Annotated in this window: 108 protein-coding genes, 2 pseudogenes and 1 riboswitch (1 of these 111 running past the window's edge); of the genes and pseudogenes, 52 read left to right on the forward strand and 58 right to left on the reverse strand. The window is 71.3% G+C overall.

Annotation, left to right across the window (positions count from 1 at the left end):
- Window positions 1–346: 346 nt before the first annotated feature.
- Window positions 347–988 (reverse strand): DNA-3-methyladenine glycosylase, encoded by a 642-nt coding sequence (locus ACFVQ0_RS30565; protein ID WP_390092434.1) that lies wholly within the window; start codon window positions 986–988, stop codon window positions 347–349.
- A 73-nt stretch (window positions 989–1061) separates the two neighbouring features.
- Here ACFVQ0_RS30565 and ACFVQ0_RS30570 point away from each other — a divergent pair, with 73 nt between their 5' ends.
- The 3 genes from ACFVQ0_RS30570 (at window position 1062) to ACFVQ0_RS30580 (ending at window position 3095) form a co-directional block, all read left to right on the forward strand.
- Window positions 1062–1844, forward strand: a complete 783-nt coding sequence (locus ACFVQ0_RS30570; protein ID WP_390092435.1) for a sporulation protein — start codon at window positions 1062–1064, stop codon at window positions 1842–1844.
- Between the two features lie 58 nt (window positions 1845–1902).
- The gene (locus ACFVQ0_RS30575) at window positions 1903–2433 is read left to right on the forward strand and encodes a YbhB/YbcL family Raf kinase inhibitor-like protein (protein WP_390092436.1); all 531 of its coding nucleotides are present in this window, start codon (window positions 1903–1905) and stop codon (window positions 2431–2433) included.
- A 155-nt stretch (window positions 2434–2588) separates the two neighbouring features.
- Entirely contained in the window at window positions 2589–3095 is a 507-nt protein-coding gene (locus ACFVQ0_RS30580) for an HNH endonuclease (protein ID WP_031099942.1), read from the forward strand.
- A 61-nt stretch (window positions 3096–3156) separates the two neighbouring features.
- On the opposite strand, the gene ACFVQ0_RS30585 is transcribed toward ACFVQ0_RS30580, so the two are convergent.
- From ACFVQ0_RS30585 to ACFVQ0_RS30600, 4 genes are all read right to left on the reverse strand, one after another.
- A complete protein-coding gene (locus tag ACFVQ0_RS30585; RefSeq protein WP_390092437.1) occupies window positions 3157–3924 on the reverse strand; it encodes a sulfite exporter TauE/SafE family protein in 768 nt (255 codons plus the stop codon).
- Window positions 3925–3986: 62 nt separating this feature from the next.
- The gene (locus ACFVQ0_RS30590; protein ID WP_390092438.1) at window positions 3987–4925 is read right to left on the reverse strand and encodes an SPFH domain-containing protein; all 939 of its coding nucleotides are present in this window, start codon (window positions 4923–4925) and stop codon (window positions 3987–3989) included.
- A 154-nt stretch (window positions 4926–5079) separates the two neighbouring features.
- A complete protein-coding gene (locus ACFVQ0_RS30595) occupies window positions 5080–5511 on the reverse strand; it encodes an NfeD family protein (RefSeq protein WP_390092439.1) in 432 nt (143 codons plus the stop codon).
- A gap of 98 nt (window positions 5512–5609) precedes the next feature.
- Window positions 5610–6407, reverse strand: a complete 798-nt coding sequence (locus ACFVQ0_RS30600) for an ABC transporter ATP-binding protein (RefSeq protein WP_123526884.1) — start codon at window positions 6405–6407, stop codon at window positions 5610–5612.
- A gap of 198 nt (window positions 6408–6605) precedes the next feature.
- On the opposite strand from ACFVQ0_RS30600, the gene ACFVQ0_RS30605 reads away from it, so the two are divergent.
- Window positions 6606–7385, forward strand: a complete 780-nt coding sequence (locus ACFVQ0_RS30605; protein WP_390092440.1) for a hypothetical protein — start codon at window positions 6606–6608, stop codon at window positions 7383–7385.
- A gap of 129 nt (window positions 7386–7514) precedes the next feature.
- On the opposite strand, the gene ACFVQ0_RS30610 is transcribed toward ACFVQ0_RS30605, so the two are convergent.
- The 3 genes from ACFVQ0_RS30610 to ACFVQ0_RS30620 form a co-directional block, all read right to left on the reverse strand.
- Window positions 7515–7766, reverse strand: coding sequence for a chaplin family protein (locus ACFVQ0_RS30610; RefSeq protein ID WP_390092601.1), 252 nt, complete (start codon window positions 7764–7766; stop codon window positions 7515–7517).
- A 158-nt stretch (window positions 7767–7924) separates the two neighbouring features.
- Entirely contained in the window at window positions 7925–8569 is a 645-nt protein-coding gene (locus ACFVQ0_RS30615) for a response regulator transcription factor (RefSeq protein ID WP_123469011.1), read from the reverse strand.
- Window positions 8562–9713, reverse strand: a complete 1152-nt coding sequence (locus ACFVQ0_RS30620) for a GAF domain-containing sensor histidine kinase (protein ID WP_390092441.1) — start codon at window positions 9711–9713, stop codon at window positions 8562–8564. The genes ACFVQ0_RS30615 and ACFVQ0_RS30620 overlap by 8 nt, the downstream gene beginning before the upstream one ends.
- Window positions 9714–10142: 429 nt before the next feature.
- On the opposite strand from ACFVQ0_RS30620, the gene ACFVQ0_RS30625 reads away from it, so the two are divergent.
- Entirely contained in the window at window positions 10143–10883 is a 741-nt protein-coding gene (locus tag ACFVQ0_RS30625; RefSeq protein ID WP_390092442.1) for a transglycosylase SLT domain-containing protein, read from the forward strand.
- Between the two features lie 81 nt (window positions 10884–10964).
- Here the strand turns inward: ACFVQ0_RS30625 and ACFVQ0_RS30630 are convergent, their stop codons facing one another.
- Window positions 10965–13604, reverse strand: coding sequence for an FHA domain-containing protein (locus ACFVQ0_RS30630; protein ID WP_390092443.1), 2640 nt, complete (start codon window positions 13602–13604; stop codon window positions 10965–10967).
- Between the two features lie 288 nt (window positions 13605–13892).
- Between ACFVQ0_RS30630 and serB the strand changes: the two genes are divergently transcribed.
- The gene (gene serB / locus ACFVQ0_RS30635; protein ID WP_390092444.1) at window positions 13893–15149 is read left to right on the forward strand and encodes a phosphoserine phosphatase SerB; all 1257 of its coding nucleotides are present in this window, start codon (window positions 13893–13895) and stop codon (window positions 15147–15149) included.
- A 155-nt stretch (window positions 15150–15304) separates the two neighbouring features.
- On the opposite strand, the gene ACFVQ0_RS30640 is transcribed toward serB, so the two are convergent.
- The 4 genes from ACFVQ0_RS30640 to ACFVQ0_RS30655 all read right to left on the reverse strand — a co-directional run bounded on the left by ACFVQ0_RS30640 (window position 15305) and on the right by ACFVQ0_RS30655 (window position 17691).
- On the reverse strand, window positions 15305–15823 hold the full coding sequence (locus tag ACFVQ0_RS30640) for a SixA phosphatase family protein (RefSeq protein ID WP_390092445.1): 519 nt from the start codon (window positions 15821–15823) through the stop codon (window positions 15305–15307).
- Window positions 15824–15897: 74 nt separating this feature from the next.
- Window positions 15898–16104: a hypothetical protein gene (locus tag ACFVQ0_RS30645; RefSeq protein WP_390092446.1), complete on the reverse strand. Its 207-nt coding sequence runs from the start codon at window positions 16102–16104 to the stop codon at window positions 15898–15900.
- Window positions 16105–16267: 163 nt separating this feature from the next.
- Complete coding sequence (locus tag ACFVQ0_RS30650) at window positions 16268–16378, reverse strand: SGM_5486 family transporter-associated protein (RefSeq protein ID WP_260147507.1); 111 nt, start codon at window positions 16376–16378, stop codon at window positions 16268–16270.
- Between the two features lie 26 nt (window positions 16379–16404).
- Entirely contained in the window at window positions 16405–17691 is a 1287-nt protein-coding gene (locus ACFVQ0_RS30655; RefSeq protein WP_390092447.1) for a CynX/NimT family MFS transporter, read from the reverse strand.
- Between the two features lie 132 nt (window positions 17692–17823).
- On the opposite strand from ACFVQ0_RS30655, the gene ACFVQ0_RS30660 reads away from it, so the two are divergent.
- Window positions 17824–18498, forward strand: a complete 675-nt coding sequence (locus tag ACFVQ0_RS30660; protein WP_390092448.1) for a FadR/GntR family transcriptional regulator — start codon at window positions 17824–17826, stop codon at window positions 18496–18498.
- Window positions 18499–18522: 24 nt separating this feature from the next.
- Here ACFVQ0_RS30660 and ACFVQ0_RS30665 read toward each other — a convergent pair whose 3' ends face one another.
- From ACFVQ0_RS30665 to fabG, 3 genes are all read right to left on the reverse strand, one after another.
- Entirely contained in the window at window positions 18523–18924 is a 402-nt protein-coding gene (locus tag ACFVQ0_RS30665) for a hypothetical protein (RefSeq protein ID WP_390092449.1), read from the reverse strand.
- A gap of 184 nt (window positions 18925–19108) precedes the next feature.
- Entirely contained in the window at window positions 19109–19876 is a 768-nt protein-coding gene (gene fabI, locus ACFVQ0_RS30670) for an enoyl-ACP reductase FabI (RefSeq protein WP_390092450.1), read from the reverse strand.
- A 5-nt stretch (window positions 19877–19881) separates the two neighbouring features.
- Window positions 19882–20601 carry a 3-oxoacyl-[acyl-carrier-protein] reductase gene (fabG, locus tag ACFVQ0_RS30675; protein ID WP_390092451.1) on the reverse strand — a complete coding sequence of 240 codons (720 nt, stop codon included), beginning with the start codon at window positions 20599–20601 and terminating at the stop codon, window positions 19882–19884.
- A 246-nt stretch (window positions 20602–20847) separates the two neighbouring features.
- Between fabG and ACFVQ0_RS30680 the strand changes: the two genes are divergently transcribed.
- The 3 genes from ACFVQ0_RS30680 (at window position 20848) to tyrS (ending at window position 25102) form a co-directional block, all read left to right on the forward strand.
- Window positions 20848–22371 (forward strand): TldD/PmbA family protein, encoded by a 1524-nt coding sequence (locus ACFVQ0_RS30680; protein WP_390092452.1) that lies wholly within the window; start codon window positions 20848–20850, stop codon window positions 22369–22371.
- Window positions 22368–23762 carry a metallopeptidase TldD-related protein gene (locus ACFVQ0_RS30685; RefSeq protein WP_390092453.1) on the forward strand — a complete coding sequence of 465 codons (1395 nt, stop codon included), beginning with the start codon at window positions 22368–22370 and terminating at the stop codon, window positions 23760–23762. The genes ACFVQ0_RS30680 and ACFVQ0_RS30685 overlap by 4 nt, the downstream gene beginning before the upstream one ends.
- A gap of 71 nt (window positions 23763–23833) precedes the next feature.
- Window positions 23834–25102, forward strand: coding sequence for a tyrosine--tRNA ligase (gene tyrS, locus ACFVQ0_RS30690; RefSeq protein WP_390092454.1), 1269 nt, complete (start codon window positions 23834–23836; stop codon window positions 25100–25102).
- 64 nt (window positions 25103–25166) lie between these two features.
- Here the strand turns inward: tyrS and ACFVQ0_RS30695 are convergent, their stop codons facing one another.
- Entirely contained in the window at window positions 25167–25445 is a 279-nt protein-coding gene (locus ACFVQ0_RS30695; protein ID WP_390092455.1) for a GlsB/YeaQ/YmgE family stress response membrane protein, read from the reverse strand.
- Between the two features lie 254 nt (window positions 25446–25699).
- On the opposite strand from ACFVQ0_RS30695, the gene ACFVQ0_RS30700 reads away from it, so the two are divergent.
- Both ACFVQ0_RS30700 and ACFVQ0_RS30705 read left to right on the forward strand, forming a co-directional pair.
- A complete protein-coding gene (locus ACFVQ0_RS30700) occupies window positions 25700–26074 on the forward strand; it encodes a DUF3099 domain-containing protein (RefSeq protein ID WP_390092456.1) in 375 nt (124 codons plus the stop codon).
- A 285-nt stretch (window positions 26075–26359) separates the two neighbouring features.
- A complete protein-coding gene (locus ACFVQ0_RS30705) occupies window positions 26360–26599 on the forward strand; it encodes a hypothetical protein (RefSeq protein ID WP_390092457.1) in 240 nt (79 codons plus the stop codon).
- Between the two features lie 21 nt (window positions 26600–26620).
- On the opposite strand, the gene moaA is transcribed toward ACFVQ0_RS30705, so the two are convergent.
- The 3 genes from moaA to ACFVQ0_RS30720 all read right to left on the reverse strand — a co-directional run bounded on the left by moaA (window position 26621) and on the right by ACFVQ0_RS30720 (window position 29796).
- On the reverse strand, window positions 26621–27610 hold the full coding sequence (gene moaA / locus ACFVQ0_RS30710) for a GTP 3',8-cyclase MoaA (RefSeq protein WP_390092458.1): 990 nt from the start codon (window positions 27608–27610) through the stop codon (window positions 26621–26623).
- Between the two features lie 186 nt (window positions 27611–27796).
- Window positions 27797–29434, reverse strand: a complete 1638-nt coding sequence (locus tag ACFVQ0_RS30715) for a cation acetate symporter (protein WP_390092459.1) — start codon at window positions 29432–29434, stop codon at window positions 27797–27799.
- Window positions 29431–29796, reverse strand: a complete 366-nt coding sequence (locus ACFVQ0_RS30720; protein ID WP_311306473.1) for a DUF485 domain-containing protein — start codon at window positions 29794–29796, stop codon at window positions 29431–29433. Before ACFVQ0_RS30720 ends, ACFVQ0_RS30715 begins: the two co-directional genes overlap by 4 nt.
- Before the next feature lie 303 nt (window positions 29797–30099).
- Between ACFVQ0_RS30720 and ACFVQ0_RS30725 the strand changes: the two genes are divergently transcribed.
- A complete protein-coding gene (locus ACFVQ0_RS30725; RefSeq protein WP_390092460.1) occupies window positions 30100–31635 on the forward strand; it encodes a S8 family serine peptidase in 1536 nt (511 codons plus the stop codon).
- A 55-nt stretch (window positions 31636–31690) separates the two neighbouring features.
- On the opposite strand, the gene ACFVQ0_RS30730 is transcribed toward ACFVQ0_RS30725, so the two are convergent.
- Genes ACFVQ0_RS30730 through ACFVQ0_RS30740 form a run of 3 tightly spaced genes read right to left on the reverse strand, consistent with a single transcriptional unit; the run spans window position 31691 to window position 34383 of the window.
- Window positions 31691–32734 (reverse strand): zinc-dependent alcohol dehydrogenase family protein, encoded by a 1044-nt coding sequence (locus ACFVQ0_RS30730; RefSeq protein WP_390092461.1) that lies wholly within the window; start codon window positions 32732–32734, stop codon window positions 31691–31693.
- A 21-nt stretch (window positions 32735–32755) separates the two neighbouring features.
- A complete protein-coding gene (locus tag ACFVQ0_RS30735; protein ID WP_390092462.1) occupies window positions 32756–33481 on the reverse strand; it encodes a lysoplasmalogenase in 726 nt (241 codons plus the stop codon).
- Complete coding sequence (locus tag ACFVQ0_RS30740; protein ID WP_390092463.1) at window positions 33478–34383, reverse strand: sterol desaturase family protein; 906 nt, start codon at window positions 34381–34383, stop codon at window positions 33478–33480. Before ACFVQ0_RS30740 ends, ACFVQ0_RS30735 begins: the two co-directional genes overlap by 4 nt.
- A 158-nt stretch (window positions 34384–34541) precedes the next feature.
- On the opposite strand from ACFVQ0_RS30740, the gene ACFVQ0_RS30745 reads away from it, so the two are divergent.
- Window positions 34542–37628, forward strand: a complete 3087-nt coding sequence (locus ACFVQ0_RS30745) for an NACHT domain-containing protein (RefSeq protein WP_390092464.1) — start codon at window positions 34542–34544, stop codon at window positions 37626–37628.
- Window positions 37629–37634: 6 nt separating this feature from the next.
- Here the strand turns inward: ACFVQ0_RS30745 and ACFVQ0_RS30750 are convergent, their stop codons facing one another.
- The 8 genes from ACFVQ0_RS30750 to ACFVQ0_RS30785 all read right to left on the reverse strand — a co-directional run bounded on the left by ACFVQ0_RS30750 (window position 37635) and on the right by ACFVQ0_RS30785 (window position 48781).
- Window positions 37635–38348 (reverse strand): VIT family protein, encoded by a 714-nt coding sequence (locus tag ACFVQ0_RS30750; RefSeq protein WP_390092465.1) that lies wholly within the window; start codon window positions 38346–38348, stop codon window positions 37635–37637.
- A gap of 46 nt (window positions 38349–38394) precedes the next feature.
- Window positions 38395–39006 (reverse strand): hypothetical protein, encoded by a 612-nt coding sequence (locus ACFVQ0_RS30755; RefSeq protein WP_390092467.1) that lies wholly within the window; start codon window positions 39004–39006, stop codon window positions 38395–38397.
- Window positions 39003–39329: a hypothetical protein gene (locus tag ACFVQ0_RS30760; protein WP_390092468.1), complete on the reverse strand. Its 327-nt coding sequence runs from the start codon at window positions 39327–39329 to the stop codon at window positions 39003–39005. The genes ACFVQ0_RS30755 and ACFVQ0_RS30760 overlap by 4 nt, the downstream gene beginning before the upstream one ends.
- Complete coding sequence (locus ACFVQ0_RS30765; RefSeq protein ID WP_390092469.1) at window positions 39313–44487, reverse strand: caspase family protein; 5175 nt, start codon at window positions 44485–44487, stop codon at window positions 39313–39315. Before ACFVQ0_RS30765 ends, ACFVQ0_RS30760 begins: the two co-directional genes overlap by 17 nt.
- A gap of 89 nt (window positions 44488–44576) precedes the next feature.
- A complete protein-coding gene (locus tag ACFVQ0_RS30770; protein WP_390092470.1) occupies window positions 44577–45803 on the reverse strand; it encodes an amidohydrolase family protein in 1227 nt (408 codons plus the stop codon).
- Window positions 45800–47080: an amidohydrolase family protein gene (locus ACFVQ0_RS30775; protein ID WP_390092471.1), complete on the reverse strand. Its 1281-nt coding sequence runs from the start codon at window positions 47078–47080 to the stop codon at window positions 45800–45802. Before ACFVQ0_RS30775 ends, ACFVQ0_RS30770 begins: the two co-directional genes overlap by 4 nt.
- Before the next feature lie 19 nt (window positions 47081–47099).
- Window positions 47100–47984, reverse strand: a complete 885-nt coding sequence (locus ACFVQ0_RS30780; protein WP_390092472.1) for an SDR family NAD(P)-dependent oxidoreductase — start codon at window positions 47982–47984, stop codon at window positions 47100–47102.
- Window positions 47981–48781, reverse strand: coding sequence for an acetoacetate decarboxylase family protein (locus ACFVQ0_RS30785; protein ID WP_390092473.1), 801 nt, complete (start codon window positions 48779–48781; stop codon window positions 47981–47983). Before ACFVQ0_RS30785 ends, ACFVQ0_RS30780 begins: the two co-directional genes overlap by 4 nt.
- A gap of 124 nt (window positions 48782–48905) precedes the next feature.
- Here ACFVQ0_RS30785 and ACFVQ0_RS30790 point away from each other — a divergent pair, with 124 nt between their 5' ends.
- The 6 genes from ACFVQ0_RS30790 (at window position 48906) to ACFVQ0_RS30815 (ending at window position 54475) form a co-directional block, all read left to right on the forward strand.
- Complete coding sequence (locus tag ACFVQ0_RS30790; RefSeq protein ID WP_390092474.1) at window positions 48906–49550, forward strand: TetR/AcrR family transcriptional regulator; 645 nt, start codon at window positions 48906–48908, stop codon at window positions 49548–49550.
- 40 nt (window positions 49551–49590) lie between these two features.
- A complete protein-coding gene (locus tag ACFVQ0_RS30795; protein ID WP_390092475.1) occupies window positions 49591–50598 on the forward strand; it encodes a DEDDh family exonuclease in 1008 nt (335 codons plus the stop codon).
- A gap of 63 nt (window positions 50599–50661) precedes the next feature.
- Window positions 50662–50895 (forward strand): hypothetical protein, encoded by a 234-nt coding sequence (locus tag ACFVQ0_RS30800; protein ID WP_078852816.1) that lies wholly within the window; start codon window positions 50662–50664, stop codon window positions 50893–50895.
- A gap of 59 nt (window positions 50896–50954) precedes the next feature.
- Window positions 50955–51770: an SURF1 family protein gene (locus ACFVQ0_RS30805; protein WP_390092476.1), complete on the forward strand. Its 816-nt coding sequence runs from the start codon at window positions 50955–50957 to the stop codon at window positions 51768–51770.
- 133 nt (window positions 51771–51903) lie between these two features.
- Window positions 51904–53715, forward strand: coding sequence for a glycoside hydrolase family 15 protein (locus ACFVQ0_RS30810; RefSeq protein WP_390092477.1), 1812 nt, complete (start codon window positions 51904–51906; stop codon window positions 53713–53715).
- 4 nt (window positions 53716–53719) lie between these two features.
- Window positions 53720–54475: an SDR family oxidoreductase gene (locus ACFVQ0_RS30815; RefSeq protein ID WP_390092478.1), complete on the forward strand. Its 756-nt coding sequence runs from the start codon at window positions 53720–53722 to the stop codon at window positions 54473–54475.
- A 90-nt stretch (window positions 54476–54565) separates the two neighbouring features.
- On the opposite strand, the gene amaP is transcribed toward ACFVQ0_RS30815, so the two are convergent.
- Genes amaP through ACFVQ0_RS30840 form a run of 5 tightly spaced genes read right to left on the reverse strand, consistent with a single transcriptional unit; the run spans window position 54566 to window position 56895 of the window.
- Window positions 54566–55153, reverse strand: coding sequence for an alkaline shock response membrane anchor protein AmaP (gene amaP, locus ACFVQ0_RS30820; protein WP_390092479.1), 588 nt, complete (start codon window positions 55151–55153; stop codon window positions 54566–54568).
- The gene (locus ACFVQ0_RS30825) at window positions 55150–55839 is read right to left on the reverse strand and encodes a DUF6286 domain-containing protein (RefSeq protein ID WP_390092480.1); all 690 of its coding nucleotides are present in this window, start codon (window positions 55837–55839) and stop codon (window positions 55150–55152) included. Before ACFVQ0_RS30825 ends, amaP begins: the two co-directional genes overlap by 4 nt.
- On the reverse strand, window positions 55836–56198 hold the full coding sequence (locus ACFVQ0_RS30830) for an Asp23/Gls24 family envelope stress response protein (RefSeq protein WP_073735272.1): 363 nt from the start codon (window positions 56196–56198) through the stop codon (window positions 55836–55838). The genes ACFVQ0_RS30825 and ACFVQ0_RS30830 overlap by 4 nt, the downstream gene beginning before the upstream one ends.
- On the reverse strand, window positions 56195–56386 hold the full coding sequence (locus tag ACFVQ0_RS30835) for a hypothetical protein (RefSeq protein ID WP_073735273.1): 192 nt from the start codon (window positions 56384–56386) through the stop codon (window positions 56195–56197). The genes ACFVQ0_RS30830 and ACFVQ0_RS30835 overlap by 4 nt, the downstream gene beginning before the upstream one ends.
- Window positions 56387–56418: 32 nt before the next feature.
- A complete protein-coding gene (locus ACFVQ0_RS30840) occupies window positions 56419–56895 on the reverse strand; it encodes an Asp23/Gls24 family envelope stress response protein (RefSeq protein WP_390092481.1) in 477 nt (158 codons plus the stop codon).
- A gap of 93 nt (window positions 56896–56988) precedes the next feature.
- Here ACFVQ0_RS30840 and ACFVQ0_RS30845 point away from each other — a divergent pair, with 93 nt between their 5' ends.
- A complete protein-coding gene (locus ACFVQ0_RS30845) occupies window positions 56989–57735 on the forward strand; it encodes a hypothetical protein (protein ID WP_390092482.1) in 747 nt (248 codons plus the stop codon).
- 71 nt (window positions 57736–57806) lie between these two features.
- Here ACFVQ0_RS30845 and ACFVQ0_RS30850 read toward each other — a convergent pair whose 3' ends face one another.
- From ACFVQ0_RS30850 to ACFVQ0_RS30860, 3 genes are all read right to left on the reverse strand, one after another.
- Entirely contained in the window at window positions 57807–58598 is a 792-nt protein-coding gene (locus ACFVQ0_RS30850; protein ID WP_390092483.1) for an enoyl-CoA hydratase/isomerase family protein, read from the reverse strand.
- A 150-nt stretch (window positions 58599–58748) separates the two neighbouring features.
- Complete coding sequence (locus tag ACFVQ0_RS30855) at window positions 58749–58970, reverse strand: helix-turn-helix domain-containing protein (RefSeq protein WP_018518904.1); 222 nt, start codon at window positions 58968–58970, stop codon at window positions 58749–58751.
- Window positions 58971–59311: 341 nt separating this feature from the next.
- Window positions 59312–60910: an ABC-F family ATP-binding cassette domain-containing protein gene (locus ACFVQ0_RS30860; RefSeq protein ID WP_390092484.1), complete on the reverse strand. Its 1599-nt coding sequence runs from the start codon at window positions 60908–60910 to the stop codon at window positions 59312–59314.
- A 254-nt stretch (window positions 60911–61164) separates the two neighbouring features.
- On the opposite strand from ACFVQ0_RS30860, the gene ACFVQ0_RS30865 reads away from it, so the two are divergent.
- Both ACFVQ0_RS30865 and ACFVQ0_RS30870 read left to right on the forward strand, forming a co-directional pair.
- Window positions 61165–62055, forward strand: coding sequence for a neutral zinc metallopeptidase (locus ACFVQ0_RS30865; RefSeq protein ID WP_390092485.1), 891 nt, complete (start codon window positions 61165–61167; stop codon window positions 62053–62055).
- Window positions 62056–62188: 133 nt separating this feature from the next.
- Window positions 62189–62602, forward strand: coding sequence for a VOC family protein (locus ACFVQ0_RS30870; RefSeq protein ID WP_390092486.1), 414 nt, complete (start codon window positions 62189–62191; stop codon window positions 62600–62602).
- A gap of 71 nt (window positions 62603–62673) precedes the next feature.
- On the opposite strand, the gene ACFVQ0_RS30875 is transcribed toward ACFVQ0_RS30870, so the two are convergent.
- The 3 genes from ACFVQ0_RS30875 to ACFVQ0_RS30885 form a co-directional block, all read right to left on the reverse strand.
- Entirely contained in the window at window positions 62674–63984 is a 1311-nt protein-coding gene (locus ACFVQ0_RS30875) for a hypothetical protein (RefSeq protein WP_390092602.1), read from the reverse strand.
- A 185-nt stretch (window positions 63985–64169) separates the two neighbouring features.
- On the reverse strand, window positions 64170–65300 hold the full coding sequence (locus ACFVQ0_RS30880; RefSeq protein ID WP_390092487.1) for an alpha/beta hydrolase: 1131 nt from the start codon (window positions 65298–65300) through the stop codon (window positions 64170–64172).
- A gap of 78 nt (window positions 65301–65378) precedes the next feature.
- A complete protein-coding gene (locus tag ACFVQ0_RS30885) occupies window positions 65379–66056 on the reverse strand; it encodes a class II aldolase/adducin family protein (protein ID WP_390092488.1) in 678 nt (225 codons plus the stop codon).
- Window positions 66057–66292: 236 nt separating this feature from the next.
- On the opposite strand from ACFVQ0_RS30885, the gene ACFVQ0_RS30890 reads away from it, so the two are divergent.
- The 7 genes from ACFVQ0_RS30890 (at window position 66293) to ACFVQ0_RS30920 (ending at window position 74963) form a co-directional block, all read left to right on the forward strand.
- Window positions 66293–67570, forward strand: coding sequence for an inorganic phosphate transporter (locus tag ACFVQ0_RS30890; protein ID WP_390092489.1), 1278 nt, complete (start codon window positions 66293–66295; stop codon window positions 67568–67570).
- Window positions 67571–67582: 12 nt separating this feature from the next.
- Window positions 67583–67816 carry a hypothetical protein gene (locus tag ACFVQ0_RS30895; RefSeq protein ID WP_390092490.1) on the forward strand — a complete coding sequence of 78 codons (234 nt, stop codon included), beginning with the start codon at window positions 67583–67585 and terminating at the stop codon, window positions 67814–67816.
- A 206-nt stretch (window positions 67817–68022) separates the two neighbouring features.
- A riboswitch (cobalamin riboswitch) is annotated at window positions 68023–68156 on the forward strand.
- 115 nt (window positions 68157–68271) lie between these two features.
- Window positions 68272–69285, forward strand: coding sequence for a cobalamin biosynthesis protein (locus tag ACFVQ0_RS30900; protein ID WP_390092491.1), 1014 nt, complete (start codon window positions 68272–68274; stop codon window positions 69283–69285).
- Window positions 69282–70919: a cobyric acid synthase gene (locus ACFVQ0_RS30905; protein WP_390092492.1), complete on the forward strand. Its 1638-nt coding sequence runs from the start codon at window positions 69282–69284 to the stop codon at window positions 70917–70919. The genes ACFVQ0_RS30900 and ACFVQ0_RS30905 overlap by 4 nt, the downstream gene beginning before the upstream one ends.
- Window positions 70916–72955 (forward strand): putative cobaltochelatase, encoded by a 2040-nt coding sequence (locus tag ACFVQ0_RS30910; protein WP_390092493.1) that lies wholly within the window; start codon window positions 70916–70918, stop codon window positions 72953–72955. Before ACFVQ0_RS30905 ends, ACFVQ0_RS30910 begins: the two co-directional genes overlap by 4 nt.
- Window positions 72955–73554, forward strand: coding sequence for a cob(I)yrinic acid a,c-diamide adenosyltransferase (gene cobO, locus ACFVQ0_RS30915; protein WP_024494042.1), 600 nt, complete (start codon window positions 72955–72957; stop codon window positions 73552–73554). Before ACFVQ0_RS30910 ends, cobO begins: the two co-directional genes overlap by 1 nt.
- Complete coding sequence (locus ACFVQ0_RS30920; RefSeq protein ID WP_390092494.1) at window positions 73548–74963, forward strand: cobyrinate a,c-diamide synthase; 1416 nt, start codon at window positions 73548–73550, stop codon at window positions 74961–74963. The genes cobO and ACFVQ0_RS30920 overlap by 7 nt, the downstream gene beginning before the upstream one ends.
- Window positions 74964–74968: 5 nt before the next feature.
- Here the strand turns inward: ACFVQ0_RS30920 and ACFVQ0_RS30925 are convergent, their stop codons facing one another.
- Window positions 74969–75691, reverse strand: a complete 723-nt coding sequence (locus ACFVQ0_RS30925) for a ZIP family metal transporter (protein WP_073735291.1) — start codon at window positions 75689–75691, stop codon at window positions 74969–74971.
- Window positions 75692–75776: 85 nt separating this feature from the next.
- On the opposite strand from ACFVQ0_RS30925, the pseudogene ACFVQ0_RS30930 reads away from it, so the two are divergent.
- Together ACFVQ0_RS30930 and cobC are read left to right on the forward strand one after the other, a co-directional pair.
- Window positions 75777–76206, forward strand: a pseudogene (locus ACFVQ0_RS30930) (cobalamin biosynthesis protein); the annotation flags it as partial.
- A gap of 174 nt (window positions 76207–76380) precedes the next feature.
- The gene (cobC, locus tag ACFVQ0_RS30935; RefSeq protein WP_390092495.1) at window positions 76381–77475 is read left to right on the forward strand and encodes an Rv2231c family pyridoxal phosphate-dependent protein CobC; all 1095 of its coding nucleotides are present in this window, start codon (window positions 76381–76383) and stop codon (window positions 77473–77475) included.
- Window positions 77476–77626: 151 nt separating this feature from the next.
- Here the strand turns inward: cobC and ACFVQ0_RS30940 are convergent, their stop codons facing one another.
- Together ACFVQ0_RS30940 and ACFVQ0_RS30945 are read right to left on the reverse strand one after the other, a co-directional pair.
- Window positions 77627–78706, reverse strand: a complete 1080-nt coding sequence (locus tag ACFVQ0_RS30940; protein WP_390092496.1) for an SCO1860 family LAETG-anchored protein — start codon at window positions 78704–78706, stop codon at window positions 77627–77629.
- A 343-nt stretch (window positions 78707–79049) separates the two neighbouring features.
- Window positions 79050–80126 (reverse strand): amidohydrolase family protein, encoded by a 1077-nt coding sequence (locus tag ACFVQ0_RS30945; protein WP_390092603.1) that lies wholly within the window; start codon window positions 80124–80126, stop codon window positions 79050–79052.
- A 137-nt stretch (window positions 80127–80263) separates the two neighbouring features.
- On the opposite strand from ACFVQ0_RS30945, the gene ACFVQ0_RS30950 reads away from it, so the two are divergent.
- The 5 genes from ACFVQ0_RS30950 to thpD all read left to right on the forward strand — a co-directional run bounded on the left by ACFVQ0_RS30950 (window position 80264) and on the right by thpD (window position 84928).
- A complete protein-coding gene (locus tag ACFVQ0_RS30950) occupies window positions 80264–81370 on the forward strand; it encodes a pyridoxal-phosphate-dependent aminotransferase family protein (RefSeq protein ID WP_390092497.1) in 1107 nt (368 codons plus the stop codon).
- Between the two features lie 384 nt (window positions 81371–81754).
- Entirely contained in the window at window positions 81755–82219 is a 465-nt protein-coding gene (gene ectA / locus ACFVQ0_RS30955) for a diaminobutyrate acetyltransferase (protein WP_390092604.1), read from the forward strand.
- An 87-nt stretch (window positions 82220–82306) separates the two neighbouring features.
- On the forward strand, window positions 82307–83569 hold the full coding sequence (gene ectB, locus ACFVQ0_RS30960) for a diaminobutyrate--2-oxoglutarate transaminase (protein ID WP_390092498.1): 1263 nt from the start codon (window positions 82307–82309) through the stop codon (window positions 83567–83569).
- Between the two features lie 60 nt (window positions 83570–83629).
- Window positions 83630–84028 carry an ectoine synthase gene (locus ACFVQ0_RS30965; protein WP_024494051.1) on the forward strand — a complete coding sequence of 133 codons (399 nt, stop codon included), beginning with the start codon at window positions 83630–83632 and terminating at the stop codon, window positions 84026–84028.
- A 6-nt stretch (window positions 84029–84034) separates the two neighbouring features.
- The gene (gene thpD, locus ACFVQ0_RS30970) at window positions 84035–84928 is read left to right on the forward strand and encodes an ectoine hydroxylase (RefSeq protein ID WP_390092499.1); all 894 of its coding nucleotides are present in this window, start codon (window positions 84035–84037) and stop codon (window positions 84926–84928) included.
- A 66-nt stretch (window positions 84929–84994) separates the two neighbouring features.
- Here thpD and ACFVQ0_RS30975 read toward each other — a convergent pair whose 3' ends face one another.
- The 6 genes from ACFVQ0_RS30975 to ACFVQ0_RS31000 all read right to left on the reverse strand — a co-directional run bounded on the left by ACFVQ0_RS30975 (window position 84995) and on the right by ACFVQ0_RS31000 (window position 93321).
- Window positions 84995–85906 (reverse strand): carbohydrate ABC transporter permease, encoded by a 912-nt coding sequence (locus ACFVQ0_RS30975; protein WP_390092500.1) that lies wholly within the window; start codon window positions 85904–85906, stop codon window positions 84995–84997.
- Window positions 85903–86844, reverse strand: a complete 942-nt coding sequence (locus ACFVQ0_RS30980; RefSeq protein WP_390092501.1) for a carbohydrate ABC transporter permease — start codon at window positions 86842–86844, stop codon at window positions 85903–85905. Before ACFVQ0_RS30980 ends, ACFVQ0_RS30975 begins: the two co-directional genes overlap by 4 nt.
- Window positions 86841–88232: an extracellular solute-binding protein gene (locus ACFVQ0_RS30985; protein WP_390092502.1), complete on the reverse strand. Its 1392-nt coding sequence runs from the start codon at window positions 88230–88232 to the stop codon at window positions 86841–86843. Before ACFVQ0_RS30985 ends, ACFVQ0_RS30980 begins: the two co-directional genes overlap by 4 nt.
- Window positions 88233–88273: 41 nt before the next feature.
- Complete coding sequence (locus ACFVQ0_RS30990) at window positions 88274–89371, reverse strand: enolase C-terminal domain-like protein (protein WP_390092504.1); 1098 nt, start codon at window positions 89369–89371, stop codon at window positions 88274–88276.
- An 82-nt stretch (window positions 89372–89453) separates the two neighbouring features.
- Window positions 89454–92087 carry a discoidin domain-containing protein gene (locus ACFVQ0_RS30995; protein ID WP_390092505.1) on the reverse strand — a complete coding sequence of 878 codons (2634 nt, stop codon included), beginning with the start codon at window positions 92085–92087 and terminating at the stop codon, window positions 89454–89456.
- A 400-nt stretch (window positions 92088–92487) separates the two neighbouring features.
- The gene (locus ACFVQ0_RS31000; RefSeq protein ID WP_390092506.1) at window positions 92488–93321 is read right to left on the reverse strand and encodes a FadR/GntR family transcriptional regulator; all 834 of its coding nucleotides are present in this window, start codon (window positions 93319–93321) and stop codon (window positions 92488–92490) included.
- 268 nt (window positions 93322–93589) lie between these two features.
- On the opposite strand from ACFVQ0_RS31000, the gene ACFVQ0_RS31005 reads away from it, so the two are divergent.
- The 7 genes and pseudogenes from ACFVQ0_RS31005 to ACFVQ0_RS31035 all read left to right on the forward strand — a co-directional run bounded on the left by ACFVQ0_RS31005 (window position 93590) and on the right by ACFVQ0_RS31035 (window position 98897).
- Entirely contained in the window at window positions 93590–94432 is an 843-nt protein-coding gene (locus ACFVQ0_RS31005; protein ID WP_390092507.1) for a fumarylacetoacetate hydrolase family protein, read from the forward strand.
- 1 nt (window position 94433) lies between these two features.
- Window positions 94434–95237, forward strand: a complete 804-nt coding sequence (locus tag ACFVQ0_RS31010) for an SDR family NAD(P)-dependent oxidoreductase (RefSeq protein ID WP_390092509.1) — start codon at window positions 94434–94436, stop codon at window positions 95235–95237.
- A complete protein-coding gene (locus ACFVQ0_RS31015; RefSeq protein ID WP_390092510.1) occupies window positions 95234–95626 on the forward strand; it encodes an L-rhamnose mutarotase in 393 nt (130 codons plus the stop codon). The genes ACFVQ0_RS31010 and ACFVQ0_RS31015 overlap by 4 nt, the downstream gene beginning before the upstream one ends.
- Window positions 95627–95737: 111 nt before the next feature.
- The gene (locus ACFVQ0_RS31020) at window positions 95738–96574 is read left to right on the forward strand and encodes an amidohydrolase family protein (protein WP_390092511.1); all 837 of its coding nucleotides are present in this window, start codon (window positions 95738–95740) and stop codon (window positions 96572–96574) included.
- Window positions 96575–96605: 31 nt separating this feature from the next.
- Window positions 96606–97589: an aldo/keto reductase gene (locus ACFVQ0_RS31025; protein ID WP_390092512.1), complete on the forward strand. Its 984-nt coding sequence runs from the start codon at window positions 96606–96608 to the stop codon at window positions 97587–97589.
- 54 nt (window positions 97590–97643) lie between these two features.
- Window positions 97644–97799 (forward strand): annotated as a pseudogene (locus tag ACFVQ0_RS31030) (DUF397 domain-containing protein); the annotation flags it as partial.
- A 72-nt stretch (window positions 97800–97871) separates the two neighbouring features.
- Window positions 97872–98897 (forward strand): VOC family protein, encoded by a 1026-nt coding sequence (locus ACFVQ0_RS31035; protein ID WP_390092605.1) that lies wholly within the window; start codon window positions 97872–97874, stop codon window positions 98895–98897.
- Window positions 98898–98903: 6 nt separating this feature from the next.
- Here the strand turns inward: ACFVQ0_RS31035 and ACFVQ0_RS31040 are convergent, their stop codons facing one another.
- The 5 genes from ACFVQ0_RS31040 to ACFVQ0_RS31060 form a co-directional block, all read right to left on the reverse strand.
- Window positions 98904–99965, reverse strand: a complete 1062-nt coding sequence (locus ACFVQ0_RS31040; RefSeq protein ID WP_390092513.1) for an aminotransferase class V-fold PLP-dependent enzyme — start codon at window positions 99963–99965, stop codon at window positions 98904–98906.
- Window positions 99966–100057: 92 nt separating this feature from the next.
- Window positions 100058–100780: a DsbA family oxidoreductase gene (locus ACFVQ0_RS31045; protein ID WP_390092514.1), complete on the reverse strand. Its 723-nt coding sequence runs from the start codon at window positions 100778–100780 to the stop codon at window positions 100058–100060.
- A gap of 118 nt (window positions 100781–100898) precedes the next feature.
- Window positions 100899–101384 carry a GNAT family N-acetyltransferase gene (locus tag ACFVQ0_RS31050; RefSeq protein ID WP_390092515.1) on the reverse strand — a complete coding sequence of 162 codons (486 nt, stop codon included), beginning with the start codon at window positions 101382–101384 and terminating at the stop codon, window positions 100899–100901.
- Window positions 101385–101457: 73 nt separating this feature from the next.
- Window positions 101458–102423, reverse strand: coding sequence for a polysaccharide lyase family 1 protein (locus tag ACFVQ0_RS31055; RefSeq protein ID WP_390092516.1), 966 nt, complete (start codon window positions 102421–102423; stop codon window positions 101458–101460).
- A 279-nt stretch (window positions 102424–102702) separates the two neighbouring features.
- Entirely contained in the window at window positions 102703–102876 is a 174-nt protein-coding gene (locus ACFVQ0_RS31060; RefSeq protein WP_390092518.1) for a CsbD family protein, read from the reverse strand.
- A gap of 234 nt (window positions 102877–103110) precedes the next feature.
- Between ACFVQ0_RS31060 and ACFVQ0_RS31065 the strand changes: the two genes are divergently transcribed.
- The 7 genes from ACFVQ0_RS31065 (at window position 103111) to ACFVQ0_RS31095 (ending at window position 109082) form a co-directional block, all read left to right on the forward strand.
- Window positions 103111–103977, forward strand: coding sequence for a SigB/SigF/SigG family RNA polymerase sigma factor (locus tag ACFVQ0_RS31065; RefSeq protein ID WP_390092519.1), 867 nt, complete (start codon window positions 103111–103113; stop codon window positions 103975–103977).
- Between the two features lie 125 nt (window positions 103978–104102).
- Window positions 104103–104594 (forward strand): ATP-binding protein, encoded by a 492-nt coding sequence (locus ACFVQ0_RS31070; RefSeq protein WP_390092520.1) that lies wholly within the window; start codon window positions 104103–104105, stop codon window positions 104592–104594.
- A gap of 157 nt (window positions 104595–104751) precedes the next feature.
- Complete coding sequence (locus tag ACFVQ0_RS31075; RefSeq protein WP_390092521.1) at window positions 104752–105603, forward strand: STAS domain-containing protein; 852 nt, start codon at window positions 104752–104754, stop codon at window positions 105601–105603.
- Window positions 105600–106040, forward strand: a complete 441-nt coding sequence (locus tag ACFVQ0_RS31080) for an STAS domain-containing protein (protein WP_390092522.1) — start codon at window positions 105600–105602, stop codon at window positions 106038–106040. Before ACFVQ0_RS31075 ends, ACFVQ0_RS31080 begins: the two co-directional genes overlap by 4 nt.
- Window positions 106037–106450 (forward strand): ATP-binding protein, encoded by a 414-nt coding sequence (locus ACFVQ0_RS31085; RefSeq protein ID WP_390092523.1) that lies wholly within the window; start codon window positions 106037–106039, stop codon window positions 106448–106450. The genes ACFVQ0_RS31080 and ACFVQ0_RS31085 overlap by 4 nt, the downstream gene beginning before the upstream one ends.
- Window positions 106447–107676, forward strand: coding sequence for an ATP-binding protein (locus tag ACFVQ0_RS31090; RefSeq protein WP_390092524.1), 1230 nt, complete (start codon window positions 106447–106449; stop codon window positions 107674–107676). Before ACFVQ0_RS31085 ends, ACFVQ0_RS31090 begins: the two co-directional genes overlap by 4 nt.
- Entirely contained in the window at window positions 107673–109082 is a 1410-nt protein-coding gene (locus tag ACFVQ0_RS31095) for a PP2C family protein-serine/threonine phosphatase (protein WP_390092525.1), read from the forward strand. The genes ACFVQ0_RS31090 and ACFVQ0_RS31095 overlap by 4 nt, the downstream gene beginning before the upstream one ends.
- An 84-nt stretch (window positions 109083–109166) precedes the next feature.
- Here the strand turns inward: ACFVQ0_RS31095 and ACFVQ0_RS31100 are convergent, their stop codons facing one another.
- Window positions 109167–109778, reverse strand: coding sequence for a DUF1349 domain-containing protein (locus ACFVQ0_RS31100; protein ID WP_390092526.1), 612 nt, complete (start codon window positions 109776–109778; stop codon window positions 109167–109169).
- On the reverse strand, window positions 109775–111295 hold the full coding sequence (locus ACFVQ0_RS31105) for an aldehyde dehydrogenase (NADP(+)) (protein WP_390092527.1): 1521 nt from the start codon (window positions 111293–111295) through the stop codon (window positions 109775–109777). The genes ACFVQ0_RS31100 and ACFVQ0_RS31105 overlap by 4 nt, the downstream gene beginning before the upstream one ends.
- A gap of 173 nt (window positions 111296–111468) precedes the next feature.
- Here ACFVQ0_RS31105 and ACFVQ0_RS31110 point away from each other — a divergent pair, with 173 nt between their 5' ends.
- Window positions 111469–111728: the beginning of an IclR family transcriptional regulator gene (locus tag ACFVQ0_RS31110; RefSeq protein ID WP_024492240.1), read on the forward strand. 511 nt of this gene lie beyond the right edge of the window; only the first 260 of its 771 coding nucleotides appear in the window; its start codon is at window positions 111469–111471; its stop codon lies off the right edge, out of view.

Here is a 111728-nt window from a genome sequence, read left to right on the forward strand (position 1 = left end):
TCACCCTCATCGGGCTTTCCTCCGGGCGCTTCCCTTCGGTCTTGCGTTTCCGACTCTATCAGACTCTTTCGTGTCCGATTCCCGGTCGAAGCGGGATTGCTTTCCAGGAATTCGCTTTCGCGCTTTCCCTTTCGGCGTGTTCACTACTTTAGCCGATTCCCCCGGTGACTCATAATCGAGTCAATGGCCCGGATTTTCGGCACGCCGAAATCCGCACCCGCTGGGGGTGAGTCGTAGGTAGTGGTTGGCCGCTTCGAGTTGCCCGGCATCAGGTCCGATGGACCAATCCGTTCGCTGTACCCGTGTCAAGCGGCTCGGACTACATTAGGCGTCCCGCATGGGCGAGTCAAGTTGCCCTGCGGCGCGGTGTGTGGGCCCGGTACGGGCTCACCGTGGGATCCCCGTCGACCCAGAAGCGCCACGGGTGGGTGGCTCCGTCGCCGCCCACTCCGGTGCGCGGACCGTTGCGTACCTGGTCGCGCGGGGGCGGGGTGCCGTGCAGTACCGACAGGACGGCGCCCGGGTGGGCGATGGCGTCGGTGCCGTCGAGCGCGCGGTCGATGTCCAGAGCTGTCGCGAGGCGGGCCGGCCCTTTGGCCAGTTCTCGGTCACTGCGGGCCGAGAGTCGACGTTTCCGGGTGAGCTCCGCGCCCGTAAGGATGTCGCCCGCCCTCAGCAGCACACCGCTCGCCATGCCCTCCGGTCCGCACACCAGGTTGAGGCAGTGCCACATGCCGTAGGTGAAGTAGACGTACGCGTGGCCGGGCGGCCCGTACATCACACCGTTGCGCGCGGTCCGGCCGCGGAAGGCGTGCGAACCGGGGTCGATCTCCCCCGCGTACGCCTCCACCTCGGTGAGACGCAGCTCGATGGGGCCTTCCGGTGTGCTGCGGACCAGCGTCCGGCCCAGTAGATCCGGCGCCACGTCCAGCACCGGGCGGTCGAAGAATTCCCGCGTCAGCGGCGTACGTTCCTGGCCCTCGATCATGGAGTCCGAGGCTACCGGGAACCGACTACGGTCATGGCGCGTATGTAGGGGTCAGGACCTAGGAGGAGAAAACATGGGCTTCAAGCGGCTGCTCGCGAGCATGGGTGCCGGTGGCGCCTCGGTGGAGACGGAGCTGACCGAGCTCAACGTCGTACCGGGTGGGGTCGTCCAGGGTGAGGTGCGGGTCCAGGGCGGCTCCGTGGACCAGCAGATCGAGGGGCTCTCCGTCGGGCTGCAGGCCCGGGTCGAGGTCGAGGGCAACGACCAGGAGTACAAGCAGGACATCGAGTTCACCAAGCTGCGGCTCGGCGGCGCGTTCGAGGTCAGGGCGGGTGCGGTGCACGTCGTGCCGTTCGGCCTGGAGATCCCCTGGGAGACGCCGATCACGATGTTCGCGGGCCAGCACCTGCACGGGATGAACATCGGGGTGACCACGGAGCTGGAGATCGCGCGGGCGCTGGACTCCGGCGACCTGGACCCCGTCAACGTGCACCCGCTGCCGGCGCAGCAGGCCATCCTGGACGCCTTCGGCCAGCTGGGCTTCGGCTTCCGCAGCGCCGACATGGAGCGCGGCCAGATTCGCGGTACGCGCCAGCGGCTGCCCTTCTACCAGGAGATCGAGTTCTTCCCGCCGTCGCAGTACCGGGGGCTGAACCAGGTCGAGCTGACCTTCGTCGCGGACGACCGTGAGATGGACGTCGTGCTGGAGATGGACAAGAAGGCGGGTCTCTTCAGCGAGGGCAGCGACTCCTACCGTGCCTTCAAGGTGGGTCTGAACGACTACCACGGGACCGACTGGGCGGCTTATCTGAACCAGTGGCTCGCCCAGGTCGGCGGTCAGCGCAACTGGCTCTAGGGTCGGTGGGGAGACCTGCCGATACCGGAACCGGAACCGCTACAGGAGAGGTGCTGACGTGACCCAGCCGAAGAGGGCGCCGCTGCCGCACGACTTCCATCCCGAGGTCCCCTCGTTCACCGTGGTGAGCGAGGACCTCGCACCGGGGGCCGTGCTTGCGGACGCACAGGTGCAAGCGGCGGGGAACACCTCGCCGCAGCTGCGGTGGGAGGGGTTCCCGGCGGGGACGAAGAGCTTCGCCGTGACGTGCTTCGACCCGGACGCTCCGACCGGCAGCGGGTTCTGGCACTGGGTGCTCTTCGACATCCCCGCGTCCGTCACGGAGCTGCCGGCCGGTGCGGGCGGCGGGAAGTTCGACGGGCTGCCCGCCGGCGCCGTGCACGTCCGCAACGACTACGGCTCGAAGGACTTCGGCGGCGCGGCCCCGCCGCCCGGTGAGAACCACCGGTACGTGTTCACCGTGTACGCGGTGGACAGCGAGAAGCTCGGACCGGACAGCGACGCGTCGCCCGCTGTGGTCGGTTTCAATCTGCGCTTCCACACGCTGGGCCGCGCCCAGCTGATCGGTGAGTACACCGGACCTGCCTGAGGCCCGGAAAGTCGATAGATCCCCCCTGTTTGCCCTGCCCTGGTCCTGGAGAGATCAGGGCAGGGCACTTTTTATTGCGTTGTCCATTGCGGCCTGCCCGGCCAGAGTTGATCCGGGCCTGCCAGGCGGTGGGCGGCACACGGGAGGTGGGCGGGATGCGGGACACGCTGGTGCTGAATGCGAGCTTCGAGCCGCTGTCGACGGTGACGCTGAACCGTGCGGTGGTGCTGATTCTGCAGGACAAGGCCGTCGTCGAGCAGTCCCATCCCGGCCTCCGCATGCGCGGTGCCGCAGTGGATATTCCGGTGCCCCGGGTGATCAGGCTCTGCCGGTACGTGCGGGTGCCGTTCCGAAGACACGCCCCCTGGTCCAGAAGGGGTGTGCTCATCCGGGACCAGCACCGGTGCGCGTACTGCGGGCGGCGGGCGAGCACCGTCGACCACGTGGTGCCGCGCGCCCAGGGGGGTCAGGACACCTGGCTGAACACCGTGGCCTCGTGTGCCGAGGACAACCACCGCAAGGCCGCCCGTACGCCGGAGCAGGCGGGGATGCCACTGCTGCGGCAGCCGTTCGTGCCGTCCCCCGCGGATGCGATGCTGCTGGCGCTGGGGGCCGGTGACCGCTCGGCGCTGCCGGAGTGGCTGGCGCGGTCCGCGGCGTAGTGGGTCTACGCCGGGTGCGGTAGCCGGGGCCCGTCTCCGTTCGGAGGCGGGTTGCCGCGGGTCAGCGGAGCAGCAGCTGGACGATGGCGACCGTTCCGACCGTGACGATGAGGGCGCGCAGGATGGCGGGGCTCAGCCGGCGGCCGACCTTGGCGCCGATCTGGCCGCCGAGCGCGGAACCGATCGCGATCAGCACGACGGCGGTCCAGTCGAAGTCCGCGACGAAGAGGAAGAACAGCGCGGCGATGCTGTTGACGACGGCGGCCAGGACGTTCTTCACGGCGTTGAGGCGCTGCATGGTGTCGTCGAGCAGCATGCCCATCAGGGAGAGGTAGATGATCCCCTGGGCGGCGGTGAAGTAGCCGCCGTAGACGCTGGCGAGCATCAGGCCGACGAAGAGGAGCGGACCGCCGTCGGGGCGGGCCGCGACGCCGGTGTGTTCGCGGCGGCGCTGGACGGCTTTGCTGATGCGTGGTTGCAGGATGACCAGGACGAGGGCCATGGCCACCAGGATCGGGACGATGGTCTCGAACGCCGTCGACGGCAGCGCCAGCAGCAGGGTGGCGCCGGTCAGTCCGCCGATGAGCGCGCCCACGGCGAGCTTCAGGACGCGTGGGCGCTGTCCTTCGAGCTCCTTGCGGTAGCCGATCGCGCCGCTGATGGAGCCGGGGATCAGGCCGAGTGCGTTGGAGACCGTGGCGGTGACCGGGGGCAGACCGGTGGCGAGGAGCACCGGAAAGGTGATCAGTGTTCCCGAACCGACGATCGTGTTGATCGTGCCCGCGCTGATGCCGGCGGCGAAGACCGCGAGCATCTCCCAGATGGACATCCCGAATCCCCCGTGGCTGATCGGTGCTTGGTGCACTGATCATGCCCGAGGGGATGTACACGTCAGTCGACGGGGGGCTGCTCCCGGCGTTCCTTGCCCGAGTCGCCGTTGTTGAAGCCGGGCATACCGGAACCGAGGTTGCCGAAGGCGCCGCTGAGGCCCTTGAGGGCGTCGCCGATCTCGCTGGGCACGATCCAGAGCTTGTTGGCGTCTCCCTCGGCGATCTTCGGGAGCATCTGGAGGTACTGGTACGAGAGCAGCTTCTGGTCCGGGTCACCGGCGTGGATGGACTCGAAGACCGTACGGATCGCCTGGGCCTCGCCCTCCGCGCGCAGGGCGGCGGCCTTGGCCTCACCCTCGGCGCGCAGGATCGCGGACTGCTTCTCGCCCTCCGCGGTGAGGATCGCGGACTGCCGCGTTCCCTCTGCCTGGAGGATCGCGGCGCGCTTGTCGCGGTCGGCGCGCATCTGCTTCTCCATCGAGTCCTGGATGGAGGTGGGCGGCTCGATCGCCTTCAGCTCGACGCGGTTGACGCGGATGCCCCACTTGCCGGTGGCCTCGTCGAGGACTCCGCGCAGGGCGGCGTTGATCTCCTCGCGGGAGGTGAGCGTCCGCTCCAGGTCCATGCCGCCGATGATGTTGCGGAGCGTGGTGACGGTGAGCTGCTCGATGGCCTGGATGTAGCTGGCGACTTCGTACGTCGCGGCCCTGGCGTCGGTGACCTGGTAGTAGATGACCGTGTCGATGTTGACGACCAGGTTGTCCTGGGTGATCACCGGCTGCGGCGGGAAGGGCACGACCTGTTCTCGGAGGTCGATCCGGTTCCGGATCGAGTCGATGAACGGGACGACGATGTTCAGGCCTGCGTTGAGGGTGCGGGTGTACCGGCCGAACCGCTCCACGATGGCGGCGCTGGCCTGTGGGATGACCTGGATCGTCTTGATCAGAGCGATGAAGACGAGCACCACCAGAATGATCAGGACGATGATGATCGGTTGCATCGTTTCCTCGTGCCCTTCGGTTGCCGACGGATCGCGATGATCGAGGTCGAGATCGTGCGGGGCCGTGCGTCAGGTCGGTTGTCCTGCCGGTCCGGCTCTCATGATGATCGACATCGAGTCTGACAGAACGGGCTCTGCCGTGTGGGCTGTTCGGTCACATGACGACGGCTGTGGCCCCGTCGATGTCGACGACGTCGACCTGTTGGCCTGGTTCGTAGCTCAGTTCCGCGTCCAAGGCGCGCGCCGACCAGATCTCGCCGGCCAGCTTGATCCGCCCACCCTCGGCGGTGACCCGTTCCAGGACGACGGCCTGGCGTCCTTTCAACGCGTCTATGCCGGTGGCCAGATGGGGCCGGTCGGAGCGGTGCCGGTTGGCGATGGGGCGGACGACCGCGATCAGCGCCACCGAGACGATGACGAAGACCAGTACCTGGGCCACGATTCCGCCGCCGAGCGCCGCGACCACCGCTGCGGCGACCGCTCCGACGGCGAACATGCCGAACTCGGGCATCGCGGTCAGGACGAGAGGGATGCCCAGTCCCACCGCGCCGATCAGCCACCACACCCATGCGTCGATGATGTCCACCCCGCCATCGTATGACCGGGAGCACCTCCGCCGACAGGGCGCAAGCGGGCGGGTACGCCCCAGGGGGACGCGTCAAGTGCCGGGCCGGGGCCCGGCACTCAGCCGAGCGGCAGACCGCGGGCGGTGTAGCGGTCGCCCTGGTGCTCGACGACGAGCGGCAGGCCGAAGCAGAGGGAGAGGTTGCGCGAGCTGAGCTCGGTCTCCATGGGGCCGGCGGCGAGCACCTTGCCCTGGCGGATCATCAGGACGTGGGTGAAGCCGGGGGCGATCTCCTCGACATGGTGGGTGACCATGATCATGGAGGGGGCGTACGGGTCGCGGGCCAGCCGGCCGAGGCGGCGGACCAGGTCCTCGCGTCCGCCGAGGTCGAGACCGGCGGCGGGCTCGTCGAGGAGCAGCAGCTCGGGGTCGGTCATCATGGCGCGGGCGATCAGGGTGCGCTTGCGCTCGCCCTCGGAGAGGGTGCCGAACTTCCGGTCCAGGTAGTCGGTCATGCCCAGCCGGTCGAGGAAGGCGCGGGCGCGGTCCTCGTCGACCTTGTCGTAGTTCTCGTTCCAGGTGGCGGTCATGCCGTAGGCGGCGGTGAGCACCGTCTGCAGGACCGTCTGGCGCTTGGGCAGCTTCTCCGCCATGGCGACGCCCGCGATCCCGATGCGGGGGCGCAGGTCGAAGACGTCGGTTCCGACGCCGCCGAGCTGCTCGCCGAGGACCGTGGCGCTGCCCTTGCTCGGGAAGAGGTAGCTGGACGCGACGTTGAGGAGGGTGGTCTTGCCGGCGCCGTTGGGGCCGAGGATGACCCAGCGCTCCCCCTCCTTGACCGACCAGGAGACGTCTTCCACCAGAGCGCGTCCGTCGCGGACCACGGATACGTCCACCAGCTCCAGTACATCGCTCATGAGCGCGTTGTCTCCCCATGCAGTTTCGTTTTCGTCGCGTGCCTGTGGGCACAGCTCCCAGGGAAAACCTACGCCACCGCGGGAGAGCTTCGGGCGCTGGGCCCGTCGTCGCACGGTTGTCGTGGGGTCCCCGGCCCGTCCCGGACCGGGTCCGGGACGGGTGGGACAGGGGCCGGGTCCGTTCCTTAGGGTGTTGCCATGCTTTCGGAACCACGCTCAGGGCTGCTGGCCGCTTGGGGCAACGCGCTGCTGGCCGGACTCGTCTCGCCGGACGACGCGGCCCTCGCCATCGTCGGGGAGGACGCGGTGCACCGCGTCGAGGGGCTGCCGGGGGAGGCGGGGCCGGTCGGCCTGACGCTCGCCCTGGGGCGGCTGCGGGGGCTCGGGGTGACCGGTTTCCGGGTCGCTCTGCCGGTTCCCGGGCATCCGCTGGGGCTCAGCGGTCCCCCGGATTTCAACGCGCGGGCGCTGGAGGCCGAGGAGGCGGTGGTGACCTACGGCGCGCCGTACGGGCTGGTGCCGGAGGTGCGCGAGTCGGGGCCCGCCGGGGATCTCCACGTCGCCGTGGCGTGGCACTGCCTGGCCGTACGGGAGGCGCCGCCGGCCGATGTGCCCTCACTGAGCGAGGCGGAGCGGGAGCTCGCGGAGGCGATGCGGGACGCGACGGCGACGTTGTCGCGGCTCGACGTGGCGGGCTCCGGACCGGTGGCGGAGGCGGCGCTGGACGCGTACCGGGCGCGGGCGGAGCAGGGGCGCGAGGTGCTTGCCCCGGGGTATCCGCCACGGGCGGTGCGGGTGCTGGCGCTGGCGCAGCGGGTGGGGCTGCTGGTCTCGCTGGCGTACGAGAACGGGCCCGGCGGGGCGGTGAGCGCCTCGGAGATGGCGGCGCGCAGGGAGGCGCTGCGGCCGGTGGAGCGGGTGTCCCGGCGGGCGCAGGTGGCCGCGTACAACGCGTATGTGGAGGAGCGGGCCCGGTAGTGGGGCCCGCGGCCCGGGGACGGGCACGGTCTGTCGTCCTCGGTCGCCGGGCGGGCCCGGTGTGCCTCGCACACGTACCGGGCGGGCCTGGGTGAAGGCCCGCCCGGTGGTGACGCGGTATGCGTGGCGTCAGCCGTTCAGGCCGAAGTTGCCGAAGGCCGGGTTGAGCAGGCCGACCACGTTGACCGTGTTGCCGACCACGTTCACCGGCACGTGGACCGGGACCTGCGCGAGGTTGCCGCTGGCCACGCCCGGGGAGTGGGTCGCGAGACCGTGGGCGCCCGCACCGCTGTGACCGGTGGCGGAGGCCGCGCCCGCACCGGCGGCGATGATGCCACCGGCGATCATGGTGACGGCTGCGGCCTTCTTCAGGTTCTTCACTTCGGGATCCTCCTGGTTTCGCTGCGGCCGGCCGCCGCAGCACGCCTTGGAGAACGCCCCGGCGCCGCAGGGGATGCGCCGTTCGAGTGACATACACCCGACAGTATGAATCTCGGCCCGGTCTCGGGCGGCCCGCTCGGTCAGCCCGGGCCGCGCGGTCAGCCCGCCGCCCCGTGCCGTACGGCCCAGAGCGCGGCCTGGGTGCGGTCGGAGAGGTCCAGCTTCATCAGGATGTTCGAGACGTGCGTCTTGACGGTCTTCTCCGAGAGGACGAGCGCCCGCGCAATCTCCCGGTTGGAGCGGCCGTCGGCGATGAGGCCCAGCACTTCCCGCTCCCGTTCGGTGAGGGTGCTCCCCCGGCCCGTGCCACTGCCCGGGTCGTCCTGGGCGAGCAGCGCTCCCGCCACTTCCGGCTGGAGGAGTACGTGGCCCGCGTACACCGAGCGGATGGCGCCCGCCAGCGCGTCCGGGTCGACGTCCTTGTAGACGTAGCCGGAGGCTCCCGCGCGCAGGGCGGGGACGACGGTGCGCTGTTCGGTGAAGCTGGTGACGATCAGCACCTTGGCCGGGTTCTCCAGCTCCCTGAGCCTGCGCAGCGCCTCTATGCCGTCGGTGCCGGGCATCTTGATGTCCATGAGCACCACGTCGGGGCGCAGCTCCTCGGTCCTGGCCACGCCCTCGGCTCCGTCGGAGGCCTCTCCGACGACCTCTATGTCGTCCTGGATCTCCAGGAACGTACGCAGACCGCGGCGGACCACCTGGTGGTCGTCGACCAGCAGCACCCTGATGATCCTGTCAGCCACCGGGTACCTCCATCTCGATCGTGGTGCCCTTGCCGGGCGCCGATTCAACGGTGAGCTTCCCGCCGACACCGCTCGCGCGGTCCCGCATCGAGACGAGGCCCAGATGCCGTCCCGCCCGACGGGTGGCCGTCGGCTCGAAGCCGCGTCCGTCGTCGGTGATCCGGAGCACCGTGCCGCCGTCGCCGCCGCGTACGAGCGTGACGCCTACGTGGCCGGCCTCCGAGTGGCGCAGGGCGTTGTGCAGGGCCTCCTGGGCGACCCTGAGCAGCGCTTCCTCCTGTGCGGCGGGCAGCGCCCGCACGCCGAGGCTCTCGAAGGTGACCCGGGCCGTGTGGGCGCGGTCCAAGACCTGGATCTGGGTGCGGAGGGTGGCGATCAGGCCGTCCTCGTCGAGAGCCGCGGGGCGCAGTTCGACGACGGCCGCCCGCAGCTCGTCCACCGCCTCCGCCGCGAGGGCGGCGACCTGCTGGAGTTCGCCCTTGGCGCGGGCCGGGTCGCGGTCGACCAGGGTGGCGGCGGCCTGGGCGGTGAGGCGGAGGGAGAACAGTTTCTGGCTGACCGCGTCGTGCAGCTCGTGGGCGAGGCGGGAGCGCTCCTCCGCGATGGTGAGCTCGCGGCTGCGCTCGTAGAGCCGTGCGTTGGTGAGGGCGATCGCCGCGTGCTGGGCGAGGATGCCCAGCAGCTCCTCGTCGTCGGCGGTGAATCCGCAGCTGCCCTCGGGCTTCGGACAGCGCTTGTTGGCGAGGAAGAGGGCGCCGATGGTCTCGTCGCCGTCCCTGATGGGCAGGCCCAGGAAGTCGGACATGTCGGGGTGGGCGGACGGCCAGCCCTCGAAGCGGGGGTCCTTGCGGACGTCGGCGAGCCGCTCGGGCTTCGCCTCGTGCAGCATCGCGGCGAGGATGCCGTGCTGCCGGGGAAGCGGGCCGATGGCCTTCCACTGTTCGTCGCTGACGCCGTCGACCACGAACTGGGCGAAGCCGCCGTGGTCGTCGGGGACGCCGAGCGCCGCGTACTCGGCGTCGAGCAGCTCGCGGGCCGAGGCGACGATCGTCTTGAGGACGTCCCGCATTTCCAGGTGCCGGCTCATGGCGAGCAGTGCGGCGCTCACTGCGGCGAGGCCGCCCGCCGGTGGGCGATGGGTCATGGCCTCACCGTACCGGCGGGTCACAGGCCCCGTATCGGCCTGTGGACGGCCGCTGATTAGGGCGCAGGGACTAGGACTTCCCGGCCGTGACGGCGCACCGGGCACGGGGCCGAGGGGAAACGGACACTCACACTCCGAATTGCTTCAGCAACGGCTGGTGAGATTGATACCCGGCCGATGTGAGGCCGCGCATAGGACCTGCGTCACTTACGAAGTCACCTAGTGGACATTTAAGGGCGATACGGTCGGGAAAGAGTCCGGTTTGCACGGTTCGTGCCGGGGTCGGACCCACTATCCGGCTTCGTACGTCACACCTTTGCCACACCATTTTGCGGTCGCTAAGAATTGCAATCGTCCCCGACGGAGATGCGATGTCGCTTCCCGTCTTCGTCCTCCGTGAGGACTTCCGCGATTCGAAGAGGTACCTGCATGTCCGCGTCCAGCATTCCCGGCCGTCTCCGTCGTATGAACAAGACCCAGAAGCTCTCCGTCGCCGGTATATCCGCCGTCGCCGCCGCTGCGCTCTCGTTGTCGCTGGTGCCCGGTAACGCCGATGCCGAGACCGAGCCGCAGGCCATCTCCGGCGCCCCTGTCGTCTTCGCCTCCGCCGCCGGTGCGTCGCAGGCCAAGACGATCCAGTCGAGCGTCATCGAGCAGCACTCCACCGCCGAGCAGCTGATCAAGGCGTCCGACGCCGCGAAGGCGAAGAAGGCCAAGTCCGTCTCGAAGGAGAAGGCCAAGAAGGCCAAGGCGAAGGCCCACGCCAAGGAGAAGGCCAAGGCGAAGAAGGCCGCGTCCAAGCGCGGTAAGCAGGGCGCCAGCCGTTCCCACTCGCGTACCCCGGTCTTCTCGAACAACCTGGACGGCTGGATCAAGGAATCCCTGTCCATCATGAAGGCCAAGGGCATCCCGGGCACCTACGACGGTCTGCACCGCAACATCATCCGCGAGTCCAGCGGCAACCCGCGGGCCATCAACGACTGGGACGTCAACGCGGTCAACGGTGTCCCGTCGAAGGGTCTGCTCCAGATCATCAAGCCGACCTTCGACGCATACCACGTCGGCGGGACCCCTCACGACCAGTACGACCCGGTCGCCAACATCACCGCGTCGGCCAACTACGCCGCCGACAAGTACGGCTCGATCGACAACGTCAACAGCGCGTACTGAGTCCACTCCGGTACGCCGTGACACATGCCGAAGGGCGGCACCCCGTGCGGGGTGCCGCCCTTCGGCGCGAGCCGGGGCCCGCTACTTGCGCATCACCTCGGGCTCGTGGCGGCGCAGCAGCCGCGCGACCGCGAACCCGCAGATCACACCGAGGAAGACCAGCACCCCGATATTGATCCCCCACTGGCTCACCGTGTGCTCCCACAGCGGGTCCAGGTCGGTGGGGTTCTTCTGGTCCCACGGCGGCATGAGGTGGGCGAGGTCGAGGGTCGATCCGGCGGCCGCGATGGCCCAGCGGGACGGCATCAGCCAGGCGAACTGTTCCAGGCCGAGCGATCCGTAGACCTGGAAGAGGATGCCGGTGAAGACCACCTGGACGATCGCGAACATGACCAGCAGCGGCATGGTCTTCTCGGAGGTCTTCACCAGCGAGGAGATCACCAGGCCGAACATCATCGAGGTGAAGCCGAGCGCGATGATCGTCACGCAGAGCTCGACGGCCGGCGGCATGATCAGGCCCTCCGCCGGCAGATCACGGGTGGCGAAGCCGATGCCGCAGATGATGACGCCCTGGACGGCCGTGATCAGGCCGAGCACGATCACCTTGGACATCAGATAGGCGGAGCGGGAGAGGCCGGTGGCCCGTTCCCGTTCGTAGATCACCCGTTCCTTGATCAGCTCTCGTACGGAGTTGGCCGCACCGGAGAAGGTCATCCCGATCACCAGGATGAGCATGATCGTCCCGGCGTCGCTGTTGAACCGGGACGGCGGCTTGGGCGGGCCGAGGCCGAAGTCCGACGGAATGACGACGCTCACCACACCCAGCACCGCGGGCAGGATCACCATCAGGCCCATGAAGCCCTTGTCGGACGCGATCACCGACAGATAGCGGCGCATCAGCGTCCACAGCTGCGTCCCCCAGCCCTGCGGCTTCGGCGGGCGCATCTGCTGCGGCGGCGGCATGTGTACGGACTGCGCGGCGACCGAGTCGATGTCCGCGGCGTACATCTGGTAGTGCTGCGAACCGCGCCAGCGGCCCGCCCAGTCGTAGTCGCGGTAGTTCTCGAACGCGGAGAAGACATCGGCCCAGGAGCTGTAGCCGAAGAAGTTGAGCGCTTCCTCCGGCGGACCGAAGTAGGCCACGGCACCGCCGGGCGCCATCACCAGGAGCTTGTCGCAGATGGCCAGCTCGGCGACCGAGTGCGTGACGACGAGGACGGTACGGCCGTCGTCGGCCAGACCGCGCAGCAGCTGCATGACGTCGCGGTCCATGCCCGGGTCGAGGCCGGAGGTCGGCTCGTCCAGGAATATCAGCGAGGGCTTGGTGAGAAGCTCCAGGGCCACCGAGACGCGCTTGCGCTGGCCGCCGGAGAGCGAGGTGACCTTCTTGTCCTTGTGGATGTCGAGCTTGAGCTCCGCAAGGACCTCAAGTATCCGGGACTGCCGCTCTGCCTCCGTGGTGTCCGCGGGGAAGCGGAGCTTGGCCGCGTACCTGAGCGCCTTGGTGACCGTGAGTTCCTTGTGCAGGATGTCGTCCTGCGGAACCAGGCCGATGCGCTGGCGCAGCTCGGCGAACTGCTTGTAGAGGTTCCGGTTGTCGTAGAGGACTTCGCCCTGGTCGGCGGGCCGGTAGCCGGTGAGCGCCTTGAGCAGGGTGGACTTTCCGGAGCCGGACGGGCCGATGACGCCGATCAGCGACTTCTCCGGGACGCCGAACGAGACGTCCTTCAGGATCTGCTTGCCGCCGTCGACCGTCACGGTGAGGTGGCGGGCGGCGAAGGAGACCTCGCCCGTGTCGACGAATTCCTCAAGGCGGTCGCCGACCAGCCGGAACGTCGAGTGACCGACACCGACGATGTCGTTCGCGCCGATGAACGCGGAGCCGGACTTCGAGAGCGGCTGGCCGTTGACGTACGTGCCGTTGTGGGATCCGAGATCACGGATCTCGAAGCGGCCGTCGGGCGTCGCGTGGAACTCGGCGTGGTTGCGCGAGACCTGGAGGTCGGAGACGACCAGTTCGTTCTCCAGCGCACGGCCGATGCGCATCACCCTGCCGAGCGCCACCTGGTGGAAGGTGGTCGGGCTGCGGTCGCCGTAGACCGGTGACGCCCCCGCCGCGCCGCCGGCCCCGCCACTTCCGGGGTTGTTCGCCATGCCCTGCTGCGGTCCGTGGGACTGCTGCGGCGCCTGGGGCGCCTGCTGCCAGGCCTGCGGCTGCTGGCCCTGGCCCTGGCCCGGAATCTGCTGCTGGCCGGGATTCTGCTGCTGTCCCGGAATCTGCTGCTGGCCCGGGTGCTGCTGCTGACCCGGCCAGCCGGGTCCGCCCTGCGGCTGCTGCTGCGGGGTCTGCTGCGGCTGCTGGGCCGGGGCCTGGGCCCCGGCGGCGGCCTGCCCGCTGTACACACCGGCGCCGGCCGCGGCGCCGCTGAGGCTCAGCCGGGGCCCGTCGGTGGCATTGCCCAGGTTCACCGTGGAGCCGGGACCGATCTCCAGCTGGTGGATCCGCTGCCCCTGGACATAGGTGCCATTGGTGCTGCCGTGGTCCTCGATGGACCAACCCCGGCCGTTCCAGCTGATCGTGGCGTGCCGCCACGACACCCTGGCGTCATCGATCGTCATATCGCCCTGCGGATCACGTCCGAGGGTGTACGACCTGGACGGATCGAGCGTCCAGGTCCTGCCATTCAATTCCAGTACGAGTTCCGGCACTCCGCGCCCCACTAGTTGTCCCCCGATTACCCCCGTCGCAGGGAGTCTAGGGATGCTGAACATCGTGGGGAACTATTCCAGGAGCAGTCCCCGATACGAAAGCCGGGCGGGGGTTTGACCCTGCCGAGACCTGCACTGTTATGGCTTTGACGCCAACAAAACGGTCATCTACCGACACAACTGGCCATGAACGATTGCGGATCGTGCTGAATGATCTGGTTGGGGGTATCGGGGCCGGACTGTCCGGCACTCGGGACGGACCTTCGGGGCCGCGTCGTGGACCGATACGGTGGGGGCACCATGAGCGCATCTCAGCCACCTCAGTCCTCGCCGTCTCCTGAGTCCCCTGAGTCACGTCAGGGCATCGACGCACCGACCCTTCTCGTGAAGATCTTCGGGAAGGACCGTCCCGGTATCACCGCCGGGCTGTTCGACACCCTCGCCGCCTACTCGGTCGACGTCGTCGACATCGAGCAGGTCGTTACCCGTGGCCGCATCGTCCTGTGCGCGCTGGTCACCGCCCCGGTCGCGGGCGGCACCACGGAGGGCGACCTGCGGGCCACCGTGCACAGCTGGGCCGAGTCGCTGAAACTGCAGGCCGAGATCATCTCCGGCACGGGCGACAACCGTCCCCGTGGCGACGGCCGCTCCCATGTGACGGTGCTGGGGCACCCGCTGACCGCCGAGTCGACCGCCGCCATAGCGGCCAGCATCACCTCGACCGGCGGGAACATCGACCGGATCTTCCGGCTGGCGAAATACCCGGTCACAGCTGTCGAGTTCGCGGTGTCCGGCACCGGGACCGAGGAGCTGCGGACCGCGCTGGCCACCGAGGCCGCCGAGATCGGCGTCGACGTGGCCGTGGTCTCGGCCGGGCTGAGCCGCCGCGCGCAGCGGCTCGTCGTGATGGACGTCGACTCGACCCTCATCCAGGACGAGGTCATCGAGCTGTTCGCGGCCCACGCCGGCTGTGAGGCGGAGGTCGCCTCGGTCACCGAGCAGGCGATGCGCGGTGAACTCGACTTCGAGCAGTCGCTGCACGCACGGGTGGCGCTGCTGGCGGGCCTCGACGTCTCCGTGGTGGAGAAGGTCCGCGCCGAGGTACGGCTGACGCCGGGCGCCCGCACCCTGATCCGTACGCTGAAGCGGCTCGGCTACCAAGTAGGCGTCGTATCCGGCGGGTTCACGCAGGTGACGGATGATCTCAAGGAGCGGCTGGGGCTCGACTTCGCCTCTGCCAACACTCTGGAGATCGTCGACGGCAAGCTCACCGGCCGGGTGACCGGGCCCATCGTCGACCGGGCCGGCAAGGCCCGGCTGCTGCGCAGCTTCGCCGCGGAGGCCGGAGTGCCGCTGGCGCAGACCGTGGCGATCGGTGACGGGGCCAACGACCTGGACATGCTCAACACCGCGGGACTCGGCGTCGCGTTCAACGCGAAGCCGGTGGTCCGCAGGGCCGCGCACACGGCGGTGAACGTGCCGTTCCTGGACACGGTGCTCTATCTGCTCGGCATCACCCGCGAGGAGGTCGAGGCCGTCGACGGTCTCGTCGAATAGGGAGCCGCCTCGGGGGCGGGTCCGTATGCTCCGGACAGCGCGGAGGGCCCCGGCGCACAAGCGGAAGCTTGTGCGCCGGGGCCCTCTTCGTGGGCCGGTGCGGCCGGGTGCCGGCTGCCGCCGGTCGTCGGATGCCGGCTGTCAGTCGTCAGCTGTCAGTCGTTCGGGGTCCAGTACTCGGTGAGCTTGCCGATGCCGTGCTCCACGCTCTTCCAGGTACCGGAGAACTCGACCACGGCGAACGCCGCGGTCGGGAAGCCGCCGCGGGTCATCCGGGCCAGGGCGTCGCCCTCGGAAGCGCCCGAGAGGGCGTCGGAGAGCGCGTGCATACCCGGGTTGTGCCCGATCACCAGCAGGTTGCGCACCTCGTCGGGCGTCTCGTTGACCAGGGCGATCAGCTCGCCGAGCGAGGCCTCGTACAACCGCTCCTCGTACACGGTCCTGGGCCGCTCGGGCATCTCGTGCACGGCCAGCTTCCAGGTCTCGCGCGTCCTGGCCGCGGTGGAACAGAGAGCCAGATCGAAGGCGATCCCGGAATCGACGAGTTTGCGGCCTGCCACGGGTGCGTCCTTGCGGCCGCGTTCCGCGAGCGGGCGCTCATGGTCGGAGTCCTGCGACCATTCCGCCTTCGCGTGCCTGAGAAGGACAATCCTGCGAGGTGTATCGACGCTCATACACCTCAGCTTCGCACGAATGGTGCCAGCTGGCGCAGGGTGTTGGAGGGCCGGCCCGGGACGGGCGGGTGGCTTCAGCGGGTCAGCAGGTCCACGATTCGCTCAAGCAACTGGCCCACCGCCGAACCGCCCGTCGCCGCGTGCGCCTCCCCCGGCGCGACGATCAGCAGCAGCAGCGCGCCGAAGGCGACGGCAGGCAACGCGACGGCCCACCAGGGCAGCCGGATCTCGACACTGCCCGCATCCGGGCGGGTGGACCGGGGGTGTGTACGGGCCGGCATGTCCGCCTCCGGGGGTCATCGGGTCTGATACCTGAGAACCTACGGATCCGGCTGCCTCCGGCCCATCCGGTGACCCACCCACTTCACCCTGACCCTGACCCCCTAGGGGATGGTGGTGCTAGCCCCACCATCGTCCCGCCGGGGCCCGGCGGGCGCGAACCCGTCAGGGAGAGGCGAGGGTCGCGATGACGGCGATGACGATCGAGATCAGCACCATCGCCCCGAAGACGAGCAGGAGCTTCTTCTGACCGTTCTGGGGATTCGGGTCGAGCACAGGAGACATGGCCCCAGTCTCGCATCTCAGCATTCGTCCTCGATCGTCCGGTCCCGGCCGGCCAGCGTGCCGACCACCATCTGCGGCACCATCAGGGCCGCCATCAGGCCGATCGGCAGCCCCCAGCCGCCGCTGTGCTGGTAGAGCACGCCGACGAGGAGCGGGCCGGGGATGGAGATCAGGTAGCCGCAGGACTGGGCGAACGCGGACAGCCGCACCACCCCGGCGCCGCTGCGCGAGCGCATGCTGATCATCGTGAGGGCGAGCGGGAAGGCGCAGTTCGAGACACCCAGGAGCACCGCCCAGGCCCAGGCCCCGCCGGACGGGGCGAGGAAGAGGCCCGCGTAGCCGATGAGGCCGCACGAGCCGAGGAAGATGACGATCGGGCCCTGGTTCCGCATCCGGGCTGCGACCCGGGGGATGACGAAGGCGAGCGGGACGCCCATCGCCATGGTGACGGCGAGCAGGACACCCGCGGTACCGGCCGAGACCCCGGCGTCGCGGAAGATCTGCGGCATCCAGCCCATGGTGATGTACGCGGCGGTGGCCTGGAGGCCGAAGAAGCAGGCGAGGGCCCAGGCGGTGCGGCTGCGGGTGATCCTGAGCTCCGGTGTCCCCGCCTGCTGGGCGGAAGGCTGTCCGGAGGCGGTGTGCCGGTCCCGTACCAGCGGGATCCAGGGCAGGATCGCGGCGGCGGCGAGCGCGGCCCAGATGCCCAGCCCGGCCTTCCAGCTGCCGCCCAGCGCCTCGGTCATGGGGACGGTCACGGCGGCGGCCAGCGAGGTGCCCAGGGCCAGCGCCATGGAGTAGAGGCCGGTCATGGAGCCGACCCGGTCCGGGAACCAGCGCTTGACGATCACCGGCATCAGGACGTTGCTCACGGCGATGCCCATCAGGGCGAGCGCGCTCGCGACGAGGAAGCCCGCCGTACCGCCGACGAGGGGCCGGATGACCAGCCCCGCGGTGATGGCGGTCATGCCCGCGCAGACGACCGCGCCGGGCCCGAAGCGGCGGGCCAGCCGCGGCGCCATGATGCCGAAGACCGCGAAGCAGAGGGGCGGCACGGAGGTGAGGACCCCCGCGACGCTCCCGCTCATGTGCAGCCCGTCGCGCACCTCTTCGAGCAGAGCGCCGAGGCTGGTGATGGCGGGACGGAGGTTGAGCGCGGTGAGGACGAGCCCGACGGCGACCAGGCGGAGTACCCACGCCGCGGGTCCGGCCTGGGTGGCGGGAGCGTCGGTTCCGGGGGCCGTCGGAGTGGCGGGACTCAGCGTCCCGGTCGGGGTCTGGGGAGGGGTTTCGTCATCACGCATGAGGTCATCATAGAATCATGGGATGATTGATTGTCCAATCCTCCTCAGTCCTCTGAGAGCATGCGGACACCCGGGAGCGGCGCGACCGCCGAGAACACAGTCCCGGCCCCGGACACCCGAGCAAGGAGCACCATGGCACTGACGTCCCCGCGGCGTTCGGCACTCGCCGACCAGGTGATTGCCCAGCTGAGGAACCAGATCACCTCGGGCGAGTGGCCCGTGGGCTCGCGCATCCCCACCGAACCCGAGCTGGTCGAGCAGCTCGGGGTGGCCCGTAACACCGTGCGCGAGGCGGTGCGTGCCCTCGCGCACAACGGCCTGCTCGACATCCGGCAGGGCTCGGGCACCTATGTGGCCGCCACCAGCGAGCTGGCCGGGGTGATGCACCGCCGGTTCGCGTCCGCCGATCCGCGCCACGTCGCGGAGCTGCGCTCGACGCTGGAGTCGTCGGCCGCGCGGCTGGCCGCCGCCCGGCGCACGGAGCGGGACCTGAAGCAGCTGGACGCGCTGATGCGGCGCCGGGAGGAGACCTGGACCGCCGGGGACGCCGAGGCCTTCGTGGCGGCGGACGCGACCCTGCATCTGGCCGTCGTGTCCGCCGCCCACAACGATGTGCTGACCGGGCTCTACGCCGATCTGGGTGACCTCCTGCGGGAACACGTCCGGGACGACGTCGGCCACGAGCTGCGGCCGGAGAACCACATGGACCACGGGCGGCTGGTCGAGGCGATCCGAGCCGGTGACGCGGAGACGGCGGCGGAGGAAGCCGCGAGCCACGCGCTCAACTGCCTGGCGGACCGGGTCTGAGACGTCAGGCCGGCTCGGTACGGGTCAGGCCGCCGGGCGGGTCCCGTTCGAGTGCGTCTCGTTCGAGTGGGTGACCCAGGCGGAGCCGACCTCCTTCCAGCAGCGGTCGTCCAGCCGCACCGTCCGCCCCGGTCCGACGGCGACCGGCCTGGAGTCCGCGTCGATGTCCCACCAGCGGGCGCAGTCGGTGTGCAGCTGCACCCGGTCGGTGGACGGGTACGGGTTGTGGCAGTAGGCGATGACCCGGGAGCCGTGGACCGACGTACGGCATTCGGCGCCGGAGGGCTCTGGCTCGGGCTCGGGCGGTGCGGCCGCTCCGACGGCTCCGACGTGCCCGGCGGCGTACAGGGCGCCCGGGACGAGCAGTCCGGCGACGGCCGCGGAGGCCGCCAGCAGGGACCGGGTTCGGTGACGTGTGCCGCGCACAGCGATCTCCTCCCCTGCACTCGGCCTGACCAGAAGTCCGGTTCCTCCACATTCTGCGGTGGATCGACCAGGTTTTCGACCTGAGCGCCCGGAGGCCGGGCGGGACACGGAAAACGGCCGCGCACCATCTCATCGGAGGTGGTGCGCGGCCGTTTCCGGAACGCTGTCGTACGGGGCCGGGAGGTCAGGCGCCGATCATGTGCACGCCACTGTCGACGTGGATGATCTCGCCCGTGGTCTTCGGGAAGAAGTCCGACAGCAGCGCGACGATCGCGCGGCCGGCCGGCTCCGGGTCCGACATGTCCCAGGCCAGCGGCGCACGGGTGTTCCAGACCTCGGCCAGCTCACCGAAGCCCGGGATGGACTTGGCCGCCATGGAGCCGAGCGGCCCGGCCGAGACCAGGTTGCAGCGGATGTTGTCCTTGCCCAGGTCGCGGGCGAGGTAGCGGGAGGTGGCCTCCAGCGCGGCCTTCGTCGGGCCCATCCAGTCGTACTGCGGCCAGGCGAACTGGGCGTCGAAGGTGAGGCCGACGATCGAACCGCCCTCGCTCATCAGCGGCTTGCAGGCCATGGCGAGCGACTTCAGCGAGAACGCCGAGACGTGCATCGCCGTGGAGACCGACTCGAAGGGCGTGTTGAGGAAGTTGCCGCCGAGCGCGTCCTGCGGCGCGAAGCCGATGGAGTGGACGACGCCGTCGAGCGAGCCGAGCTCCTCGCGCACCAGACCGGCCAGCCGGTCCAGGTGCTCGGCGTTGGTCACGTCCAGCTCGATGACCTTGGCCGGCTTGGGCAGCTTCTTGGCGATGCGCTCGGTCAGCGTGGGCCGCGGGAAGGCGGTCAGGATGACCTCCGCGCCCTGCTCCTGGGCCACCTTCGCGGCGTGGAACGCGATGGACGACTCCATCAGCACCCCGGAGATGAGGATGCGCTTGCCGTCGAGAATTCCGCTCATGGTGATCAGTGACCCATGCCCAATCCGCCGTCAACAGGGATGACGGCTCCAGTGATGTACGACGCGTCGTCGGAGGCGAGGAAGCGCACCGCGGCGGCGATCTCCGCGGGCTGCGCGTACCGCGCGAGCGGCACCTGGGCGACGATGCCCTTGCGCTGCTCCTCGGTGAGCGCCTGCGTCATGTCGGTGTCTACGAAGCCGGGTGCGACGACGTTGAAAGTGATGTTCCGCGAGCCCAGCTCACGGGCGAGCGACCGGGCGAAGCCGACCAGGCCGGCCTTGGACGCCGCGTAGTTCGCCTGCCCCGCGGAGCCGAGGAGGCCGACGACGGAGGAGATGAGGACGACCCGGCCCTTCTTGGCACGCAGCATGCCCCGGTTGGCGCGCTTGACGACCCGGAAGGTACCGGTGAGGTTGGTGTCGAGTACGGACGTGAAGTCCTCCTCGGTCATCCGCATCAGCAACTGGTCCTTGGTGACACCGGCGTTGGCGACCAGCACCTCCACGTTGCCGTGCTGCTCCTCGATCACCTTGTAGGCCTGCTCCACCTGCTCGGCGTCGGTGATGTCGCAGCGAACCGCGAGAACACCGGCCTCGGTGAGGGCCCGGGGCGGCTCGCCGGAGCGGAAGGTGATCGCGACCTTGTCGCCGTTGTCGACGAAAGCGCGGGCGATGGCGAGGCCAATGCCCCGGTTTCCTCCGGTGACGAGAACCGAGCGGCTCAACGGATCACCCTTTCCATAGCTGTCTGGTACCTCGAAAAACCTATCGGTACCGCCCGCTTCCCGAGCAATCGGCCTCTGACAGCGCCTTCCCCCGGGCGCTGTCGGGTTCCTACAGTGACGTTCCGGCCCCGTTCGGGCCCTGTCCGGCCGGGGTCCGGGCCGCAATTCGGCTGTGCCGCCCCGTCGGCCGTGCTTCACTGCCCCGTAAAAGAACCGAGGGTATGTGACGCAGAGGAGAGGCCGCTCGTGCCCCATGAGGTAGATCAGTCGTTCCTGGCCCTGCCGCTGAGGCCGCTGGCCGACGCGGCGCTCGCCCGCGCGCGGGCGCTCGGGGCCGTGCACGCGGACTTCCGCTTCGAGCGGGTGCGCAGCGCCACCTGGCGGCTGCGGGACGCCCGCCCGGCCGGGGCGTCGGACAGCACGGAGCTCGGGTACGCGGTGCGGGTGGTGCACGGCGGGGCGTGGGGGTTCGCGTCCGGGGTGGACCTGACGATGGACGCGGCGGCGAGGGTGGCCTCGCAGGCCGTCGCGATGGCGAAGCTCTCGGCGAAGGTGATCGCGGCGGCGGGCTCCGACGAGAGGGTGGAGCTGGCGGACGAGCCGGTCCACGGGGAGCGGAGCTGGGTCTCCTCGTACGAGATCGACCCGTTCGACGTACCCGCGGAGGAGAAGGCGGGGCTGCTCGCCGAGTGGAGCGGCCGGCTGCTGGGGGCGGCGGGCGTCGCGCATGTGGACGCCTCGCTGATGACCGTCCACGAGAACAAGTTCTACGCGGACACGGCGGGCACGGTCACCACGCAGCAGCGGGTCCGGCTGCATCCGCAGTTCACGGCGGTGGCGGTGGACGCGTCGAGCGGTGAGTTCGACTCGATGCGCACGATCGCGCCGCCGGTCGGGCGCGGCTGGGAGTACCTGACCGGGACCGGCTGGGACTGGGACGCGGAGCTGGAGCGGATTCCGGGGCTGCTGGCCGAGAAGATGCGGGCGCCGAGCGTCGAGGCGGGGACGTACGACCTGGTCGTCGACCCGTCGAACCTGTGGCTGACCATCCACGAGTCGATCGGGCACGCCACGGAGCTGGACCGGGCGCTGGGGTACGAGGCGGCGTACGCCGGGACCTCGTTCGCCACCTTCGACAAGCTGGGGAAGCTGGCGTACGGCTCGCCCGTGATGAACGTGACGGGCGACCGCACGGCGGAGCACGGGCTCGCGACGATCGGCTACGACGACGAGGGCGTGGAGGCCCAGTCGTGGGACCTGGTGAAGGACGGCACGCTGGTCGGTTACCAGTTGGACCGCCGGATTGCGAAGCTGACGGGCCTGGGCCGGTCCAACGGGTGCGCCTACGCGGACTCGCCGGGCCATGTCCCCGTGCAGCGGATGGCGAACGTGTCACTGGCGCCCGATCCCGGCGGACTGTCCACCGACGATCTGATCGGCGGGGTGGAGCGCGGGATCTACGTGGTCGGTGACCGGTCATGGTCCATCGACATGCAAAGGTACAACTTTCAATTTACCGGGCAGCGGTTCTTCCGGATCGAGAACGGCAAGCTCGCCGGGCAGCTGCGCGATGTCGCCTACCAGGCGACGACGACGGACTTCTGGGGCTCGATGGAGAAGGTCGGCGGCCCGCAGACGTACGTCCTGGGCGGCGCCTTCAACTGCGGCAAGGCCCAGCCGGGCCAGGTCGCGGCCGTCTCGCACGGCTGCCCCTCCGCCCTCTTCCGAGGCGTGAACATCCTTAACACGACGCAGGAGGCCGGACGATGAGCCGCGTCAGCAAGCCGTACGAGATCGTCGAGCGCGCTCTCGAACTGTCCACCGCCGACGGCTGTGTGGTCATCGCCGACGAGGAGTCGTCGGCCAACCTGCGCTGGGCGGGCAACGCGCTCACCACGAACGGGGTGACCCGGGGCCGCACCCTGACCGTCATCGCCACGGTCGACGGGGCCGAGGGCACCGCGTCCGGGGTCGTGTCACGGGGCGCCGTCACCCCGGCCGATCTGGAGCCGCTGGTGCGGGCCGCAGAGGCGGCCGCGCGCGGCGCCGGGCCGGCCGAGGACGCCCAGCCGCTGGTCACCGGGGTGGCGTCGTCCCCCGACTTCACCGACGCGCCGGCGGAGACGGACTCCGACGTGTTCGCGGCGTTCGCCCCCGCGCTCGGGGACGCCTTCGCGCGGGCCGGGGCCGGTGGCCGGGAGCTGTACGGCTTCGCGAACCACGAGATGACCTCGACCTACCTCGGCACCTCGACCGGGCTTCGGCTGCGCCACGACCAGCCGAACGGCACGCTGGAGCTGAACGCCAAGTCGCCGGACCGCTCGCGCTCGGCCTGGGCGGGGCGGGCGACCCGCGACTTCAAGGACGTCGACCCGGCGGAGCTGGACGCGGAGCTGGCCCGGCGGCTGGGCTGGGCGGAGCGCCGTATCGAACTGCCGGCCGGACGGTACGAGACGCTGCTGCCGCCGACCTCCGTGGCCGATCTGCTGATCTACCAGCTCTGGTCCGCGACGGCCCGGGACGCCGTAGAGGGCCGGACGGTGTTCTCCAAGCCGGGCGGCGGCACCCGGCTCGGCGACACGCTGTCCCCGCTGCCGCTGACGCTGCGCAGCGACCCGCACGCCGCGGGGATCGAGTCCGCGCCGTTCGTCATCGCGCACTCCTCCGGTGACGGCGCCTCGGTCTTCGACAACGGGCTGCCGCTGACCCGTACCGACTGGATCAGGGACGGGCGGCTGGAGCAGCTCACGACGACCCGGCACACCGCGGGCCTGACGGGGCTGCCGCTCGCCCCGGCGATCGACAACCTGGTCCTGGACGGCGGCGGTGAACGCTCCCTGGCGGAGATGGTGGCCGCGACGACCGGGCCCGCACTGCTGCTGACCTGCATGTGGTACATCCGCGAGGTCGATCCGGCGACGCTGCTGCTGACCGGGCTGACCAGGGACGGGGTGTATCTCGTGGAGGGCGGCGAGGTGGTCGGTGAGGTGAACAACTTCCGCTTCAACGAGTCCCCGGTGGACCTGCTGTCGCGGGCCACGGAGGCGGGGCGCACCGAGAAGACGCTGCCGCGCGAGTGGGGCGACTGGTTCACCCGGGCCGCGATGCCCGCGCTGCGCATCCCGGACTTCAACATGAGCTCGGTGAGCCGGGGCGTGTGACCGGCCTAGACTGGCCGATGCCTATCGATACACGTAGCTGTCGATACACGTAGCTGAGGAGACACGGAACCGTGACGGACATCGTCGACGAGCTGAAGTGGCGCGGGCTGTTCGCCCAGTCCACTGACGAGGACGCACTGCGCAAGGCTCTCGCGGACGGTCCCGTCACGTTCTATTGCGGCTACGACCCCACCGCGGCGAGTCTGCACGTCGGCCATCTGGTGCAGGTGCTCACCATGCGCCGGCTCCAGCGGGCCGGGCTGCGGCCGCTCGCCCTGGTGGGCGGGGCCACCGGCCAGATCGGTGACCCCCGGCCGACCGCGGAGCGCACGCTGAACGACCCGGAGACCATCGCCGCCTGGGTGTCGCGGCTGCGGTCCCAGATCGAGCCGTTCCTGTCCTTCGAGGGCGAGAACGCCGCGGTCATGGTGAACAACCTGGACTGGACCGCGGGCATGTCCGCGATCGAGTTCCTGCGGGACATCGGCAAGCACTTCCGGGTCAACAAGATGCTGACCAAGGAGTCCATCGCCCGCCGGCTGGAGTCCGACGAGGGCATCAGCTACACCGAGTTCAGCTACCAGCTGCTCCAGAGCATGGACTTCCTGGAGCTGTACCGGCGCCACGGCTGCACCCTCCAGCAGGGCGGCAGCGACCAGTGGGGCAACCTCACCGCGGGTCTGGACCTGATCCACCGCCTGGAGCCGGGCGCGGAGGTGCACGCGCTGGCGACGCCGCTGATGACGAAGGCGGACGGGACGAAGTTCGGCAAGTCCGAGAGCGGTGCCGTCTGGCTCGACCCGGAGATGACCACGCCGTACGCGTTCTACCAGTTCTGGCTGAACGTGGACGACCGGGACATCTCGCGCTACATGCGCATCCTCAGCTTCCTGAGCCCCGCGGAGCTGGAGGAGCTGGAGAAGGTCACGGAGGAGCGGCCGCAGGCCCGCTCCGCGCAGCGCGCGCTGGCCGAGGAGCTGACGACGCTGGTGCACGGCGCGGACCAGTGCGCCGCGGTCATCGCCGCGTCGAAGGCCCTGTTCGGCCAGGGTGAGCTGGGCGGGCTGGACGAGGCGACGTTGAGCGCCGCGCTCTCCGAGGTGCCGCACGCCCGGGTCACCGAGCTGGGCCCGCTGGTGGACCTGCTGGTGGAGGTCGGTCTGGCGCCGAGCAAGTCGGGCGCGCGCCGCACCGTCAAGGAGGGTGGCGCGTACGTGAACAACGTCAAGGTCACCGACGGCGAGGCGGCACCGGCCCGCGAGGAGCTGCTGCACGGGCGCTGGCTGGTGCTGCGCAGGGGCAAGAAGAACCTCGCGGCCATCGAGGTCACGGCGGGCTGATCCGGGCCCGCACGCACTGCGGCCGGTCACGCGTGACGCGTGACCGGCCGCAGCCGTTCGGTGCTCAGGTCTTCTGTCGTCTGCTGCCTCGGATCGAGGCCCACAGCATGTCCCCGACACCGACCACCACCACGGCGCCGATCAGCTGGAGCACATGGCGCGTCCAGTCGATGCCCTTGGTGTCGTTGACACCGATCCAGGTGGCGACGGCATTGCCGAGGACGCTGCCGATCATGCCGAAGATGACCGTCAGCCAGAGTGGGATCTCCTGCTTCCCCGGCAGGATCGCCTTCGCGATCAGGCCGAGAACCAGGCCCACGATGATTGCCCACAACCAGCCCATACCGCCTCCTCGTGCGACGCGGTGTCGCGATGTGCGATCAGTCTCGACCCCGGGCGGGCGCACCGCATGCCGGAGGGGTCCGTACGTGGGCGAGCGGGATTCCTGGCGCGCCCCGGTCTCGAACGCGGCGGATGCCGGGCGTACCGTGGGAGCGGTCCGGATCCGGGGAGCGTCCGGCATGGGAACGGGGTCTCCTCCGGTTCGCGCGCGAGCGGAACGATGACGCGGGCGCGGAGAGGTTGGGTGGAGGCGGGATGGGCAAGCAGAGCGGTTCCGAGGTCTTCCGGATCACGGGGGCCCGGCAGGGGCTCGCGGAGGACGTGCGCGGCAGGCAGCGGCGCTACGTGATCTCGATGTCGGTGCGCACGGTCTCGGTGATCGCCGCCGCGGCCCTGTGGAACGTGGAGCGCTATGTGGCGATCGTGGGGCTGGCGCTGGGCGTTCTGCTCCCGTACATCGCCGTCGTCATCGCCAACGCGGGCCGGGAGAACTCCCCCGCGATGCCCTCGACCTTCGTCCCGGCCCCGACGCGGCTCGCGCTCGGCGCCGCTCCGGTGGCGGCTCATGCCGAACCGGGCCCGGAGGCGGACCACGCCTTCCGTTCCCCTGATCCGCAGGGTCACAGCTGACCCCCGGCTGCCCCGTACGCCCCGGTACTGACCGTTTTCGCGGCGGGTCCAAGCTCAAGAAAAGCTCAGATCAATCATGTAGTTCCAGTGCCCCGCACCCCTGTCTGCGTGACATACTTCAAAAGCGCTCCGCATCCCCCGTCGGAGCGACGGACCGACGCCGGGCAGCTCCCCCCGTGGCTGCCCGGCGTCGCCTTTTCTCCGGCGGGGATGCTTCGGTCCGGCCGCCTCCGCGGCCGGACCCAGTGCCTCGCGGGAGGTCCGGGAGGATCTAGGGTTGAGTCCGTGAACTCCCCTGAATCCGCGGCCGAGAGCGCTGCCGAGGCCCCCGTCTGTTCCGCCAAGGACTGTCGTGCCGACGCCGTGTGGGTGCTCGCGTGGAACAACCCGAAGCTGCACACCCCGGACCGTCGCAAGACCTGGCTGGCCTGTGACGAGCACCGGGAGTACCTGTCCTCGTTCCTCGGCGTGCGCGGCTTCCTCAAGGACGTGGTGACGCTGAAGGAATGGGAGTCGTCCAGCTGACGGCCCCGGCCCGCTGCCCGCCTACCCGCCGATCGCCGACATCGGGCGGTCGGGCTGGAGGAAGGAGGGGTCGTCCAGGCCGGATCCGGCCTTCTTGCCCCACATCGCGAGCCGCCAGATCCGGGCGATCTCGCTGTCCGGGGCGTCCGACCGCAGTGCGCCGCGCAGGTCGGTCTCCTCGCGGGCGAACAGGCAGGTGCGCACCTGTCCGTCGGCGGTGAGCCGGGTGCGGTCGCAGGCCCGGCAGAACGGCCGGGTGACCGAGGCGATGACGCCGACCCGGTGCGGTCCGCCGTCGACCAGCCAGCGTTCCGCGGGGGCGGAGCCGCGCTCGTCGCGGCCCTCCGGGGTGAGCTCGAAGCGGGTGCGCAGCGACTGGAGGATGTCACCCGCTGTGATCATTCCGTCGCGCTTCCAGCCGTGCTGCGCGTCGAGCGGCATCTGCTCGATGAAGCGGAGCTGGTAGGCGTTCTCCACGGCCCAGGCGAGGAGCTCCGGGGCCTCGTCGTCGTTGAGGCCCGGCATCAGGACGGTGTTGACCTTGACCGGGGTGAGCCCGGCCTCCCGGGCGGCTTCGAGGCCGGCCAGGACGTCGTGGTGCCGGTCGCGGCGGGTGAGGGTCTTGAACACGTCGGGGCGCAGGGTGTCCAGCGAGACGTTGACCCGGTCCAGCCCCGCGGCCTTGAGCGCCTCGGCGGTGCGCTTCAGCCCGATCCCGTTGGTGGTGATCGACATCTTGGGGCGGGGCTCCAGGGCCGCGCACTGTTCGACGATGGAGACGAGTCCGGGGCGCAGCAGCGGCTCGCCGCCGGTGAAGCGGACTTCGGTGATGCCGAGCTGTGTGACGGCGATGCGGACGAGCCGGACGATCTCGTCGTCACTCAGCAGGTCCGGCTTGGCCAGCCACTGCAGGCCCTCCTCCGGCATGCAGTACGTACAGCGCAGGTTGCACCGGTCGGTGAGTGACACGCGCAGGTCGGTGGCGACCCGGTCGTAGGTGTCGATGAGCATGGTGGGCCCCCTCCTCCGGCTGAATTCCCGGTTGCGGTTACTGGCTCTTTCGAGACTACGCGAGGCGTGTGACATCGCAGTGGCCCGTTTGACACGAGGTACGACGCGGCCGCGTCGTAGGACTCTACGACGCGGCCGGGTCAGAGGGTCGGTGCGAAAGACGAACTCCTGGGTGAACTCCTGCTCTCAGTGGGCTCCGATGCCGGTGAGGGACTTGACCTCCAGCTCGGCGTACTTGCCCTTGTCCGGCTCCTCCTTCGACAGGAGGGAGCCGAGCCAGCCGAGCAGGAAGCCCAGCGGGATCGAGATCAGGCCGGGGTTCTCCAGCGGGAACCAGGCGAAGTCGACGCCCTTGAACATCGAGGTCTTCTCGTTTCCGGAGACGACCGGCGAGAACAGCACCAGGATCACCGAGCTGGCCAGACCGCCGTAGATCGACCACAGCGCGCCCTGGGTGGTGAAGCGCTTCCAGAAGAGGCTGTAGAGGAGCGTGGGCAGGTTGGCGGAGGCGGCGACGGCGAAGGCGAGCGCCACCAGACCGGCGACGTTCATGTCGCGGGCGAAGGCGCCCAGCAGGATCGCGGCGGCGCCGATGAAGACGGTGGCCCAGCGGGCGGCCCGCATCTCCTCCTTCTCGCTCGCCTTCCCCTTGCGGATGACGTTGGCGTAGATGTCGTGGGCGAAGGAGGACGAGGAGGCGAGAGTGAGGCCCGCGACGACGGCGAGGATGGTGGCGAAGGCGACGGCGGAGATGACGGCGAGCATGATGGCGCCGCCGGTGGAGCCGACCCCGCCGAGGTACTCGGCGAGCTGCGGGGCCGCCGCGTTGCCCGCCGGGTTCTTCGCGATGATCTCCTTCGGTCCGATGAGGGCCGCGGCGCCGAAGCCGAGGGCGATCGTCATCAGGTAGAAGGCGCCGATGATGCCGATGGCCCAGTTGACCGACTTACGGGCGGCCTTGGCGGTCGGCACCGTGTAGAAGCGGATCAGGATGTGCGGCAGGCCCGCGGTGCCCAGCACGAGGGCGATACCGAGGGAGAGGAAGTCCAGCTTCGAGGTGCCGGTGGCGCCGTACTTGAGTCCGGGCTCCAGGAACGACGCGCCGTGGCCGCTCTTCTCCGCGGCGGTGCCCAGCAGGTCCGAGACGTTGAAGTCGAACTTCCAGAGCACCATGAAGGTCATCAGGATGGCGCCCGCGATGAGCAGCACGGCCTTGACCATCTGCACCCAGGTGGTGCCCTTCATGCCGCCGATGGTGACGTAGACGATCATCAGTACGCCGACCAGCGCAACGATGAGGATCTTTCCGGCGTCGCTGGTGATGCCGAGGAGCAGCGAGACCAGAACTCCCGCGCCGGCCATCTGCGCCAGCAGGTAGAAGATCGAGACGATGATGGTGGAGACGCCCGCCGCGGTGCGTACGGGACGCTGCCGCATCCGGTAGGCGAGGACGTCGCCCATGGTGTAGCGGCCCGAGTTGCGCAGCGGTTCCGCCACCAGCAGCAGGGCGACCAGCCAGGCGACGAGGAAGCCGATCGAGTAGAGGAAGCCGTCGTATCCGAAGAGGGCGATGGCTCCGGCGATGCCGAGGAACGAGGCGGCGGACATGTAGTCGCCGGAGACCGCGAGTCCGTTCTGGAAGGCGGTGAACTGCCGTCCGCCGGCGTAGAAGTCGGAGGCGCTCTTGGTCTGCCGGCCGGCCCAGACGGTGATGCCGAGCGTCGCCGCGACGAAGACCGCGAAGAGCGTGATGATCAGCGGCCGGTGCTCGGTGGTGGAGGAGGCGGCGAGTACGGCGGTGTGGGAGTGGTACGCGGCGCTCATGCGTCGGCCTCCATACGGGACTTGATGGCCTCGGCCTTCGGGTCCAGCTTCGCGTTGGCGTGCCGCGAGTAGAACCAGGCGATGAGGAAGGTGGTGAGGAACTGGGCGAGGCCGAAGACGAAGGCCACGTTGAAGTTGCTGTACACCTTGGTGCCCATGAAGCCGCCGGCGTAGTTGGACAGCAGTACGTACAGCAGGTACCAGAGGACGAAGGCGATGGTCAGCGGGAAGGCGAACGAGCGGTACGAGCGGCGCAGTTCGCCGAATTCCGCGCTTTCCTGCTCCGCGACGAAGGCCTCGGTCGTGGGCTGGGCCGGCCCTGTCTCCGTACTGCCCTCGGGCGGCGGTGCATCGGTAGCCACGGAATCTCCTCGCGACGCGGGTGCGGTGGTGGTGGGGACGGTGGATTTCATCCTGGGAACCTCGGTATCGGGGGGTGATGGTGCGCCTCCCCTGACAACGGCACGCGGCCCGCGGCGAAGCGGTTCAACGCGGGTGCGCACTCTTCCGCCGCTCTCCGGGTCACCCCTTCGGACGCCGCGGCGGAAACGGGTTCTCCCGAACTCATTGATGAGCCGGGATGATCAGCGATAGCTTCACTGGTCATGTACGCGACTGGACACGGCCCGTGTCCGGTCGACTGGCACGGATGATGTGGAGACCCCATGGCTCATCTGAGATCCGGACGGACGCGCGCACTGGCGCTGCCCGTCGGATTGGCCCTCACCGTCTCGCTCGGCTTCCTGCCGGCGGGTTCCGCGTCCGCCTCCGCGGTGGACGGCCGGACCGCGGCGGCGGTCCCGGCGGACGGACCGAAGCTTTCGTACGTGGTGAACACGCGGGGCGGTCCCGGCACCGTCAAGCAGGTGCGCAAGGCGGTGGAGCGGGCCGGCGGCACGGTGGTGATCGCCTACGACCGGATCGGCGTCCTCGTCGTCCACTCGCAGAACCCGGACTTCGCCCCGTCCGTCCGCGGGGTCAGGGGCGTGGATTCGGTGGGTGCCACCCGCACCAACCCGATCGTCCCGACGGCCACCAAGGACATCGGGGTCGAGCAGCCGCTCACCGCCGAGCAGGAGCGGGCCGCCGCCACTCGGGCGACGGCGGACCAGGACCCGATGGAGCCGCTGCAGTGGGACCTGCCGGCCATCAAGGCGGACAAGGCGCACCAGAAGTCGCTGGGCAGCCGGAAGGTCACGGTCGCGGTCATCGACACGGGCGTCGACGACACCCACCCGGACCTGGCGCCCAACTTCGACCGGTCCGCCTCGGCGAACTGCGCGACCGGCGCACCGGACACCACCCCCGGCTCCTGGCGGCCGAAGGCCGGTGAGAGCCCGCACGGCACCCATGTCGCGGGCACCATAGCCGCCGCGAAGAACGGCATCGGGGTGACGGGCGTCGCGCCCGGGGTGAAGGTCGCGGGTATCAAGGTGGCGAACCCGGACGGATACTTCTACACGGAGTCCGTCGTCTGCGGCTTCATGTGGGCGGCGGACCACGGTGTCGACGTCACCAACAACAGCTATTACACCGACCCGTGGATGTACAACTGCAAGGACGACCCGGACCAGGGCGCACTGGTCGAGGCGGTCGCCCGTGCCACCCGGTACGCGGAGAGCAGGGGCACGGTCAACGTCGCCGCCTCGGGCAACTCGGCCGAGGACCTGGCGGCCGACACGATCGAGGACTCGGGCAGCCCGAACGACGGCGACACCACCACCCGGACGATCGACCCGAAGAAGTGCTTCGACATCCCGACGATGCTGCCGGGTGTCGTGACGGTCTCGGCGACGGGCGCGAAGGGTCTGAAGGCCTCGTACTCGAACTACGGGAACGGTGTCATCGACGTGGCAGCGCCTGGCGGCGACTCGACGGCCTACCAGCCGCCCGAGCTGCCCGCGACGAACGGTCTGATCCTGTCCACACTGCCGGGCGGCAAGTACGGCTACATGGCCGGCACGTCGATGGCCTCCCCGCACGTGGCGGGTGTGGTGGCCCTGATCAAGTCGAGGCACCCGTACGCGTCCGCGTTCGCGGTGAAGGCGCTGCTGACGGCGGAGGCCGACGCCACGGCGTGCGGCGCCCCGTACGACATCGACGGTGACGGCACCGTCGACGCGGTCTGTGAGGGCGGCAAGAACCGCAACGGCTTCTACGGGGCCGGTGTGGTGGACGCCCTGGACGCCGTCCGCTGGTAGCGGGTCCGGTGCGGGGGCCGGTGAAAGCGCCGGCCCCCGCACCGGCCTCAGTGGCTCACGGCTTGATGAGGACCTTCAGCGCCGTGCGCTCGTCCATCGCCTTGTAGCCGGCCGGTACGTCGTCGAGGCCGATGGCGAGGTCGAAGACGGGCGACGGGTCGATGGCGCCGGACAGGACGTCGGGGAGCAGCTCCGGTATGTAGCTGCGCACGGGGGCGACCCCGCCGCGCAGGGCGATGTTCCGGTCGAACATGACGCCGAGGTCCAGTCCGGTGCCGCTGCCGTGCGGTACGCCGACGTAGCCGATCGAGCCGCCGTCGCGGGTGATCTCCACGGCCGTGCGCATCGACTGCTCGGTGCCGACGGCCTCGATGACCGCCTGGGCGCCCTCGCCGCCGAGCAGTTCCCGTACGGAGGCGACGGCGGCCTCGCCGCGCTCGGCGACGACGTCGGTGGCGCCGAAGGCGCGGGCGATGTCGGTGCGGGCGGTGTGGCGGCCGAGCGCGATGATCCGCTCGGCGCCGAGCCGCTTGGCGGCCATGACCCCGCACAGGCCGACGGCGCCGTCACCGACGACGGCGACCGTGGAGCCGGGCCCCACCCCGGCGCCGACCGCCGCGTGGTGGCCGGTGCCGAGGACGTCGGAGAGGGCCAGCAGCGCGGTGAGCAGGCGGTCGTCGGAGGCGGCGGCGGCCGGCAGCTTGACCAGGGTGCCGTCGGCGAACGGGACGCGTACGGCCTCGCCCTGCCCGCCGTCGGAGCCGACCGAACCCCAGAAGCCGCCCTGCGGGCAGGAGGTGGTCAGGCCCTCCGCGCAGTAGGCGCAGGTGCCGTCGGACCAGACGAAGGGGGCGACGACCAGGTCGCCGACGGCGAAGCCGTTGACGCCGGAGCCGGCCTCCTCGACGATCCCGAGGAACTCGTGGCCGATGCGCTGGCCGGGCTTGCGGGCGGACTCACCCCGGTAGGCCCACAGGTCGCTGCCGCAGATACAGGCCCGCAGGACCCGCAGCACCACATCGGTGGGCTGCTGGATCGCCGGGTCCGGGACCTCCTGCACGCGGATGTCGTGGGGGGCGTGGATGACGGTGGCGCGCATGCGTGGGAGTCCTTGCTGATCTCAGATGCTGGTACCCCGTCCACGGTACGCCCAGGGCCCGGCGCCCGGCCGCCGAGCACCCGGCCGCCGAGCACCCTGGCCCAGCGCTCCCAGGGTCAGCAGCAGCTGGGCCGCGACATAGGTGAGCATGACCCAGAAGTCGGGGGCGGGCAGCTGCGGCAGGTCCGCGATGCCGGTGGCGATCAGGGCGTCGGAGAGCAGGAAGAGCGCGCCGCCGGCCGCCGCGCGCCGGCCGAGTACGCGGGACCGGTAGGCCATGGCCGTGAGCAGCAGGCTGTAACCGGCCAGCGGCAACCGCAGACCGGCCGGCAGCCCGCCCCACACCAGGGTGAGGAAGGCGGCCAGGACGACCACGTACAGCGCTGCGGGCAGCAGCGCGCCACGGGCCCGTCCGAAGAGCCTGAGGTAGCAGAGGTGCCCGGCCGCGAAGCCGCCCATCCCGATGAGGAAGGCGGCATCGGCGTCGGCCAGCAGGAACGTGTCGCCCACCCAGCCGCAGAGCAGTGCGGCGATCAGCGCCCTGCGCCCGCGCCGGGCGGCGGCGTACCCGGCCAGCAGCGGCATCAGCAGCGGCTTGGCGACGAGGTGCGCGATCCCGCTGTCGGCGAGGACCGCGACGAGGTCGACGGCGCAGACGGCGAGGAAGGCGGCCAGCAGGGGGCGGACGAACCGCTCCCGCCGGTCCGGGAACGGCGCGGCGTTCGTCAGCGGCCCCGCGGCGCTCATCCGGTGCGCTCGCGCGCGGGAGCGGTGGCAGGGGTGGGGGTGGCAGACGTGGCAGGGGCGGCCGCCACCCCGGCGGGTTGCCAGCCGGGGCCCCGGAAGACCCGTCCGGCCCGCTCGCCCCAGCTGCCCGCGGCGCGGACGTCGCGGGCGATGGCGGCGTACTCGTGGGTGGCGACCCGCAGCGGGTTGAACGTGTCGATGTTCTTGGTGAGCCCGAATACCGGCCGTTCCGTCTCCGCCGTGAACGAGCCGAACCAGCGGTCCCACACGATCAGGATGCCGCCGAAGTTCCGGTCGAGGTAACCGCCTTGGGAGGCGTGGTGCACCCGGTGGTGGGAGGGCGTGTTCAGCACGTACTCGAAGGGCCTGGGCAGCTTGTCGACACGTTCGGTGTGCACCCAGAACTGGTAGACGAGGTTGACTGAGGAGCAGAAGGCGAGCGCCGCCGGGTGCACACCGCAGGCGATCAGCGGGAGGTAGAACGGCCAGACGGTCAGCGAGGTCCAGGGCTGGCGCAGCGCGGTGGAGAGGTTGAACTTCCGGCTGGAGTGGTGGACCACGTGGCAGGCCCAGAGGATCCGGATGACGTGGTGGCCCCGGTGCGACCAGTAGTAGAGGAAGTCCTGCCCGAGCAGCATCAGCGGGACGGTCCACCACATGACGGGCACGCGCAGCGGCGTCAGCTCGTACACCGCCGTGTAGACGGCGACGATGGGCACCTTCCACAGCAGGTCGAAGACCAGGCTGCCCAGTCCCATGGTGATGCTGGTGGTGGTGTCCTTCGAGCCGTATCCGGCGGCCTCCTCGTCGGGGTGGAAGTGGTGGAGCGCCATTTCCAGGACGGTGAGCAGGACGAAGGCCGGTATGGACCAGAGCACTACATCGGGCAGGTTCGTCGGCATGTCAGCACCGTAGAGCCGCAGGTCGGCCCACGAACAGACGTTGTTACCAACAAGTATGCGAGACGTGGCGTCAGCAATCTTTGGTGACTTCTGACAGCACAGCCGTCGTACGATCCCTCCACCAAGGTCCGACAGGGGGAGGAACTGCGGTGACGGGCATGGAAGTTGCACTGGTCCGGCTGGCGACGACGGTGCTCGGCACGGTGGCCAAGTCACTGCTCACGCCGAAGCCCGGCGCGGGACTGGTCCCGGACCCGGTGCGCCCGCTCCCCCGCCCGGCGAAGCCGGACCGGCTGGCGAAGGTGCTCGGCGGCCGGCTGGAGGCCTCGTACGCCGGTCTTCCGGAGTACGAGCGGCTGGCGGCCGTGGAAGCGGTGAAGGACACCTTCGCGGCGGCGGGCGCGCTGACGGCGGACCGGCTGTTCACCGTGAACCTCGATCCCGGGCGGCTGGCCGCCGGGTTCCCGAAGCCCCCGGCCGGGCTCTCGGAGCGTGCGGCCGGGCTGTACGGAGAGCTGCTGGACCGGTGCTGCGCCCATGTGGTGGAGCAGCTGACCGCGGAGCCGTCGTTCATGGCGCGGGCGGCGGTGGAGCAGGTGCGCGAGGCCGGACGGACCCGCGCGCTGGTGGAGGACGTACGGGACCGGCTCGGCCCGCGCCCGGATGCGGCAGCACTGGACTTCGAGCGGCGGTACGCGGAGTTCGTGGCCACGACGCACAGCCGGATGGGCCTGTTCGGGCTGACGCTGGGACGCTCTGCGGGCGAATGGCCGCTGGAGACGGCCTTCATCAGCCTGTCGGTGAGCAGCGAGGCCGTCCGGCAGGACGGGATGGAGCACCCGGCCGCGGTGACGGTCTCCATCGAGCAGGCGCTGTCCGGGACGAGGCGACTGCTGCTGCGCGGTCCGGCCGGTTCGGGGAAGAGCACCCTGGTGCAGTGGCTCGCGGTGAACACCGCCCGGCGGACGTTCGGCAGTGAGCTGGCGGACTGGAACCGCTGTGTGCCGTTCGTCCTGCGGCTGCGCGCGTTCACCTCGGACGAGAGGCTGCCGGGCCCGGAGGAATTCCTGCGCGCGGCGGGCGTTCCGCTGCACGGCGCGGCGCCTTCGGGCTGGGCGGACCGGCTGCTCTCCGAGGGGCGCGGCCTGGTGCTGGTGGACGGGGTCGACGAGGTCCCGATGCGGCTGCGCCGGCGTACCGAGAAGTGGCTGAAGGACCTGATCGCGGCATATCCGGAATCCCGTTACGTGGTGACGACCCGGCCGTCCGCCGTTCCGGAGAGCTGGCTGTCAGGCTCCGGATTCGAGGCGCACTCCCTGCTGGCGATGGGGAAGAAGGACATCCGCGCCTTCATCGAGCACTGGCACACGGCCGCGCACTCCGAGTGCGTCTCCGACGAGGAGCGCGAGCGGCTCGACGGGTACGAGGCTTCCCTGTGGCGCGCCGTGGGGACGCGGCGCGACCTGGGCCGGCTGGCGACGAACCCGTTGATGTGCGCACTGCTGTGCGCGCTGAACCGGGACCGCCGCACGCAACTACCGCGCGCCCGGAAGGAGTTGTACGACGCCGCCTTGGACATGCTGCTCGTGCGGCGCGACACGGAACGCGACATCGTCGGGGTCGAGGGCGTCGACCTGACCCGGGACGAGCAGACGGCGCTGCTCCAGCGGCTGGCGTACTGGCTGATCCGCAACGGGCAGGCGGAGGCCGACCGGGACGAGGCCCTGGAGATGGTGACCGAGTGGCTGACGTCGATGTCCCAGGTCCAGGGCAGCCCGCAGGACGTGTTCGCACACCTCCTGATCAGGAGCGGGCTGCTGCGGGAGCCCGCGCCGGGGGCGGTCGGGTTCGTGCACCGGACGTTCCAGGACTACCTGGGGGCCAAGGCGGCGGTGGAGGCCCGGGACTTCGGGGTGCTGGTCAAGCACGCGCACGACGACCAGTGGCACGACGTGGTGCAGATGGCGGTGGGCCACGCCCGCGCCGAGGAACGGGCCCGGCTGCTGCGGCAGTTGCTGAAGCGCGCGGCCCAGACCCGCAAGCACCACAACCGGCTGGTGCTGCTGGCGGCGGCGAGCCTGGAGCACGCCCCGGAGCTTGATCCCGCCGTACGGGCCGAGGTCCAGCGGCAGACGGCGGACCTGCTGCCGCCGCGCAGCCGCGAGGAGGCGAAGGGGCTGGCCGCCCTCGGGGAAGTCGTCCTCGAACTGCTGCCGGGGCCGGAGAAGGTGCCGGATGAGTCGGCGGCGGGCTATGTGGTGCTGACGGCGGCCCTGGTGGGCGGCGATGCGGCGTACGAGGTGGTGAAGCGGTACCGCGACGACGAGCGGGATGCGGTGACCGTCCAACTGGCCAACGCGTGGGATTCCTTCCCCACCAAGCTCTACGCCCGCGAGGTGCTCGCGGCAAGGCCCTGGAGCAGGTTCCACGTATCAGCGGCGACCGCGGAGCAGATGGCGGCTCTGCGATACGTGCCCGAGGCCCGCGCGATCCGCTTGCAGGGCGCCCACGCGGACCTCTCCCCACTGGTCCTCCGCCACGGGATGGAGAAGCTCTTCGTCTTCGACAACAAGGACCTCACCGACATCACCCCGCTGGCCTCTATGCACTCGCTCACCGAGGTGGGACTCAGCCTGTGCCCCGAGGTCCGTGACCTGAGCCCGCTCGCGGACCTGCCGCTGACCTGGCTCACCCTGAACCGGCTGCATCCCGACGTGGTGGCCGAGCAACTGGAGCCGTTCACAGCCGTGCACACGCTGACCCTGGGCCACCGATTCCGGGCCGACAGCATCGGTGAACTGCCGCTGGGCCGACACCTCAAGTCGCTGACCCTTCTCTGGGAGGCCAAAGCCTTGAGCCTGGAGGGAATCGAACAGTGGACCGAGCTGGAACAGCTCGGCCTGCGCAGTCTGGCGCAGCTTCAGCAACTGTGCACGACACGGGTCTTCGGCCGCCTGCATCGCCTCAGCCTGGAGTTGATGGTGGGGCTGGACCTGGCTGAACTGACCGGCCCGGCTTCCCTCCGCACGCTCACCCTCAACCGCTGTCACCTCCAGCACGGACTGGAACCGCTACAGGAGCTGTCCGCACTGACGCAGCTCACCCTGTACGACCGGCCCGAGGCCGACCCGTACGACCTGACCCCCCTGGCAGATCTCGACGCCCTCACGATCACCCTCGGCAGCGACACACCGACCATCGGGGACGACCTCTTCCCACCGGAGCGGATCATCCGTCTCCGCTAGCGGCCCTCACACCCCCGCCGCCCCCAGCAACTCCCCCGCCGCGTACGTCACCGCCATCGCCAGCGCGCCCCCGCCCATGTTCCGCAGCACCGCGGGGCCCACCGACGCGTCGCCCAGGCGGGCGCTCCACCAGCCCGTCAGGGCCAGCGCGGCGAGCACCGAGAGCACCGTCACCAGCAGGCGTAGCGAGGTCGGGGGCAGCACGATGGCCAGCAGCGGCAGCAGCGCGCCCACCGTGAACGCCAGGAAGCTGGCGCCCGCCGCGTGCCAGGGGTTCGTGAGGTCGTCCGGGTCGATGCCGAGCTCCACCTCGGCGTGGGCGCGCAGCGCGTCGCGTTCGGTGAGCTGGACGGCGGCCTCGCGGGCGACCTCGCGGCTCAGGCCCTTGCCCTCCAGGAGCCCGGTGAGCTCGGCGAGTTCCGCCTCCGGGGTCTCCTGGAGCTCGCGCTTCTCCGTGGCGAGCGCGGCCTTCTCCGAGTCGCGCTGGGTGGAGACCGAGACGTACTCGCCCGCGGCCATCGACATGGACCCGGCCAGCAGCCCGGCCAGGCCGGCCGTCAGCAGGGTGCTGCGGTCGTCGGTGGCCCCGGCGACGCCGACGACGAGGCCGGCGGTGGAGACCACACCGTCGTTGGCGCCGAGCACGGCGGCGCGCAGCCAGTTCAGCCGCGCGCCCATGCCCGTGCTGTGCGGTTCGTCGTGCGCCTGGGGATCGCTCATCCGGGGATGATCTCACCTCGGCGGCCCCGCCGCGCCGAGCCTCGGGTCAACACCCCGTAGGCGCCAGCGAGCGGACGTCCTGCGCCGGAATCCGTCGCAACGCCTTCTTGCCGGCGACCTTGAGGGTCACCGCGGCTCGATCGCTCAGCACCAGCTCACCGCATACGGTGCCGGCGTTCGTGGAAACGACGACCGTCGGGCCGGCCGGCTTGGGCTTCTTGTCCTCCTTCGCCGGAACGACCCAGGTCACCGCGATGGCCGCGACGACCGCCACGAGGCCGACGACCGAGCAGCGACGCGCGGTGGCCAGGACATCCTGGGTGCGCTCGACCTCGTCCAGGACGGCGGTCAGCAGTTCGTCCCCGGTCAGCCAGGTTCCGTTCCCGAGCTGCCCGTGCGCGGCGCGTACGGCGGACAGGGCTCCGGTCAGCAGCAGGAGGAAGGCCAGGACGAGCAGCAGCGCGGTCGTCCAGCGCCAAGCCGCGGACATCCCGGCCACGCTGTCCGGCCCCTTGAGGACGAAGACGACTCCGATGAGCCCGGTCAGCGCGGTCAGCCCGTTGCGCCAGCCCTCGGCCTGCTTGCGGACGGCCGTGAGCTGTTCCAGCCCGAGCTGCTGGCCGAGCTGGGCGAACCGCTTCCTGGTCAGGTCTGTCATGGCACCGGCACATCCCAGAAGGCGCCGCAACCCGTGTCGGGTGACTCGGCAGGCCGTTCCGGATGCGGGAACCCGCACTGGCAGTAGACGAGGATGCTCCCGGTGAGCTTGTCCGGGGTGTTGCCCCGGCCGAGGAACCGCCGCCGCCCCTTGTGCGGGCCGAGCAGCCCGTAGGCAACGCGGAAGACGCTGCTCGCGTGGCAGTTCGGGCACGGGCCGGTGACCGTGTACCAGCGGCCGTCTGCGGAACGTACGACCGCGGGGCTCCCGGCGGGAGCCAGCTCCTGTTCGCGGAACGGTGTCAGATCATGCGCGGGCGGCATCCGGTTTCCTCTCGTCCTGTGCGGGGCGGTAGGGCGTGGCGGGCGGGGTCGGTGCCGGGGCCGCGGGGTACGTCTGCGGCACCTCCAGGCCGAACACTCCGGCGTACAGGCGCAGCCGCTCCACGACCCGGTCCGTGGTCCATTCGAGCTCCCGCGCGGTGACCGCGACGCGGTCGCCGGACACGGGGCCGTGGAGTGCCGGGGCGCGGCCGGTGTACTCCTCGGTGAGCAGGATCAGGTCCTGCCACAGCGGGATGTCGGAGAACTCCGGTCGCTCGACGATTAGTTCGACACCGAAGGGCCGGTAGAGCGCGAGACGGTCCCAGGCACGGTCCATGGGCCAGCCGAAGCGGGCGGCGACCCGCAGCAGGTCGATCGGCGCGACGGGCCGGTCACCGGCCAGGTCGTCGTCGAACATCGCGCTGTCGTGCGGGGCGGGCCGCCAGTTCGCCCACTCCGAGTCGGCCGCGTCCGTCCGGGGCTGCCACGGGCTGCCGAGCGGGGCGAACCGGCTCAGCGCGTCCAGGCTCTCGCCAAGGGTGCTCTGTCCGGTGGAGCCGTGTCGTGCCAGGTCGGCCGCACGGGGTTCCGGCAGCCACCGGACTTCCCCCGAGGTCCACTCACAGCTGGCGTTCGCGTCCGCGGAGCCGACGATCACGTCGGACAGGGTCTCGGGCAGGGGCTCCAGCATGGACTCGACGCCCAGCAGGGGGGCCAGCGCGGTGAGTTTCGCGTAGACCGCCGCCAGCGGAAGGCGGCAGGCGGACGACACGGCGAAAGCGTAGGCGGAGTCCACCCGGGGCGGGCCCCCCGGGTTGTCGACTCCGTCCAACTTCCACGACCAGGGCATGAACAGCTTCATGTCCTCCTGCGGGACGCCGATCCAGTCGTCGACGAACCCGCGGGCACGGTCGTCCACGAGCCCGGATTCCGCCAGGCTCCTCAGCGCCTCTGCCATGTCCGCGCTGTCCGCCTGCGAGGTCCGCACAGCCACTGCGATCTCGACGAGAGGCGCGAGATGAGGCGACTCGCTGGGACGGATCACGTACGGCTCGTATCGATCGACGGGCGTGGACGGGTCCGCCACCAAGGCCGCTTCCAGCTTGGTGAAGGTACGGTCCTTCATCCCCTCCAGGTCGGGCAACGCCAGGTCCATCTCTGCGAAATAGGGTGCGCAGCGCTCGTGGACCTCACCCACCGTCATCGACGTCCTGGCGGCCGCCGCCGCCCAGAGTCGCGGGGGCGGGCCGAGGACCGGGTCTCGCCCCCAGGATGTGCGCTCGAACGCGCGGTCCACCTCCGTCCACGCGGCGTCCGGCTCGGTTCGGTCCCGGGTCTCGGCCATCGCGACGTTCTGTGGCAGCCCGAGCCATTCATACCGTCGGACGATCTCCTCGAACTCCTCCGGTGACGGATGGTTCTCAAGCCGCTCCCGCGGTTCGTCCCCCGCGAGAGCGGGGTGCAGGGACAACACCTCCAGCTCACGCGTGGTCGCCTTCGGGCCCTTCGGGACCCTGTCGAGCTCGATCCGCAGCGGCGGCACCGAAAGTCCGGCCGTACGGAATCGGGCGACCCTCGTCAGCGCCTCCGACCACGGGAGCCGGGCTCTGACCGATGCGGTGCGCAGCACGTACAGCGCCCGGGCGAGTCGCTCCTGCTCGTCCTCACTCACCTCATCACCGCCCGGCGGCAGCAGGCAGCTCGTGTCAACAGCGAGCAGCTCGCAGTCCGTGGCATCGAGTTCAACCGAATGAGTGGCCTCAAGATCCTCGACAGCGAGGACTTCCAGACCGGCGATGGCATACCTGCGGAGGCGGCGAAGGACCGCGCCGACTGTCATCGGCCGCTCCCCGACGCGTGGGAGCACGGCCGCCAGCAGCTCGACGCTCTCTCCGTACTCACCCGCGACCACTCTGCTCTCGTAGGGCAGCGGCTGCGGATATCCGGCCAGCGAATCCGGCGCCACCACGCCGATCCACCGGGCTTCGACAGGGATACGCGCCGCGCGGAGGGCCGCCACCCGCCAGGCCAGCAGTCCGGGCAGCACCTCTTTGAAGTAGTTGTGTTCGAGACCTCCGGTCTTCTCGCCCCGGTGCAGCACGAGGTCCATCGGAAGGCAGCCGATCTCGCGCATGGCCACGCCGGACCGGTCCCAGCTGGTCGTGCTGGGCACCTCCGCATCGGTTTCGAAGAGCCTCCTGAGCAACGGCTCCGCGGATCCGGGATGGCTGTGCGAGAAGTGCCACAGCCACTCCACGCTGAACCAGGAGGGGATGTCCATGTGTTCCGTCAGGGCACGGACCCGGGCCGTCAGCCCGTTCTTGTCGTGGCTGAGAATGCGGGTCCGGCTCGCGTTCAGCTCCGCGGCGTGGGTCTCCCTGAGGTCGACCACCTGCCCGAACATCCGGCCTTCCCGTCCGTAGGCCACTTGGGAGAATCCGTCACCGGCACCCAGCCGGTCGTCCTCGGAGGGCGTCCAGATCCCGTCCGCGAGCAGACAGCCCCGGCCGTGGACCCACCAGGTGTCGCGGTCGGCCCTGACCGGGCTGGTGTGGTCGCCGTTGTAGTAGAGGACGTCCTTCTCCCACTCCCTGACCACCTCGCCGTCCTGCTCGACCCGCATCGCGAAGTCGCTCCGCCACACGTACTTGGCCAGTTCCGCGGCCACGTCGACCTCGTCGTCGTTGAGATGGAGGCGCACCCTGGTCCCGCCACCGAGCTGTGACACGTCGCTCTCCCTGATTCGGAAGAGGCTTCCGCTGGACGCGATGTCCACCCGCAGGCCGCGGCCCGACTCCGGGCGGCCGAATTCGTCCGTGACCCGGGTCCAGATGCTGATCTCGTCGGCCAGCATGAAATAGCTGAACACCCCGATGCCGAAGCGGCTGTTCGCGAAGAGCTTGAGTTCCGGGTCCACGGCCCGCCAGCGGGCCTGCTCCCTCCGGTACTCCCTGGACTGTTCGAACCGGCGCCCGGCTCGCGAGAATGTGCCGCGCAGTGCGGTACGGCTCATCCCCACGCCGTTGTCCTCGCACTCCACGTAGGCGCGGCCCTGCTCGTCGACGCCCTGCCGGAAGACGATCTCGCCGTCCCACCGCTGCTCGACGCCCTGTTTGAGCGCGCCGTACCGCACCCGCGCCCTTCGGTAGCGGCAGGCGTCCAGCGCGTTCTGGTAGAGCTCCCGAAGCGCCAGGGCCCGGTCCCCGTACAGCTGGGGGCCCATGAGGAGTTCGCGCATCTCGTCCTCGGCGAGGCTGAAGCGCATCAGCGGCAGCTCGTAGGCGTCACCGCCGTCCGCGTCGTACCTCGGCCTCAGCCTGCGGCAGGTGACGCGCTCGGGGAGGAACGCGAGCGGACCGGGGAGCTCGCCCGGTACAAGGTGCTGCCCGATGTGCTGCACGGCCTCGTCGGCCCAGCCCGTCAGTGTCTCCATCGCGGCGTGAACGGCCGGGTGCGGGCAGGGCAGGTCCAGATCGAGGCCGGTGCCGAACCGCTCCCTGGACCAGCGCAGGTCCTGGACCGCGCTGACCGCCTGCGCAGGAGCGAGGCCGTCCGTCACACCGATGTTGTCCACCATGACGCCCGGCAGGTCCCGCAGATCTCCGCCGAGAAGCCCCGCCAGGCCGATGAGCCAGGACAGCTCCCTCGGCCGCCACTGCTCCGCGGGACCTGCCGGGGGCTGGAGCTGCGACGGCCGCTGCGGCCCGTCCACGGCTTCGTACTCACCCGCGTACGGCTGCGCCGGGGGGACAGCCGTCTGACGGCAGACCCGCAGCACCTCGCTCAGGAGCTCCTCAGACCGGGAGGAGCCCTTGTCCGCCTCCAGGATCGCCTCGGCCAGCGGGCTCAGCAGATTCCGCCCGAACCTGTGCCACAGCTCCTCCCTGCCCAGGACATGACGGTGCATCAGCCAGGCGGCGACGGCTTTCGCGTCCTCCGTGGCACCCCGGTGCGCGAGATCGCGTCCCTTGCGCCAGATCAGCGGGTGTGCCGCGTAGGTGTGTTCCAGGTCGATCCGGTGTGGGTCGTCTCCCAGCGCGCCCGTCGCCGGTTCGAGCCGGAAGGGTTCGGCGCCCGCCAGTTCCTTGATCCCCATGGCGTACACGGCCTCACGGACGAACGGCGCCGCCATGAGCACCGCCATTTCACAGGGGTCGAGCAACCGGCCGCCCTGGGTCGCCGACGGGGCCAGCAGGGGGCGCAGCCCCTTCAGCAGGACCCGCACCGGATAGCTGTCGTCGGCCCACGGGTCGGGGACCTCCGCCATCGCCAGTGCCCGCAGCCGGGCGCAGTCGTCGGTGAGCCGCGTCAGGGCCCGCTGGAGAGAGCGCCTGCGGTCCTCGCCGCCCTCGGCCGCGGCCCACAGGTCCGGGTCCAGCACTGCCCGCGACCACTCCTCGTGGAGGATCTGTCCGGAGCAGAGCTGGACCCCGGAGATCGCGGCGGGTCCGCTCGGCGCGTACTGCGGGTTGGGCCGCTGTACATGCTGGGCCGACCGGGCGAGTTCGGCGGTCCTGCGGGTGCTGTAGGAGATGACGTCCCCCACGGTCCGCGGTGAACTCTTCTGGGCGAGGGCCTCCGCGAGTGCCCGGGTGAAGTGACTGCCCTCGTGCTCGTCCGAGCCGCAGGTCTGGCCGGCCGCGCAGCCGAAGACGACGGCGACCCGGTCGCGCCACGAGGGGAAGTTGGCCGCAGGACCGCCCAGGCAGGGGGCCGCTTCGGAGTCGGTGTCCCGGCAGGCGTCGACGGTGAGCAGGACGGTGCCGGCCTTGCAGCCCTTGAGCAACGTGGTCAGGTCGAGTCCGATCAGGTTGTCCACGTTGACACGGTGGGGCTCGGTCGACCAGTCCAGCTCCGCGTCGGCGGGCACCAGGTAGTCCGATCCGTCCACCGAGATCCCGTGGCCGGTGAAATGGATCAGCACGGTGCTGTCCTCCGGGGCCGTGCAGCAGACCTTGCTGATGGCGCTGGTGATTGTGGCCTTCTGCGCGGGGCGTTGCGGGTCGAGCCCCAGGATCTCGACGCTGTACCCGGAGGAGCGCAGTGCGGCGTCCATCAACTCGACGTCCTTGGCCACCACGTCGGCCAGGCTCGGGAATTGCTGGTGCAGTACGTATCGCGGTACCGCGATGAGAAGCGCCTGCATGCTGTCGCTCACGGCCGTTGCGACCTCCCCGTCGGACCTGTTCGGTGCCGATCACCCTGCCACAGGAAGGGCGCCGGTCCGACGGGTTCGGCCACAACGGGTCACCAGACCCTTACCGACCCACCCGGGGCGAACGCGGGGCTGGTCGCGCCCGCTGGAACCTCCTTCAGGGGTTCGGCGATCTCCTGGACCGTCGGGCCGACGGTGGCGGCGATCCGGTCAAGGGCGGGCAGGTCGAATCCGTAGACGCGGGCCGCGTTGCCGCCCGTCATCGCCGCGACCTCGGCGGGCGGGAGACCGGCGTACGCGATGCGCAGGCCTTCGCGCGAGTAGGGGGCGGTGCCCTCGTCGTGCGGGTAGTCGCTGCCCCACATGATCTTGTCGAGGCCGATCCGGTCGCGCAGCGGCACCTCGTGCGGGCGCATGAAGCTGGCGCCCACGTAGCAGTTGTCGCGCCAGACCTCGCTGGGAGGCGCGCCCATCGAAGCGGCTAGTCCCGCACCGAACTTGGACTCGGCGGTGGCCGCCCGGGTCGCCGCCGCGACGAGGCGGCCGTGGTAGTAGTCGAGCATCTCCACGATGCCGGGGATCCAGCCGGATCCCTGTTCGGTGAGGACCAGTTTCAGGGCGGGGTGGCGGCGGAAGGCCCCGCCGAAGATCAGGTGCCACAGCGCCCGGTGCGAGAACCAGGTGGTCTCCACCATGAAGACGGCGCGGGCCGCGGGTTCGTCGCCCAGCGGCGGCGAGGCCGAGCCGCCGTGGTGGTTGACCGGGACGTCCAGCTCGGCGCAGGCCGCCCAGAGCGGGTCGTACGCCGGGGAGTGCAGCTCCGGGACGCCGGAGCCGGGCGGGGCGCCGGGCAGCAGGATGCCGCCGGTGAGCCCGGCGTCCTTGGTGCGGCGGACCTCGCGGGCCGCCTCCGCCGGGTCGTTGAGGAGGATCTGCGCGACGCCCGCGCGACGGCCGGGCGCGGCCGCGCAGAAGTCGGCGAGCCAGCGGTTGTGGGCCCGCAGCCCGGCCCAGCGCTGTTCGTACTCCGCCCGGGAGGGGGCGGGCGCCATCAGGGAGGCGGAGGGGAAGAAGGGCGGGATGGTGTTGGGGAAGACGACTTCCGCGACGATGCCGTCCGCCTCCAGGTCCGCGAGGCGGCGGTCCGAGTTCCAGTTGCGGTCGGCGGTGTCGGCGACCAGGTCCTCGTACGGGTTGACGTAGGTGGCCGCCCAGGCGTCGAAGTCGTCGTGGTACGCCGACTCCAGGTACGGCTTGTAGTCGAGGAGGTCGGCGCCGGCGTGGCAGTCGGCGGAGATGACGGTGTAACGGTTCGTCATGACGCCCCCAGGACCGGGAATTCGTGGTCGGTCAGCCAGTGCCGGCCGACCTCGCGGGAGCGGGCCCATGATGCCTCCACCGCCGCCTGGTCGGTGCTCTGGCCCAGGTCGGCGGGGGTGGGGCCGATGCGGGCGGCCACGGGTGCGAGCTTGTCCGTGTCGAAGCCGAAGACCTCGGCGGCGGCCAGGCCGAGCATCCGGCGGGTCTCGGTGACGGGGATGTCGTGGAAGGTGTCGCGCAGCCAGTTCGCGGTGTTCGGCCAGGTGCCCTCGGGGTGCGGGAAGTCGCTGCCCCAGAGGATGTTGTCGACGCCGATCTCGTAGCGCTGGGCGAGCTCGCGGCGTTTGGTGTTGGTGGCGCAGATGAACACTTGGCGGTCGAGGTACTCGTGCGGCGGGCGCTTCAGCTCCGCGAACGGGGAGAGCTTCTTGCCGCCGTGGGCGCCGAGGTAGAGGCGGTCCATGAACCAGAGCAGGTTCGGCAGCCACCAGCAGCCGGACTCGGCCACGCCGAACTTCAGCCCGGGGTGGCGTTCGAAGGCGCCCGACCAGAGGAGGAACCAGAGCGGGCGTGAGGGCCACCAGGTGACCTCGGAGACGTAGATGCCGAGGTGGTCGCCGTACTCGTGGCGCGGGGCCGCGCCGGAATGGGTGACGATCGGCATCCCGGTCTCGGCGGCGGCGGCCCAGACGGGGTCGTAGCGGCGGTCGTGGTAGGGGGCCTTGTCCACCCACATGGAGGGGATCATCAGGGCGCCGAGCCCTGATTCCTTGGCCCGGTGGATCTCCGCGACGACCCGGCCGGGCTCGCCGGTGACGGGCAGCAGGGCGACCCCGCAGTGGCGTTCGGGGTGCTGGGAGACGAATTCCGCGAGCCAGCGGTTGTGGGCCTGCGCTCCCGCCATGCCCAGCTCGGGGTCCTGGTCTCCGGAGAGGCCGAGGCCGACGCCGAAGGGGGCGGCGGTGCGGCTGTCCACGGCGTCCGCGTCGGGGAAGACGACCTCGGCCGCCACCCCGTCGCCGTCCAGCTCCTTGATCCGCTGGGTGGAGTCCCAGCCTCCCCTGAGCCCTTCCTCGTTGTCCTGGAACCACTTGTCGGCGAAGGCCTCGTTGCGGACCCCGAGGCGGGTCATCTCCTCGCGGCGGCGGTCGCGTCCGGCGAGGAACTCGTCGAACTCGCGGTGGAAGCGGCTGTCGAGGTAGGGGCGGTACTCCTCTGTGGGCAGTCCGGCGTGGCAGTCGGAGGAGATGATCAGGTACGGGTCGTCATCGGTCATGGCTCACTCCTCAGTCGAGTCAGTCGAGAATGAAGTTCTCCAGGTACGACGGGTTGGACCGGTCGAGCATCGACTGCGACCTGGCCCGGATCTGGCTGTCGCTGCGCTCGCTGTCGGGGAGCATCCAGAAGCGGTCGGCGCGGATGCCGTCCACGACGGTCGCGGCGACGTCCTCCACGGGGGTGAACTCCACCTCGTGGCCCGCCGCTTTCATCGCGCTCTCCCACTGGTCGAGGCTGCGGTACGGGGTGCGGCGCGGGCGTTCCTTGGCGTACCGCTCCGGGCGGTTGCGGTGCGACTCCCACAGTCCGGTGCGGAGCATGTGCGGGCCGGGGAAGAGGACGGAGGCGCCGACCGCCGCGCCCTCCGCCCGCAGGTGCGCGTACAGCGATTCGGTCATGGTGACGACGGCGGACTTGGTGACCGCGTAGACGGAGGCGGTGGGCAGCGGGGCGATCCCGCCGTCACCGGAGGAGGTGTTGACGACGTGGCCGGGGGCGCCGCCTTCGAGCATGCGCGGCACGAAGGCCTGGATGCCGTGGAAGACGCCCCAGACGTTGACCGCGAAGGCCCACTTCCAGTCGTTCGGCTCGTGGTCCCACATCCGGCCCTCCGCACCGGAACCGACCCCGGCGTTGTTGCACAGCACGTGCACGGCGCCGAAGGTGTCGTAGGCGGCCTCGGCCAGCGCCCGCACGGAGTCGCGTTCGCTGACGTCGACCTGCCGGGCCAGCACCCGTGCCCCGTCCTCGCGCAGTTCGCCGGCGGCCTTGTCGAGCGCGCCCTCCTCCACGTCCGCGAGGACGACGTTGAGCCCCTCGGCCGCGAACCGGCGGGCCATGGCGAGGCCGATACCGCTCGCGGCCCCGGTGACGACGGCCGTCTGGCCTTCCTCCAGCCTCATCGGACGCTCCCCTCGGGCGGTCCGTCGTGGATCTGCTGCGGATCGTCGTAGCGCTGGTGGACGTACGGCAGCAGCGCGTCGGCGCTGACCCGCTCCACGGCCCTGCCCTGCTGGTCGCTGGTCTTCTCCCCGATGGTGACTTCGAGCAGGCTGCGGACTGGCAGGTCCGCGACCGGGTCGTACACCGACTCGCGCAGCACCACGTCGCCGGTGATCCGTTCCAGCTTGCGGACCTTCTCGTGCCGGGTGCAGTGGATCAGTACGGGTCCGGAGTCGAAGCCGTCGCCGTCCACGGCGGGCAGGAACTTGAAGTAGAAGTCGAGCTTGGTGGTGGGTTCCGGCAGCGGGAGCGGTCCGTCGACGGCTCCCCGGATCTCGACGAAGGCGATGCCGTGGCGGACGAGAGCGGCCCGGACGACGAGTCCCTCGCGCTCGACGGTCACCTCGCCCAGCTTCTTCGGTTCGCCGAACACCTCGCGGCCGCCGGTCAGCGCCCGCTCGTGGGTCATCGGCATGACCAGCGGGTACCAGCCCTCGTGCCCGTCGTGCACGGCGGCGACGGCGACGGAGCCCGCGCCGAGCGGATAGCCGGGCAGGTCGACCTTGCTGACGCTCGCCCGGACCAGCGGGCGCCCGGCGGGTTTCAGGGGCGGCGGCAGGACGGCCGCCACCGCCTCGTGGTCGCTCTCCCAGACGGCGGTGACGCCGGTCGACCAGATGTCGGGGAGCCTGGAGCGGGCCTCGCGGGATGCCGCGATCTCGGCCTCGGTGCGCGCGCCGTACCGTACCCGTGCCATGCGGTGCCACCTTTCTGCGTCGTCCGTGTCCCGGCTCTCCGCCGGGCTCTGTAACACAGTTACACCGGAGACGATGAAGGGTAAATAGCCGTGCGTGTAACGGAGTTCTGGACCTGGAGGAGCTGTGGCGCGATCGGCGCTGACCCGCGAGGAGGTCCTCGTGGCCGCCGCTGGACTGGTGCGGCAGCACGGCCCCCAGACCCTCACCATGCGGAAACTGGCCGCCGAACTGGGGACCGCCGTCACCTCGATCTACTGGCACGTCGGCAACCGCGAATCGCTGCTGGACGCCCTCGTGGAGCGCACCGTCCAGGAGATGGGCACCCTGCGCCCGGCCGGCCGGGACCCGGCCGCCCGGATCGTCTCGGTGGCCCGCGGCCTGCGCCGCGAACTGCGCGCCCGGCCGCATCTGATCGCGATGGTCCACGAACGGGGACTGACGGAACGGATGTTCCTGCCGGCGCAGCGGGCGCTCGTCCACGAGGTGCACGCCGCCGGGCTGCGCGGCGCCCGCGCTGCGGACGCGGTACGGGCGGTGCAGTTCCACACCGTCGGCTTCCTGCTGGTGGAGCGGAACCGGGAGCGGTCCCCCGTCCAGTCACCGGGCGAGGGCGATCTGTGGGGCGAGTCGACGGCGGGCGGCGATCCGGCGCTGGCCCGCTCGCTGGCCCGCCCGGCGGACCCCGACCGGCTGTTCACCACCTCGCTGCGGGCGCTGGTGGACGGGCTGCTGGCGGGCTCGGGACCGGCGGAGGGGGACCGGGAGTGACGGCCGAATAGGGGACTGTCGGTCGCGGCCCGTATTCTCTGTGACCATGCTCGACGACCGCCAGACCGCAGCACCGTGGCCGACCGCCTACCCGCAGGGGTACGCGGTCGTCGACGTGGAGACCACCGGCCTCGCACGGGACGACCGGATAATCTCCGCCGCCGTCTACCGCCTGGACGCACAGGGCAACGTCGAGGACCACTGGTACACCCTGGTCAACCCGGAGCGGGACCCCGGCCCCGTGTGGATCCACGGGCTGACCAGTGACGTGCTCGAAGGCGCCCCGCTCTTCCCAGAGATCGCAGGCCAGCTCTCCGAACGGCTCACCGGCCGGGTCCTGGTCGCGCACAACGCCGCCTTCGACTGGTCGATGCTCGCCCGGGAGTACGCGCGCGCCTCGGTGATCGCCCCGGTCCAGCAGCGGCTGTGCACCATCGCGCTCTCCAAGGAGCTGCGGCTGCCGCTGCCCAACCACAAGCTGGAGTCGCTGGCCGCGCACTTCGGGGTCGTACAGCAGCGCGCGCACCACGCGCTGGACGACGCCCGGGTGCTGGCCGAGGCGTTCCGCCCGAGTCTGCACGCGGCGGCGGGCGGCGGGCTCAGGCTGCCGCTGCTGGAGTGCCGGCCGCTGACCGAGTGGTCGGACTCCCCCGTCACCCCCCGGATCGGCCACCAGGCCTCGTACGGCGGCGGCCAGACCGGCTGGCGTCCTTCGCGGAAGCGTCCGGCCTGCCCGTATCCCAACCCGGGACGGTACGAGAAGAACAAACCTCTCATGCAGGGCATGCGGGTGGCGTTCTCCGGGGACACCTCGATCGACCGCGAGCTGCTGGAGGACCGGGCGGTGGAGGCGGGGCTGCATGTGGCGACCAGCGTCTCCCGGCTGACCAGCCTGCTCGTCACCAACGATCCGGACGCGGCGACGTCGAAGACGGTGAAGGCCAAGTCGTTCGGCACCCCGATCCTGGAGGAGAGCGCGTTCACCCATCTCCTGCGGGACGTGGCCGAGTCATCGAAGGGCTCGTCGGCCACACCGTCATCGGAGTGAACCGGGGGCGACTCGCCCGCCCGCCGCTCGCCCGCCGCCCCCTCGCGTCCCACCCTGTGGCGCATGGCACGTTGCGAGGTATGCGGAAACGACTACGGGATGTCCTTCGAGGTGCACGCGCAGGGCGCGGTGCACGTCTTCGACTGCTTCTCCTGCGCCATTCACCGGATGGCGCCGATCTGTGAGCACTGCCGGGTCCAGGTCATCGGCCAGGGCGTGGAGGTCGACGGGCACTGGTTCTGCGGCGGTCACTGCGCCCGCGCGGAGGGGAAGGTGGGCATCATCGACAAAGTCTGAGCACCGGACAGCCGACCCCCTCCGCGATGCACCCCATGACGCGGTTGTACCGTCATGGGGTGTACCGCTTCCTGTTGACCCGGCAGTGGCTGATCCTCGCCCTCCTCGCCCTCGTCATGATCCCCACGATGATCGAGCTGGGCTTCTGGCAGCTGCACCGGCATGAGCACAAGGTCGCGCAGAACGCCCTGATCTCGCACAACCTCAAGGCGAAACCTGTTCCGGTCGCCGCGCTCACCTCGCCCGGCCACGTCGTCCCGCGCTCCGACTACTGGCGCGCGGTGAAGGCCACCGGGACGTACGACGAGAAGCACGAGGTCGTGGTCCGGCGCAGGACGTCCACCGACGGCTCCATCGGCTTCCACGTGCTCGTCCCGTTCGACCTCAAGGGCGGCGGCACGGTCATGATCAACCGGGGCTGGATCGCCACCGCCGACGACCAGCGCGCCTTCCCCGACGTACCGGCCGCGCCGAAGGGCGAGGTGACGGTCACCGGACGGCTCAAGGCCGACGAGACGACGGGCAGCAGCGGCATCAAGGACCTCTCGGACCTGCCGGACCGCCAGGTAATGCTGATCAACAGCGCCCAGCAGGCCAAGCTGCTCTCCCGGCCGGTGCTCGGCGGCTACCTGGAACAGACCGGACCGGTGCCGTCCGGCGGCAAGCCCGAGCTGATCGAGGCCCCCGACGACAGCTCCATCGGCCCGCACATGGCGTACGCCGTGCAGTGGTGGCTGTTCGCCGCCGGGGTGCCGGTCGGCTACGTGGTGCTGGCCCGCCGGGAGAAGCGCGACCTGGTGGCGGCCGCGGCCGAGGCCGCCGGGGCGCAGGACTCCCCGGCCGAGCCCGGGAAGCCCGAGCCCGCGAAGGCCTGACGGCGTGTCGGGCCCGCGCGGCGCCGTGCCCGGCGTGCGGGACCTTCCGGCACCGTCGTCCGGCGGGGTGACTCCCGCCTCCCGTCGGACAACGCCTGCTTAGCAGGGCCCATGTTCGGGAACACGCCAGAACGTGACACCACTCATCGAGGACTACGCCCTCATCGGCGATCTCCAGACAGCCGCCCTGGTCGGAAAAAACGGTTCTGTCGACTGGCTCTGCCTGCCCCGCTTCGACTCGGGCGCCTGCTTCGCCGCCCTGCTCGGTGACGAGGACAACGGCCACTGGCGCATCGCACCGCAGGGCGCGGACACCTGTACCCGGCGCGCCTACGCCGGTGACTCCCTCGTCCTGGAGACCTTCTGGGAGACCCGTACCGGCACGGTCAAGGTCATCGACTTCATGCCGCAGCGCGACGCCGCACCCGACGTGATGCGGATCATCGAGGGGGTCAGCGGCACCGTCGACATGACCTCCGTGCTCCGGCTGCGCTTCGACTTCGGCTCCGTCGTGCCCTGGGTGCGCCGCTCACAGGGCCACCGGGTGGCGGTCGCCGGGCCGGACTCCGCCTGGCTGCGCAGCGAGCCGCCGGTCAAGACCTGGGGCCAGCAGTTCTCCACCTGCTCCTCGTTCACCGTCGCCGCCGGGGAACGGGTGGCCTTCGTCCTGACCTGGCACCCCTCGCACTCGCCCCGGCCCGAGCTGGTCGACCCCTTCGAGGCGCTGGACAACACCCTCGCCGACTGGGCCGAGTGGTCCGCGCGCTGCAAGTACGAGGGCCCCTACCGGGATGCGGTGATCCGCTCCCTGATCACCCTGAAGGCGCTCACCTTCGGCCCGACCGGCGGCATCGTGGCGGCCCCCACCACCTCGCTGCCCGAGGAGATCGGCGGCGTACGGAACTGGGACTACCGCTTCTGCTGGCTGCGGGACTCCACGCTCACCCTCGGCGCCCTGATCTCGGCCGGCTATCTGGAGGAGGCCGGCGCCTGGCGGGACTGGCTGCTGCGCGCCGTCGCCGGCGACCCGGCGGATCTGCAGATCATGTACGGGCTCGCGGGCGAGCGCAGACTGCCCGAATCGGAGCTGCCGTGGCTGAACGGCTACGAGAACTCCGCCCCGGTCCGGATCGGCAACGCAGCGGTCCGCCAGCGTCAGCTCGATGTGTACGGGGAGGTCATCGACTCGCTCAGGCTGGCCCGCGACGCGGGTCTGGGCGACAAACCGCACGCCTGGAACCTCCAGCTCAGCCTGCTCGGCTTCCTGGAGTCCACCTGGCGCGAGCCGGACGAGGGGCTGTGGGAGATCCGCGGCCAGCGCCGCCACTTCGTGCACTCCAAGGTGATGGCCTGGGTGGCGGCCGACCGGGCCGTGCGCAGCCTGGAGGAGGACCCGTCACTGACCGGCGACGCCGACCGCTGGCGTGCGATGCGGGACGCCGTGCACCGGGAGGTCTGCGAGAAGGGGTACGACCCGGTGCGCAACACCTTCACCCAGTCGTACGGCTCGCGGGACCTGGACGCCGCGACCCTGCTGATCGCCAGGACCGGCTTCCTGCCGCCCGACGACCCGCGGCTCGTCGGGACGGTGGACGCGGTCCGGGCCGAGCTCGGCAGTGACGGGCTGGTGCGCCGCTACAGCACCGACGGCCCCTCGATCGACGGCCTGCCGGGCGGCGAGGGCGCCTTCCTGGCCTGCTCGTTCTGGTTGGCCGACGCGCTGCGGATGACGGGGCGCACCAAGGAGGCCACCGAGCTGTTCGAACGGCTGTTGGCCCTCCGTAACGACGTGGGGCTGCTGGCAGAGGAGTACGACACCGCGGGACAGCGTCAGCTGGGCAACTTCCCGCAGGCCTTCAGCCACGTCGGTCTTGTCGGTACGGCGGTGGCCCTGGCGGAGGCGCGGGCCCCCGAGGACGCGGCGACGGGCGAGGCGGCAGGATAGAGCCATGGATCTTGGACTGAAGGACCGTGTGTACATCGTCACCGGGGCGACCCGGGGACTGGGCAACGCCACGGCGCGGGCGCTGGTGGACGACGGCGCGAAGGTGATCATCACCGGCCGGGACGAATCGAGCGTCCGGACCGCCGCGGAGGAGCTGGGCCCGGACGCCGTCGGGCTCGTCGCCGACAACGCGGACCCGGCCGTGGCGCAGCGGCTGGTGGACACCGCGCTGGAGGGGTGCGGCCGGCTCGACGGCATCCTCATCAGCGTCGGCGGTCCGGCACCCGGTTCCGCCGCGGACAACACCGACGAGCAGTGGCAGTCGGCCTTCGAATCGGTCTTCCTGGGCGCGGTACGGCTCGCCCGGGTGGCCGCCGCCGCGCTCGGCGACGGCGGGGTCATCGGCTTCGTGCTCTCCGGCTCCGTCCACGAGCCGATCGACGGGCTGACCATCTCCAACGGTCTGCGCCCCGGCCTGGCCGGGTTCGCCAAGTCGCTGGCCAACGAGCTGGGCCCGCGCGGCATCCGGGTGGTGGGCGTGCTGCCGGCCCGGATCGACACGGACCGGGTCCGCGAACTGGACGCGCTCTCGGGCGACGCGGAGGCCTCGCGCACGGCCAACGAGGCGCGCATCCCGCTGCGCCGCTACGGCACCCCGCAGGAGTTCGGCCGGACGGCGGCCTTCCTGCTCTCGCCCGCCGCCTCGTATCTGACCGGCATCATGGTCCCGGTCGACGGCGGCTCCCGGCACGGCTTCTGATCCGACCGGTACGGACGGGGGCGGACGCGGCGGACGGGCCGGAAGACGACTTCTCCGGCCCGCCCGCCGCGTCTGTCCGTCGGCTGTCCGTCAGCTCACCCGCTCCGCGCGGTGCTTGACCGCCCTGAGCCGTACTTCCGCGGGCAGCCGGTCCAGCCCCGCCGAGTCCCTGGCATGGGCCAGCGCCTCGTCGGTCAGCCGGCCCAGCGCCTGGTCCGGCGCCGCGTGCGGCTCCATCAGCAGCCGGATCCTGGCCCTCGGCGTGCTGCGCTTCCCGGTCAGTACGACCTGCGCGCGGGCCACCCCGTCCAGGCCGCCCGCCTCCGCGGCGAGCGCGCCCTCCAGGGCCCGGCCGCGCAGCAGGGCGCCCTCGCCGTCCCCGCTGTCCACCAGCACCTCGGAGAGCCGGGCCCGGCGCAGCTGGGCCAGCAGCCACCACAGGGCGAGCACGACGAGGACGGCGAGGACCGCGATCACCGTCGGCCACCACCAGCCGTCCGAGCGCCAGCGGGTGCGGTCGGCCTCGCTGAGCAGCACGTCGTGCTTCCCCGACCACGGCCACCAGGACGGGACGGAGAGCCCGGTGGCGGCGGCCAGCACTCCGCCGCCGACGCAGACCAGCACCAGCCCGGCGAGGCCCAGCAGTACCCGGTTGACGGTCCTGAGCACGCCGCTCACCCCTTCTTCGCCGGACGGCGGACATGGACGGACAGACCGGGCGGCCTGGACAGGCCGAGTTCCGCGATGCCCGCGGAGAGCGCGGTGTCCAGGTCGGCCCGTACGTCGTCGAGTTCACGGAAGTGCGAGACGGCCCGCACCCCCACCTTGCTCCGGCGCATCCGGACCCGTACCGACTGCACGCCGGACACCTCTACGGCCCGGTCGCGCAGGACCATCGCGGCCGCGGTCCGGTCGAGCGCGGCCCTGACGTCCGGGCGGTCGCGGCGCATCGGCAGCAGATCGCGGAGTCCGGGCGTGAGCGCGAGGAGGATCAGCCACAGGCCGATCGCCGCCGCGACCGCCGCGCCGGTCAGCACCCAGACGTCGTTCACGGGCCGCCGTGCCAGCTCGTCGGCCAGTGTGCGGCGCCACTGCATCGCCGGATGGCCGGCCCGGACCGCCGCTACGTCGTACAGCATGAGTCCGGCGCCGCCGAGGACCACGAGGGCGAGGATGAAGGCCGGCACCCGGCGGGCGGACCAGAAGCGGCCGTCGCCGCCCGCGCCCCGGTCCTTGGCGGGCGCCGGCTCGTAGGACGCGCCCGAGGCGGACTGGTCCAGTTCGAGCACGTCACCGCGGTCCTCCACCGGCTGGACCGTCGGCAGACGCCGCGTGCTCTGTTCCGGATTCTGGGGCTCGGTCATCGGATCCTCCCCTGCACCGCGAGGCTCGCTCCTGAGGGGTGCAGGCGCTCGACCTGAACGGCCACTTCGGGCACCTCCATCCCCGCCAACGCCTTTACCCGCATCGCGACCCGCTGACGCACCGCGCCGCACTGGCGGCCGATGTCGCTGGGATATCCGAGCTCAAGACTCACCCGTACCCGGGCGGTGTCACGGTGCACCGTGACCGTGGCGCGCGGCGACGCGCCTTCCTCGGCCGGCTCGTCGACGGCCTCCTTCGCCGCCTGGGCGGCGATCTTCGCGACCACCCGGTCGGCGATCCGGGTCTCCCCCCGCTCCGCGGCGGCGACCCGGTCGCCTGCCCCCGACACGGCCGTCACCGCCGTCGGTCGCCGCGATCGCGACTCCGGAAGAAGTCGCCGGGCTCCAGGTCACCGTCGAGGAAGCGGCCGGCGATGAAGCCGACCGCCCCCAACGCGGCCACCAGCAGGAAGGCCCCGAACCCGCCGAAATATCCGGCGAATCCGAGCGCCATGCCCGCCACCATGCCGACCACAGCCATGCTCATCGTGCGCTCCTCAACTACCTCGGACCGGAGGACTACTGGAGACGTGGCTCGGGCTGATCGTCGTCGTCCTCCTCGTCGGGCAGCTTCACATCGCTCACCGCGATGTTGACCTCCACGACTTCGAGACCCGTCATCCGCTCGACGGCCGCGACAACGTTCTCCCGTACGTCACGGGCGACATCCGCGATCGACACGCCGTAGTCGACGACGATCTCCAGATCGAGGGCGGTCTGCGACTCACCGACCTCCGCCTTCACGCCGCGGGTGACGGACTTGCCGCCGCCGGGCACCCGGTCGCGCACCGCGCCGAAGGTGCGGGAGAGGCCGCTGCCCATCGCGTGCACGCCGACCACGTCGCGTGCCGCCATTCCGGCGATCTTCTCGACCACCCCGTCCGCGATCGTCGTACGGCCGCGGGTGCCGGGGTCTCCTCCGCCACGCTTGGTCAGTGACGAGCTCGCGTCCTTGTCGGGGTTCTCTGGCCGGTTCCGCTGTGGGGTCTCGGTCATCGCCGTTCTTCCCTTCGGGGCAGGAATGGACTTCATTGCCCACATTAAGTGCGCTTGCCCCGTCTCGCGCCGTGGATGCGGCAGGCTGAGGGAATGACGACGGCTGACAGCCCGAACAGGGCCGACGGATGGACCGCGGCGGTTCGGCAACGACTGGGCCTGGGCAGGCTGCTCCCGCTGGGCGGCCCGGCGGACGGTGCCTGGATCTCGGAACGGGCCGCGGTCGCGGTGCTCCGCCGGGCGGTACGGGGCCGGGGACCGGGGCCGGTGCTCGGTGAGCTGAGGATCGCGGTGGCCGATCCGGGCACGGCCCCCGGTGCGCGGGTGCCGTCTCCCCCGAGTGCGCTGCCGCCCGGCCCGCTGCGGATCGAGGCGACCATGGCGGCGACGGCCGACCAGCCGTTACCGGCCGCCGCGGCGGCGCTGCGCTCCGCGCTGCTGACGGCGGCCTCGCTCCGGCTCGGCCTGGAGGTCTGCGAGGTGGATCTCCAGGTCACGGAGTTGCTGGACGCCGAACCGGAGCGGGCGGAGCCGGAAGCGGACGGGGTGCGCGCGGCGAAGACCGAGGGCACTGCGGGCCGGGCCGCCGCCGGGGTGGCCGGTGTCTCGACGCTGACCCGGGTGCTGGGCCCCGCCGTGCACACGGGCGCGGATCACGTACGGGTCGAGCTGGCCACGGACGACGGCCACCGCGCGCTCGACGTGGCACGCGCGGTGCGGGCGGCGGTGACGGAGGCGGTGGACGGGCATCCGCCGGTCGCGGTGCTGGTCACGGCGGTGACGGGGCCCACGGCCGGGCCGGGAGCGGCGGAAGCCGCACCGGGCACCTCGGAGGGCTGAGCCGGACACGCCGGGGCCGGGGATCCGCGCGCAGAAAAACCGCAGGCGGGATGCCCCGGCCGGGTGACGGGTCAGTCGGAAGCGCCCGCCAGATCGCGGAGCCGGCGGCCCTGCGCGGCCCGTTCGGCGGTGCGCTGCTCCTCGTACGTACGTGAGAGGGCGCCGCTCAGCAGGGCCTTGGTCTCGACGAGGGCGTCGCGCGGGGCGGCCAGCAGGGCGCCGGCCAGGTCGCGGGCGGCTCCGTCGAGCTCCGCCGCGGGCACCACGAGGTTGGCCAGTCCGGTGCGCTCGGCCTCCGCGGCGTGCACGAAGCGGCCGGTGGCGCAGATTTCGAGCGCGCGGGCGTACCCCACCAGGTGCACCAGGGGGTGCGTGCCGGTGAGGTCGGGCACCAGACCGAGGCTGGTCTCGCGCATGGCGAACTGCACGTCCTCGGCGACGATCCGCAGATCGCAGGCGAGGGCGAGCTGGAAGCCCGCGCCTATGGCGTGCCCCTGGACGGCCGCGATCGACACGAGGTCGTTGCGGCGCCACCAGGTGAACGCGGACTGGTACTCGGCGATGACCGCGTCGAGCTCGGCCTCCGGGCCACGCCCCATGTCGAGGAACGACGGCTCGCCGTCGAAGCCCTCGGGGGTGAACGCCTGGCGGTCGAGGCCGGCGGAGAAGGACACACCTTCGCCGCGCAGCACGACGACCCGCACACTGCCGGGCAGAGCCCGTCCGGCCTCTGTCAACGCCCGCCACAGAGCGGGGGACTGAGCGTTGCGCTTGGCCGGATTGGTGAGGGTCACCGTGGCAACCGCGTCATCGACGGTGAGTCGTACGCCGTCCTTGTCGAGCACAGTGTCGAGCGAGGTCATGAAGCGCCTCCGGATCGGGTGCAGTCAGCACAGAGCTAAGTGACTGAACAGTAACCACCCGATCGACCATACGATCGACCGGGTGGCCACCACCGAACCGGCGGGCCACGGAGCGGATCAGCAGGATCCGCCCCGGTCCGGCGACGGCTGTCAGGCCGTCGCGGCCTTCTTGCCTCGTGTCGCGCCGCCGCGTCCCCGCAGCGTCACTCCGGACTCACTGAGCATCCGGTGGACGAATCCGTAGGAGCGGCCGGTTTCCTCGGCCAGCGCCCGGATGCTCGCACCGGAGTCGTACTTCTTCTTCAGGTCTGCCGCGAGCTTGTCGCGCGCGGCGCCGGTTACCCGGCTGCCCTTCTTCAGAGTCTCGGCCACCCGTGCCTCCTCGTGGGAAGTGCGCTCTGGACTCTCATGATCACCCCTCCAGCGCTTCCTGGCCACCCATTCGGCAAGGTCCGTGCGACCGGATTCACGCCCCGGGAGTGCGCCGGTCTGATCGGAATCCCGCATTCCGCAGGGCCGAGGAGGGCTCCTGGGGAGCGCTCCGGGAAAAACGTCCAGGTCAGGGCCGCGTGGGTTTTCCGCCCGTAAATGGGTGCGCCCGGCAGGTATCTGCCGGGCGCCGCGCCGAGGTACGAGACGTACTCACGCAGATGATGGATCACGCGTAGGCCGAATGATCCAGCGGAAGTGGATCAGTGGACGGCCCTGCCGGGTCAGGCCAGCGAGACCAGGTCCCGGTAGTCCGCACCCCACAGGTCCTCGACCCCGTCGGGCAGCAGGATGATGCGCTCGGGCTGGAGCGCCTCGACCGCGCCCTCGTCGTGCGTCACGAGGACGACGGCGCCCTTGTACGTGCGCAGCGCGCCGAGGATCTCCTCGCGGCTGGCCGGGTCGAGGTTGTTGGTGGGCTCGTCGAGCAGGAGCACGTTGGCGGAGGAGACCACCAGCGTCGCCAGGGCGAGCCGGGTCTTCTCGCCACCGGAGAGCACGCCCGCCGGCTTGTCGACGTCGTCACCGGAGAAGAGGAACGAGCCGAGCGTCTTGCGGACCGCGACGAGGTCGAGGTCGGGCGCGGCGGTGCGCATGTTCTCCAGGACGGTGCGGTCCGGGTCGAGGGTCTCGTGCTCCTGGGCGTAGTAGCCGAGCTTGAGTCCGTGGCCCTCGATGATCTCGCCGGTGTCGGGCTTCTCCGCGCCGCCGAGGAGGCGCAGCAGCGTGGTCTTGCCGGCGCCGTTGAGGCCGAGGATGACGACCCGGGAGCCCTTGTCGATGGCGAGACCGACGTCGGTGAAGATCTCCAGCGATCCGTAGGACTTGGAGAGGCCCTCCGCCATCAGCGGGGTCTTGCCGCACGGCGAGGGGTCGGGGAAGCGCAGCTTGGCGACCTTGTCGGAGACCCGTACGGCCTCCAGACCGGAGAGCAGCCGGTCGGCGCGCTTGGCCATGTTCTGCGCGGCCACGGTCTTGGTGGCCTTGGCGCGCATCTTGTCGGCCTGGGCGTTGAGGGTGGCGGCCTTCTTCTCGGCGTTCTGGCGCTCGCGCTTGCGGCGCTTCTCGTCGGCCTCGCGCTGCTGCTGGTAGAGCTTCCAGCCCATGTTGTAGACGTCGATCTGGGAGCGGTTGGCGTCGAGGTAGAAGACCTTGTTGACGACGGTCTCGACCAGCTCCTCGTCGTGGGAGATCACGACGAAGCCGCCCCGGTAGCTCTTGAGGTAGTCGCGCAGCCAGACGATGGAGTCGGCGTCGAGGTGGTTGGTGGGCTCGTCGAGGAGCAGCGTGTCGGCGTCGGAGAAGAGGATCCTGGCCAGCTCGACACGGCGGCGCTGACCACCGGAGAGGGTGTGCAGCGGCTGGGCGAGCACCCGGTCGGGCAGGCTGAGGGCCGCGGCGATGGTGGCGGCCTCGGCCTCCGCGGCGTATCCGCCCTTGGTGAGGAACTCCGTCTCCAGGCGCTCGTACTTCTTCATCGCCTTCTCGCGGGTGGCGCCCTTGCCGTTCGCCATCCGCTCCTCGTTCTCGCGCATCCTGCGGAGCGTCTCGTCGAGGCCTCGTGCGGAGAGGACGCGGTCGCGGGCGAGCACGTCGAGGTCGCCGGTGCGCGGGTCCTGCGGGAGGTAGCCGACCTCACCGGAGCGGGTGATGGTGCCGGCGGCGGGGGTGCCCTCGCCCGCGAGGCACTTGGTGAGGGTGGTCTTGCCCGCTCCGTTGCGGCCGACGAGGCCGATGCGGTCGCCCTTGGCGATGCGGAAGGAGGCGGATTCGATAAGCATGCGGGCGCCGGCGCGCAGCTCGATGCCGGAAGCGGTGATCACGGGAAAAACTCCAGGGCGGAATGGACGGCGGAGGAACAGCTAGCGATTCACGACTCGAACGCCGCTACTCACGCATACGCACAAGGAGAGTTGCCATGAGGACCAGTCTACTGGCGGTGTCCAATCGCTTTTCCGCCTGCTCCCGCTCCCGACCGCCCGGTCCCACCGTTGACCCGATAAGGGGCATCTCGGTGTGAACTATCTGATACTCGGCGCAGGGCGGTACGCGGCCGCGCGGAGCAGAGGGTGGTGCCATGCGGTTCGACGACGACGCCGGTCTGGACACGTCCGAGGTACGGGATGTGCGCGGCAGCCGCGTCCCGGGCGGCAGGGCCACCGTGGGCGGCGGCATCGCGGGGGTGATCGCGCTGATCATGGGGCTGCTCTTCGGCGTCGGCCCCGAGGAGCTCGGCCTCTCCTCCGGTGATTCGGGCACGACCGCGACCGCGTCCTCGGCCGCCCAGGTCGAGCGGGACTGCCGGACCGGCCGGGACGCCGCCACCAAGGACGACTGCCGGACGGTCGCGGTGGTCAACAGTGTCCAGGACTACTGGAGGGGGGAGTTCGCCCGGCGCGGAGCGACGTACGGGAACGCCCGCACGGTCCTGTTCACCGACCGGATCAGCACCGCCTGCGGGTCCGCGACCTCGGCCGTGGGGCCGTTCTACTGCCCCGGGGACCGGCAGGTCTATCTGGACCTGGGGTTCTTCGACGAGCTGCGGACCACGTTCGGGGCGAGCGGCGGACCGTTCGCCCAGGCGTACGTGGTCGCGCACGAGTACGGGCACCACGTGCAGGACCAGCTGGGAACGCTGGGCCGGACGCAGGACGGGCGGACCGGCGAGAACAGCAACGCGGTGAAGGTGGAGCTCCAGGCGGACTGTTACGCCGGGGTCTGGGCGCACCACGCGACGACGACGCCCGACGGAGCGACGGGCCGGCCGCTGATCACCGAGCTGACCGGGGCGGACATCCGCGACGGTCTCGACGCGGCCGCGGCGGTCGGGGACGACCGGATCCAGGAGAGGTTCCAGGGCCGGGTCACCCCGGAGTCCTGGACGCACGGTTCGGCGGCGCAGCGGCAGCAGTGGTTCACCGCGGGGTTTCGCGGTGGCGATACGGGCGACTGCGACACACTCCGCTGACCTGCGGGACCCGCTTCCGCAGCGGCGTCGGAGGCTTCCGGCGGGGCGTTGTCGGTGCCCGGTGGGAGACTGAGACACAGATCACACACGAGTCGGGCGCGGGGTCCTGGCGATGCGAGAAGAGGTGAGCGCGATGGCGGGCTCAACGGCGGGTGTGCCGTCGGTGTTTCCGACGATTCTCTACGACGACGCGAAGGCGGCGATCAAGCTGCTGACGGAGGCCCTCGGCTTCACCGCGGAAGCGGTGTACGAGGGCGAGGACGGCACGGTGATGCACGCGGAGCTGTCCTGTGGGAACGGCAGGGTGATGCTGGGTTCCAAGGGCCGCGAGGGGATCTTCGCGAAGGCGATGCGCGGGGCCGGGCCGGTCGGCGTCTATGTGGTGGTCGACGACACCGACGCGCACCACGCGCGGGCGGTGGAGCACGGGGTGGAGATCCTGATGCCGCCCACAGACCAGGACTACGGCTCGCGCGACTACATGGCGCGGGACGCCGAGGGCAACGTGTGGAGCTTCGGGACGTACGCCCCGGGGGCGACGGACTGACGGCGGTCCGGGTTACGGGCTGACGGCGGTCCGGCCGGTCGAGGTCTCCCCCGGCCGGCCGGACCGGCTGGTCAGGCTCCGCCGGTGTGCACCTGGAACGCCGCCTTGCGGACCGCCTTGGCGAGTGCCGGGTCGGGGTGCGCGGCGGCCAGCGCCACCAGGACCTGGACGGTGCGCGGATGGCCCACCGCCCGCACCTCGTCGAGGAGGGCCGGGACGCTGCCCTGCACGGCCGAGTCGAGGTGGCGGACCAGCAGCGCGGTCTCGCCGTGGTCGGCCACGGCCGCCGCGGTGTCGACCCAGAGCCAGGTGGCCTCTTCGCGGCTGAGGACGTCCTGGGCGTCCTCGGGGTCCGCCCCGTCGTACTCCGCGAGCCAGAGCAGCGCGTAGGGGCGCAGCGACGGGTCGGCCACGACCGAGCGCACCTCGGGCTCCGCGGGTGCGCCGACCACCCGGAGCGCTTCGAAGGCGAGCCCGCGCAGCAGCGCGTCCTCGCCCCGCGCCACTCCGAGCAGTTCGGCGACGGCGCTGCCGACGGGGCGGGCGGCCAGCCAGGCGCGGTACTCGGCCCGCGCCGGGCCGGGGGTGAGCCGGGCGCAGCCGAGCAGCATGTCGGCGGCGGACTGCTCGATGTTGCCGGCCGGGCTCTGGGCGGCGACGCAGATCTGTTCCAGCTTGACCCAGACCGCCCAGTTGCCGAGCGGGGTGAGGGTGGCGTGCCCGGAGCCGAGGGTGAGCGCGCCGACGGCGGCGAGCCCCTCCAGGGCCCAGTCCAGCAGGAGGGCGACCAGCGCCTCCGGGTGGGCGGTGGGAGCCGGCTCCGCGGGGACCGGCAGCGGCTGCGGCCCGTACGGCACCTCGCAGCGCTCCTCGTGGAGTTCCGCGACACGCTGGCCCAGCAGATCGAGCAGGGCGGGCACGGTGACCGGGCCCGCCGAGAGCTGGAGGAGGGAGAGCACTTGGGGCACGGCCTCGACGGCCTCCGCGACGGCGGTGGACTCGATGTCCTGCGGCGCGGGGTGGACGAGGGACCAGGCGTCGAAGAGCGCCACCCAGCCGCGGAGTACGGCCGAGTCGTCGCGGTCCCAGGCGCGCAGCCGCCAGCCGGGCCGTGCGGTGTCGCCGTGCAGTTCGACGAGCCCGGCCAGCCGGGCCCGGTCCCAGCCGGACCGCACCTGGCCCGGGGACAGCCGAAGTTCCGAGGAGGCCCGTTCGAGTGCCGTCTCGGCCAGCGGCGGGGTGCCCGGTCGGGAGCCGCCGGCGGCCCAGCGGGCGATCCGCACGGCGTCGGCGAGAGCGGTCCTGGCCTGCCGGGCCAGTTCCGCGCGGGGCGGGGTGCCCTCGGGCGGGCGGGGGGCCGGCCTGGTGCGCCGGGTGATCACGGCCTTGTGAGCGGTGGCGAGGGGTCGCGGGCGGACAAGTCGCAGCCTGGAGTCGCGCGGGGTACGGGACGTCACGGGGAGCAGTCTTGCCTCTGACAGCCCGAAAGCCCAAACGGAACCCGGATCACCGGTGTTCCGGGGCGTCCGCACCGTCCGGGACCAACCAGCAGAAGCGGCGCATCAGCTCACATCAGGGGCGTGAGGAAGCGGCGCAACGTCTCCTCGTAGTACACCGGGTCGGCATTCCACATCGCCGCATGCGGAGCCTGCGCCACGGGGTGCAGGGCGACCAGGTCGGGGCGGTGGGCGGCGAGCGCGCGGGACGGCTGCCAGGGTGCCAAGGTGTCGTCGGGCCCGTGGAAGATCAGGGTGGGCACGTGCAGGGTCCGGGGCAGTGAGGTGTCCAGGAGCCGGGCGCCGCGCAGTCCGGTCTGTCCCTGGGCGGCCCGGACGGCGAGGGGCAGCAGGGCGGACGGCACGCCGCGGGCGGCGGCCAGGGCGCGCAGGGTGGTGGCCCAGTCCATCACCGGGGAGTCGAGGACGAGGCCGCAGATCCGGTCCCGGAGCGCGGAGTTGGCGGACGCGTGGAGCGCCATGGAGGCGCCGGTCGACCAGCCGTGCAGCACCACCTTCTCGGCGCCGTAGCGGACCGCGAAGCGGATGGCCGCGTCCAGGTCGCGCCATTCGGACTCCCCGAGGTGGCTGAGGGCGTCCGGGGAGCGCGGTGCTCCGGCGTCGCCCCGGTAGGCGATGTCGAGCACCGGCAGCTGCTGTCCGTTCAGGAAGCCGAGCAGGTTCAGGGGGTGTTCCCTGGTGGTGCCGATGCCGTGCGCGGTGATGACCCAGGTGTCCCGGGGGCCGGGCACGAACCAGGCGGGCAGGGCGCCGAGCTCGCCGGTGATCTCGACCTCGCGGTATTCGAGGCCGAGGGCCGTGGCGGGGTCACCGGTGTGCACCTCGGGCGTGAAGCGGACCTTGGCCCCGGGGCGCAGGGTGCCCCGGTTGACGCGCTCCAGCCGGCGCACGACGGTGTCGGCGGCCTGGTGGGCCTGGTCGATCACCGGGCCGACGACGGCGTGGACGTCGTCACCGACCAGCCCGTAGGTGCCGGGGCGCAGCGCGGCGAAGGAGCGGGTCAGGGTGACCTGCCCGGCCGCCGTCGCGTGCACGGTGACTCTGCGGTCGGCGGGGAACGGGCGTTCGGACGACGGCGCCTTGAGGGCGACGTCGCCGGCGTACCGGCCGGCCGCGACCGCTGCCGCACCGGCGCCGAGGATGGAGGTGGCGACTGCTGCCGTCGCTGTTGCCGGGCGCACGGCTTCAGTCTCGTGGGCGCCCGCGCACTCGGCCAGCGGGCGGGGGCCGTCCGGTGGCGGCCGCCCGCCCCGGCGGGCTCAGCCCGGCTGCCCGTACCCCTTCAGCGCCTCCCCGACATCGCCCAGCTGGTCCGGGGTGAGCAGGGCCGGGGAGCGGCCGGGGACGGCGCTCGCGGCGAGCCAGAGGCGGCACAGCCATTCGAGCTGGGCGGTGCGGTCGTACGCCTCGTCGAGGGTGGCTCCGTAGGTGACGGTTCCGTGGTTGCCGAGCAGGCAGCCGGTGCGGTCGCGCAGGGCGGTCAGCATGTTCGCGGCCAGCTCCTCCGTGCCGTACCGGGCGTATGCGGCGACCCGGACGGGGCCGCCCAGCAGCGCGGCCGCGTAGTGGATCGGCGGGACCTCGGCGACGAGCGTGGAGACGGCCGTGGCGTGCACCGCGTGGGTGTGCACGACGGCGGCCGCCGTCGTGTTCCGGTAGACCGCGAGATGGAGCGGGAGTTCGCTGGTCGGGGCCAGCCGGCCGAGGATCCGGTTGCCCTCCAGATCGACGCCGACCAGGTCCTCGGGGCGGAGCCGGTCGTACGGCACGCCGCTCGGGGTGACCAGGACGGTACCGCCCACCCGCGCGGAGACGTTCCCCGAGGTGCCGACGACCAGACCGTCCGCCGCCGTCCTGCGGGCGGTGGCAACGACCGCGCCCCAGGCCCGTTCGATGTCCCGGGTGTGTTCGAGCGGGCTCTGCCGCTGATCGCTCATACGAAGATCCTTTCCACTGATGAGCGGTCCATGATTCCGCTTCCCGCCGGGGGCCGGCCGGCCCCCGGATTCGGGGCCCACACCGCCCTGTGCCCGTCCCGCCCTGTCAGGACACGGCCAAACAGGGCGACGCCACTCCGATTGGGGTCACCGTAACGCCCTGTTCAGTTCATCTTCCGTTCACCCAGGTTGCCTACGGTCCACCTGCCACTGACGTCGAACGATTGCCTGGGTAAATGGAACACATCACGCTGCTGCTCGCGATTGTGATCGTGACAGCTCTAGTGTTCGATTTCACGAACGGTTTCCACGACACCGCCAACGCGATGGCGACCACCATCTCGACCGGCGCACTCAAACCCAAGACAGCGGTGGCGATGTCCGCCGCTCTCAACCTCGTCGGCGCGTTCCTGTCGGTGGAGGTCGCCAAGACGATCTCCGGCGGGATCATCAATGAGGACGGCCTCAGAACCGAGGTCATCTTCGCGGCGCTCGTCGGCGCCATCCTGTGGAATCTGCTGACCTGGCTGGTCGGGCTCCCGTCCAGCTCCTCGCACGCCCTCTTCGGCGGTCTGATCGGCGCCGCGGTGATGTCCGCGGGCTGGTCCTCCGTCGACGGCGGCACCGTCGTCACCAAGGTGCTGCTCCCCGCGGTCGCCGCCCCGATCGTCGCCGGACTGGCCGCGCTGCTGGCCACCAAGCTGACGTACCGGATCGGCGGGAAGGTCCAGGGCGGCGCGCAGGAGAAGGCGACCGCCAAGGGCTACCGCGCCGGACAGATCGCCTCCGCCGGGCTGGTCTCCCTCGCCCACGGCACCAACGACGCGCAGAAGACGATGGGCATCATCACCCTGGCCCTGGTCACCGGCGGAGTCCTCTCCCCCGGTTCGAACCCGCCGGTCTGGGTCATCGTCAGCGCCGGAATGGCCATCGCGCTCGGCACCTACCTGGGTGGCTGGCGCATCATCCGCACCATGGGCAGCGGCCTGACCGAGCTCAAGCCGCCGCAGGGCTTCGCCGCCCAGACCAGTGCGGCGACGGTCATCCTGGCCTCCTCGCACCTCGGCTTCTCCCTCTCCACCACCCAGTCCTGCTCCGGTGCCGTGATGGGCGCCGGTCTCGGCCGCCGGGGCGGCGTGGTCCGCTGGTCCACCGCCACCCGGATGTTCGTCGCCTGGGGTCTGACGCTGCCGGCCGCCGGTCTGGTCGGCGCGGGGGCGGAGTTCCTCACCAAGCAGGGCACCTGGGGCGTCGTGCTCGTCGCCGTACTGCTGATCGCGGGCTCCGGAGCGATCTGGGTGCTGTCCCGCCGCAAGCCGGTCGGCCAGGACGATGTCGCGCCCGGCGGCCAGGACGGCGCTCCGGTCACCGGGGACGCCGAACCCATGGGCGTCGTCACCACCGCCATCGCGGCTGTCAGCCCGCCGCCCACCTCGGCCGCCCAGGCCCACGAACTCACCGCCACCATCCCGGCCCCGGCCGTAGCCGACCCGGCGCGACCCGCCACGGTGTAAGGAAGATCCTCCATGAACATCGACTGGGCAGCCCTCGGCACCGTCTTCGGCGTCTCTCTCGTCGCCACCGTCGCCCTGGTGGGCCTCTTCACCCTGGGCATCGCCGGCCTCTCCAGGCAGCCGGAAACGGCCGAGCCGGGCGGGCGGTCCGGCGGGTCCCTGATGCTCGCCCGCGCGGGCGCGTACGTCTGCTTCGGACTGTGCGCGGCAGCGGTGGCCTACGGGATCTACCTGATCGTCGCCTGAACCGCAGCGTCTGAACCACAGCCGCTGAACCATCCGCCTCATCGGGCCGGCCGCACCTCGGGTGCGGCCGGCCCGACGCGCGTCCCGACGCGTGTCCGATGTGCGTGCCGATGTGGGGCTCAGCACACTGCACCGTCGCAGGTCAACGGTAGGTTGACTGGCGTTCGCGGAGCGTGGTGGACTGCCGGAGCCATTACGGCGACAGCAGAGGAAGCCGGTGCGAATCCGGCGCGGTCCCGCCACTGTCACCGGGGAGCAGTCCCCCACCACCGGAAGTCACGGTCCACGCCGAGTGGGCTGGAAGACCGGGGGAACTGCGGATCCGGGAGCCAGGAGACTCTCGTCGCCGGTCACGTCGAACCAGGGCGCGGACCCTGAGTGAGGACATCACCATGCCCGGCATGATCCAAACGGAAGACCCCAAGGTCCTTCGAGGCGCGACGGCCGGCTGAACCGTGCGTGCCGATCGCATCTTCGCGTACGGCGCCACGGCCGGTCTGATCGGTGATCTGCTGCTCGGTGATCCCCGCCGGGGACATCCGGTCGCCGCCTTCGGGCGCGCCGCGGCAGGCGTCGAACGCCGTCTGTGGCGCGACCACCGCGGGTGGGGCGCCCTGCACACCCTGGTCTGCGCCGGAGGCGCCGCCGGGGGCGCGGCACTGGCCGCCCACGCGCTGCGCCGCCGTCCCGCCGCCTCCGTCGCCCTGACCGCCGCCGCCACCTGGTCCGTCGTCGGCGGTACGTCGCTGGGGCGCGAGGCCCGGTCCATCGGCGGCGCGCTGACCGCCGGGGACCTCGGCCTGGCGCGGGAGCGGCTGCCCCATCTGTGCGGCCGCGACCCGCACTCCCTGGACGGGCCGCAGATCGCCCGTGCCGTCGTGGAGTCCGTCGCGGAGAACACCTCCGACGCCGTGGTCGGCGCCCTGGTGTGGGGTGCGCTGGGCGGGGTCCCCGGACTCGTCGGCTTCCGGGCCGCCAACACCCTGGACGCGATGGTCGGCCACAGATCGCCCCGCTACCTGCGCTACGGCTGGGCCTCTGCCCGCCTCGACGACCTGGTGGGCTGGCCGGGCGCCCGGCTGACGGCCCTGCTCGCCGTGGCCGCGGGAGGGGACCCGCGCGGTGCGGTCCGGGCCTGGCGGGCGGACGCGGCGAAGCACCCGAGCCCCAACGCGGGCCCGGTGGAAGCCTCGTTCGCGGGCGCGCTCGGCGTACGGCTCGGCGGCACCCTCGCCTACGGCGGCCGGGTCGAGCACCGCCCCGTGCTCAACGGCGGCGCGGGCCGCGCGGTGGCGACAGAGGACATCGAACGCGCCGTACGGCTCTCGCGCCGGATCGGGGTGCTCGCCCTCGGCGTGGGCGTGGCGGCCCGGCTGGGCGTGGGCGCCGCCGCACGACGGATCACCTCGACGCGCGGCACGGGAACACCTGCCCCGGGCGCGCGCACCTCAGGACGGAGACCGACATGAGCGGCGGACTGCTGGTCGCCGGGACCACCTCTGACGCGGGCAAGAGCGTCGTCACGGCGGGGATCTGCCGCTGGCTGGTGCGCCGGGGGGTGAAGGTCGCGCCGTTCAAGGCGCAGAACATGTCCCTCAACTCCTTCGTCACCCGCGAGGGCGCCGAGATCGGCCGGGCCCAGGCCATGCAGGCCCAGGCCGCCCGGGTCGAGCCGACCGCGCTGATGAACCCGGTGCTGCTCAAGCCCGGCAGCGACCGCTCCAGCCAGGTCGTCCTGATGGGGCGCGCGGTCGGCGAGATGAGCGCCCGCGGCTACCACGGCGGCAGGCAGGAGCAGCTGCTGTCCACCGTCGTGGACTGCCTGGAGCAGCTCAGGTCCGCGTACGACGCGGTGATCTGCGAGGGCGCGGGCAGCCCGGCCGAGATCAACCTCCGGCGCACGGACATCGTGAACATGGGCATCGCGCGGGCGGCGCGCTTCCCGGTGGTGGTCGTCGGGGACATCGACCGGGGCGGGGTCTTCGCCTCGTTCTTCGGTACGACGGCGCTGCTGGCCGCCGAGGACCAGGAGCTGATCGCCGGTTACCTGGTCAACAAGTTCCGCGGCGACGTGTCGCTGCTGGAGCCGGGCCTGGACATGCTGCTCGGTCTCACCGGGCGGCCCACCTACGGGGTGCTGCCGTTCGCCCACGGCCTCGGCATCGACGAGGAGGACGGGCTGCGGGTCTCGCTGCGCGGCACCGTACGCGAGTCGGTCGTCGCGCCCCCGCACGGCGAGGACATCCTGCGCGTCGCCGTGTGCGCCGTGCCGCTGATGTCCAACTTCACCGACGTGGACGCGCTGGCCGCCGAACCGGGCGTCGTCGTGCGGTTCGTGGACCGTCCGGAGGAGCTGTCCGACGCCGATCTCGTCATCGTGCCCGGCACCCGGGGCACCGTGAAGGCGCTGGCCTGGCTGCGCGAGCGCGGGCTCGCGGACGCGCTGCTGCGGCGCGCCGCGGAGGGCCGCCCGGTCCTCGGCATCTGCGGCGGCTATCAGATCCTCGGCGAACACATCGAGGACGAGGTGGAGTCGCGCGCCGGTCGGGTCGACGCGCTCGGGCTGCTGCCCGTCCGCGTCCGGTTCGACCGCGAGAAGACCCTCGCCCGGCCGGTCGGTGAGGCGCTCGGCGCTCCCGTGGAGGGGTACGAGATCCACCACGGCGTCGCGGACGTGAGGGGTGGCGAGCCGTTCCTCACCGACGGGCGGGGGCAGCGGCTCGACGGCTGCCGGTCAGGCGCGGTGTGGGGCACCCACTGGCACGGCTCGCTGGAGAGCGACGCGTTCCGCCGCTGCTTCCTGACCGAGATCGCGCGGGCCGCGGGGCGCCGCTTCGTCCCCGCCCCCGACACCTGCTTCGCCGCACTGCGCGAGGAACAGCTCGACCTCCTCGGTGACCTCATCGAGGAGCACGCGGACACCGACGCGCTGTGGCGGCTCATCGAGTCGGGCGCGCCCGCGGGACTCCCCTTCGTCCCGCCGGGAGCGCCCGGAGCCCCTGCCGTCGCCGTCACGCCGGACCCGCCGACCCCACCGGCCCCGCTGGACCCGCCGGAAACACCGCAGCCGCTGGAAACCGCCGCCACCAAGGAGGCCCTGTGAGTACGCCGTACCCCTTCACCGCCATCGTCGGGCAGGACGATCTCCGGCTCGGCCTGCTGCTCAACGCCGTCTCGCCGGCCGTCGGCGGAGTGCTGGTGCGCGGCGAGAAGGGCACCGCCAAGTCCACCGCCGTGCGCGCGCTGGCCGCGCTGATGCCGGAGGTGTCCGTCGTCCCGGGGTGCCGGTTCTCCTGCGACCCCGCCTCGCCCGACCCGGCGTGTCCCGACGGCCCGCACGAGCCGGCGTCCGGCGCGTCGCGGGCGGCACGGACGGTCGAGCTGCCCGTCGGCGCGTCCGAGGACCGGCTGGTCGGCGCCCTCGACATCGAACGGGCGCTGGCCGAGGGCGTGAAGGCCTTCGAACCGGGGCTCCTCGCGGACGCCCACCGCGGAATCCTGTACGTGGACGAGGTCAACCTCCTCCACGACCACCTGGTCGACCTGCTGCTGGACGCGGCCGCCATGGGCGCCTCCTACGTGGAGCGCGAGGGCGTCTCCGTACGCCATGCCGCCCGCTTCCTGCTGGTCGGGACGATGAACCCGGAGGAGGGCGAGCTCAGGCCGCAGCTCCTCGACCGGTTCGGGCTGACCGTCGAGGTCGCCGCCTCCCGGGATACCGATCTGCGGGTCGAGGTGGTGCGCCGGCGGCTCGCGTACGACGACGACCCGGCCGCCTTCGCCGCCCGATGGGCCGAGGAGGAGGGCGAGTTGCGGGACCGGATCGCGGCCGCGCGGGCGCTGCTGCCCCAAGTGCGGCTCGGTGACGGCGCGTTGCGGCAGATCGCGGCGACCTGTGCGGCCTTCGAGGTCGACGGGATGCGCGCCGACATCGTGATGGCCAGGACCGCCACGGCGCTGGCCGCGTGGGACGGGCGCACCGACGTGCATTCCGAGGACGTACGGCAGGCGGCGCTGCTCGCGCTCCCCCACAGGCGCCGGCGCAATCCCTTCGACGCGCCGGGGCTCGACGAGGACAAGCTCGACGACACGCTGGAGCAGAACAGCGGCGAGGACGACGATCCGGACCCGGACGGCCCCGGTGGCGGCGGCCCGCCGCCGCAGGGCGACGGACCCGACACACCGCCGCGGCCCGAGGGCGGCGCCGACGACACGCCCGAGGGGTCAGGGCCCGAACAGTCCGTGCCCGAGCAGGGCACGGAGCGGGAGCCTGGGCAGGGCCGGCCGGCCGGGGGCGGCGAACAGCAGCCCGTACGGGCCGGCGAGCCGTTCCGTACGAAGATGCTGAGCGTGCCCGGCCTCGGCGAGGGCGCGGCGGGGCGGCGCTCCCGGGCGCGCACCGAGCACGGGCGGACCACCGGCGCGCGCCGTCCGCAGGGCGCGCTCACCAAGCTGCACCTGGCCGCCACCGTGCAGGCCGCCGCCCCGCACCAGCGGGCGCGCGGCCGGTCCGGGCGGGGTCTGGTGGTGCGGCGGGACGATCTGCGGCAGGCCACGCGGGAGGGGCGCGAGGGGAATCTCGTGCTGTTCGTCGTGGACGCCTCCGGGTCGATGGCCGCCCGGCAGCGGATGACCGCCGTGAAGGGCGCGGTCCTCTCGCTGCTGATGGATGCCTATCAGCGGCGGGACAAGGTCGGGCTGATCACCTTCCGGGGCAAGGAGGCGGCCGTGGTGCTGCCGCCGACCTCCTCGGTGGACGCGGCCGCCGCGCGGCTGGAAACGCTGCCCACCGGGGGCCGCACTCCGGTGGCCGCGGGGCTGCTGAAGGCCCATGACGTGCTGCGGGTGGAGCGGCTGCGCGATCCGTCGCGGCGGCCGCTGCTGGTCCTGGTGACCGACGGCCGGGCGACCGGCGGACCGGAGCCGGTGGCGCTGGCCGCGCGGGCGGCCCGGCTGCACGAGGCAGAGGGCACCGCGTCCGTGGTCGTGGACTGCGAGTCGGGTCCGGTGCGGCTCGGTCTCGCGGCGAGTCTCGCGGCCGAGCTGGGCGGCACCGCCGTCACGCTCGACGAGCTGCGGGCCGACTCGATCGCCGGGCTGGTCAAGGACGTTCAGGGTGACAACAGGAAGGCAGCTTGATGCCGCAGGGACAGCCGGTCAGTGTGCCGGACGACGGACTCACCACCCGGCAGCGCCGCAACCGGCCGCTGCTGATGGTGCACACCGGTATCGGCAAGGGGAAGTCGACGGCGGCCTTCGGGCTGGCGCTGCGCGCCTGGAATCAGGGGTGGCCGGTCGGGGTCTTCCAGTTCGTGAAGTCCGCGAAGTGGAAGGTCGGCGAGGAGAACGCGCTGAAGGTCCTCGGCGCGAGCGGTGAGGGCGGGCCCGTCGTCTGGCACAAGATGGGCGAGGGCTGGTCCTGGGTCCAGCGCGATCAGCAGCTGGACAACGAGGCGGCGGCCCGCGAGGGCTGGGAGCAGGTCAAGCGCGACCTCGCCGCGGAGACCCACCGGCTCTACGTGCTCGACGAGTTCGCCTACCCGATGCACTGGGGCTGGGTCGACACCGAAGAGGTCGTCCAGGTACTGCGCGACCGGCCCGGTTCGCAGCACGTGGTGATCACCGGTCGCAACGCGCCTGCCGCACTGCTGGACGCGGCGGACCTGGTGACCGACATGTCGAAGGTCAAGCACCCGATGGACGCCGGGCAGAAGGGCCAGAGGGGCATCGAGTGGTGACGATTCCGCGCCTGGTCATCGCCGCGCCGTCGTCCGGCAGCGGCAAGACCACCGTCGCGACGGGCCTGCTGGCCGCCTTCGCCCGACGCGGACTCGCCGTGTCCGGGCACAAGGTGGGGCCCGATTACATAGATCCGGGCTACCACACCCTCGCCACGGGACGCCCCGGCCGCAATCTCGACGCGTACATGTGCGGCCCCGATCTGATCGCCCCGCTGTTCGCGCACGGGGCGCAGGGGTGTGACCTGGCGGTCGTCGAGGGCGTGATGGGGCTGTACGACGGGGCCTCCGGCCTCGGTGAGCTGGCGTCCACCGCGCATGTCGCGAAGCTGCTGCGGGCGCCGGTGGTACTGGTCGTGGACGCGTCGTCGCAGTCGCGCTCCGTGGCGGCGCTGGTGCACGGTTTCGCCTCGTGGGATCCGGAGGTGCGGATCGGCGGGGTGATCCTGAACAAGGTCGGCTCCGACCGGCACGAGGCGCTGCTCCGCGAGGCCCTGGAGGAGTCCGGGGTGCCGGTGCTGGGGGTGCTGCGGCGGGCCGGTCAGCTGGCGGTGCCGTCGCGGCACCTGGGCCTGGTGCCGGTGGCAGAGCGCCGGGGCGACGCGGTGGCCGCTGTCGCGGCGATGGCGGGGCAGGTGCTGGACGGGTGCGACCTGGAGGGGCTGCTGGCGCTGGCCCGGTCCGCGCCGCCGCTCACGGGTGAGGTGTGGGACGCGGCGGGGGCGGTGGCATCGGCGGAGCCGGACGGCGCGCCGAGGAAGCCGGACAGTGCGTCGGCCGGGGTACGGATCGCCGTTGCCTCCGGGGCCGCGTTCACCTTCTCCTACGCCGAGCACAGTGAGCTGCTCACCGCCGCTGGGGCCGAGGTCGTGCCGTTCGATCCGTTGCGGGACGAGTCGTTGCCCGATGGGACCCGGGGGCTCGTCATCGGGGGCGGGTTCCCCGAGGTGTACGGGCCCGAGCTGTCCGCCAACGAGCCGTTGCGCGAGGCCGTCGCGGAGCTGGCGGCGTCCGGGGCGCCGGTCGCCGCCGAGTGTGCGGGGCTGCTCTATCTGGCGCGGTCGCTCGACGGGCTGCCGATGTGCGGGGTGCTGGACGCGGAGGGGCGGATGTCCCAGCGGCTGACGCTCGGTTACCGGGATGCCGTGGCGCTCTCCGACAACGTGCTCGCGGCGGCCGGTACCCGGATGCGCGGGCACGAGTTCCACCGCACCGTGCTGGAGCCGGGCGCCGGGGACGAGCCGGCCTGGGGCATGCACCGGCCGGAACGGCGCGTGGAGGGGTTCGTGCGGCGGGGCGTCCACGCGAGCTACCTGCACACCCACTGGGCCGCCGCGCCCGGCACCGCCCGCCGGTTCGTCGGGAAGTGCGCGGAACGGACCACGGGCACCGCGGCGGGCACCCGGTGAGCCGGTCAGTCCGCGATGCCCACGACCAGCCAGATGAAGCCCACCCCGGCGATCGTGCAGAGCAGTGTGGAGCGGGCCGGATGGTCGTGGTGCGCCTCGGGAAGGATCTCGGCCGCGGCGAGGTAGAGCAGCGCTCCGCCGAAGAAGCCGAGATAGCAGCCGAGGAGTTCCGCCGGAAGGGTGAACAGAAGCGTCGTCGCCGCACCCACGACGGGCGCCGCCGCGTCCGCGTAGAGCATCGTGAGGGCCTTGCGGCGGGCGTTCCCGTACAGGCTGGTGATCGTGTACGTGTTGAAGCCGTCCGCGAAGTCGTGGGTGATCACGGCGAGGGCGACGGCCGCGCCCATGCCGCCGCCGACCTGGAAGGCCGCGCCGAGCGCCACGCCGTCCATCAGGCTGTGCCCGACCATGGCCGCCGCAGCCGTCAGCCCGACCTGGGGCACCCGCTCCTCGCCCGCCCCGTGCGCGGCCTGGCGTACCGCGAGCAGCCGCTCCACCAGGTGCGCGACCAGGAAGCCGCCGACGAACAGCAGCAGGGCCGCCGGTACACCGAAGACCAGGCCGCCGGCGGCCTCGATCGCCTCCGGCAGCAGGTCCAGGCCGACCACGCCGAGCATCAGTCCGCCGGCGAAGCCGAGTACGAGGTGGCGGCGGTCGGTGACGCGCTGGGCGACCCAGCCGCCGGCCAGGGTCATCAGGAACGCGCCGAGCGCGACGAACACCGCCATGGGCTCTTGCTAGCCGATTGACCCCGGTACGCGCATCTCAGGGCGCGCGCCGTCACCGCTCTCATCAGTCCGGAAGGAGTGCTCCATGACCGAAGGCCCCGGCGGTCACCTGCCCGATCCGCCGCCCCCCTCGCTCACCGTCGGGGTCGGCGCGTCCAGGGGCGCGCCGCGGGACGAGGTGCTCGGGCTGATCCGGGACGCCCTGGCAGGGGCCAGGCTCTCGCCGCTGGACGTCGCGGAGTTGGCGACCGCCGAGGCCAGGGCCGGGGAGCCGGGGATCGTGGCCGCCGCCGCTCGGCTCGGGGTGCCGCTGCTGACGTACCCGGCCGAGGTGCTGGCCCGCGTCGAGGTGCCGCATCCGTCCGGCGCGCCGCTCGCCGCCGTCGGCACGCCCTCGGTGGCGGAGGCCGCGGCGCTCGCCGGGGGCGGCGAACTCCTGGTACCGAAGCGGAAGTCGCACCCGGAGGGGCGCGCGGCGATGGTCACCTGCGCCGTCGTCCGCCGGGCTCCGCGCCATCCCCCGGCCGTCGCGGAGGCCGCGCCGGCGCTCGCGGCACCGTCCGCGCCCGTCGCGTCGTCAGGTCCGGACCGTTGCGTGAAGCCCGTCGCTGGGCGCATAGTCGTATCGCCGCACTTCCACCCCCACGACGACGGCCATTCCCCCCACCCCCACCCCCACCATGGCGGTCATGCACACTCCCACTGAGAGCCCCGACGCCACCGGCGCGGGAGCCCACGATCTGCGGCATCACGGTGACGCGGAGGTACGGGGACGGGGCCGGGATCTGACCGATCTCGCCGTCAACGTACGGGCCGGTACCCCACCGGCCTGGCTGAAGGAGCGGATAGCCGCGTCGCTGGGCGCGCTCTCCGCCTATCCGGACGGGCGTCCGGCGCTCGCGGCGGTCGCCGCACGGCACGGGCTGCCGACCGAGCGGGTCCTGCTGACCTCGGGCGCGGCGGAGGCGTTCGTGCTGATCGCCCGCGCGCTGCCGGCCCGGCGGCCGGTCGTGGTCCACCCCCAGTTCACCGAGCCGGAGGCCGCCCTGCGCGCGGCCGGGCACGAGGTGGGGCGGGTGCTGCTGCGGGCCGAGGACGGCTTCCGGCTGGATCCGGCCGCCGTTCCGGCGGACGCGGATCTGGTGGTGGTCGGCAACCCGACCAACCCGACGTCCGTGCTGCACCCCTCGGCCGTCCTGGAGAAGCTGGCCCGTCCCGGGCGGACGCTCGTGGTCGACGAGGCGTTCATGGACGCGGTGCCCGGTGAGCGCGAGGCGCTGTGCGGCCGTACGGATGTCCCCGGGCTGGTGGTCCTGCGCAGCCTGACCAAGACCTGGGGGCTCGCCGGGCTGCGGATCGGCTACGTCACGGCGGCACCGGAGACCGTGCGCCTGCTGGCGGAGGCGCAGCCGTTGTGGCCGGTGTCCTCGCCCGCGCTGGCGGCTGCCGAGGCGTGCATGGAGCCGAGGGCGCTGGCCGAGGCCGAGGCCGCGGCGGAGCGCATCGCGGTGGACCGGTGCCATCTGGTCGCGGGGCTGCGCGAGTTCACCGAGATCCAGGTGGTGGAGCCGGCCGAGGGATCGTTCGTGCTGATCCGCCTCGAACGGGCCTCAGAGATACGGGAGCGGCTGCGGATGCTGGGCTTCGCGGCCCGGCGCGGCGATACGTTTCCGGGGCTCGGCACCGACTGGCTGCGGCTGGCCGTGCGCGACCGTACGACGACCAACCGGTTTCTGCAGGTGCTTGACCAGGCGCTCCAGGCACTGACAGTCGTCAGCCGGTGAGCGAGTGAGCCGGTGACGGTTCCGTCCGGCTGACGTCCCGCCAGGGGGCGGAGAGCGGTGTCCCTTCCGTGGAGCACCGCTCTCCGCCCCCGTCCTTCTTTCCTACGGCCCCCCGGCCGCCCCCTCGGGCCCTGACGCGCTCATCCGCGCGTCAGTTCTGCGCACGCCGCCTGGCCACGACCATCGCGCCCGCGCCGACCGACAGCAGCAGTGCCGCGCCGCCCGCGATGTACGGCGTGGTGGAGCTGGAGCCCGTCTCCGCGAGGTCGCCGTCGGTGGCGGCGGGTGCGCTGCCGGTGCCGGTCTGCGTCTTCACATCACCACCGGAGTCACCGGAGCCACCCGCGGTGGAGCCCCCGCCGGTGGAGCCCCCACCGGTCGAACCACCGTTACCGGAACCACCGTCGGTAGAACCCCCGCCGGTCGAACCACCGTTACCGGAACCGCCGTCGGTAGAACCGCCGTCGGACGAACCGCCGTCCGACGAGCCGCCCGTGGAGCCGCCCGGCTCGGGCGCCTTCGGGGTCTCGCAGGTGGCCTCGGCGAGCGTCACCTCGCCCTGCACATCGGCGACGTTCAGCTTGAGCGGGTTCACCGAGACCTTCAGCCGGAGCGCCGTGGCCGCCGCGGTGCGCGAGGTGGTGTCCGTCTTCGCCAGGTCGAGCGTCACCTCACCGATACCCGGCACATTGACCCGGGTGGTGCCTCCGGTGGTCAGGGTGACGCGCTGGCCGAGCACCTTCACATGCCCCAGCACGTTCGCCTCCGCCACCGGCCGGTGGCCCACCTCGCAGACCGCCTTGGTGGTGATCTGCTCCACCTCGATCAGCGAGAGCCCCGGCAGACCGGGCAGGTGGAGCTGAGCCTTGGCGATGTTGGTGTAGCCCTCGGCGCGGTGCTTGTCGACGGTGGCGTTGGCCGTGGCGACATCGGCACGCAGCACCTTGACGGGCTGCCCCTGTTCCACGCCGTCGAGCCGCACGCTGAGCGCGGTCTCCTTCGCGGTGGCCGGCGCGTGCACCTCGTTGAGCGTGGTCTTGAGCGGCACATCGATCGACTTGTTCAGGAGCGAGACGTCGAGTGCGGTACGGAGCACTACCGCGCCGGCCTTCCCGTCGCCGGTGGTCGTGGCCGTGGTCGCGGTAGCGGCCTGCGCCGGGACGGCGACCAGCAGGGCGACGGGAGCGGCGGCGACCGCCAGGGCGGCCAGGCGGAAGGTGTTGCTGTTCAAGATGGTGGAACCCCCACAAGAGACTTTGGAGCCACCGGCGCCGTCCAATGGGGGACATCGCGGGCACCGGTGGCCTCGACTCCGTGAATCTTTACGCACGGAGGGTGAACTGGCGGATACCTGACGTGAGTTCACCCCAAAGGGGGGTTTCCGTGTCTGTATTCGATTATTCCGGCACGTGCGTTCCCTCAGCATCGCTGGTTTCACCCCGTTCACCCGTTTCCCTGAGCGCGGGCGGCTCAGGGACGGCCGCTTCGGTGCGCACGCGGAAGTGGTTCAACGAGCGGTCCGCGCTCCGGTAACTGCCGGTCAACACGGCACACCGGAGGCCCGTCCCGCCCCCTCAGCCGATCACGCGCCCGTTCAGCACGACCCTGCGGGGCGCGGCCAGCACGCGCACGTCCGCCCTCGGGTCCTCGTCGTACACCACCAGGTCCGCCGGAGCCCCCTCCTCCAGCCCCGGCCTGCCGAGCCACGCGCGGGCCCCCCAGGCCGCAGCGGACAGCGCCTCCAGGGCCGGGATGCCCGCCTTCACCAGCTCCGCGACCTCCCCGGCCACCAGCCCGTGGGCCAGCACCCCGCCCGCGTCGGTGCCGACGAAGACGGGGACACCGGCGTCGTACGCGGCGCCCACCGTGTCGTAGCGCCGCTCGTGCAGCCGGCGCATATGGGCCGACCAGCGCGGGTACTTGGCGTCGCCGCCGCGCGCCAGCGAGGGGAAGGTGGCGATGTTGACCAGCGTCGGGACGATCGCGACCCCGCGCTCCGCGAAGAGCGGGATCGTCTCCTCCGTCAGCCCGGTCGCGTGCTCGACGCAGTCGATGCCCGCCTCGACGAGATCGCGCAGCGAGTCCTCCGCGAAGCAGTGCGCGGTGACCCGGGCGCCCAGCCGGTGCGCCTCGGCGATGGCGGCCCCGGCCTCCTCGCGCGGCCAGCAGGCGGCCAGGTCGCCCACCTCCCGGTCGATCCAGTCCCCGACCAGCTTCACCCAGCCGTCGCCGCGCCGCGCCTCCTGCGCCACGTACGCCACCAGTTCGTCCGGCTCGATCTCGTACGCGTAGTTCCTGGTGTAGCGCCGGGTCCTGGCGATGTGCCGGCCGGCCCTGATGATCTTCGGCAGGTCCTCGCGGTCGTCGATCCACCGGGTGTCGGCGGGAGAGCCCGCGTCCCGCAGGAGCAGCGCACCGGCCTCCCGGTCGTCGACGGCCTGCTTCTCCGTGGTCGCCGTGTCGACGGCCCCGTGGTGGTCGAGCCCGACGTGGCAGTGGGCGTCGACCAGTCCCGGCAGCGCCCATCCGGTGAGGACCGTCGCCCCGTCCGCACCGGCGGGCCGCTCGTAGGTGACGCGCCCGTCGACCGCCCAGAGTTCGTCCCTCACCTCTTCGGGTCCGACGAGCACCCGCCCCTTCACGTGCAGCACCCCTGGCGCCTTGTGATCACTCATGGACAGCACTGTACGAGGGACCCCTCCGACGGTCCGCGAGGTGCTGGGTACGCTCGGTGCGGGCCCGGTCCGCAGGCCCGTACACCGTCCCGATCCCGAAGAGAGCACCAACCGTGACGCACCCCTTCCTCGACCTCACCCCGCTCACCGCGGAGCACTTCGCGGCGATCGAGCGGCGGGTGGCCCGTCTCCTCGCCACCGAGCAGGATGTCGTCATCACGCAGGGCGAGGCCCTGCTCCCCCTCGAAGGCTGTATCCGGGGCGGCGCCCGGCCCGGCTCGACCGCGCTGAACGTGGTGACGGGCCCGTACGGGCAGACCTTCGGCAACTGGCTGCGGGACTGCGGTGCGGAGGTCGTCGACCTGGCGGTGCCCTTCCACACGGCCGTCACCGCGGAGCAGGTCGAGCGGGCGCTGGCCGCGCACCCGGAGATCGACTTCGTCTCGCTGGTCCACGCGGAGGCGGCGACCGGCAACACCAACCCGGTCGCGGAGATCGGTGAGGTCGTGCGCGCGCACGGGGCGCTGTTCATGCTGGACGCCGTCGCCTCCGTGGGCGCGGAGCCGCTGCTGCCGGACGCGTGGGGCGTCGACCTGTGCGTGATCGGCGCGCAGAAGGCGATGGGCGGTCCGGCCGGGGTGTCCGCGGTGTCGGTGAGCGCCCGCGCCTGGGAGCGGTTCGCCGCCAACCCGCGGGCCCCGCGCCGCTCCTACCTCTCGCTGCTGGACTGGAAGGAGCGCTGGATCGACGGCGGGCGCAAGGCCCTGCCGCACGCCCCGGCCCAGCTGGAGATGCTGGCCCTGGAGGCCTGCACGGAGCGGATCGAGGCGGAGGGGCTCGACGTCCTCATGGCCCGTCACGCCGCGGCGGCCGCCGCGACCCGGGCCGGTGCGATCGCGCTCGGCGGCGGCCTGGCCCCCTATGTGCGCGAGGCGAAGGACGCGGCGCCGGTGGCGACCACGTTGCGCGCACCGGAGGGCGTGGACGCGGCGGGCCTGGTGGCGCGGGCGCTCGCCGCGGACCCGTCGCTGCCGTTGATCGCGGGCGGTGGGGCGTTGTCCGGGGAGATGATCAGGGTGAATCACTACGGGGTGGATGCGACGCGGGGCGCGGTGCTCTCCTCGCTCGCGGCTCTGGGGGCGGCGCTGGCCGACACGGGCCGGCAGGTCAATTTCGAAGCTGCCCGCAAGAGCGTTTCGGAAACCTGGCCCAGCGAATAAATTGCGGCGCAATTCAACAATGCGGGGAGCGGGCTCATGGAGAGCAGCTCCCCGCATTCTTCTTCCCGCTCATCCGAAGGCTAAACACCCCAGTTTCCGCGAGGTCTTGTCACCCATTTCGGTTGCGTCTCCATAGAGTTATCACGTTGTGACCGACTCCACACCGAGGGCGTTTTGCCCGATAAATACGGGTCAATACGGAACGAATCGGCGTCGATTCGCGCTGGAGCGCGCACCCGCGTGATAGCACAGAAGGCGTCTTCACCCAACCCCTTCCCTCGATGCAATTTCGAAATTTGCTGGGTAAATTCAAATCCCATGACCGCCGCACCAGCAGACTTTGCACGTGCCCGAAGCGAATTCATCACCATCGACACCCCACGAGTGGAGGACGGAGCCGCGATCTGGCGCATAGCCCGCGACTCCAAGGTCCTGGACCTCAACTCCTCGTACAGCTACCTGCTGTGGTGCCGTGACTTCGCGGCGACCTCCGTGGTCGCCCGCGACGAGACCGGCAGCCCGGTCGCCTTCGTGACGGGGTACATCAGGCCAGACCGCCCCGAGACGCTCGTCGTCTGGCAGGTGGCCGTCGACCACGGCCACCGAGGCACCGGTCTGGCGGCGAAGCTGCTGGACGACCTGACCTCACGGGTCGCCGCGAACCAGGGCCTGGCCTCGGTCGAGACGACCATCACACCGGACAACACCGCGTCGGACCGCCTGTTCACGTCCTACGCCCAGCGCCACGACGTGGGGCTGGAGCGCGAGGTGCTCTTCGACGGCGAGCTGTTCCCGGAGGGCACGCATCTGCCGGAAGTGCTCTACCGCATAGGCCCGTTCCACGCCTGAGCACGCACTTCCGCCGGCGGGCCCCGGTGCCCGCCGCGATCCCCTTCACCGCCGCACGTCACACCCCCCTCACGCAGGAGACCCGCTGTGACCATCACCCCGCCCGCCCTCAGTGTCTTCGAGACCCTGGAGTCCGAGGTACGTAGCTACTGCCGCGGCTGGCCCGCCGTGTTCGACCGCGCGCAGGGCGCCCGGCTGACGGACGAGGACGGCCACTCGTACCTCGACTTCTTCGCCGGGGCCGGTTCCCTCAACTACGGCCACAACAACCCGGTGCTGAAACGCGCGCTGATCGACTACATCGAGCGCGACGGCATCACGCACGGCCTCGACATGGCGACCACCGCCAAGCGGGCCTTCCTTGAGACCTTCCAGAACGTCATCCTGCGACCGCGCGACCTGCCGTACAAGGTGATGTTCCCCGGCCCGACGGGCACCAACGCCGTCGAGTCGGCGCTGAAGCTGGCCCGCAAGGTCAAGGGCCGCGAGTCCGTGGTGTCGTTCACCAACGCCTTCCACGGGATGTCGCTCGGCTCGCTGGCCGTCACCGGCAACGCCTTCAAGCGGGCCGGCGCCGGCATCCCGCTGGTGCACGGCACCCCGATGCCGTTCGACAACTACTTCGACGGCCAGGTCCCCGACTTCCTCTGGTTCGAGCGCCTCCTGGAGGACCAGGGCTCCGGCCTCAACAAGCCCGCCGCCGTGATCGTGGAGACGGTCCAGGGCGAGGGCGGCATCAACGTCGCCCGCGCCGAGTGGCTCCGCGCGCTCCAGGAGCTGTGCCACCGCCAGGACATGCTGCTGATCGTCGACGACATCCAGATGGGCTGTGGCCGCACCGGCGGCTTCTTCTCCTTCGAGGAGGCGGGCATCGTCCCGGACATCGTCACGCTGTCGAAGTCGATCAGCGGCTACGGCCTGCCCATGTCGCTCTGCCTCTTCAAGGGCGAGCTGGACATCTGGGAGCCGGGCGAGCACAACGGCACCTTCCGGGGCAACAACCCGGCCTTCGTCACCGCGGCCGCCGCGCTCGACGCCTACTGGGCCGACGGCCATATGGAGAAGCAGACCCGGGCCCGGGGCGAGCAGGTCGAACAGACCCTGCTGGCCATCTGCGCCGAGCACGACAGCGCGCAGTTCCGCGGCCGCGGACTGGTGTGGGGCATGGAGTTCAACGACCCGGCGCGCGCGTCGGCCGTCTGCGCCCGCGCCTTCGAGCTGGGGCTGCTGCTGGAGACGTCCGGCCCGCAGAGCGAGGTCGTCAAGCTGCTGCCGCCGCTGACCATCACCCCCGAGGAGCTGGACGAGGGCCTGCGCACGCTGGCCCGCTGCGTCCGCGAGACCGCCTGACCCGGGCCCGCCCGGGGCGGGCCCGACGAAACACCGTAGAGAGAAAGGCACCGACCCACCGTGATCGTCCGATCGTTCAGTGACATCGAGAACACCGACCGGCATGTGAAGGCCGCCTCCGGCACCTGGGAGAGCAAGCGCATCCTGCTCGCGCAGGAGAAGGTGGGCTTCTCGCTCCACGAGACCACGATGTACGCCGGTACCGAGACGTCGATGTGGTACGCCAACCACATCGAGGCGGTCCTGTGCGTCGAGGGCGAGGCCGAACTCACCAACGACGAGACCGGCGAGAAGCACTGGATCACTCCCGGCACGATGTACCTGCTCAACGGCCATGAGCACCACACCATGCGCCCGAAGACGGATTTCCGCTGCGTCTGTGTCTTCAACCCGCCCGTCACCGGACGGGAGGAGCATGACGAGAACGGTGTCTACCCGCTGCTGACCGAGGAGGTCTGAACCACCATGACCACTGATGCACGCGCCGACCTGTACCCATCGCGCGGCGCCGCCGAGATGACCACTCCCCGCCAGGACCCGGTCATCTGGTCCGCGCCCGGCGCACCGGGTCCGGTGTCCGCGAAGGATCTCCAGGGGTTCGAGCGGGACGGTTTCCTCACCGTCGGCCAGCTGATCTCGCCGGACGAGGTGGCCGGCTACCACGCGGAGCTGGAGCGGCTGATCGCCGATCCGGCGGTCCGGGCCGACGAGCGCTCGATCATCGAGCCGAAGTCGCAGGACGTCCGGTCGGTCTTCGAGGTCCACCGGCTCAGCGAGGTGTTCGCCCGGCTGGTCAGCGACGAGCGCGTGGTGGGCCGGGCCCGCCAGATCCTCGGCTCCGACGTGTACGTCCACCAGTCCCGGATCAACGTCAAGCCGGGCTTCGGCGCCTCCGGGTTCTACTGGCACTCGGACTTCGAGACCTGGCACGCGGAGGACGGTCTGCCGAACATGCGGGCGGTGTCCGTCTCGATCGCGCTGACCGAGAACTACGACACCAACGGCGGGCTGATGATCATGCCCGGCTCGCACAAGTCGTTCCTCGGGTGTGCCGGTGAGACGCCGAAGGACAACTACAAGAAGTCGCTCCAGATGCAGGACGCGGGCACCCCGTCCGACGAGGCGCTGACGAAGATGGCCGACCGGCACGGCATCAGGCTCTTCACCGGGCAGGCCGGTTCGGCGACCTGGTTCGACTGCAACGCCATGCACGGTTCCGGGGACAACATCACCCCGTACCCGCGCAGCAATGTCTTCATCGTGTTCAACAGCGTGGAGAACAAGGCCCAGGAGCCCTTCGCGGCTCCGGTCCGCCGCCCCGAGTTCATCGGGGCGCGGGACTTCACCCCGGTGAAGTAGGACCGCTCGGCACGGCGGAGGGGGTGGGACGGCATCCCGTCCCACCCCCTCCGCCGTCGTGCGCGTTCACTCCTTCGTCGCTCCCGCGAGCATCCCGGAGACCAGGGTGCGCTGGGAGAAGAGGAAGAGGACGAGAACCGGCAGGATCGCCACGACGATCGCGAGCGCCAGCTCGGGGATCGTGATGTTGAGGCCCGCGCCCGCCACCGGGTTGAAGCTCGGCGTCGAGGTGAGGAGCTGGTTGAGGCCCACCTGGACCGGGAACTGGTCGCTGTCCGGCAGCACCAGGTAGGGCAGGAAGAAGTTGTTCCAGTTGCCCACGAAGCTGAAGAAGGCGACGAGCCCGACGACCGGTTTGGCCAGCGGCAGCGCGATCCTGGTGAAGAGCTGCCACTCGTTGCAGCCGTCCATGCGCGCCGCGGAGAGCAGGTCGCGCGGCAGGCTGCTGCCGAAGTAGATGTACACCAGGTACACGCCGAAGGGGTAGAACGAGAACGGCAGGATCACCGACCAGACCGTGCCGATGAGGTGGAACTTGTTGAGCTCCAGGAAGAGCGGCAGGACCAGCGTCGCCTGCGGCATGATCATCGTCACGAGGGTGACGGTGAGCAGCGTCTTGCGGCCCTTGAACTTGGTGAGCGCGAGCGCGTAGCCGGCCGTGACGCTGACGGCGAGCGTCAGGATCAGCGAGCCGCCGCTGTAGATCGCGGAGTTCAGCAGCCAGTGCGCCATGACGCCGTCCTGGAAGTCGAACAGGTGGTTCCAGGCGGTGCCGATCTGGCCGAGGGAGCCGAAGGAGAGCGGGTTGTCGTGCGTGATCTGCCCTGCGGTCTTGCTGGCCGCGAGCAGCAGCCAGATGACCGGCAGCACGAAGAAGACCAGCAGCACCGCGAGGAGTGCGCCGACCACCGCGAACGAGAGGAGTCTGGAGGGGCGTGCCAGCCGGCCGGTGCGGGCGGCGAGGGGGATGTCGGTCATTTGTCGTCCAGGGAGAACAGGTTGGAGCGAGCGACCAGCAGACCCGCGGCGACCAGGCCGAGACTCAGCAGGAAGACCGAGATGGCTGCCGCGCCGTTGAAGTCGCCCTGCTGGAAGGCGAAGACGAAGGCGAGCTGGTTGGGCGACCAGGTGGGGCTCACCCGGCCGAGGCTCGCGGTCTGGAGCAGCTGGGGCTCGACGAAGAGCTGGGTGCCGGTGGCGAAGGCCATGATCGCCATGTAGACGATCCACTGGCGGATCATGGGGATCTGGATGTGCCAGACGGTGCGCCAGGGTCCGGCTCCGTCCATCCGGGCGGCCTCCAGTACCTCGTCGGGGATGTTGTTGAGCGCTCCGTACATGACGACCATCCAGCCGCCCGCGCCGGTCCAGAAGGCGATGAGCATGAGGATGAGCGGCAGGTGTCCGGGGGCGAGCACCGCCGCGAAGGAGTGCATGCCCATGGATTCCAGGAGCCAGGAGACCGGGCTCACGTCGGGGTCGAGCATGAAGAGCCAGACGAGGACGCTCGCCACCCCGGCGAGGGCGCCGGGGATGTAGTAGAGGAAGCGCAGCACGGCGGAGGTGCCGGGGCGGATGCGGCCGCGCAGGACGACGGCGACGAGCACCACGAGCACGACCAGGACCACGAGCCACAGCACGAGGTAGATCAGCATGTGCTCGAAGGCGGGCAGGAACCGGTAGTCCTTGGCGACCTTCGTGAACTGGTTGAGGCCGGTGAACTGGCCCCGCTCGTTGGTGAAGGCGAGGTAGAAGGAGTAGGCGGTCGGGAAGACGCCGAAGGCGAGCAGGAGCACCGTGTATCCGGCGACGAAGAAGTAGCCCGCGTTGAGCCGGCGGCTCCGCGGCCGCGACGGCGCGGAGCCGTCGCGGCGCGGAGTACCGGTGGAGACGCGGGGGGTCTCCAGGACGGTCATTCGTTGGTCACCTGGTATCCGTCGGCCTTGGCCTCGTTGCTGATCTCCTTCTGCCAGTCGGGCAGCACCGAGGTGAGGCTCTTGCCCTCGGTCAGCTTGGGCAGCACCGCGCTGGACCAGGCGGTGGCGTCCGGGAACTTCGTGTTCGACCAGCCGGTCCACACCGCGTCGGCGGCACTCCGGAAGACCTCGCTCACGTCACCGGCGAAGTAGGAGCTGTTCGCCGGGTTCTTCAGCCACGCCTGGGCGGCCTTGGTGTACGCGGGGTAGGTGGGCGCGGCCGTCTGGTTCTCGTCCGAGGTGGTGAGCCAGGTGGCGAGCTCGGTGGACGCCTTGAGGTTGTTGCTGTGCGAGGAGACCATCCACACGCCGCCGCCGACGTTCCCGGTGCTGGCGGTGGACTCGCCCGCCCACTTGAGCGGGGGCGCGACGGCCATCGTCTTCGAGGGGACCTTGAAGGCGGTCTTGAAGAGGTACTGGCCGTACCAGGACGGGCCGTAGGCCATCAGGACCTTGTTGCCGCTGTCCTTCGCGAAGCCCTGCGAGAAGAAGCCCTTGGTGGTGACGGCCTTCGCGTCGATCAGGTTGTCGAGGAGCTTCGCGGTGCGCGTGCAGTTCTTGTCGGAGAGGTTGCTGCGCAGCTTGTCGGGCTCGGTGAGCTGGTAGGCGGGGCACTTCGTGGACCAGAAGTACGACTCGTGCGAGTTGGTGTCGCCGACCGAGCCGACGAGGTAGCCGGGGTGCTCCTTGCCGACCTTCTTGCCGAGTGCCTCGTACTCCTCCCACGTCGTGGGGACCTGGTAGCCCCACTTGTCCATGAGCGGCTTGTTGTACCAGAGGACGACCTGGGCGATGTCGTTGCGCAGGCAGTACGTGTGGTCGTTGAACTGGCAGGGGCTCAGCGAGCCCTTGGCGAAGCCGTCCAGGGTCTCCTGGGGGACGAGCTTGTCGTCGAGCGGCGCGGCGAAGGGCTGTGCGCCGGGCTTCGTCGGCTGCGAGGCCCAGGTGACGTCGGTGGGGGAACCGAAGACGACGTCGGGCCAGCCCTTGCCGGTGCGGTCGAAGAGCTGCACCTTCGACTGGAGGTAGGTGGACCCGTCGGCCCCGCCGTCGTAGGTGACGATCTTCATCTTCGTGTCCGGGTGTGCCTTCTGGTACGCCTGGACGGAGGGCAGCCGGGTGGAGTCGGCCCACACGGTGATCTGCGAGCCCTCCTTCTGCTCGGCCTGCTCGAAGTCCTTGGCGGCGGCCGGGGAGCCGCCGGAGTCGGAGACGGGGTCCGCGCTGGCGCAGCCCGCGAGGAGGGCCGCGGTGGCCAGGGAGAGTACGGCGGCGGCGGTGCGGGTGGCACGGGCCCGGCCGGCTCCGGGAGATCGGAGAGACCTCATTGTCCTGCCTTTCGTTGTGCGGAGGGTTCAGCGCGGGGAGTTCAGCGCGGGGTTTCGACGAAGGGCTCCAGCGTCTTGCCGTAACCCAGGCCGAGCGGGAGGGAGATGCCGGGGGCGGTGGGTGCGTGCACCAGGCCGTCGGCGTCCACGTGGCGCTCGCGCACGACGTATGCGGAGGTCACGAGCGACTCGTAGTAGGTCGTGTTGGGGATCGCCATGCACAGGTGGTGGTTGGGCAGGTCGGAGCCGTGCACCTCGGCGCGGAGCTGGAAGGAGTCCGCGAGGTGCGCGATGCGCATGGCCCCGGTGACTCCGCCGCGCAGGTTGGTGCTGGCGCGTACCCCGAAGGTGGCCGCCCCGGCCTTGATGAAGTCGGCGGCGTTCATGTGGGCGCCGTCGGAGGTCTCGGCGACGAGCAGCGGGATGTCCACGCACTCCGCGAGCCGTCGGTAGGAGCTGATGCTGAACTCCCGCATCGGCTCCTCGTACCAGAGGTAGTCCGCCTCTGAGAGCGCCCGGCCCAGGTGGATGGCGTCCGGGAGGTCGAAGCCGGCGGAGCCGTCGTACATGAGCGGGACGTCGGGGCCGACGTGCTCGCGCAGGGCGAGGCAGAGTGCCGCGTCGCGGCGGGCGTCTCCCCAGGCGTGCAGCTTGATGCCCCGGTAGCCGAGCGCCAGGCTCTGGTCCGCGACGTCGAGGAACTCCTCGGTGTTCGCGAAGGTCGAGGTCGAGGCGTAGGCGGGTATCGATGCGCGGTAGCCGCCGAGCAGTCGCCACACGGGCTCGTTGTAGTAGCGGCCCGCGAGGTCCCACAGGGCGGTGTCGATGAGGCCCAGGGCGGGGAGCGGGAGTTCGTGGATGCGGTCCAGCTCCCAGACCCGGTGCCACAGCCACTCGCGCTGGAAGGGGTCCGCGCCGAGGAGTTCCTCGCGGAAGACCACGTCCACGAGGCTCGTCAGCATGGCGTGGGCGCCCGGCCGGGCGAACAGCGCGACGCCTTCCGCACCCTCGTCGGTTCCGAGGTGCAGGACCGCGCCGTCGCCCACCCGGGCGCTCCCGGCGAGCCCTTCCCGCCACAGGAAGGGAGGGTCGGCGGGCGGTACTTCGACCCGGTGCACTTCGACACTGGTGATCTTCATGAGTGGCTTTCGTCTCGTCTTTCCTTGTTGCGTCCGTTCTCGCGGCGGCCTCCCCGGGGAAGCCGCCGCGAGAACTGATTTCTCAGCTGGTCCGCGCCTTGGTGCCGTAGACCTGGAGGTCGTAGATGCTGCCGCCGTTGCCGTTGGTGCCGGTCACGGTGAGCCGGACGTAGCGGCCGGTGGCGGGGGTGGTGGCGTGGGCGTAGTCGGTCGCCTCCGTGGTGTCGGCGCCGGTGCGGTCCACGAGCGGCTTCCAGTCCGTGCCGTCGCGGGAGACCTCGACGCGGTAGCGGTAGCCCTTGCTCTTCTCGAAGGTGGTGATGGCGCCGTTGACGTCGTACGTGGCGCCGAGGTCGACCTGGATCCAGGACGGGTCCGGCAGGCCGAGGCCCTGGGCCCAGCGGGTGCCCAGGTCGCCGTCGACGGCCTTCTCGGGCACGTTGCCCTCGGAGTCGGAGGAGGCGGTGACCGGGTGCTTGAGCGCCAGGTCCTCGCCCCGCGGGGTGCGCACGACGGTGGTGGCGCTGTACGGGGACTCGTTGCCGGCGGCGTCGCGGGCCCGGACCTGGAAGCGGTAGGCGGTGCCCGGCTTCAGGCCGGCGATGCGGACCCCGGTGGAGCCTGAGGCGCTGACGAGCTCGCCGTCACGGTAGACGGCGTAGCCGGTGACGCCCTTGTCGTCCGTGGCGGCGGCCCAGCTCAGGTCCGCCACGGTCGGGAAGTCCGCCGTCGCCTTCGGCGCGCCGGGCCTGGTGGGCGGGGTCCGGTCGGTGACGGCGGGGCCCGGGTCGAGGTGCTGGTAGGCGGGCTCCAGTCCGGCCTTCTTCACGATCGGGGCGGGGAGCTGGTCGCAGCCGCCGACCTTGACGTTGTTCTGGACGGTGTTGTCGTAGCTGCCGCCCTGGACCGAGTAGCCCTGGTTGTCCGTGAAGTTGCCGGAGGCGTTGTTCTCGATGCCGTGGTTCATCAGCAGCCACTGGTACGCGACGCCGCAGAACGCGTTGTTCGTGTTCGTCCAGCCACGGCTCATCTCGTCGTGGTAGACGGCGCCGTAGGCGGGCTCGGGCACGCCGTGGACGTAGTTGTCGCTGACCCGGCCGCCGGGGTTGGCGCCGAGCGTGTAGACGGCGCCGCCGTCCGCCTGGTGCTTCATGATGTCGCCGATCTCGTTGTACGAGATGACGGTGTTCCGGCTGGTGGTCGGCGTCGTCGCGACGGGGACCTTGCCGTTGTCGACGTAGGAGGGGTTGCCTCCCTTGTCGGTGAGGCCCCAGCCCCAGCCCGCCGAGATGCCGCTGTAGGGCAGGTCGTAGACCTTGTTGTGGGTGATCGTGGTGTGGTCGGTGTAGCCGGCGAGGATGCCGAGCGAGCCCCGGTACTGGTCGGCGGCCCGGGTCACGACGTTGTCGCTGACCATCGTGTCCTTGACGATGTTGCGGCTGTCGGTCGGGTGGGCGTCGTCGTAGTAGTCGACGCCGCCGATCTGGATTCCGGTCGCGGATATCTGCCGGAAGACGTTTCCGGTGATCCCGGTGGACCGGCTGCCGGTGTTGAGGTTGAGCCCGGCCGCGCCGAGGTGGGTGAAGGTGTTCCCGGTGAAGGAGACGTTCCGGGTGAAGCCGGTGTTGACGGCGCCCGGCGTCTTCTTCCAGTCGAGCCTGGTCGAGTCGAAGTCGGGGTTGTCCGCGCCGACCATCCGGAATCCGGCCTGGCCCTCGATGTGGCCCTCGTCCGAGCTGGGCTCCAGCCACGTCGAGTACGAGAAGGTGAGGCCGTCGAAGGAGACGTTCCGGACGGGGGCGGAGGCGGTGCCGTCGATGTCCACCAGGTCCTGCACGGCGGGCACGGTGACCTCGGCGCGGCTGAGGTCCTGGCCCTGCTTCGGGTAGTAGTAGACCTCCCCCGCCGCGTGGTCGATGTACCACTCACCGGGGGTGTCGATCAGCTCGCGGGCGTTCTCCAGCCAGGTCGGAGTGGTGATCTCCTGGCCTTCCTGGAGGTTCGCGTTGTTCCAGCACGGCTGACGCATGGTCATGGTGTGCCCGTTGACCGACTCCACCGGGCAGCGCATCAGCTTCCAGCCCCAACTGCTCACGACCTCAAGGTCGGAGGGGTGCTTGAGGTGGGTGAGGCTGTCGTCCGTGAAGGTGTAGCCGGTCTCCGTCTTCTGCCAGCCGCCGGGCCATTCGCTCTCGGTGCGGGCGCGGGTCTGCGGCTCGCCGTCCACGTAGAGCTGACGGGCCTGGAGGTCACCGATGGGTGCCTTGAAGACCTTGCCGTCGGCGTCTGCCGGCTGCCAGCCGGTGATCTGCTTGCCGCCGCTGATCACGGGGTGGGCGCCCCGGGCGGCGGCCCAGGTGACGGTGGAGCCGTTCGCGCCGGAGTCACGGGAGTCGAGGGCGAGCGTGCGGCCGAGGCGGTACGTGCCGTCGGCCAGCTCGATCCGGATGTCGCCGTGCACGCGCTTCCTGACCGAGCGCACGTAGTCACGGGCGTGTTCGAGCGTCTTGAAGGGGCGCGCGGCGGTGCCGCTCCCGGAGTCCTTGCCGTGCGGGGAGACGTGCACGGTCAGGGCCGGGTGCGGCGCCTTGGCGGGCGCCGCCGAGGCGACGGGGGTCAGCGGCAGCGCGAGGGCGGCCGGGGTGATCAGGGCGGCGGCGAGTGCGGCTCTGCGCAGCCTGGTGGGCAGGGCGTTGTTCTCAGGGCGTGTGGACACGGGTATCCCATCGCGTAAGGACAAGCTGTCCGGACCCCGGAGCGGCTGACTCCGGGTCTGAGGTCCCGAGCCGGCCGCTCCGGGGCCGCGTGGGCGGCGACGGGGGCGTGGGGGCTCGGGGAAGGTGGCCGGGGCGATGCTCCGGGCCGAGGGCCGGTGTCCTGTCCGTCCCGGAAGAGGACACCGGCGTGCGGGGAGGGGCTGTACGGCCGCCGGCGGCGCGGATCGGGTCACGCGCGGACCGGGAGGGGCCGGGGGCCCGGTGAGGGCCGCCCCACGGGGGGTGCTGGTGGGCGGTGCGGAGCTGTGGCTGCGGTGCTGCCTTTCCTGGTGCGGTGGCTCGTGCCGGGTCCCGCGCGTGGCCGGTGGAGCCCTCGCGGGTGGTTGTGGCGGTGGCGGCTCAGGAGGCCGAGGCGGCGGGCGGGTCGGCCTGCTGCCCGGGGGCTTCCTGGGGCCGTGTCCGTTCGTCCATGTGGAAGAGCCGGTCGCGGATCTTGCGTTCGAACTGCCGCCGGGTCGTGGCGATGTGCTCGGCCATGAGCACGGCGGCGCGTTCCGCCTCACCCGCGGCGACCGCCTCGGCGATGGCGAGGTGCTGCTCCGCCGCCACCTCCAGCGAACCCGGCGCGTCCCCGTGGAAGAGCAGGACATCGGACTGGGAGGCCAGGCGGCGGATGTTGCCGATGCTCGACCGCAGGAAGAGGTTGTGCGCCGCCGTGCCGACCGCGTGGTGGAAGGCGGCGTCGGCCTCCGCGAAGCCGTAGTGGTCGGCGGCCTTCGCGGTGCTGGCCGAGGTGGTGGCGCTGTTCCTGATCTCCCGTACCTCCAGCGGGGTGGCGAGCGAGGCCGCGCGGCGGGCGGTCTCGGTCTCGATCACCGTGCGGTAGTCGAGCAGCATCAGCACGTGGTCCATGCTGGTCGGCCGGAAGTGCAGGGTCTGTTCGTCGTCGACCAGCCCTCCCGCCGACTCGGCCACGAAGATGCCCGCGCCGCGCCGCACGCTCAGCCGCCCGATCCCCGCGAGGGTCTTGACGGCCTCGCGCGTCACGTTGCGGGAGGCGCCGAGGAGTTCGGCGAGCCGCTGCTCGGTCGGGAGCCGGTCACCGGGGCGGAGCCGCTGCTCGGCGATGTGGTTGAGCAGCAGTTCCGCGACCCGTTCGTACCCGGGCCGGTAAGGGCCCGGAGCGTGATCCGGTTCGTTGCTCCCGTCCGGTGTCTGCCTCGGTACTCCCACGACGCTCCCCCTCCAGCGGTTACGGATTAATCAGGCTCATCGGCCGCCGCAACTATGACATCCGCGTTACGTGTTCGGAAGATGTGGCCGAAAGAAACTTTAAGTCACCTGATCAAACCGGACCATAGACCTACCAAAAGGGCTTTTAATCGGCTGCATTGCGCCGAATGGATCAGACTCTTAAGGTCCTGGCGTACCCAAGTACGCCGAAGTACGCCGACGTACGCCGGGCTCACCCCAACTCGCCCCTCCCCGCGGAAGGACCGCGATGAAACTCGCACGCATCGGCGCCCCCGGCGCGGAACGGCCGGTGGTCTCCGGCACGGACGGCATCTGGCGCGAACTGGCGCCCCTGCTGGACGGCGCCGACCTCACCCCGGCCACACTCGCCACCGCCCTCGCCGCCCGCGACCTCGGCTCGCTGCCCGAGGTGACCGGTGGCCCCGAGCGCTTCGGCCCGCCGCTCGCCGGCATCGGCAAGATCGTCTGCATCGGCCTCAACTACCGTCAGCACGCAGCCGAGACCGGCGCGGCGGTGCCGGACGAGCCGATCGTCTTCCTCAAGACACCGGACACCGTCGTGGGCCCCGATGACGAGGTGCTGATCCCGCGCGCCTCCGTCAAGACGGATTACGAGGTCGAACTCGCCGTCGTCATCGGCCGCGAGGCCCGTTACCTCCCTGACGCGGCATCAGCAGCCGCCTGTGTGGCCGGATACGCCATCAGCAACGACGTCTCCGAGCGGGAGTTCCAGCTGGAGCGCGGCGGTCAGTGGGACAAGGGCAAGAACTGCGAGACGTTCAATCCGCTCGGCCCCTGGCTCCTGAGCGCCGACGAGGTCCCGGACCCGCACTCCCTCGGCCTGCGCCTCTGGGTCAACGGCGAACTCCGCCAGGACGGCGGGACGCACGACATGATCTTCGGCGTCCACGAAATCGTGCGCTACCTCAGCCACTTCATGACCCTGCGCCCCGGCGACATCATCAACACCGGCACCCCGGCCGGCGTCGCGCTCGGCAGCCCACAGACGCCCTATCTGCGCCCCGGTGACGTCATGGAGGTCGAGATCGACGGCCTCGGGCGCCAGCGCCAGACCCTTGGGAAGGCATGAGATGACCACTGCCCCAGACACCACCACACCGGACACCACTGCCGCCCCCGGCCCCCTCGCCGGGCTCCGCGCCCTGGTCACCGGCGGCGCCTCCGGTCTCGGCCGCGCGACCGCCCGGCGGCTCACCGCACAGGGCGCCCGCGTCGTCGTCCTCGACCGCGCGGGCGAGGCCCCGGCGGGCGCGGCCGGGCTCGTCCGCGCCGACCTCGCCGACGACGCCTCGGTCCGCACGGCCGTCGCAGAGGCGCTCGACGTGCTCGGCGGCGGGCTCGACATCCTCGTCAACAACGCGGGGATCGGCGCCCAGGGGGCCGTGCAGGACAACGACGACGCCGAGTGGCACCGCGTGCTGGACGTCAACGTCGTCGGGCTCGTCCGCGTCACCCGCGCCGCCCTGCCCGCGCTCCGCGCCTCCGCGCACGGGGCCGTCGTCAACATCGGCTCCATCGCCGCGACCGCCGGGCTCCCGCAGCGCGCCCTCTACACCGCGAGCAAGGGCGCGATCCTCTCGCTGACCCGCGCGATGGCCGCCGACCTGCTCCCCGACGGCATCCGCGTCAACGCCGTCAACCCCGGTACGGCCGACACCCCGTGGGTCGGCCGGCTCCTCGCGAGCGCCGACGACCCGGCCGCCGAACAGGCCGCGCTCGCCGCCCGCCAGCCGCACGGCCGCCTCGTGAGCGCGGAAGAGGTCGCGGAGGCGGTCTCCTACCTCGTATCGCCCGCCGCCGCCTCCACCACCGGCACCGCCCTCGCCGTCGACGGCGGCATGGACGGGCTCCGCCTGCGCCGGGAGGAAGGATGAGCACCGTGCCGGAACAGCCCTCCGCCGCCGGGGACGCGCCGCGCGGGGCGGACGCCCCGCGTACCGTGCGCCGGTTCGCCTCCGTCATCCGGCTGCGCCCGGAGAAGGAGGCCGAGTACCGCGCCCTGCACGCCGACGCCTGGCCGCAGGTCCTCGCCACCCTCAAGCGGGCCCGGATCGGGAACTACTCGATCTTCCTGCGCGACGGGCTCCTCTTCTCCTACCTGGAGTACGACGGCGAGGACTACGACGCCGACCAGGCGCTCATCGCCGCCGACCCCACCACACGCCGCTGGTGGGAGCTGACCGACCCGTGCCAGCAGCCCGTGGAGAGCGCGGCCGACGGCGAGAGCTGGGCCCCCGCGGAAGAGGTCTTCCACCTCGACTGAGGCCGGGGCCCGGCCTCCGAAGCCCCGCCCCGTCCCCGCACCATCTCCGCACACCCCCGTGCCGTACGCACCCGCACCGCCGTACGGCACGGGCCGGCCCGAAGGACGACCGTGCGCATCGACGCCCACTTCCACCTCTGGGACCTGGACCGGCACGAACACGCCTGGACCCGGGAGAGCCCCGTACTGCACCGCAGTTACCGCCCCGCCGACCTGCGCCCCGCGCTCGCGGCGGCCGGTGTCGGGCGCGCCGTGCTCGTACAGACGGTGCCCGAGCCCTGGGAGACGCCCGGACTCCTCGCCCTCGCGGAGGACGAGGAGTTCATCGGCGCCGTCGTCGGCTGGAGCGACCTCACGGACCCGGAGCTGCCCGCCGCGCTCGACCGGCTGCGCGCCCTGCCCGGCGGCCGCTTCCTGACCGGGCTGCGCCACAACGTCCAGGACGAACCCGGCACCGCGTGGTTCGCCCGCCCCGAGGTACGGCACGGGCTGCGCGCGCTCGGGGCGGCGGGGCTCACGTACGACCTCCTCGTCCGCGCCGATCAGCTCACCGCCGCCGTCGCGCTCGTCCGGGGGCTGCCGGAGGTGCGGTTCGTCCTCGATCACGCGGGCAACCCGGTCGTCGGGCCGCGCCCCGCCCCCGAGTGGACCGCCGCGATGACGGCACTCGGCCGACTCCCCAACGCGGCGGTCAAGTTCTCCGGTCTGCTCACCCGTACGGGCGGGACCGACCCGGTCACCGCGCTCGCCCCCTACGCGTCGACGCTGCTCGACACGTTCGGTCCCCGCCGGGTCCTCTTCGGCTCCGACTGGCCCGTGTGCCGCCTCACCGCCGAGTACGCGGAGGTCCTGGCCGTCACGGAGACCCTGCTCGCCCCGCTCTCCCCCGCCGACCGCGCCGCCGTTCTCGGCACCAACGCGGCCGACTGGTACGCGGTACGCAACTGAACCCCGCCCCGGCACGAGTACGGAGTCCGCCATGACCAGCCCCAGCCCCAATCCCGGCCCTCACCGCACCCTGGGCCGCAGCCAGGTCGCCGTCAGCCCGCTGGGCTTCGGCGCCGCCCCGCTCGGCAACCTCTACGCCCCGCTCGACGAGGAGACCGCCCGCGCCGCCGTGGACGCCGCCTGGGACGCGGGCGTCCGCTACTTCGACACCGCACCGCACTACGGCCTCGGGCTCTCCGAACGGCGTCTCGGCGCGGCGCTGCGGGCGCGCCCGCGCGCGGAGTTCACGGTTTCCACAAAGTTCGGCCGGCTCCTCGAACCGCACCCATCACCGACCGGCTCCGACCTCGCCGCCGGGGGCTTCGCCGTCGCCGACACGCTGCGCCGCCGCCCCGACTACAGCCGCGACGGCGTCCTGCGCAGCCTGGAGGCGAGCCTCGAACGCCTCGGCCTGGACCGCGTCGACCTCGCCCTCGTCCACGACCCGGACGAGCACATGGACACCGCTCTCACCGAGGCGCTGCCCGCCCTCGCGGAACTGCGCGCACAGGGCGTCGTCGGCGCGATCGGGATCGGTATGAACTCCGTGGAACCGCTCCGCCGGTTCGTCGCGGAGGGCGACCCGGACGTGGTGATGGTCGCCGGGCGCTGGACCCTCCTCGACCGCTCCGCCGCCCCGCTCCTCGCGGAGTGCGCCGCGCGCCGGGTCTCCGTCATCGCGGCGGCCCCCTTCAACTCCGGTCTGCTGAGCACCGATCACCCGGAGGCGGGCGGGCGCTACGACTACGGCACGGCGCCCGCCGCCGTCCTTGACCGGGCCCGCGCGCTGGCCGCCCTATGCTCGGCGCACGGCGTTCCGCTCCCCCGCGCGGCCCTCTGCTTCCCGCTGCGCGAACCGGTCGTCTCCGGCGTGCTGGCCGGCTTCCGCACCCCGGCGGAGGTCACCTCGGCCGCCGCCCACCTCGCCCACGGGGTCCCGGAGCGGCTCTGGACCGAACTGGACGCCCCTGCCTGAACCTAGGGCCTGTCCGCATCTCGGGTTGCCCCGTCATTCGTCAAAGGGCACACCGTGACAACCGGATCCCCCCGCTGGTACAAGTCCTCCTACGCCGACAACGGCGGCGCCTGCGTCAAGGTTGCCGCCAACGTCGCCGCCCCCACCGGTACGGTCCCCGTCCGTGACTCCAAGGATCGGGGCGGCCCCGTGCTGACCGTCCCCGCCGCCACGTGGCGGGCCTCCGCGCGTTCCCGCTTATCTCGCTGGACCCGAGGGCGCCCACCAGCGACAGTGTGGCCCATGACTTCACACGTACACCACGTCACCGTCGACTGCGCCAACGCCTATGAACTCGCCACGTTCTGGGCCGAGGCGCTGGGTTCCCCCGTCTCCGACGACGATGCCCCCGGTGACCCCGAGGCCCTTGTCGAGACCCCCGGTGCCGCACTGCTGTTCATCACCGTGCCCGAACCGAAGAGCACCAAGAACCGCATCCACTTCGACGTCCAGCCGGACGACCGCACCCGGGACGAGGAAGTCGAGCGGCTGCTCGCCCTCGGCGCCACACTGGTGGCGGATCACCGCAGGCCGAACGGGCGGGGGTGGGCGACCCTGGCCGATCCGGAGGGCAACGAGTTCTGCGTGGAGTGCAGTGCGCGGGAGCGGGCGCTGCTGACCGGGACGCGGCTGCCGGTCACCGCGGACGACGTGACCTCGGCGGTACGGCTCGCGGTCGCCGTGCTCAAGGAGTCCCCGGCGAAGGACTGGCACATCCCGGCGGGGACGCTCAGCTGGGACTGCTGGGAGACCGTGGAGCACCTGAACGACGACCTGTTCGCGTACGCCGCCCAACTGGGACCGCAGTCGCCGCCGTTGGACCGCGAGGTGCCGTTCCACTGGACCAGGCGGCACGAGGGCGGACCGGCCAACGCGATCTTCACCGACCCGGCGGCCGGTCCGGCGGGGCTGCTCCAGACCCTGGAGGCCGGCGGGGCGATGCTCGCGGCGATGGTCAGGACGACCTCGCCGGACGTCCGCTCGTACCACGGCTTCGGGATCTCGGACCCGGAGGGATTCGCCGCGATGGGCGTCGTGGAGACCCTGGTGCACACCCACGACCTGGCCGAGGGCCTGGGCGTCGACTGGACTCCGCCCGCGGACCTCTGCCACCGGGTGCTGGCCCGGCTCTTCCCCGACGCCCCGGACGACAGCGACCGGTGGACCGTACTCCTGTGGTCCACCGGCCGCGCCGAACTGCCGGGCCGCGCACGGGTGTCGTCCTGGAAGTGGCACGCCGCTCCGCTGACGGACGCCCCGCAGCCGTAGGGCCGCTCAGCCGGTGAGCACGTCCAGCGCGCGGTCCACATCGGCCTCGGTGTTGTACAGGTGGAAGGCGGCCCGCAGGTTGCCGGCCCGGTTGGAGACCATCACCCCGGCCCGCACCAGTTCCGCCGCCCGCTCCCCGAGTCCGGGCACCGCGACCACGGCGGAGTCCCCCGGCACCGCCTCGCGCCCCGCCCCGGCCAGCCCGTCCCGGAACCGGGCCGCCAGGCCGGTGGCGTGGGCGTGCAGGGCCTCGGCGCCGATCTCGTTCAGCAGGGCCAGGGAGTGCTCCGCGCCGTGGTACGAGAGGAACGCGGGCGGTTCGTCGTAGCGGCGGGCGTCGGGCGCGAGCTCGGCGACCGGCCCGTAGGTGCTGCCCCAGCGGTCCGCGCCGCTGACCCACCCGGCGAAGACCGGCGGCAGCGACTCCTGCGCCTCCCGCGTGACGGTGAGGAACGACGCGCCGCGCGGGCAGAGCAGGAACTTGTACCCGCCCGCGACCGTGTAGTCGTACGCCCCGGCGTCGAGCGGCAGCCAGCCCGCGGACTGCGTGGTGTCCAGGAGCGTACGGGCCCCGTGGGCGGCGGCCGCGCCCCGCACCGCGTCCAGGTCCGCGGTCCGCCCGTCGGCGGACTGCACCGCGGAGAAGGCGACGAGCGCGGTCTCCGGGCGCACCGCGTCGGCCAACTCCTCCAGCGGGACGTACCGCATCCGCAGGTCGCCGCGGACCGCGAACGGGCTGACGACGGAGCTGAACTCCCCTTCCGGCGCCAGCACTTCGGCCCCGGCGGGCAGCGAGCAGGCGATCAGCCCGACATGGACGGAGACCGAGCTGCCGACCGCGACCCGCCCGGCCGCGACCCCGGCGAGCCGCGCGAAGCCCTCCCGCGCGCTGTCGGCGGCCTCGAAGTCCCCGGCACCGTCCCGGCGGCCGGTGGCGTTCTCCTCGGCGAGGGCTTTGACCGCGGCCACGGTACGGCGGGGCAGCAGCCCGCAGCTGGAGGTGTTGAGGTAGGCGGTCTCCGGTGCGAACTCGGCGTCGACCGCACGGCTGAGCGAAGAGATCATCATGCGCCCAGCCTGGAGGCCCCCCACCCCATGGTCAATCACCAATAGTTAAGGGGTATCCCCAAGCAACGCTTATGTGTGCCGGGGGTCGCGGGTCAGCTGTTGCCGCCGCCCGCCGCCGGGACCTCGCACGCGCCGTCCGCGTCGCAGGCCGCGGCGTCGCCGCCGATGGCGGTCAGCGGCCGGTCCTGCCAGGCCTGCTCCAGGGCCTGCGCGAAGACCTCGGCGGGCTGGCCGCCGGAGATCCCGTACCGCCGGTCCAGCACGAAGAACGGCACCCCGTTGGCGCCCAGCTCGGACGCCTCCCGCTCATCGGCCCGCACCTCGGCGGCGTACGCCTCGGGGTCGGCGAGCACCGCGCGCGCCTCGTCGGCGTCCAGCCCGGCCTCGACGGCGAGCTCGACCAGCACCTCACCGTCGAAGACGGACCGCTCCTCGGCGAAGTTCGCCCGGTAGGCGATGTCCAGCAGGGCGTCCTGACGGCCGCGGGCCTTGGCCAGGTGCAGCAGCCGGTGGATGTCGAAGGTGCTGCCGTGGTCCCGCCCCTCGCTGCGGTAGCCGAGCCCCTCGGCGTGCGCGTTGGCGGCGACGTTCGCCTCCATGGACCGCGCCTCCTCCGGGCTGCGCCCGTACTTCCGCGCCAGCATGTCGAGCACCTGCACGGTGTCGCCCTTGGCCCGGCCCGGGTCGAGCTCGAAGGAGCGGTGCACCACCTCGACCTCGTCACGGTGGGCGAACCCGGCCAGGCCCTTCTCGAAACGGGCCTTGCCGATGTAGCACCACGGGCAGGCGATGTCGCTCCAGATCTCGACGCGCATGACTCTTCTACTCTCCGGGCTCTCGGGGGGCTGCTCAAACAGCGCGGAGGGACCCTCCGCTCCTGTGGGAACACCTGTCCGGGCCCATGTCATTCCCGCCCGCCCGTTCCCGCCCGGCTCAGGCGCGTACCCCGGCAGGCACCGCCAGGCGCAGCACCAGATGGTCGCTCGCGCGGGGGTGGTCCGGGTCGGGGGTCCAGCCGCGGGCCGCGTAGAACGACTGGGCGCGGGTGTTGTGGACGAACACCTCCAGCCGGGCTTCGGCCACCCCGTCCCGCTGCCAGGCCGCCACGCACGCCTCGTGCAGCTCGGTGCCGACGCCCTCGCGCCAGCGGTCCGGTGCCACGTGGAGCTGGGTCAGGTGCATGGCGCCGTCGCGCACGGCGTGGGCCGCGATTCCGGCGAGGACGCCGTCCCGCTCGGCGCAGAGCACGGTGGCGTCCGCGCGGTCGATGGCGCGGGCCCAGCCGCCCCGGCTGCGGCCGACCTCCTCCGCGCCGAGGTACTCCTCCTCCGGGAGGTGGCCGCGGTAGTAGGTGGCCCGCGCTTCGGTGTGCAGGCGGACTATCTCGTCGAGATCGGCGGGCGTGGCTATTCGGATCATGCTGAGGGGGACGCTCCCGGACGGCCGGAGGTTGCGGCCGTCCGGGAGCGCCCCGCACGCCTGCGGACACGTCCTAGAGGTGACCGGCGCCCGCTCCGCCGGTAACCGAGGAGACGACGGACGAGGCCGGTTCCGCGGTGTACGAGTACGGCACCTGGGTCAACGTGCCGACCTGCGAGATCTCGGTGGAGGCGCCACCGAGGTCGTTGCCGCGCTCCACGACGTAGCCGTCCTCGTCGCTGTCGCGGATGGTGGTGATGGCGACACCGGTACTGCGGAAGACGTTGTTCTCCACCAGCATCTGCGCGCCCATCCGGGAGTGCACCGCCGTCGAGGCGCCCACGACGTAGTTGTCGTAGAAGTGCCCGGTGCCGAACCGGAGGCTGGGGATACGGGAGTTGACGTTGTCGAAGTAGTTGTGGTGGTACGTCACGTGCAGGTGGCCGGTGTCCTCGCTCGCGTTGTTGTCGCTGTGGCCGACGAGGCTGCCCTTGTAGTGGTCCTTGAAGGTGTTCCAGGAGACGGTGACCTGGTCGGAGGCGTGGGTGATGTCGAGCAGACCGTCGTAGTAGTCCTTGTCGTGGTCGCGGTCGGCGGAGAACGTGTTGTGGTCGATCCACACCTTGGTGGATTTCTGGACGGTGATCCCGTCGGCGGGGGCGACCGGCTTGCTGATGTTGAGGTTGCGGATCACGATGTTCGTCGAGTTCTTCAGCCGCAGCCCGCCACCGGTGAACCCGGAGGACGAACCGACGCCGAGCACGGTGGTGTTGGACCCGATGTCGACCTGGCCGCTCAGCGAGATGATCCCGCTGACCTTGACGGTCTTGGCGGCGGTCCCGGTGACGGCGGTCCTGAAGGCGTCGAGGCTGGTGACGGTCACGGCGGCGGAGCCGCCGCCACCGGTCGTCCCGGCCCCGTAGCCCACGGGGGAGCTCTCGGCGGCCCCGGCGGAGCCCGGAAGCAGGGCGACGACGGCGACGGTTCCGGCGGCGAGGGCGGTGAGGCCGCGGCTACGGGTGCGGAGGTGGATGCGCATGATGTCCCTTCGGTACGACGACGTGCGGGGAAGTGCGGTGCCGAGCGGCCGGCACGCGGCGCGGAGCGCTCGCTGGGCGGCCGCTTTCTCCCTGTAGTCGTCGCCGGAGGGCGGGGGGTTGCCGGGTCGAGAGGCCATGTTTCCGTTCAGCGGAAGGAAGTGGGCCCCGGGCCCGGCCGGATCCGGGAACCTCACGTTCCGCGGCTCCGGAGGCCAGGAACGCCCGGGGGCGCCACGGACGATTCGTCCATGGCGCCCCCGGGCGTGAGAAAGGCGGTGTCAGTCCTTGAGGACGTCCTTGGCCTTCTCCTTGGCCTGTCGGGCATCCCCCTTGGCCTGGTCGGCCCGGCCCTCAGCGGTGAGCCGCTCGTTGCCGACGGTGCGACCGGCGGCTTCCTTGACCTTGCCCTTGGCCTGCTCGGTCTTGGCCTGGGTCTTCTCATCGGCAGCCATGTCACTCACACCTTGCTGTACTTGAGGTTGGGACACCCACCGCCTGACCCGCATCAGCCGTTCCAAACATCGCGGCCCCAATCCGGGCGTGCGAGGCGACAGGAACGCGGCGACTGGTAGCGGCTCTTGGAAACCGGCTCCCCCGGACGGCGTGTGGACCTCGAATCCAGGGGTACACATGCAGCCGCCCATGTGAAGCCCGTGAGGGCAACCCGGTGGAGGGAAACAAACATCATGTCAGTACCCGTGCAGGCCCCGGACCGAAGAGCAGCCGCGATACCGGCTGCCCTTCCGGAGATCGCGGATCCGCAGAACGTCGCGCCGAAGGACGCCCGCCAGCTCAGCAAAATCTTCTTCGACCAGTTGCTGGTACTCGAAGAAGGGACCGTCGAGTACCAGTACGCGCGCAACACGCTCATAGAGATGAACCTGTCGCTGGTGCATTTCGCCGCCAAGCGCTACCGCAATCGCGGCGACGGGCAGATGGAAGACATCGTTCAGGTCGGCACCATCGGCCTGATCAAGGCCATCGACCGGTTCGAGCTCAGCCGCGAGGTCGAGTTCACCTCCTTCGCGATTCCTTACATCGTGGGAGAGATCAAGCGGTTCTTCCGCGACACCACCTGGTCCGTCCACGTCCCCCGTCGGCTGCAGGAACTACGGGTCACCCTCGCCAAGGCGAAGGAGGACCTCGGCGTCGCACTGGACCGTGACGCCACCATCGCGGAGCTCGCGGCCCACCTGCGGATCAGCGAGGAGGAGGTCATCGACGGGCTCATCGCCGCGAACGGCTACACCGCCGGCTCCCTCGACCTGCCTGTCGGCGGCAACGACCGCGACGGTTCCGACGCAGGTGCCACCTACGCCGACATCAACGGTGACTGCGACCCCGGCATGCAGCTGTTCGAGGACCTGCACGCCCTGGCGCCGCTGCTGGAGACACTCGGAGAACGTGATCGCGCGATCATTCAGATGCGCTTCGGCCAAGAGATGACCCAGTCCCAGATCGGCGCCCAACTCGGCGTCTCCCAGATGCATGTCTCACGGATGATCACCCGTATCATCACCGGACTCCGCGCCGGCATGCTCACCGAGGACTGACCGGGACGGGCGAACAGCGGACCCGTGTGGCACCGGCCCCGTGGACGAAGCCGACTGTCTCGGATGAGGTTTCGGGGGTAGGAGCCACTCGTGGGTGGCGAATGTCCGAACAACGGGGGAAATCGATGGACCAGGCAGCGCACAAACACGGTCAGCGTTCCATGACGGACAGCCCTTCTGCGGCGTCTGCGATATTCGAAGACACCACAGAGATCGCGGAGGCTCGCGCGCTGGCCCGGTCGTTCCTGGCGGACGTACAGGCCCTTCACGGGTTCCCGGTGTCGGACCGCGTCTTGGGGAACGTGCAACTCGTGGTCAGCGAACTGGTCACGAACGCGCGCAAATACGCGCCCGGCCCCTCCGTGCTGACGTTGGATATCCAGGACGGAGCGGTCCGTGTACGCGTCTGGGACGGCGGCACGACGCTGCCGGTCATCCTGTCGCCGGACTCGTCCCGGATAGGTCAGCACGGCCTGGAGATCGTGATGGCTGTGAGTCAGAGCCTTGCCATGAACAGGAAGCCGGTCGGTAAGCAGATCACCGCGACCATCGCTCTCACCGACGACCCCGGCGGCAACGTCCTCGGCATTCAGATGTGGCCGACGTCACGCGAGTAAGACGCCCCGCTCCTCCTGCGGTGGCCGGACACCGGCTCCGGACTCGGGCGAGCGGAGATTCGCACGCGTGGGCCGACCAGCAGCGTGTCGCGCTTCACCCGGATAGCTCAGTGTTCCGCAAAAGACCATATGGTCTCCCGTACTGAGGATGTGCGTCGTGTCTGGTAGAGACGTTTCGGACCGATTGGTCGGTCTGCTGTCCGTCCGAGGTGAGGACCTGGGCGCCGAGTGGGCGGACAACGTCACTGGCTCGCTGGGTGGGCGGGTGAGCCGCGCGGAGGTCCAGCGCGAGCTTCAGGAGCTCTACACCGCGCTCGTGGCGGCCCTGAAGAGGGGCAGCCTGGACGGTCGCTCAGAGACGTTCGGTGAGGTACGAGCCTTGCTGAGCGAGCTGTCACGTGACCGCGCCCGCCAGGGTTTCACTCCCACCGAGACCGCTGTCAGCGTTTTCGCCCTCAAGGAGGTCCTGGAACCCTCCGTGACCAGTGAGGGCGGCGATGTACAGGCATACCTGCATTTCGCCGGGCTGCTGGACACGCTCGGGCTGTTCACCATCGAGGTGTACTCACGTGCCCGCGAAGAACTGATTTCGGCTCAGGCCGAACAACTGCTTGAACTGTCGACGCCGGTCGTGAAGCTGTGGGACGGCGTCGTGGGCGTTCCCCTGGTGGGGACCCTGGATTCGGCCCGCACGATGGTCGTGATGGAGAAGATGCTCCAGGCGCTCATCGATACCGGCTCCGAGCAGGCCATCATCGACATCACGGGCGTCCCGGCCGTGGATACGGAAGTCGCCCAGCACCTGCACAAGACCGTGGTGGCGGCTCGCCTGATGGGCGCCGAGTGTGTCATCTCCGGCATCCGCCCGCAGATCGCGCAGACCATCGTCGCCCTGGGCATCGACTTCGGCGACATCGTGACCAAGGCCACCCTGGCTGACGCGTTGCGGCACGCACTGCGCCGCTCCGGCCTCGCCGTCTCGCGCACGGCTCCGCAGGCCGGACAGTGACCGAGCGGGTTCCGGTCCTGCGGATCGGACAGACGCTGCTGGTGTCCATCCAGACGGACCTGGATGACCAGGCCGTGATGCTGCTTCAGGACGATCTGGCGGCCGCGGTGGTGGCATCCGGGGCGCACGGGGTGGTCATCGACATCACCGCTGTGGAGATCGTCGACTCCTTCGTGGGCCGGATGCTGGCCACGATCGCCTCCATCTCACGCCTGCTGGACGCACAGACCGTGGTGGTCGGTATGCGCCCGGCCGTCGCCATCACCCTGGTCGAGCTCGGCCTGTCCCTGGGCGGCGTGAGAACAGCGCTGACCCTGGACAAGGGGCTGCGCGTGCTGGAGCGGGCCCGCGCTGCGGCGATGAGCGAATCCGGGTTCGGATCTCCGGCCCGAGCTGACTACGGGAGCGTCGTCCGGGATGCCGCGGCTGACCAGTGAACGGCCGCACCGACGGCCCGGAGGTCTTGGAGATCAGCGCCAACGCCGGGGTCGTACAGGCCCGTCAACTCGTGCGTGTCCTGGCGCAGCAGTGCCGTCTGTCGCTGGTGGAACAGACCAAACTGATCACTGCCGCCAGTGAGCTGGCACGCAACACCCTGATCCACGGTGGCGGCGGCACCATGACCGCCGGCCTGGTGGATGAACGCGGCCGGCACGGGGTGCGGCTGGTCTTCACCGACCAGGGGCGGGGCATCGAGGACACCGACCTCGCCATGACCGACGGATGGACCTCGGGGAGCGGCATGGGCCTTGGCCTGTCCGGCTCCAAACGGCTCGTCGACGACTTCGTCCTGGACACCGCTCCGGGCCAGGGAACCACCGTGACCATCACCAAGTGGGGCCGATGAACGCCCACGGAGAGCTGCTGGCGGTGGAGTGCGAGGACGTGGCCTGGTTCCGTGACCAGCCGGAAGCCGCCCGGGGCTCCGCCGCCGCCCTGGGCCGTCGCATCGGGCTCGGCGAGACGCGCACCGCTGAGCTGGTCCTGGCGGTGGCCGAGCTGGCGGCCAACCTCACCAAGCACGCCGTCAACGGGTCCGTGCTGCTGCGCGTGCTGCGCAATCAGGAGGTGGCCGGGGTCGAGGTGATCGTCGTGGACGGTGGCCCCGGCATAGCCGATGTCACGGCGGCACTGCGGGACGGGACCTCGACGGCCGGGACCCTGGGCATTGGCCTCGGCGCCGTACACCGTCTGGCCGACAGCTTCGACATTCACTCGCAGCCGGGGATCGGGACCGTACAGGTGGCCAGTTTCTGGCCGCGCTCCTCTCGCCCGTCAAGGGCGGGCGAGGTGGCCGTGAGCGGGATCACCCGGGCGATCAGCGGCGAAGAGGTCTGCGGTGATGCCTGGATGGCACGCGTCGACACCGGCGAGCGGGCCTCATCGGCGCACCGCGAAGAGGCCACACCCCGGCGGGTCACGGGCCCCGTCGCGCCGGACTGGTCGGCCATGACCGCCACCCGGCCGCAGGGCGAGCGGGTCTCCGGTGCCTCGCCGGACGCCGATTCCTCGTCGCGTCCCGGAACAAGGGGGCGTTCGGTTCCTCTGGTGCGTGCCGCTGTCGCGGGGCCGGGGCAGGCCACGCTGGTGATGTCCTGCGACGGGCTGGGCCACGGGCCGATGGCGGCGCTGGCCGCACAGGCCGCTGTGCAGGCCTTCCGCACGGGGGCCGCTCGCACGCCCGAGCAGGCGATGGAGCAGGTGCACCGGGCCCTGCGCGGAACCCGGGGCGCGGCCGTGGCCATCGCCCGCATCGAGTCGGACGACCGGGTGCTGTTCTGCGGCGTCGGGAACATCACCGCAGCCCTGGTCACCACCACGAGCCGGGCGAACCTGGTGTCCCACCCCGGCATCGTCGGTCACCAGATGCGCCATCTGCGCACCTATGAGAGCAGCCTGCCGGCCCGCGGAGTCCTGGTCATGCACTCCGACGGGCTCAGCGAACGCTGGGCCCCCACCGACCTGGCCTCCGTACTGCACCACCCCCCCGCTCTCATCGCCGCACATCTGCTGCGGCATGCCGGAACCCGCCGCGACGATGCCAGCGCGGTGGTAGCGAAGGCGGCGGGGTGAGCGGGCAGTCCTCCGGCGATCACACTCCCCTGCTGGTCACTCCAGTCAGCACCGAGCAAGACGTTTTCGCTCTGCGCCGCAACGCCAAGATCGTCACCCAGGCCGTCGGCCTCGACAGCCGTGACCAGGTGCGCCTCGCCACCGCGCTGAGCGAGCTGGGCCGCGACCTGCTGCGCCCCGCCGTCATGACCGCCGCCTTCAGTGTGCAGCGGCAACCGGCCGCGTTCCAGGCCCTCCTGCAGTGGCGGGACGACCGCGAGCCGAGCCGCGAGTCGCTGACCGCTGTCACCCGCCTGCTGCCGCAGACACGCTACGAATCGGCCGGCAACGCCGCGGAGCACCCGACGGTGCCCGCGGCCCGCCCACGCGGCGGCCGGATCGAGATCACCTGCCTCATTCCCGGGTCCGCCGCGCAGGACCTGGACGTGGACCAGGTGTCGGCGCTCCTGGGGTCCGGCAGTCCAGCGAGCGCGATCGACGACCTGCAGGCGCAGTCCCGCGATCTGATGGCGGCACTGCAGGAGGCCCACGCCCAACGCGCCGAGCTGGAAAGGCTCAACGAGGAGCTGACCGAGACCAACGCCGGGGTGATGGCCCTCTACGCGGAACTGACGGTCGAGCACAAGGACGTGGTGGAACGCTTCGGGGAGGAACACGAGCTCGCCCTGGCCCTGCAACGCACGTTCCTGCCCGATGCCCTGCCCCGTTCACCCGGGGTGGACCTCGCCGTGCGCTACCTGCCCGCCGCCGCCCTGACCGAGATCGGCGGCGACTTCTACGAAGCCGTCGACACCCCGCACGGACTCCTCCTCGCCGTCGGCGACGTCGTGGGCCACTCCCTCCAAGCTGCCATGGTCATGGGCGGACTGCGCCATGCCCTGCGTGCCTACGCCTGCCAAGGGCACCCCCCGCATGTCCTGCTGGAGCATCTGGACCACCTGCTGGGTCTGCATCAGCCGGGATGGACGGCCACCTTGTGCATCGTGCTGATCGAACCGGGCAATGCCCGCCTGCACATAGCCAACGCCGGCCACCTGCCACCCCTGCTCCTGGCCCCGGGCGGTGTACCGCGCTACCTGAACGAGCACGGCCCGCTCCTGGGCCTGGGGCTCCCGCACCCCGTCGCCGTCAGCCACCCGGTCGAGCCGGGCAGCCGGCTCCTGATGGTCACCGACGGCCTCATCGAGACCCGCGACAGCGACCTCGACGCCCGCTTGGAACTCCTGGGCGCCGCCGTCGCGGCCGGGCCGGAGGAGCCCGAAGAGCTGTGCTCCGAACTCCTGACCGCGTTCGGAGCCGATCCCGATGACGACATCATCGTGTTCGCGGCCCGCCTCCACCCGGCGGACATCCGTAGCGCTCCCCCCGCCCCGGCGCGAGTAGCCGCGCCGCGATCACCCGCCTGACGGGCGCGCGCCATCCGCGTACCGCGATGCCCCGCCTCCCTGTCCGGAGGACGGCGCATCGCGGTACGCGGGTGCGCCGTCCGGTCAGCTGCCGTCGCGGAGGTCGGCGAGGCCCGTCGGGCGGAACGTGATCCCGTCGAAGGAGGCCTCGCAGCCCTCCCCCGTGGGCGACTGGACCAGGAAGCCGATGGACGCGGCGGCCGTCTGCTCCGGGGTGCCCAGGGCGAAGACTCGGACGAAGGTCCACTTCTCGCCGTCGGCGGAGGCGTGGCAGGCGAAGGCGTGGCCGGTGCGGCTCAGCCGCAGCCAGTAGCTGTCGCCGTCCACGACGAAGGAGTTGACGTCGTCGGAGTGGCCCCGGGTGACGACCGTGCAGATGGTGGGGCGGTCCGGGGAGAGCTCCAGGCAGATCTTGGCCCACTCGCGGTCACCGACGTGGAGGTAGAGGACCCCCGCGTCGAAGGCGCCGGCGAAGCCGACCCGCACCCGGGCGATCAGCTGGAAGTCGCCCTCGGGGGCGGTGCCCAGCAGCCGGGGCGCGTCGCTCGCCGGTTCGAGGGCGGTGCCGCCCGGCGGTACGAAACGGTCCTGCCGGGCGCCCGCGCGGCCGGTCAGTACACCGCCCTCGTAGGCCCATTCCGTCGCCGGGCCGAACGGTTCGAGGCCGAAGGGGAGTTCGGGGAGTCGCAGAGTCATGCGCGGCGTCCGTCCACCCGGCGCGGCAGCCCCTGCGGGTTGTCCTCGCGCAGCTCCGGCGGGAGCAGGGCCTCCGGGGTCGTCTGGTAGCTGACCGGACGCAGCCAGCGCTCGATCGCGGTGGCGCCGACCGAGGTGGAGGTGGAGGTGGTGGCCGGGTAGGGGCCGCCGTGGTGCTGGGCGGGGGCGACGGCGACGCCGGTCGGCCAGCCGTTGACCAGGACGCGTCCGGCCAGCGGGGTGAGCGCCGCGAGGAGTGCGGCGGCGCTGTCGTCGGGCTGCTCCGTGGCGATCTGGAGGGTGGCGGTGAGGTTGCCGGGCAGCCGGGAGAGGACCGCGGTGACCTCGTCCTGCGAGGCGTAGCGGGCCACGACGGTGACCGGCCCGAAGCACTCCTCCAGGAGCGCGTCGTGCGGGCCCTCTGTGGTGAGGAGGTGCGCCGGTACGGTCAGGAATCCGGCCGCGACGGTGTGCTCGCCGCCCGCGCCGGGGGTGACCGGGGCGTCCACGTCCGGGAGTGCCGCGCGCTCGCCGACTCCGGCGAGGAAGGCGTCGCGCATCCGGTGGTCGAGCAGGACGCCGGCCTCGGTGTCGCTGACCGCCTCTGTGAGGGACTTCAGGAGGCGGTCGCCCGTGCCGCCCGCCGGGGCGAGGACGAATCCGGGCTTGGTGCAGAACTGGCCCGCGCCCATGGTCATCGAGCCCGCGAGCCCGGCACCGATCTGCTCGGCGCGCTCCGCGGCGGCCGCCTCCGTGACGACGACGGGGTTGAGGGAGCCGAGCTCGCCGTGGAACGGGATGGGGGCGGGCCTGGCCGCCGCCGCGTCGAAGAGGGCGCGGCCGCCGCGTACCGAGCCGGTGAAGCCGGCGGCGCTGACGAGCGGGTGCTTGACCAGCTCGACGCCCGCGTCGAAGCCGTGCACGACGGTGATGACGTCCTCGGGCAGACCGGCCTGGGCGGCCGCCCTGCGCAGCACGGCGGCGCAGAGCTCGGAGGTCGCCGGGTGGTCGGGGTGCGCCTTCACGACGACCGGGCAGCCGGCCGCGAGGGCGCTGGCGGTGTCGCCGCCGGGCACGGAGAACGCGAGCGGGAAGTTGCTGGCCGCGTAGACGGCGACGACCCCGAGCGGGATCTTGTAGCGGCGCAGGTCGGGCCACGGCGGGGTGCGGGTGGCGTCCTCGTGGTCGATGTGGATGTCGAGGAACGCGCCCTCGTCCACGACCTCCGCGAAGGCCCGCAACTGGGCTGCGGTGCGCGCGAGTTCCCCGGTGAGCCGGGCCGGGCCGAGGGCCGTCTCCGCGTCGGCGGCCTCGATGACGTGCTCACCGGCCTCGGCGAGCAGATCGGCCGCGGTGCGCAGGAAGGCGGCGCGCGCGGTGCGGTCCGCGAGCGAGGCACGTGCGGCGTGGGCGGCCCGGACCGCCCGGTCGACCTCCTCCGCTGTAGCCTCCACCGCAACCTGCTCACGCGGGTTCCCGGTGCGGGGGTCGACGCTCCAGACTGGTGCTGCTGCCACCGATTTTTCCTTCCGCTCCACGTGCCACACATCAGAAGTTGTTCGGTATTCTGAACAAAGTTCCTGATCGTGAATATGAAGCGACTCTATTTCCGGGCGTTCGGTGTTGGCAAGAAGTCGCGGGTTCCGTAAGCGGGCAGGTTTCGTAAGTGGGCTGGAAAGGGCGTAGGGCGATGTCGGTTGCCGAGTCTGGTGGGGCACAGGTCAAGTCCGCGGTACGGACGGTGGAGCTGCTGGAGTACTTCGCCGGGCGGCCCGGCATGCACTCGCTCGCCGCTGTCCAGGAGGCCGTCGGCTACCCCAAGTCCAGCCTCTACATGCTGCTGCGCACCCTGGTCGAGCTGGGCTGGGTGGAGACGGACGCGACCGGGACGCGGTACGGGATCGGCGTACGGGCGCTGCTGGTCGGCACCTCGTACATCGACGGCGACGA

The organism is Streptomyces sp. NPDC057900 (assembly GCF_042887885.1).
Classification (GTDB): domain Bacteria; phylum Actinomycetota; class Actinomycetes; order Streptomycetales; family Streptomycetaceae; genus Streptomyces.

Bases quoted from the DNA above. Each gene is read 5' to 3' on its own strand.
- ACFVQ0_RS30840 (WP_390092481.1), bottom strand. From the start codon at position 56,895: ATGACCGAGACCCCACAGCGGAACCGGCCAGAGAACCCCGACAAGGAC.
- fabI (WP_390092450.1), bottom strand. From the start codon at position 19,876: ATGAGCGGAATTCTCGACGGCAAGCGCATCCTCATCTCCGGGGTGCTG.
- ACFVQ0_RS31070 (WP_390092520.1), top strand. From the start codon at position 104,103: ATGGACCAGGCAGCGCACAAACACGGTCAGCGTTCCATGACGGACAGC.
- ACFVQ0_RS30925 (WP_073735291.1), bottom strand. From the start codon at position 75,691: ATGGCGGTGTTCGTCGCGCTCGGCGCGTTCCTGATGACCCTGGCCGGC.
- ACFVQ0_RS31040 (WP_390092513.1), bottom strand. From the start codon at position 99,965: ATGATGATCTCTTCGCTCAGCCGTGCGGTCGACGCCGAGTTCGCACCG.
- ACFVQ0_RS31005 (WP_390092507.1), top strand. From the start codon at position 93,590: ATGAAACTCGCACGCATCGGCGCCCCCGGCGCGGAACGGCCGGTGGTC.
- ACFVQ0_RS30885 (WP_390092488.1), bottom strand. From the start codon at position 66,056: ATGAGCGATCAGCGGCAGAGCCCGCTCGAACACACCCGGGACATCGAA.
- ACFVQ0_RS30770 (WP_390092470.1), bottom strand. From the start codon at position 45,803: ATGACGAACCGTTACACCGTCATCTCCGCCGACTGCCACGCCGGCGCC.
- cobC (WP_390092495.1), top strand. From the start codon at position 76,381: ATGCACACTCCCACTGAGAGCCCCGACGCCACCGGCGCGGGAGCCCAC.
- ACFVQ0_RS30625 (WP_390092442.1), top strand. From the start codon at position 10,143: ATGTCCGCGTCCAGCATTCCCGGCCGTCTCCGTCGTATGAACAAGACC.
- ACFVQ0_RS31035 (WP_390092605.1), top strand. From the start codon at position 97,872: ATGACTTCACACGTACACCACGTCACCGTCGACTGCGCCAACGCCTAT.
- ACFVQ0_RS30585 (WP_390092437.1), bottom strand. From the start codon at position 3,924: ATGTCCATCTGGGAGATGCTCGCGGTCTTCGCCGCCGGCATCAGCGCG.
- moaA (WP_390092458.1), bottom strand. From the start codon at position 27,610: ATGCTCATCGACACCTACGACCGGGTCGCCACCGACCTGCGCGTGTCA.
- ACFVQ0_RS30660 (WP_390092448.1), top strand. From the start codon at position 17,824: ATGGCACTGACGTCCCCGCGGCGTTCGGCACTCGCCGACCAGGTGATT.
- ACFVQ0_RS30975 (WP_390092500.1), bottom strand. From the start codon at position 85,906: ATGACCGACATCCCCCTCGCCGCCCGCACCGGCCGGCTGGCACGCCCC.
- ACFVQ0_RS30890 (WP_390092489.1), top strand. From the start codon at position 66,293: ATGGAACACATCACGCTGCTGCTCGCGATTGTGATCGTGACAGCTCTA.
- ACFVQ0_RS30605 (WP_390092440.1), top strand. From the start codon at position 6,606: ATGCTTTCGGAACCACGCTCAGGGCTGCTGGCCGCTTGGGGCAACGCG.
- ACFVQ0_RS30740 (WP_390092463.1), bottom strand. From the start codon at position 34,383: ATGCCGACGAACCTGCCCGATGTAGTGCTCTGGTCCATACCGGCCTTC.
- ACFVQ0_RS30980 (WP_390092501.1), bottom strand. From the start codon at position 86,844: ATGACCGTCCTGGAGACCCCCCGCGTCTCCACCGGTACTCCGCGCCGC.
- ACFVQ0_RS30580 (WP_031099942.1), top strand. From the start codon at position 2,589: ATGCGGGACACGCTGGTGCTGAATGCGAGCTTCGAGCCGCTGTCGACG.
- ACFVQ0_RS30785 (WP_390092473.1), bottom strand. From the start codon at position 48,781: ATGGCACGGGTACGGTACGGCGCGCGCACCGAGGCCGAGATCGCGGCA.
- ACFVQ0_RS30835 (WP_073735273.1), bottom strand. From the start codon at position 56,386: ATGAGCATGGCTGTGGTCGGCATGGTGGCGGGCATGGCGCTCGGATTC.
- ACFVQ0_RS30895 (WP_390092490.1), top strand. From the start codon at position 67,583: ATGAACATCGACTGGGCAGCCCTCGGCACCGTCTTCGGCGTCTCTCTC.
- ACFVQ0_RS30715 (WP_390092459.1), bottom strand. From the start codon at position 29,434: ATGAGCGCCGCGTACCACTCCCACACCGCCGTACTCGCCGCCTCCTCC.
- ACFVQ0_RS30905 (WP_390092492.1), top strand. From the start codon at position 69,282: ATGAGCGGCGGACTGCTGGTCGCCGGGACCACCTCTGACGCGGGCAAG.
- ACFVQ0_RS30745 (WP_390092464.1), top strand. From the start codon at position 34,542: ATGGAAGTTGCACTGGTCCGGCTGGCGACGACGGTGCTCGGCACGGTG.
- ACFVQ0_RS30695 (WP_390092455.1), bottom strand. From the start codon at position 25,445: ATGGGCTGGTTGTGGGCAATCATCGTGGGCCTGGTTCTCGGCCTGATC.
- ACFVQ0_RS30985 (WP_390092502.1), bottom strand. From the start codon at position 88,232: ATGAGGTCTCTCCGATCTCCCGGAGCCGGCCGGGCCCGTGCCACCCGC.
- ACFVQ0_RS31010 (WP_390092509.1), top strand. From the start codon at position 94,434: ATGACCACTGCCCCAGACACCACCACACCGGACACCACTGCCGCCCCC.
- ACFVQ0_RS30825 (WP_390092480.1), bottom strand. From the start codon at position 55,839: ATGACCGAGCCCCAGAATCCGGAACAGAGCACGCGGCGTCTGCCGACG.
- serB (WP_390092444.1), top strand. From the start codon at position 13,893: ATGAGCGCATCTCAGCCACCTCAGTCCTCGCCGTCTCCTGAGTCCCCT.
- ACFVQ0_RS30640 (WP_390092445.1), bottom strand. From the start codon at position 15,823: ATGAGCGTCGATACACCTCGCAGGATTGTCCTTCTCAGGCACGCGAAG.
- ACFVQ0_RS30990 (WP_390092504.1), bottom strand. From the start codon at position 89,371: ATGAAGATCACCAGTGTCGAAGTGCACCGGGTCGAAGTACCGCCCGCC.
- ACFVQ0_RS30865 (WP_390092485.1), top strand. From the start codon at position 61,165: ATGCGGTTCGACGACGACGCCGGTCTGGACACGTCCGAGGTACGGGAT.
- ACFVQ0_RS31055 (WP_390092516.1), bottom strand. From the start codon at position 102,423: ATGCGCATCCACCTCCGCACCCGTAGCCGCGGCCTCACCGCCCTCGCC.
- ACFVQ0_RS30780 (WP_390092472.1), bottom strand. From the start codon at position 47,984: ATGAGGCTGGAGGAAGGCCAGACGGCCGTCGTCACCGGGGCCGCGAGC.
- ACFVQ0_RS31060 (WP_390092518.1), bottom strand. From the start codon at position 102,876: ATGGCTGCCGATGAGAAGACCCAGGCCAAGACCGAGCAGGCCAAGGGC.
- ACFVQ0_RS30850 (WP_390092483.1), bottom strand. From the start codon at position 58,598: ATGACCTCGCTCGACACTGTGCTCGACAAGGACGGCGTACGACTCACC.
- ACFVQ0_RS31065 (WP_390092519.1), top strand. From the start codon at position 103,111: ATGTCAGTACCCGTGCAGGCCCCGGACCGAAGAGCAGCCGCGATACCG.
- ACFVQ0_RS30800 (WP_078852816.1), top strand. From the start codon at position 50,662: ATGGCACGTTGCGAGGTATGCGGAAACGACTACGGGATGTCCTTCGAG.
- ACFVQ0_RS30755 (WP_390092467.1), bottom strand. From the start codon at position 39,006: ATGACAGACCTGACCAGGAAGCGGTTCGCCCAGCTCGGCCAGCAGCTC.
- ACFVQ0_RS30620 (WP_390092441.1), bottom strand. From the start codon at position 9,713: ATGACCCATCGCCCACCGGCGGGCGGCCTCGCCGCAGTGAGCGCCGCA.
- ACFVQ0_RS31090 (WP_390092524.1), top strand. From the start codon at position 106,447: ATGAACGCCCACGGAGAGCTGCTGGCGGTGGAGTGCGAGGACGTGGCC.
- ACFVQ0_RS30685 (WP_390092453.1), top strand. From the start codon at position 22,368: ATGAGCCGCGTCAGCAAGCCGTACGAGATCGTCGAGCGCGCTCTCGAA.
- ACFVQ0_RS31025 (WP_390092512.1), top strand. From the start codon at position 96,606: ATGACCAGCCCCAGCCCCAATCCCGGCCCTCACCGCACCCTGGGCCGC.
- ACFVQ0_RS30590 (WP_390092438.1), bottom strand. From the start codon at position 4,925: ATGCAACCGATCATCATCGTCCTGATCATTCTGGTGGTGCTCGTCTTC.
- ACFVQ0_RS30655 (WP_390092447.1), bottom strand. From the start codon at position 17,691: ATGCGTGATGACGAAACCCCTCCCCAGACCCCGACCGGGACGCTGAGT.
- ACFVQ0_RS31015 (WP_390092510.1), top strand. From the start codon at position 95,234: ATGAGCACCGTGCCGGAACAGCCCTCCGCCGCCGGGGACGCGCCGCGC.
- ACFVQ0_RS30570 (WP_390092435.1), top strand. From the start codon at position 1,062: ATGGGCTTCAAGCGGCTGCTCGCGAGCATGGGTGCCGGTGGCGCCTCG.
- ACFVQ0_RS30845 (WP_390092482.1), top strand. From the start codon at position 56,989: ATGACGACGGCTGACAGCCCGAACAGGGCCGACGGATGGACCGCGGCG.
- ACFVQ0_RS30700 (WP_390092456.1), top strand. From the start codon at position 25,700: ATGGGCAAGCAGAGCGGTTCCGAGGTCTTCCGGATCACGGGGGCCCGG.
- ACFVQ0_RS30600 (WP_123526884.1), bottom strand. From the start codon at position 6,407: ATGAGCGATGTACTGGAGCTGGTGGACGTATCCGTGGTCCGCGACGGA.
- ACFVQ0_RS31100 (WP_390092526.1), bottom strand. From the start codon at position 109,778: ATGACTCTGCGACTCCCCGAACTCCCCTTCGGCCTCGAACCGTTCGGC.
- ACFVQ0_RS30735 (WP_390092462.1), bottom strand. From the start codon at position 33,481: ATGAGCGCCGCGGGGCCGCTGACGAACGCCGCGCCGTTCCCGGACCGG.
- ACFVQ0_RS30760 (WP_390092468.1), bottom strand. From the start codon at position 39,329: ATGCCGCCCGCGCATGATCTGACACCGTTCCGCGAACAGGAGCTGGCT.
- cobO (WP_024494042.1), top strand. From the start codon at position 72,955: ATGCCGCAGGGACAGCCGGTCAGTGTGCCGGACGACGGACTCACCACC.
- ACFVQ0_RS30775 (WP_390092471.1), bottom strand. From the start codon at position 47,080: ATGACCGATGACGACCCGTACCTGATCATCTCCTCCGACTGCCACGCC.
- ACFVQ0_RS31050 (WP_390092515.1), bottom strand. From the start codon at position 101,384: ATGATCCGAATAGCCACGCCCGCCGATCTCGACGAGATAGTCCGCCTG.
- ACFVQ0_RS30725 (WP_390092460.1), top strand. From the start codon at position 30,100: ATGGCTCATCTGAGATCCGGACGGACGCGCGCACTGGCGCTGCCCGTC.
- ACFVQ0_RS30815 (WP_390092478.1), top strand. From the start codon at position 53,720: ATGGATCTTGGACTGAAGGACCGTGTGTACATCGTCACCGGGGCGACC.
- ACFVQ0_RS31045 (WP_390092514.1), bottom strand. From the start codon at position 100,780: ATGCGCGTCGAGATCTGGAGCGACATCGCCTGCCCGTGGTGCTACATC.
- thpD (WP_390092499.1), top strand. From the start codon at position 84,035: ATGACCACTGATGCACGCGCCGACCTGTACCCATCGCGCGGCGCCGCC.
- ACFVQ0_RS30645 (WP_390092446.1), bottom strand. From the start codon at position 16,104: ATGCCGGCCCGTACACACCCCCGGTCCACCCGCCCGGATGCGGGCAGT.
- ACFVQ0_RS30565 (WP_390092434.1), bottom strand. From the start codon at position 988: ATGATCGAGGGCCAGGAACGTACGCCGCTGACGCGGGAATTCTTCGAC.
- ACFVQ0_RS30750 (WP_390092465.1), bottom strand. From the start codon at position 38,348: ATGAGCGATCCCCAGGCGCACGACGAACCGCACAGCACGGGCATGGGC.
- ACFVQ0_RS30870 (WP_390092486.1), top strand. From the start codon at position 62,189: ATGGCGGGCTCAACGGCGGGTGTGCCGTCGGTGTTTCCGACGATTCTC.
- ACFVQ0_RS30730 (WP_390092461.1), bottom strand. From the start codon at position 32,734: ATGCGCGCCACCGTCATCCACGCCCCCCACGACATCCGCGTGCAGGAG.